The organism is Nakamurella sp. UYEF19 (genome assembly GCF_040546275.1).
Lineage (GTDB): Bacteria > Actinomycetota > Actinomycetes > Mycobacteriales > Nakamurellaceae > Nakamurella.
Genome location: NZ_JBEPNO010000017.1, coordinates 1 through 115,343, shown reverse-complemented (window position 1 = coordinate 115,343; position 115,343 = coordinate 1). Strand labels below are relative to the sequence as shown.

92 protein-coding genes and 1 tRNA gene (1 of these 93 running past the window's edge) are annotated in these 115,343 nt (G+C 67.0%); 56 read left to right on the top strand and 37 right to left on the bottom strand.

What is annotated here, in order from left to right:
- Positions 1-573, bottom strand: partial view of a transposase gene (locus ABIB25_RS20445; RefSeq protein WP_354530359.1) — the 5' portion only. Its footprint begins 273 nt before the window's first position; the window shows 573 of its 846 coding nt (coding positions 1-573); its start codon is at positions 571-573; its stop codon lies beyond the left edge, outside the window.
- Positions 542-1,057 (bottom strand): transposase family protein, encoded by a 516-nt coding sequence (locus ABIB25_RS20440; protein WP_354530358.1) that lies wholly within the window; start codon positions 1,055-1,057, stop codon positions 542-544. The genes ABIB25_RS20445 and ABIB25_RS20440 overlap by 32 nt, the downstream gene beginning before the upstream one ends.
- A 505-nt stretch (positions 1,058-1,562) precedes the next feature.
- Here ABIB25_RS20440 and ABIB25_RS20435 point away from each other — a divergent pair.
- On the top strand, positions 1,563-10,697 hold the full coding sequence (locus ABIB25_RS20435; protein WP_354530357.1) for a Tc toxin subunit A-related protein: 9,135 nt from the start codon (positions 1,563-1,565) through the stop codon (positions 10,695-10,697).
- 17 nt (positions 10,698-10,714) lie between these two features.
- Here the strand turns inward: ABIB25_RS20435 and ABIB25_RS20430 are convergent, their stop codons facing one another.
- From ABIB25_RS20430 to ABIB25_RS20420, 3 genes are all read right to left on the bottom strand, one after another.
- Entirely contained in the window at positions 10,715-17,827 is a 7,113-nt protein-coding gene (locus ABIB25_RS20430; protein WP_354530378.1) for a SpvB/TcaC N-terminal domain-containing protein, read from the bottom strand.
- Between the two features lie 893 nt (positions 17,828-18,720).
- A complete protein-coding gene (locus tag ABIB25_RS20425) occupies positions 18,721-19,161 on the bottom strand; it encodes an ATP dependent DNA ligase (protein ID WP_354530356.1) in 441 nt (146 codons plus the stop codon).
- A 132-nt stretch (positions 19,162-19,293) separates the two neighbouring features.
- Complete coding sequence (locus ABIB25_RS20420) at positions 19,294-19,656, bottom strand: ATP-dependent DNA ligase (RefSeq protein WP_354530355.1); 363 nt, start codon at positions 19,654-19,656, stop codon at positions 19,294-19,296.
- A 578-nt stretch (positions 19,657-20,234) separates the two neighbouring features.
- Here ABIB25_RS20420 and ABIB25_RS20415 point away from each other — a divergent pair.
- The gene (locus ABIB25_RS20415) at positions 20,235-21,011 is read left to right on the top strand and encodes a tyrosine-type recombinase/integrase (RefSeq protein WP_354530354.1); all 777 of its coding nucleotides are present in this window, start codon (positions 20,235-20,237) and stop codon (positions 21,009-21,011) included.
- A gap of 30 nt (positions 21,012-21,041) precedes the next feature.
- Here ABIB25_RS20415 and ABIB25_RS20410 read toward each other — a convergent pair.
- The 3 genes from ABIB25_RS20410 to ABIB25_RS20400 all read right to left on the bottom strand — a co-directional run bounded on the left by ABIB25_RS20410 (position 21,042) and on the right by ABIB25_RS20400 (position 24,519).
- Positions 21,042-21,118 (bottom strand) — tRNA-Pro (locus ABIB25_RS20410).
- Positions 21,119-21,239: 121 nt separating this feature from the next.
- Entirely contained in the window at positions 21,240-22,142 is a 903-nt protein-coding gene (locus tag ABIB25_RS20405; RefSeq protein ID WP_354530353.1) for a metallophosphoesterase, read from the bottom strand.
- Positions 22,135-24,519 (bottom strand): penicillin-binding protein, encoded by a 2,385-nt coding sequence (locus tag ABIB25_RS20400; RefSeq protein ID WP_354530352.1) that lies wholly within the window; start codon positions 24,517-24,519, stop codon positions 22,135-22,137. The genes ABIB25_RS20405 and ABIB25_RS20400 overlap by 8 nt, the downstream gene beginning before the upstream one ends.
- A 480-nt stretch (positions 24,520-24,999) precedes the next feature.
- Here ABIB25_RS20400 and ABIB25_RS20395 point away from each other — a divergent pair, with 480 nt between their 5' ends.
- Positions 25,000-25,329 (top strand): WhiB family transcriptional regulator, encoded by a 330-nt coding sequence (locus ABIB25_RS20395; protein ID WP_502919868.1) that lies wholly within the window; start codon positions 25,000-25,002, stop codon positions 25,327-25,329.
- Between the two features lie 4 nt (positions 25,330-25,333).
- On the opposite strand, the gene bagB is transcribed toward ABIB25_RS20395, so the two are convergent.
- From bagB to ABIB25_RS20380, 3 genes are all read right to left on the bottom strand, one after another.
- The gene (bagB, locus tag ABIB25_RS20390) at positions 25,334-26,455 is read right to left on the bottom strand and encodes an ArsA family ATPase (RefSeq protein ID WP_354530351.1); all 1,122 of its coding nucleotides are present in this window, start codon (positions 26,453-26,455) and stop codon (positions 25,334-25,336) included.
- A gap of 82 nt (positions 26,456-26,537) precedes the next feature.
- Positions 26,538-27,581 carry an ATPase BagA gene (gene bagA, locus ABIB25_RS20385; RefSeq protein ID WP_354530350.1) on the bottom strand — a complete coding sequence of 348 codons (1,044 nt, stop codon included), beginning with the start codon at positions 27,579-27,581 and terminating at the stop codon, positions 26,538-26,540.
- Between the two features lie 7 nt (positions 27,582-27,588).
- Positions 27,589-27,837, bottom strand: coding sequence for a hypothetical protein (locus tag ABIB25_RS20380; RefSeq protein WP_354530349.1), 249 nt, complete (start codon positions 27,835-27,837; stop codon positions 27,589-27,591).
- A gap of 38 nt (positions 27,838-27,875) precedes the next feature.
- Between ABIB25_RS20380 and sp36 the strand changes: the two genes are divergently transcribed.
- Positions 27,876-28,049, top strand: a complete 174-nt coding sequence (gene sp36, locus ABIB25_RS20375; RefSeq protein ID WP_354530348.1) for a Sp36 family protein — start codon at positions 27,876-27,878, stop codon at positions 28,047-28,049.
- On the top strand, positions 28,046-28,501 hold the full coding sequence (locus ABIB25_RS20370) for a RidA family protein (protein WP_354530347.1): 456 nt from the start codon (positions 28,046-28,048) through the stop codon (positions 28,499-28,501). The genes sp36 and ABIB25_RS20370 overlap by 4 nt, the downstream gene beginning before the upstream one ends.
- A gap of 96 nt (positions 28,502-28,597) precedes the next feature.
- On the opposite strand, the gene ABIB25_RS20365 is transcribed toward ABIB25_RS20370, so the two are convergent.
- Positions 28,598-29,353 (bottom strand): MBL fold metallo-hydrolase, encoded by a 756-nt coding sequence (locus tag ABIB25_RS20365; protein WP_354530346.1) that lies wholly within the window; start codon positions 29,351-29,353, stop codon positions 28,598-28,600.
- A 72-nt stretch (positions 29,354-29,425) separates the two neighbouring features.
- On the opposite strand from ABIB25_RS20365, the gene ABIB25_RS20360 reads away from it, so the two are divergent.
- The 3 genes from ABIB25_RS20360 to ABIB25_RS20350 are packed head-to-tail and all read left to right on the top strand — an operon-like array spanning position 29,426 to position 31,919.
- Complete coding sequence (locus ABIB25_RS20360) at positions 29,426-30,193, top strand: NUDIX hydrolase (RefSeq protein ID WP_354530345.1); 768 nt, start codon at positions 29,426-29,428, stop codon at positions 30,191-30,193.
- On the top strand, positions 30,193-31,008 hold the full coding sequence (locus ABIB25_RS20355; RefSeq protein ID WP_354530344.1) for an MBL fold metallo-hydrolase: 816 nt from the start codon (positions 30,193-30,195) through the stop codon (positions 31,006-31,008). The genes ABIB25_RS20360 and ABIB25_RS20355 overlap by 1 nt, the downstream gene beginning before the upstream one ends.
- Entirely contained in the window at positions 31,005-31,919 is a 915-nt protein-coding gene (locus ABIB25_RS20350; RefSeq protein ID WP_502919866.1) for a putative RNA methyltransferase, read from the top strand. Before ABIB25_RS20355 ends, ABIB25_RS20350 begins: the two co-directional genes overlap by 4 nt.
- 158 nt (positions 31,920-32,077) lie before the next feature.
- Here the strand turns inward: ABIB25_RS20350 and ABIB25_RS20345 are convergent, their stop codons facing one another.
- On the bottom strand, positions 32,078-32,752 hold the full coding sequence (locus ABIB25_RS20345) for a Crp/Fnr family transcriptional regulator (RefSeq protein WP_354530343.1): 675 nt from the start codon (positions 32,750-32,752) through the stop codon (positions 32,078-32,080).
- Positions 32,753-32,870: 118 nt separating this feature from the next.
- Positions 32,871-33,107 (bottom strand): hypothetical protein, encoded by a 237-nt coding sequence (locus ABIB25_RS20340; RefSeq protein WP_354530342.1) that lies wholly within the window; start codon positions 33,105-33,107, stop codon positions 32,871-32,873.
- 212 nt (positions 33,108-33,319) lie between these two features.
- On the opposite strand from ABIB25_RS20340, the gene nth reads away from it, so the two are divergent.
- From nth to ABIB25_RS20325, 3 genes are read left to right on the top strand one after another with little or no spacing between them, the layout of a single operon-like run.
- Positions 33,320-34,084: an endonuclease III gene (gene nth, locus ABIB25_RS20335; protein WP_354530341.1), complete on the top strand. Its 765-nt coding sequence runs from the start codon at positions 33,320-33,322 to the stop codon at positions 34,082-34,084.
- A gap of 56 nt (positions 34,085-34,140) precedes the next feature.
- On the top strand, positions 34,141-34,857 hold the full coding sequence (locus tag ABIB25_RS20330) for an NUDIX hydrolase (RefSeq protein ID WP_502919867.1): 717 nt from the start codon (positions 34,141-34,143) through the stop codon (positions 34,855-34,857).
- Positions 34,854-36,038 carry a MarP family serine protease gene (locus ABIB25_RS20325; RefSeq protein ID WP_354530339.1) on the top strand — a complete coding sequence of 395 codons (1,185 nt, stop codon included), beginning with the start codon at positions 34,854-34,856 and terminating at the stop codon, positions 36,036-36,038. Before ABIB25_RS20330 ends, ABIB25_RS20325 begins: the two co-directional genes overlap by 4 nt.
- Before the next feature lie 54 nt (positions 36,039-36,092).
- On the opposite strand, the gene ABIB25_RS20320 is transcribed toward ABIB25_RS20325, so the two are convergent.
- The 3 genes from ABIB25_RS20320 to acs all read right to left on the bottom strand — a co-directional run bounded on the left by ABIB25_RS20320 (position 36,093) and on the right by acs (position 39,783).
- Positions 36,093-37,070: an alpha/beta fold hydrolase gene (locus ABIB25_RS20320; protein ID WP_354530338.1), complete on the bottom strand. Its 978-nt coding sequence runs from the start codon at positions 37,068-37,070 to the stop codon at positions 36,093-36,095.
- Complete coding sequence (locus ABIB25_RS20315; protein ID WP_354530375.1) at positions 37,067-37,552, bottom strand: phage holin family protein; 486 nt, start codon at positions 37,550-37,552, stop codon at positions 37,067-37,069. The genes ABIB25_RS20320 and ABIB25_RS20315 overlap by 4 nt, the downstream gene beginning before the upstream one ends.
- 224 nt (positions 37,553-37,776) lie before the next feature.
- Positions 37,777-39,783, bottom strand: coding sequence for an acetate--CoA ligase (gene acs / locus ABIB25_RS20310; protein ID WP_354530337.1), 2,007 nt, complete (start codon positions 39,781-39,783; stop codon positions 37,777-37,779).
- 140 nt (positions 39,784-39,923) lie between these two features.
- On the opposite strand from acs, the gene ABIB25_RS20305 reads away from it, so the two are divergent.
- The 8 genes from ABIB25_RS20305 to ABIB25_RS20270 all read left to right on the top strand — a co-directional run bounded on the left by ABIB25_RS20305 (position 39,924) and on the right by ABIB25_RS20270 (position 47,939).
- A complete protein-coding gene (locus ABIB25_RS20305) occupies positions 39,924-40,685 on the top strand; it encodes an oxidoreductase (RefSeq protein ID WP_502919865.1) in 762 nt (253 codons plus the stop codon).
- 1,193 nt (positions 40,686-41,878) lie between these two features.
- Complete coding sequence (gene ssd, locus ABIB25_RS20300) at positions 41,879-42,946, top strand: septum site-determining protein Ssd (protein ID WP_354530335.1); 1,068 nt, start codon at positions 41,879-41,881, stop codon at positions 42,944-42,946.
- Between the two features lie 44 nt (positions 42,947-42,990).
- The gene (locus tag ABIB25_RS20295) at positions 42,991-44,133 is read left to right on the top strand and encodes a TadA family conjugal transfer-associated ATPase (protein WP_354530374.1); all 1,143 of its coding nucleotides are present in this window, start codon (positions 42,991-42,993) and stop codon (positions 44,131-44,133) included.
- Positions 44,127-45,008, top strand: a complete 882-nt coding sequence (locus ABIB25_RS20290; protein ID WP_354530334.1) for a type II secretion system F family protein — start codon at positions 44,127-44,129, stop codon at positions 45,006-45,008. The genes ABIB25_RS20295 and ABIB25_RS20290 overlap by 7 nt, the downstream gene beginning before the upstream one ends.
- A gap of 10 nt (positions 45,009-45,018) precedes the next feature.
- A complete protein-coding gene (locus ABIB25_RS20285; RefSeq protein WP_354530333.1) occupies positions 45,019-45,837 on the top strand; it encodes a type II secretion system F family protein in 819 nt (272 codons plus the stop codon).
- Positions 45,838-45,997: 160 nt separating this feature from the next.
- Positions 45,998-46,198, top strand: a complete 201-nt coding sequence (locus ABIB25_RS20280) for a hypothetical protein (protein ID WP_354530332.1) — start codon at positions 45,998-46,000, stop codon at positions 46,196-46,198.
- Positions 46,199-46,406: 208 nt separating this feature from the next.
- Positions 46,407-47,036 (top strand): sigma-70 family RNA polymerase sigma factor, encoded by a 630-nt coding sequence (locus tag ABIB25_RS20275; protein WP_354530331.1) that lies wholly within the window; start codon positions 46,407-46,409, stop codon positions 47,034-47,036.
- Between the two features lie 96 nt (positions 47,037-47,132).
- Entirely contained in the window at positions 47,133-47,939 is an 807-nt protein-coding gene (locus ABIB25_RS20270; RefSeq protein WP_354530330.1) for an HpcH/HpaI aldolase family protein, read from the top strand.
- 22 nt (positions 47,940-47,961) lie between these two features.
- On the opposite strand, the gene ABIB25_RS20265 is transcribed toward ABIB25_RS20270, so the two are convergent.
- Together ABIB25_RS20265 and ABIB25_RS20260 are read right to left on the bottom strand one after the other, a co-directional pair.
- Positions 47,962-49,011 (bottom strand): LacI family DNA-binding transcriptional regulator, encoded by a 1,050-nt coding sequence (locus tag ABIB25_RS20265; protein WP_354530329.1) that lies wholly within the window; start codon positions 49,009-49,011, stop codon positions 47,962-47,964.
- Between the two features lie 25 nt (positions 49,012-49,036).
- Entirely contained in the window at positions 49,037-51,514 is a 2,478-nt protein-coding gene (locus tag ABIB25_RS20260) for a glycoside hydrolase family 3 N-terminal domain-containing protein (protein WP_502919864.1), read from the bottom strand.
- A gap of 260 nt (positions 51,515-51,774) precedes the next feature.
- Here ABIB25_RS20260 and ABIB25_RS20255 point away from each other — a divergent pair, with 260 nt between their 5' ends.
- The 5 genes from ABIB25_RS20255 (at position 51,775) to ABIB25_RS20235 (ending at position 56,824) form a co-directional block, all read left to right on the top strand.
- On the top strand, positions 51,775-53,145 hold the full coding sequence (locus tag ABIB25_RS20255) for an extracellular solute-binding protein (protein WP_354530328.1): 1,371 nt from the start codon (positions 51,775-51,777) through the stop codon (positions 53,143-53,145).
- An 89-nt stretch (positions 53,146-53,234) separates the two neighbouring features.
- On the top strand, positions 53,235-54,080 hold the full coding sequence (locus tag ABIB25_RS20250) for a carbohydrate ABC transporter permease (protein ID WP_354530372.1): 846 nt from the start codon (positions 53,235-53,237) through the stop codon (positions 54,078-54,080).
- A gap of 1 nt (position 54,081) precedes the next feature.
- The gene (locus ABIB25_RS20245) at positions 54,082-54,969 is read left to right on the top strand and encodes a carbohydrate ABC transporter permease (RefSeq protein ID WP_354530327.1); all 888 of its coding nucleotides are present in this window, start codon (positions 54,082-54,084) and stop codon (positions 54,967-54,969) included.
- Positions 54,970-55,052: 83 nt separating this feature from the next.
- A complete protein-coding gene (locus ABIB25_RS20240) occupies positions 55,053-55,751 on the top strand; it encodes a ThuA domain-containing protein (RefSeq protein ID WP_354530326.1) in 699 nt (232 codons plus the stop codon).
- Positions 55,736-56,824: a Gfo/Idh/MocA family protein gene (locus ABIB25_RS20235; protein ID WP_354530325.1), complete on the top strand. Its 1,089-nt coding sequence runs from the start codon at positions 55,736-55,738 to the stop codon at positions 56,822-56,824. The genes ABIB25_RS20240 and ABIB25_RS20235 overlap by 16 nt, the downstream gene beginning before the upstream one ends.
- Before the next feature lie 57 nt (positions 56,825-56,881).
- Here the strand turns inward: ABIB25_RS20235 and ABIB25_RS20230 are convergent, their stop codons facing one another.
- The gene (locus ABIB25_RS20230) at positions 56,882-58,249 is read right to left on the bottom strand and encodes a sensor histidine kinase (protein ID WP_354530324.1); all 1,368 of its coding nucleotides are present in this window, start codon (positions 58,247-58,249) and stop codon (positions 56,882-56,884) included.
- A 56-nt stretch (positions 58,250-58,305) separates the two neighbouring features.
- A complete protein-coding gene (locus tag ABIB25_RS20225; RefSeq protein WP_354530371.1) occupies positions 58,306-59,049 on the bottom strand; it encodes a response regulator in 744 nt (247 codons plus the stop codon).
- A 358-nt stretch (positions 59,050-59,407) separates the two neighbouring features.
- Here ABIB25_RS20225 and ABIB25_RS20220 point away from each other — a divergent pair, with 358 nt between their 5' ends.
- Positions 59,408-59,557: a hypothetical protein gene (locus ABIB25_RS20220; protein WP_354530323.1), complete on the top strand. Its 150-nt coding sequence runs from the start codon at positions 59,408-59,410 to the stop codon at positions 59,555-59,557.
- Between the two features lie 84 nt (positions 59,558-59,641).
- Here ABIB25_RS20220 and ABIB25_RS20215 read toward each other — a convergent pair whose 3' ends face one another.
- Complete coding sequence (locus ABIB25_RS20215) at positions 59,642-60,589, bottom strand: NAD-dependent epimerase/dehydratase family protein (RefSeq protein WP_354530322.1); 948 nt, start codon at positions 60,587-60,589, stop codon at positions 59,642-59,644.
- Between the two features lie 293 nt (positions 60,590-60,882).
- Here ABIB25_RS20215 and rraA point away from each other — a divergent pair, with 293 nt between their 5' ends.
- Entirely contained in the window at positions 60,883-61,359 is a 477-nt protein-coding gene (gene rraA / locus ABIB25_RS20210) for a ribonuclease E activity regulator RraA (protein WP_354530321.1), read from the top strand.
- On the opposite strand, the gene ABIB25_RS20205 is transcribed toward rraA, so the two are convergent.
- Complete coding sequence (locus tag ABIB25_RS20205; protein ID WP_354530320.1) at positions 61,356-62,159, bottom strand: SDR family NAD(P)-dependent oxidoreductase; 804 nt, start codon at positions 62,157-62,159, stop codon at positions 61,356-61,358. The two genes, rraA and ABIB25_RS20205, sit on opposite strands and share 4 nt — an antisense overlap.
- 219 nt (positions 62,160-62,378) lie before the next feature.
- On the opposite strand from ABIB25_RS20205, the gene ABIB25_RS20200 reads away from it, so the two are divergent.
- From ABIB25_RS20200 to ABIB25_RS20180, 5 genes are read left to right on the top strand one after another with little or no spacing between them, the layout of a single operon-like run.
- Positions 62,379-63,080: a GntR family transcriptional regulator gene (locus ABIB25_RS20200; RefSeq protein WP_354530319.1), complete on the top strand. Its 702-nt coding sequence runs from the start codon at positions 62,379-62,381 to the stop codon at positions 63,078-63,080.
- Positions 63,081-63,136: 56 nt separating this feature from the next.
- Entirely contained in the window at positions 63,137-63,850 is a 714-nt protein-coding gene (locus tag ABIB25_RS20195; protein ID WP_354530318.1) for a creatininase family protein, read from the top strand.
- Complete coding sequence (locus ABIB25_RS20190) at positions 63,847-64,551, top strand: SDR family NAD(P)-dependent oxidoreductase (RefSeq protein WP_354530317.1); 705 nt, start codon at positions 63,847-63,849, stop codon at positions 64,549-64,551. The genes ABIB25_RS20195 and ABIB25_RS20190 overlap by 4 nt, the downstream gene beginning before the upstream one ends.
- Positions 64,538-65,956, top strand: coding sequence for a M20/M25/M40 family metallo-hydrolase (locus ABIB25_RS20185; RefSeq protein WP_354530316.1), 1,419 nt, complete (start codon positions 64,538-64,540; stop codon positions 65,954-65,956). Before ABIB25_RS20190 ends, ABIB25_RS20185 begins: the two co-directional genes overlap by 14 nt.
- Positions 65,953-67,143, top strand: a complete 1,191-nt coding sequence (locus tag ABIB25_RS20180) for a dipeptidase (RefSeq protein WP_354530315.1) — start codon at positions 65,953-65,955, stop codon at positions 67,141-67,143. Before ABIB25_RS20185 ends, ABIB25_RS20180 begins: the two co-directional genes overlap by 4 nt.
- 9 nt (positions 67,144-67,152) lie before the next feature.
- Here the strand turns inward: ABIB25_RS20180 and ABIB25_RS20175 are convergent, their stop codons facing one another.
- Complete coding sequence (locus tag ABIB25_RS20175; protein ID WP_354530314.1) at positions 67,153-69,285, bottom strand: amidase family protein; 2,133 nt, start codon at positions 69,283-69,285, stop codon at positions 67,153-67,155.
- 179 nt (positions 69,286-69,464) lie between these two features.
- Here ABIB25_RS20175 and ABIB25_RS20170 point away from each other — a divergent pair, with 179 nt between their 5' ends.
- Genes ABIB25_RS20170 through ABIB25_RS20125 form a run of 10 tightly spaced genes read left to right on the top strand, consistent with a single transcriptional unit; the run spans position 69,465 to position 80,854 of the window.
- Positions 69,465-71,201 (top strand): ABC transporter substrate-binding protein, encoded by a 1,737-nt coding sequence (locus ABIB25_RS20170; protein WP_354530313.1) that lies wholly within the window; start codon positions 69,465-69,467, stop codon positions 71,199-71,201.
- A 40-nt stretch (positions 71,202-71,241) separates the two neighbouring features.
- Complete coding sequence (locus tag ABIB25_RS20165; protein ID WP_354530312.1) at positions 71,242-72,183, top strand: ABC transporter permease; 942 nt, start codon at positions 71,242-71,244, stop codon at positions 72,181-72,183.
- The gene (locus ABIB25_RS20160) at positions 72,180-73,040 is read left to right on the top strand and encodes an ABC transporter permease (protein ID WP_354530311.1); all 861 of its coding nucleotides are present in this window, start codon (positions 72,180-72,182) and stop codon (positions 73,038-73,040) included. Before ABIB25_RS20165 ends, ABIB25_RS20160 begins: the two co-directional genes overlap by 4 nt.
- Positions 73,037-74,113, top strand: coding sequence for an ABC transporter ATP-binding protein (locus tag ABIB25_RS20155; protein ID WP_354530310.1), 1,077 nt, complete (start codon positions 73,037-73,039; stop codon positions 74,111-74,113). Before ABIB25_RS20160 ends, ABIB25_RS20155 begins: the two co-directional genes overlap by 4 nt.
- Complete coding sequence (locus ABIB25_RS20150) at positions 74,110-75,246, top strand: ABC transporter ATP-binding protein (RefSeq protein WP_354530309.1); 1,137 nt, start codon at positions 74,110-74,112, stop codon at positions 75,244-75,246. The genes ABIB25_RS20155 and ABIB25_RS20150 overlap by 4 nt, the downstream gene beginning before the upstream one ends.
- Entirely contained in the window at positions 75,243-76,190 is a 948-nt protein-coding gene (locus tag ABIB25_RS20145) for a glycosylasparaginase (RefSeq protein ID WP_354530308.1), read from the top strand. Before ABIB25_RS20150 ends, ABIB25_RS20145 begins: the two co-directional genes overlap by 4 nt.
- A 5-nt stretch (positions 76,191-76,195) precedes the next feature.
- Entirely contained in the window at positions 76,196-77,017 is an 822-nt protein-coding gene (locus ABIB25_RS20140) for a M55 family metallopeptidase (protein WP_354530307.1), read from the top strand.
- Between the two features lie 10 nt (positions 77,018-77,027).
- Positions 77,028-78,296, top strand: coding sequence for a methylaspartate ammonia-lyase (locus ABIB25_RS20135; protein WP_354530306.1), 1,269 nt, complete (start codon positions 77,028-77,030; stop codon positions 78,294-78,296).
- On the top strand, positions 78,293-79,999 hold the full coding sequence (locus ABIB25_RS20130) for a DUF885 domain-containing protein (protein WP_354530305.1): 1,707 nt from the start codon (positions 78,293-78,295) through the stop codon (positions 79,997-79,999). The genes ABIB25_RS20135 and ABIB25_RS20130 overlap by 4 nt, the downstream gene beginning before the upstream one ends.
- 3 nt (positions 80,000-80,002) lie before the next feature.
- A complete protein-coding gene (locus tag ABIB25_RS20125) occupies positions 80,003-80,854 on the top strand; it encodes an alpha/beta fold hydrolase (RefSeq protein WP_354530304.1) in 852 nt (283 codons plus the stop codon).
- Positions 80,855-80,888: 34 nt separating this feature from the next.
- Here ABIB25_RS20125 and ABIB25_RS20120 read toward each other — a convergent pair whose 3' ends face one another.
- From ABIB25_RS20120 to ABIB25_RS20110, 3 genes are all read right to left on the bottom strand, one after another.
- Entirely contained in the window at positions 80,889-82,262 is a 1,374-nt protein-coding gene (locus ABIB25_RS20120) for an META domain-containing protein (RefSeq protein ID WP_354530303.1), read from the bottom strand.
- 70 nt (positions 82,263-82,332) lie between these two features.
- The gene (locus tag ABIB25_RS20115) at positions 82,333-83,376 is read right to left on the bottom strand and encodes an alcohol dehydrogenase catalytic domain-containing protein (protein ID WP_354530302.1); all 1,044 of its coding nucleotides are present in this window, start codon (positions 83,374-83,376) and stop codon (positions 82,333-82,335) included.
- A 307-nt stretch (positions 83,377-83,683) separates the two neighbouring features.
- On the bottom strand, positions 83,684-86,716 hold the full coding sequence (locus tag ABIB25_RS20110) for a protease pro-enzyme activation domain-containing protein (protein WP_354530301.1): 3,033 nt from the start codon (positions 86,714-86,716) through the stop codon (positions 83,684-83,686).
- A 416-nt stretch (positions 86,717-87,132) separates the two neighbouring features.
- Between ABIB25_RS20110 and ABIB25_RS20105 the strand changes: the two genes are divergently transcribed.
- The 3 genes from ABIB25_RS20105 to ABIB25_RS20095 all read left to right on the top strand — a co-directional run bounded on the left by ABIB25_RS20105 (position 87,133) and on the right by ABIB25_RS20095 (position 88,768).
- The gene (locus ABIB25_RS20105) at positions 87,133-88,020 is read left to right on the top strand and encodes an aldo/keto reductase (RefSeq protein WP_354530300.1); all 888 of its coding nucleotides are present in this window, start codon (positions 87,133-87,135) and stop codon (positions 88,018-88,020) included.
- Between the two features lie 197 nt (positions 88,021-88,217).
- Positions 88,218-88,400, top strand: a complete 183-nt coding sequence (locus tag ABIB25_RS20100; RefSeq protein WP_354530299.1) for a hypothetical protein — start codon at positions 88,218-88,220, stop codon at positions 88,398-88,400.
- A 29-nt stretch (positions 88,401-88,429) separates the two neighbouring features.
- Positions 88,430-88,768 (top strand): nuclear transport factor 2 family protein, encoded by a 339-nt coding sequence (locus tag ABIB25_RS20095; RefSeq protein ID WP_354530298.1) that lies wholly within the window; start codon positions 88,430-88,432, stop codon positions 88,766-88,768.
- Between the two features lie 54 nt (positions 88,769-88,822).
- Here the strand turns inward: ABIB25_RS20095 and ABIB25_RS20090 are convergent, their stop codons facing one another.
- From ABIB25_RS20090 to ABIB25_RS20065, 6 genes are all read right to left on the bottom strand, one after another.
- Complete coding sequence (locus ABIB25_RS20090) at positions 88,823-89,551, bottom strand: haloacid dehalogenase type II (protein WP_354530297.1); 729 nt, start codon at positions 89,549-89,551, stop codon at positions 88,823-88,825.
- A 29-nt stretch (positions 89,552-89,580) separates the two neighbouring features.
- On the bottom strand, positions 89,581-90,363 hold the full coding sequence (locus ABIB25_RS20085) for an alpha/beta fold hydrolase (RefSeq protein ID WP_354530296.1): 783 nt from the start codon (positions 90,361-90,363) through the stop codon (positions 89,581-89,583).
- Between the two features lie 121 nt (positions 90,364-90,484).
- A complete protein-coding gene (locus ABIB25_RS20080; RefSeq protein WP_354530295.1) occupies positions 90,485-90,667 on the bottom strand; it encodes a hypothetical protein in 183 nt (60 codons plus the stop codon).
- A 210-nt stretch (positions 90,668-90,877) separates the two neighbouring features.
- On the bottom strand, positions 90,878-91,141 hold the full coding sequence (locus tag ABIB25_RS20075; protein WP_354530294.1) for a hypothetical protein: 264 nt from the start codon (positions 91,139-91,141) through the stop codon (positions 90,878-90,880).
- A 418-nt stretch (positions 91,142-91,559) separates the two neighbouring features.
- Positions 91,560-91,706: a hypothetical protein gene (locus tag ABIB25_RS20070; protein WP_354530293.1), complete on the bottom strand. Its 147-nt coding sequence runs from the start codon at positions 91,704-91,706 to the stop codon at positions 91,560-91,562.
- Positions 91,687-92,229 (bottom strand): ABC transporter permease family protein, encoded by a 543-nt coding sequence (locus ABIB25_RS20065; protein ID WP_354530292.1) that lies wholly within the window; start codon positions 92,227-92,229, stop codon positions 91,687-91,689. Before ABIB25_RS20065 ends, ABIB25_RS20070 begins: the two co-directional genes overlap by 20 nt.
- Before the next feature lie 3 nt (positions 92,230-92,232).
- On the opposite strand from ABIB25_RS20065, the gene ABIB25_RS20060 reads away from it, so the two are divergent.
- Positions 92,233-93,075 (top strand): ROK family protein, encoded by an 843-nt coding sequence (locus tag ABIB25_RS20060; protein ID WP_354530291.1) that lies wholly within the window; start codon positions 92,233-92,235, stop codon positions 93,073-93,075.
- A 195-nt stretch (positions 93,076-93,270) separates the two neighbouring features.
- Here the strand turns inward: ABIB25_RS20060 and ABIB25_RS20055 are convergent, their stop codons facing one another.
- On the bottom strand, positions 93,271-94,191 hold the full coding sequence (locus ABIB25_RS20055) for a LysR family transcriptional regulator (RefSeq protein ID WP_354530290.1): 921 nt from the start codon (positions 94,189-94,191) through the stop codon (positions 93,271-93,273).
- A 72-nt stretch (positions 94,192-94,263) separates the two neighbouring features.
- On the opposite strand from ABIB25_RS20055, the gene ABIB25_RS20050 reads away from it, so the two are divergent.
- Complete coding sequence (locus tag ABIB25_RS20050; protein ID WP_354530289.1) at positions 94,264-95,181, top strand: EamA family transporter; 918 nt, start codon at positions 94,264-94,266, stop codon at positions 95,179-95,181.
- Positions 95,182-95,292: 111 nt separating this feature from the next.
- On the opposite strand, the gene ABIB25_RS20045 is transcribed toward ABIB25_RS20050, so the two are convergent.
- The gene (locus ABIB25_RS20045) at positions 95,293-96,744 is read right to left on the bottom strand and encodes a serine hydrolase domain-containing protein (protein WP_354530288.1); all 1,452 of its coding nucleotides are present in this window, start codon (positions 96,742-96,744) and stop codon (positions 95,293-95,295) included.
- A gap of 662 nt (positions 96,745-97,406) precedes the next feature.
- Between ABIB25_RS20045 and ABIB25_RS20040 the strand changes: the two genes are divergently transcribed.
- The 3 genes from ABIB25_RS20040 to ABIB25_RS20030 are packed head-to-tail and all read left to right on the top strand — an operon-like array spanning position 97,407 to position 98,400.
- On the top strand, positions 97,407-97,625 hold the full coding sequence (locus tag ABIB25_RS20040; RefSeq protein WP_354530370.1) for a DUF4244 domain-containing protein: 219 nt from the start codon (positions 97,407-97,409) through the stop codon (positions 97,623-97,625).
- Positions 97,622-98,008 carry a TadE family type IV pilus minor pilin gene (locus ABIB25_RS20035; protein WP_354530287.1) on the top strand — a complete coding sequence of 129 codons (387 nt, stop codon included), beginning with the start codon at positions 97,622-97,624 and terminating at the stop codon, positions 98,006-98,008. Before ABIB25_RS20040 ends, ABIB25_RS20035 begins: the two co-directional genes overlap by 4 nt.
- A gap of 5 nt (positions 98,009-98,013) precedes the next feature.
- Positions 98,014-98,400, top strand: a complete 387-nt coding sequence (locus ABIB25_RS20030) for an Rv3654c family TadE-like protein (RefSeq protein WP_354530286.1) — start codon at positions 98,014-98,016, stop codon at positions 98,398-98,400.
- A gap of 162 nt (positions 98,401-98,562) precedes the next feature.
- Here ABIB25_RS20030 and ABIB25_RS20025 read toward each other — a convergent pair whose 3' ends face one another.
- Positions 98,563-100,977: a DEAD/DEAH box helicase gene (locus ABIB25_RS20025; protein ID WP_354530369.1), complete on the bottom strand. Its 2,415-nt coding sequence runs from the start codon at positions 100,975-100,977 to the stop codon at positions 98,563-98,565.
- A 57-nt stretch (positions 100,978-101,034) separates the two neighbouring features.
- Positions 101,035-103,170, bottom strand: coding sequence for a serine/threonine-protein kinase (locus ABIB25_RS20020; protein WP_354530285.1), 2,136 nt, complete (start codon positions 103,168-103,170; stop codon positions 101,035-101,037).
- A 355-nt stretch (positions 103,171-103,525) separates the two neighbouring features.
- Here ABIB25_RS20020 and ABIB25_RS20015 point away from each other — a divergent pair, with 355 nt between their 5' ends.
- The 7 genes from ABIB25_RS20015 (at position 103,526) to ABIB25_RS19985 (ending at position 115,215) form a co-directional block, all read left to right on the top strand.
- Positions 103,526-105,814 (top strand): sodium-translocating pyrophosphatase, encoded by a 2,289-nt coding sequence (locus tag ABIB25_RS20015; protein WP_354530284.1) that lies wholly within the window; start codon positions 103,526-103,528, stop codon positions 105,812-105,814.
- Positions 105,815-106,121: 307 nt separating this feature from the next.
- On the top strand, positions 106,122-106,940 hold the full coding sequence (locus tag ABIB25_RS20010) for a hypothetical protein (RefSeq protein WP_354530283.1): 819 nt from the start codon (positions 106,122-106,124) through the stop codon (positions 106,938-106,940).
- A 396-nt stretch (positions 106,941-107,336) separates the two neighbouring features.
- The gene (locus ABIB25_RS20005) at positions 107,337-108,134 is read left to right on the top strand and encodes a hypothetical protein (protein ID WP_354530282.1); all 798 of its coding nucleotides are present in this window, start codon (positions 107,337-107,339) and stop codon (positions 108,132-108,134) included.
- 247 nt (positions 108,135-108,381) lie between these two features.
- Positions 108,382-109,002, top strand: coding sequence for a hypothetical protein (locus ABIB25_RS20000; RefSeq protein WP_354530281.1), 621 nt, complete (start codon positions 108,382-108,384; stop codon positions 109,000-109,002).
- Positions 109,003-109,246: 244 nt separating this feature from the next.
- Positions 109,247-112,171 (top strand): type I DNA topoisomerase, encoded by a 2,925-nt coding sequence (gene topA / locus ABIB25_RS19995; protein WP_354530280.1) that lies wholly within the window; start codon positions 109,247-109,249, stop codon positions 112,169-112,171.
- A 118-nt stretch (positions 112,172-112,289) separates the two neighbouring features.
- Positions 112,290-112,997 (top strand): hypothetical protein, encoded by a 708-nt coding sequence (locus ABIB25_RS19990; RefSeq protein ID WP_354530279.1) that lies wholly within the window; start codon positions 112,290-112,292, stop codon positions 112,995-112,997.
- Between the two features lie 16 nt (positions 112,998-113,013).
- A complete protein-coding gene (locus ABIB25_RS19985; protein WP_354530278.1) occupies positions 113,014-115,215 on the top strand; it encodes a bifunctional MFS transporter/dTMP kinase in 2,202 nt (733 codons plus the stop codon).
- The last annotated feature ends 128 nt before the right edge of the window (positions 115,216-115,343 follow it).

The following is a 115,343-nucleotide window of genomic DNA, read 5'->3' as shown; positions in this document are numbered from 1 at the left end:
GTGCAGGTAGGGCTTGAACGGGTCGAGCTTGCTGGTCCGCACACCGCCGGCGACCAACTCCTCGACATCCCCTGCGCGCAGGTAACGCCGCACGGTTTTGACGTCCAACCCGAGCCGGCGGCCGATCATCGGTATCGGCAGGCCCTGCACCTGCAGGGCCCGGATCTGAAAGGGCCCGCCACCTGGTGCGCTCGGACCGTGTCGTGCGCAGCTGATCGAGCGCGGGTACGGCACGCTCAACGGAACGGTGTTCAGCGCCGCCGCGGCGGCCTCGGGCTCGAGGAGGCAGGTGTGGTGCGCGGCCACCAAGGTGTTGACGTGCTGGCACAGGTTGTCCCACAGGTGCCATCGGTCCGCTACTTGCCGGGCATCGGGTGCACCGTGTCGGGCGCCGTCGGCGTAGCCGCCAGCCCGGTCCCGGCAGATCGTCTTCACTCCGGGGTGGGCACGCAGCCACTCGGCGAAGTCCCCGGCCTGCCGGCCGTCGAGGATGTCCACCGGCCGATTCCCGTTGCCGAGGTCAACCAACACCGTCCCGTATTCACGGCCGCGTCGCCACGCGAATTCGTCCACGCCAAGGACGGTCACCGCCCCCGACGGGCGGGTCCGGTAGGCCGCGGATCCGGCGCAGCAGCGTCGACCGAGTGACGGGCATACCCAGCGCGTTCGCCAACCTCGACCCGGCTCGCCCGGCCAACGCCAGCGCGACAACGACCAACGGATCCTGCGCCCCAGCGGTGCGCTGGGCATGCGGCTGGGTCAAGCCCTGGACCTGCTCGACGAACGTGCCGGCCCGGCAGTCCGCCTGATCGCAGAAAAAGCGGCGCACCCGCAGCCGCAACTCCGTCGGCTGACCGGCGACCGGCAGATCCGCGAGCCGCCGGTCGTAGCTGCTGTGCACCCGCTTCGACACCCGCCTGCAGCGGCTGCATCGCGCTCCGCGCGCCCGTGGATGCGCGACGATCGTCACTACACCGTCGACCCGGCAGATGTACTCGACCACCAATGGCGACAGCTGCGGAAGCAGAAGGCGGCAACAACAGCGATCAACAGCCATACCCCCAGCTCACCACCATCACCGCCCAGAGCGGCCAGCGGCACCCCCTACGTCTCGCCGCCCACCGAGCACGGCCCGCCGTCACCCGACAGAGACGAGCGCCGGTCGTCGTTGCGACCAGCTTCACGGAACCTGAGCCAGAACCAGATATTTGGCGATTCCCAGCCTTCGCCGGAGGGGTCAACTGTCAGGCACCGGCACGGGGTCAGTGTTCACAAGTCGTCGACACTGCCGGCATCAGGGCTTCGGGACCTACCGCCACCGCGCCAGCTGCTGACCCTAAACACCCCTGCGGAGCCGGGTTGGCCGATTCAAGTCGCGCCAGGCACTGATTTGCCGCACGATACGGTGATCCTGCGGAACCAGCACCTACGATTTAGCCCATCAGAACCAACCGCTTGGGTGACGAAACAGAGCAAAACACGGGTAATGCACCATTACGTCGTCACTCGTATGAGTCGGCGGCCAACAACTCACAACATTCACCCAGATGATGGAGTGCGCAGTGGCGTTGTCAGTTCGTGGGACCATCACATCACCCGAAGGCGCACTCATCCGAGGCGTCCGAGTCGCTGCTCTGCAGTGGGTCGCCGGCGATGCACGTTCGCGCGTCATCGCCTTTGCGTTCAGCAACCAGTTGGGTCGGTTCGCATTCCAGATCGTGCCGTCGGCCGATGGCGCGAACGAAGCGATCTGTGCGGTGAGCACCAGGGGAGGGATCATCGCGGTCGGCCCCGATCCTGCCGCTCTAGGCGATCAGTCGATCAGGCTGGTGGTGGGCGGCGACCCGCCGTCGCCCACCGTGCTGGCTGATGGGGAACTCACGCCACTGATCCCGCCCCCAGCTGAGTTGAACGACGGATACTCAGTCTCCGGTCACATTCGGTGGCCGGATGGAAGGCCAGCAGCTTCGGTCATCGTCCGGGCGGTCGATAGGGACCTTCGCCATGAATCCAGGCTGAGCCCGGGAGCACCCGAATTTGAGACAGAAACGCGCACCGGAATCGACGGGGGATACACGATTCGGTACGACCGCGAGCAGTTCTTGCGGGCGGACGTGGGTTCTGCCGACATCATCGTTCGGGCGTTGGACGAGGGTCGGAATGTTTGCGCCAATTCTTCGATTATGTTCAATGCACCGCGCGAAGCGTTAATCGACCTTGAGCTACCGCCAATGGTCCTGGGCCAACCGAGCGAGTACGAACGACTGGTCGTCGCCCTGGCCCCTCTGCTGGGGGCGGAACCGCCCGAGGGGCTCCTCGATTTGACCCGTCGGGACGTCACTTTCCTGGCGGGCGACACCGGTCTACCCGTCGCGCAGCTGACCGGGCTTCTCGAAGCGGTCGCCCTGGTCGGCGACCTGAAGGCGCTGAACGCAGTCATCCCGGTCGAAGTGTTGTACGGGTTGATCCGCGCCGGTGCGCCCTCCGACCTCGCGAACCTGCGACACGTCGACGAAGCGGTCCTACTGGCCGACCTCCGCGCAGCATGGGCAACTGGAATCGTTCCGATCAGTGTGGCGGACTCGGCTGAGGCGGACGTGCGCGAGATCAGCCGGTGCGCCGACGAATCCCGGTCGGCGTTCCTGGCGGACATCACCCAACTCGCCGCGCCGACGTCCAGGTATGCCCGGACCGGCGACGTGTCCCACCCATTTGTCGATGCCGAACTCGATCAAGCTCTAGCGTCTGCGCTCGTTGGTGCGATCGGGTTGATCAGTGGGGGCCTGGGCGCTGCCCTCCGGTCCGTTCTGGGTACCCGCCGTTGGCGGGACGCAGATCCGGATTCGACGCTGGCCGAGATCATCGTCGCTGGTCTGCACCAGGTCCGTACTTTGGACAACTCGCTGGCCGCCGAGGCATCGGCCGCCGCCGCCCAGCTCCCCGAGGACGCCAATGCGACCGTCGGCGACACTCTTCATCTGCTGTTGCCGCTGCAGGACAACCCGATTCTGCTCAGTCCGCTGCGAGCGGCAACGGCCATCGGTCTGGCCCGTCTAGCCGGCTTGGACGAGCCAGCCGTACGCGCAGTCGCGGACATGGCCGACACTGTCTTCGACGCACCGGACAGCGCCTATGCACAGTTGCAGGCAGGTGCCGAGTTGACCGGACCCGACGTCGCATCGCTGGCCACATTGGTCAATCTGGGATCACTGACCGACCACAATCTCCCCCTGATACTGATCCTGCGAGAGCAAGAGTCGGTCGACCCCTACGAGTTGGCCACCTGGACCGAGGACCGGTGGAACGGACTGCTCCATCAGTCGGGTGCCATCTGCCCCCCCGATCTCACCATGCCGCAGTACATCTCGATGATGATGTTCGGACTGGAACTGGTCCATCCGACACAGGCACTTGCGGCGAGGCTGACTGCGGGCGACGATCTCCTCGCGACATTTTTCGAGAACAATCCGCGGGTCGACCTCCGCACTGCCGTCCTCGTTGCGGACGTGGACGGCCAGTTCGAGTGGAGCGGGATACCCCTGGACTCCCGGCCGGACGTGCGTACCGCCCTCGCCTCTTACCGCAGGCTGCTCACCATCGCAGACACCACCTCCGACCGAGTTACGCTGGCACGCAATGGATTCGATTCCTCGGTCAAGATCGCCATGCAGTCAGAGGGCGATTTCATCAGCAACAGTGGACTCGACATCGGCGCGGCCCGGCTGGTCTACGCCAGAGCGCTGAACACGGCGACCAACGTTGCCCACCTGTTCGGTGCCGCCCATGACGTCCTCAACGGACCATTCGCCCAACTACCCGTGACCAACGTCCCCCAGGTCTATGTCGACGACCTGCTGAAGATCGACGGGATCACCGAACTCTTCGGGTCCCAGAACTTCTGCGACTGCAGCGACTGTCGGTCCGTCCTGAGTCCAGCCGCCTATTTCGTGGATCTGATGCACTTCGTCCAGAGCCACATCTCCAGCCCGACCTTTGGCCCGATTGCCGCCCAGAACAGTCCACTACAACTCAAGCAACGTCGTCCTGACCTCTGGAGCCTGATCCTGAACTGCGACAACACCAACACCCTGCTACCGGATCTGGAAATCGTCGACGACGTTCTGGAGGCCTATCTGAAGGAGGTACTGCTCGCCGAGCCGTACTCCATCATCGGCGCGCCGTCCGCGGACGTGTCCTTCAATGTCCCCTTTAGTCGCCCCTACGCTGAATTCGTCCTCTACCTCAGCTACTTCGGCCTCGTGCCGGCCGACGTCTGCGCAGCGACCGGCCAACCGCAGTGGGTCTTGCACCGAACCGAGACCAGACTGTCACCCGTCGAGTTTGACGTGGTCGTCACGGCCAACCCGTCCACCGTCATTCACCGATTAGGACTGTCCAACCCAGCCGACCTCGCGGAATTCCCGGTATCCGACTTTCTGCGCCGAACCGGGCTTTCCCGCGGCGATCTCACCGTACTACTGGGCCTCCGGCATGATCCGGGGCTCGCGGCAGTCGCCGCCAAAACAATCGCCGATCCACACACGCCGGACCGTCGTATCGAAGTGTTGGCCAACCTGACCGCGGAGGCCTTGGACCGCATTCATCGAGTTCTGCGCCTGGCCAGGCCACTACCGTGGACCCTGACCGAGCTCGACTTGGTCCTACTGACATTGTCGACCGTTTCGCCGCTGGGGAACCCGCCCAACCTGACAGCCGCCGTCGTACAATCGCTGGGCCGCTGGCTCACCGTACAGAAGCAATGGGCCCTCACCGTCCCTCAACTCTGCTGTCTGATCGGCGACATACCGGTCTCGACCTTCTATCCACAGATCGTGCCCCCCGGGCGTACCGGGCTCCTCTACGAGCAAATCTTCGATCTCGAGGGAATCTTCGGCCTCGATACCGGTACCACGCTCAAACAAAGCGTCAGCTACTACAACCGGTCAAAAGACCCGGCGCAGACGCCGAGCGGCAGTCCTGTTGAAGAGAAAATGACGGGCCTTCTGCTCTCCGGACTGGGCATCTCTGAGAGTGATCTGCTCCTGCTGCTCGACCAGGTTGTGATCGTCTTTGACGACCACGGCAAAGCCACTCTCGACCGCAAACTCGTATCCTTGCTGTACCGGCATGTGGTGTGCGCCCGGGCTCTCGGCCTGACTGTCCAGGACTTCGTTGCCGTGCTACCGATCTGCCTTTCCGAGAAACCCCCTACCGTCCAGTCCGTTGATCAGGTCGAAGCACTGGTGTCATTGGGACGGTGGTTGGCAACGGCACCACTCACGCTGCCGCAGTTGAATTTCGTCCTGCGCGGAATCGAAAGCGGGCAGATCGCCTACAACAACACCGCCGCTACGGCGGAGGCCATGGTCCTGTCCCTCGGGGACGCAGCCGCCAGCACTGGTCCAATGTCAGCCCGAACGACTGCAGTGACGAACCTGATCTGCTCATCGTTGAACATCGGCCAGCAGCGGCTTGATGACCTCCTCGCCTTCGCCCGAACCGACCTGACGGCCTTCGACGCCGAGGTGACCGCCGGACCGCTGCTAACCGTGCTGCGCGCGCTCGAGCGCGTGATCCTGCTGTTTCGTCAGCTACAGGCAGACGACGACACCCTGCGCTACCTCAACGACAACCGCGGCCCACTCGGGCTCTTTCCCGGCCCAGCACCCACCTTGTCCGACATTCGGGCCCTGGCCAGCTATAGAGCTTTTTCAACCCGGGCCGTGACCCCGAGCACCACAGTTTTGACAGCTGTTCCGGTGGGCCAGGGATCAGGTGTGAGTGCCAGTGCGCTGACCCAGGAGTTGTTGGCCGCATACTCGGCAGACGGCTCGTTCACGTCACCCAAGTCGCAGAGCGCCGTTGCGGCACTGTTCAACGCCAGCCCCTCCCTGGTGCAATCCCTGACCGGGTCCACCCCCGTGACCCTGCCCCCAGGGCCGATCGACGCACTGAATCACCTCAGCGACCTGCTCGACATCTGCGGCACGCTGGGGGTCAACGGCGACGCCTTGACTGCCCTCGGCGCGGCCGCGCTCGCCAGTACGAGCGCAGCCAACGGTGCCAACGCGGCCGACCTGGCAGCCCAGACCGTCCGGGCTGCCATCAGCACCAAGTACGTGGACGGCCCGGCCAGAAATTCGGTGCTCGAGACCTATCAGGACCAAATCAACGTGATCCGACGGGACGCCCTCTGCGACTATCTGATCAACGGCCGACCTGAGCTGCAGTTTCGCAGCCACGACGATCTGTACAACTACTTTCTGCTGGACGTCGACATGAGCGGGTGCGGCCGCACCTCACGGGTGGTTGCCGCCACCAACAGCGTTCAGCTGTACGTGCAGCGATGCATCCTGAAGGTCGAGAAGTCCAACTCGCAGCCCGCGATCAGCGCGTCGGTACAGCCACCCGGCGCGATCGAGCAGTGGGCATGGATGAAGAACTTCCGCGTCTGGCAGGCAAATCGCAAAGTGTTCCTCTACCCCGAGTCGTATCTGGTGCCCGATCTGCGGGACGACAAGACACCGCTGTTCCAAGACCTTCAAGATCAGTTGCTACAGAGTCAGATCACCCACGACGCGGCGGCTCAGGCATACGGAACCTACCTGACCGGGCTCTCCGAGTTGGCGCACCAGAACATCGTCGGCACCTATTACGACCGCGCGGCTGCGACGTACTACTTCTTCGGTCGCACTCAGCAGGACCCTCCGGTATTCCACTACCGCACCTGGGACAGCATCACCTGGTCACCATGGAAGAGGATCGATCTGGCGATCGACGCACCCTACGTCTCGGCGATCATGCATCTCGGTCAGCTGTACCTCTTCTGGGTCGACCTCACGACCAAGAACCACACGACGATCTTGAAGGGTAGCTCGGTCACCGACTACGCCACCGTGACGGGAAGCCTCAATTACTCGGTGCGGCGACTGGGCGATCGCTGGTCGCCACCGCAGAAGATCGAACACCTCATACCAACCGACTTTCCGGCACAACTTGACCCGGCATTCGCTGGCTCCGATATCGATAACTTGCAGAATCAGATGTTGTCGTCGAAGATATCCCGCAAGGTATTTCCTACGGACAGCGCAGGTCAGCTACTCTTCACGTACAGGAACGCCGAGGTTGACGGTGCCTGGAATCTAGGGTTGACCTTGTTTCTTAATCGCTTAGATCGCACCACCGCACCGGAAGTGGTGTTCGTAGATCTTCCGACGGTTGGTATTCGCTTCGATCCTGGTGTCTGCCGTCTTGTTCTGGAACGATACGCCTATCGCGGCGGTGACTCGGCGTTCGATATCGAGCTAGAGGTGCCCGAACCGACCTGGGGGCCGTTCACGGCGCTGAGCATGTCGTTCAAAATCAAAGGCACCGATCTCGACCATTATCAGGGCAGCCTGCTGCACGCCGTGCACGGTGGTTTCCCCGAGTCGGTACTGCTGTTGGGAGACCAGCAGTTTCTCGTGCAAGACCGTTACCATAGATTCTTCGACGCTGCGGCTCCAGGCTCTGCTGGCTCCTTCCCACTGGCGCACAGCCACTCCATCCCCGAGTCTATATATCCAGCATTTTTCCCGAGTCGTCGGAAGTTGGTTCGACTTTCTACGTCGGTCGTTGACAGACTTGGTGAAAAAATGGCCGCACAGGGCCTGGATGGGCTCCTCGATCTGAACACTCAGATTGCAGCGAAGGAAATACCGCCTACGGTCGGTCAGTCGCCGATCATCTTCACCAATCCAACCGAACTGGCGCCACCCGAAGACGACAGCGAGCACCTCGATCTGAATGGAGCATTTGGCGGATATTTCCAGGAACTGTACCTCCACGGGCCGTGGCTGATCGCCGACCAACTGAACGCCGGCGGCAAGTACGCAGAGGCAATGTCCTGGCTGCAGCGCATTTTCGATCCCACAGCGTCGCCTGCGGCAGTCGACCTGACACCGGAAGATCGCAACTGGCGGTACGTGGGCTTTCGCGGGCTCACCCCTCCGACGCTGAAGGACCTTCTGTCGAACCCGAAGGCGCTCGATGCGTACCGAGCCGATCCTTTCAACCCGTTCGCCGTTGCCCGCCTCCGCCCGATCGCCTTCCAGAAGGCGATCGTGATGCGATTCATCGACAATCTGCTCGATTGGGGGGATGCCCTGTTCGGCGAGGACAACAGGGAGTCCATCCACGAGGCCCTGATGTTGTACGTCCTGGCCTCCGAGTTGCTCGGTCCGCGACCAGTATCGACCGGGCCTTGCGAAAGTGTCCCGGACAGCCAACTGACCTACTCGGTGATCGAGCCGCAACTCGATAGCACGTCCGATTTTGTGGTCGCCATGGAGAACTTTGTGGTCGCCTTGGAGAACTACGTCGCGCCGACGCCTCCGACCCAGACGCCTCCGCCTGGCCCGATCCCGGATCCGGCGGCGGGCCCGACGCCGAACCTCTCGATCTACAAGATGCCGAGTCTTGCTGAGATCCGATCACTGACGACCGCCCGAGCTGCGGCCAAGGCCAGTTGGTTGACGGCACCGATCCCGAAGACGCCGGCGCCGAATATTTTGAACCAAAGTACCTTGGCGTTCTGCTTACCACCGGACGAGGTGCTGCTCTCATACTGGGATCGAGTCAATGATCGACTGCGCAAGATTCGCAACTGCATGAACATCAGCGGTACCCGGAGGCAACTGGCGCTGTTCTCGCCGCCGATCGACCCAATGGATTTGGTTCGCGCCCGGGCCGCCGGCCTCAGCATCGAGGACGTGGTGGATGGCGTCGGTGCGGTCAGGGTTCCCATCTATCGGTTCAACGCGTTGATCGACCGGGCCCGACAGGCTGCACAGACCGTAGCGGCGTTCGGATCGGCACTTCTGAGCACCCACGAAAAGAAGGACATCGAGGAGCTAAACCTGCTCCGATCCCTTCACGAACGGACCATCCTGAACCTCACCACCCAGATCAAGACCGGCCAGCTCAAGGAGACGCAGGATCAGCACGTGGCCGCCCTCTCCGTACAAGCCAATGTGCAAAATCGGATCGACTACTACCGAGCACTGCTCGACGCCGGTCTTTTGGCGGAGGAGGCATCAGAGAGCCAAACTAAGAGGCAGATCCCCGTCGACCGCGGCCATTTGGCGGCCCTTCACCTCCAAGCAAGCCTCTTGTATCTAATTCCGCAGTTCGGTAGCCCATTCGCCATGACCTTCGGAGGCCGTGAACTCGGTGGCTCGACTAGTGCTTTGGCCGGCCGATTGGACTCGTTCATTCAGGTCGACGAAGAAAAGTCGTCCGCCTGGGCGGTGAATTCTGGATTCCAACGGCGAGAGCAGGACTGGCAACATCAACTCAACCTTGCCATACAGGAGAAGGTCCAATCCGATGCCGGTGTCGCCGCCGCACTTGAACGGACGACATACGCGGAGCGAGAACTGTCAAACCACCTGAAGTCCATCGACCAGGCAGCCGAGACGGATGCGTTCTACAAGGGCAAATTTACCGATCTTGGTCTCTACACCTACCTCTCCCGGTCTCTGACCACCATGCACGCGCGAGCCTACGAAGCAGCGCTAGACTTGGCTCGACAAGCCCAGGATGCCTTCACCTTCGAGCTCGACGACCCGACGACCTTCATCCAACGCTCTTGGGACCCGGAAAAGGCCGGATTGCTGAGCGGCGAACGGCTCCATCTGCAGCTCCTGCAGCTGGAGAACGCCTTCCTGTCGGGCAACACCCGCCGATACGAGGTCAGCCAGTCCTTCCCACTGGCCATGATCGACCCCCAGGCACTCCTCGCCCTGAAGCAGACCGGCACCTGCAACTTCACTCTGCCAGAATTTCTCTTCGACGTGACCTACCCCGGTCAATACAAGCGTGTCATCAAGTCCGCGCGGCTGACCATCCCCGGCATCGTAGGGCCATATGTCAACGTAGGCGCAAAACTCACTCTGGCGGCCAGCAAGTGCAGGCTCACCGCCAACCCGGCTCCGACAGCCCTGGTCGACGTGATCCGTCCACCCGAGCTCACCAGCTCGATCGCCACCAGCACCGGCCTCAACGATGCCGGCTTGTTCGAAATGAACTTTCATGACGATCGCTACCTCCCGTTCGAGGGAGCGGGCGCGGTCGACAGCACCTGGAAACTCGCCCTCCCGAACGTCCTACGCCCCTTCGACTACCAGTCGATCTCCGATGTCATCCTCACCCTCAGCTACACCGCGAAGGACGACGATGCCTTCCGCGAGACCATTGAGAAAAATCTGATCGCCCAAGTCAAGGCCTACGCGGCGGCCCCCGGACCCGGCCTGGTCCGCATGTTCAGCCTCAAGCGCGACTTCCCCGACGCGTTCGCGAAACTTATCTCCGCCGGACCTTTCGCCCCCATCAGCACAACTGCGACCATAAGTCTCGCTGGGAGCGCCTCTCCTCGTTTTCTGACCGGCGCAAATCTCGGTCAAGCCTCGATGCAGATCGAGATCCTACTGAAAAAGCCCGCCAAAGGTCAAATAGACACTTTGATCCTTGCCAACGAAATTGGAGTATCTGTGGAGGGCAAGAATCCGCCACCGTGGGTATGGAATTCAACAGGTATCTGCACCGCAGTCGTCCCCGTCAGTGATACATGGACAGGAGAAATCGAATTCTTGGTGAATGTGCCAAGCCTAGCGTTGAATGACATGGACGACATTATTCTGATGCTCCGATCGAGGTAGCGTTATTGTCCTGATATCTAGTGATGTGGTGGAGGAGGTAGCTGAGCGCCAGACCATGGCAGCGGCAGCTGATTGCCGACCGGGGCAGAGCCCTTGAGAATTGAATGTGAGGTGACTAGGTATTGTTCAACCCATCTTCCACTCGGTCGAAGCATGTTCATGCCATTGTGCCCCATGCCCCAGACCTCGCCAAGCTCCATTCTATAGCCGAAAGCAGGAAGCTCCTTATTCCAAGCCAGTAGCTGGCTCTGAGCGCGTTTAGGAACGCCCGCTCGGTTAAGTCCCTGAACGCTTTCACCATACTTGTAGGTCCCAGATTCTCCGCTGGATGTATTCTTCCAGCGGAGTTCGTATACAACGCTTGATCGCTCCGTCATCGGTATAGATCGCGACTTCGTCGCAGGCGCCGACTCGTTAGTTTGCGATCCGCTACCTCGACTCTTCGCTCGCCAGGGAGCTACTACCGCCGCGACAGTAAATATTACGCTTCCGATTAAAGCGCCCCGATCCGCGTTGCCGAATGCGTCACCGACGGCGAAGCCGATCGCGGCGCCCGGATTTTCGCTACCGACGTTCGCGAGCCTCTCATTCTGGATTCTCCATGCGACGGCCTGTCGCTCGGCTTCAAAGCTGGCCGCCGTGCCTATGTAGCCGGTGCCATTCTGCAGCTCCGCCAGAACTACGGCTCTAGAAGTAGAATCGCGGCTGCGCGCCTGTACAGATTCCGATTCTGCAAATGCCGAATCGAAATCCTTGAGATAATCGTCGGGACTTATCCAGGAGCCTTTGTAGCCGAATCGCGAGAGGCCAGCGTAGTAATACTCCTCATGTTGCTGAAGATCGACTGCGAACTGGTGAGGATGAATGATTCGAGCGCTACGCATCTGTTCCAGTTCGGCCGAGCCAATGCCGGTGTTTCCCGAAACGTCCCGGATAATCACTGGCTGCGAATGGGCGTACGCGTGGCAATTCGCACCATCGACCAACCCAGCAGGATCCGCCGACGTCCACCTCCCCAACCACGGCGCGTAATAGCGGGCACCGTGGAGTTGCAGGCCGGTCTCGTCGTCGCGTTCCATGGCGGTGAAGCGGTAGCGCTTCTGACTGACGACGGCGGACGAGGATTGGCTGCGGTAGGCGGTGGTGCCGTAGGGATGGAATTCCTCGTAGGTCAGGAGGTTTCCCGCCACGTCCAACTCGATGGTGGTCGAGTCGAGTTGGTCGCCGAGTTGATAGCGGGTGACGGAACGGGTGACTGCTTGTCCGCTCTCCATGGTGGCGTTCTCGAGCAGTGCCGACACCTGGCTGGCGGCCTGCAGGTGCTGAGTCGTGACACGGTCGGTCACGGTGCCGCCGACGGTCGCGGCGAACGATTCGAACGTGCCGACGTAGCGCCGGTCCTCGACCCTGGCGCCCGTCATCACCACTTTTCGGACACGCGCACCCGATCGGTCGTAGTGATAGTGGGCGATCACATTGCCAGAGATCACTACACGGCGCGCCTTGCCCATCCAGTTCCACGAGAACACCCGTGGGCCCAGGGTTGTCATGTTGCCGCGAAGGTCGTACTCGATCACGTCGGCGGTGGCTACTGCTCCGCTGACCATGCTGGAGGCCAACTGATTGCTGGCGGAATCCGGCACGTTCGTGCGCAGCCACGCGGCACCGCCGTTCACCTGCTGCAGATGCCGGAGTGTCAGCAGGTTTCCGCTGTCGTCGTAGGTGTAGGTCTCCAGGTAGCGGACGACGGCATGCAGATCAGAAGCCGGTGGGAGGTCGTTGAGCTGGGGAACTTTGTTGCTGTCGGCGCTGGTGTGCCCGACACCGACCGCTTCGCGTCCGGATCCGGTGAGCAGCTGGTAGAGGTCGTCGTAGGTGTAGTCTCGCGCCGCGTCGACCACGGTGTTCTTGAAGAAGTTCCTGGGCTGCGCGTCATCTCGGATCGTCAGGATGTTGCCGACCACGTCGTAGACGAATTGCAGGTCCTGCAGTGGGTTGCTGCCTGACCCCGGGCGGGTAGTTGTCAACCGCACCAGGCGATGAGTCACGTCGTCGTACGAACGGACCACTTGGGCGACCGAACCGTTCGGGCCGAAGGCGACCAACGCGCGCCGACGCTTGACGTCGTATACGGCGTGGTCCAGCACCGTCGCCGCCGGCTCGCCCGGCCGAACTGTCCGAATGGCGGCGATGAGATTCGCTGGGTTGTAAGCCAACTCTGTCACTGTGCCGTCGGGCGCCGTTGTCGTAGTGGGCCGGGTCAAGGCATCCAGGGTGACCGCCGTGGCGAAGCCGGCTGGTTCGAGGGCGGTGCCGGTGGTGCCGGACCGGTCCGAGGACGGTGCCGCGGCGGCGACCGTTCCCCAGTCGGGCTCCGTGTCGACGGCCGACAGGAACCGCCGCTCGGTGTGGACCGGGGTGCCGCGAAAATCGCAGCTCATCGTCGTTGAGAGGCCGGCACCGTCGAATACCTGATGTGCGACGCCCAGCAGGTACCGGCTGATCGCGTACGTCGGATCGTCGTCGGCGTAGCCCATGACCAGTCGACATGTCTCCGCCGCGCTCGTCTGGTCCAGCACCCAACTTTGCGTGTCCCGTCCGAGTTTGTCGCGGACGGCCCGTACCCGCACCTCGTAGCTGAGGTCTGGCCGACGGCCGCTCCACGACAGCAGCGGCCGGCCGAGCGCGTCGAGGGCAACGCGGTGCGCGCCGGCGTCCGAGCTGAACCCCGTCAGCGGTCGGCCGATCAAGTCGTACGTTGCCTCCATCGCTCTGACGCCGCGAGGGTCGGTGACCGAGAGAACGTGACCGCCGATGTCGTAGCTGATGGTCGTGGTCAGTTCACGCGTTTGCCCGGGCGCACCAATGGTCTCGACCAGTTCGATGACGCGGCCGAGGGCGTCGCTGTAACTGCGGGACGGCGTGTTGGCATGGCCAGCACTGGCGGCGGCGGAACGCCGCTGGTCCACGGAGGCCTGCGCCGCGGAGTGCTGCGCATACCAGGCACTTTCGAGCACGGTGTCGGCGCGATCCCAGCTGGAACTGGACCACACTCCTGGGGTCACACGCTCGAAAGAGCCGTCCGGGAAGTCGGTGCGGACGACGCGTCCGATCGGATCGTGCCGAAGGTAGGCCGGATGTCCGGTCGCGACCAGGACCGATTCGTCTTCATAGCGGTCGTCCGGTGCGAAATATGGATCGTACTGGGCGATGGGCCGGCTCTTGCCGTCGTAGACGCATCGGCCGTTGCCGATCCACCGAATTGGCTGGGTGTCGACCAGTTCTGCGGCGCCGCCCGGGCCGAGGACGAGGTGACCGGCCGTGTCGTAGTGTGGGGCCATTCCGCCTTCCGCCTGCACCTTGCTCAGCAGCGCGCCGCCGGTCGCGGTGAAGTAGCGAACACTTCGTTGCCAGCGACTGGCTGCGTCGTAGGTTTCGCGTTGGAGTGACTGCGCCGAGTTCGGCGATCCCGAGACGAAGGAATGGAGGTCATAGCTGAAGGTCTGATCCCATTCACCGGCAGGTGCGCCCTCGCCATGGGCGCCTCGAAACCGCTGGGCCACCACTGCCCCGAGCGCGTCGAAGCGGGCCTCGTGCGTCGAGCCGTGTGGATCGGTCACGGCAGCCGGGGCGAGCACCCGGTAGTCGTAGGTCGCACTCACCCGGTTCCAGTTCGGACCGGCAGGATCGGGTTGAAAGGTACTGGCGCCCGCTGCCATCGTGACTAGCACATCCACGGCCACCAGCGAATGCGTGTCGTAGCGAACAAAGGTACCCAGTCCGAAGGGGTCGACGAACGCCACCGGCTGGTAGAACGATCCAGGGTCTGGTTGGACGATCGTGCTGGAGATCCAGCATGCGGATTCTCCTTCGACAAACTGTTCGTAGTGTCCGGTCGCGGCCAACGATGATGCGTCCAACTCGGACCCGAAAGACTGTGCTTGGGTCTGGGTCAAGGCTGCCGCCAGCACCCGTCTGCCGATGGCGCGCCGACCGAACGACCCATCCGGCAGTTCACTGGTGATCAAGTCGTCCCAATATCGGTGACGGGAGATCGTCAATGGCCGTCGGGAGACCGACAAGGCAGCGGTGGCGTCGTTCGAGACCAGCGGGGCGGCCGCCCACCCGGTGGCCTCGGCCGGGTCGACCAGGTCGGTGAGATCCGTCGGCAGGCCCAGCACTTCAAATGATCGCTGTTCCAGCGGCACCCCGAGGAGGCGCCTGCTCGGGTCCCCGTCGTCGTTTCCGAAGGTCGCAGCAGAGACGGCGACGAAGTTCGTTCTCTGGTCCGGATGAGCTCCGGGATCCGTTCGTCCGTAGGCAATACTGACCGATTGCTCGACCTGACCGAAGTCGTTGACCCTGGTGACAACCGTGTGCAGACGCCGCGTTGGTTCGCCGACCAAGGTCGGCGCGTCAGGGAGCGATGCCAGATAGTCAGGGTCGGCGTACCAAAGGTCGACGGATACCGCTTGGCGCTCCACGTGGGCTTCGAGAGACTGGCTCGGCAGCGTGATCGTCACCGCATAACCGTCGGGGTCGCCGGGCGCCTGCGCCAACACGCGCAGCTGGTAGCTGTGGTCGGTGACCACGTAGGGGAACCGCGACTCGGCCGTGCCGTCGAGGCAGTACACCGCCTGCCGAACCGGCCGGCCGCGCAACGCCCGGCGTGATTCGTGCGGGTATTCGAGAGCCGGCGGATCCCAGTGGTCCGAGAGCAGGCGAGAGGGAAGCGGTTGGCCGGATGCGCCCGTGTGGTACCAGGTAGCGGTTACTTCTGGGGCCAGGCTGGTCGAACTCTCCTGCCATTGCCCAGGGGCAGCCGAGGCAAAGCTCCGGAATCGGTCGGTGTCGGCCTGCTCCACGTAGCCGAACCCACGGAATTCCCGATCGGTGACGTCGTAGTAGCCGTCCCGATAGCGGTAGCTGGACGTCGTGGTCACGCCGGTCGTCCGGTCGGTGACAGTGGTGCCCGCGACGACATGCACGGGCAGCGGTAGGTGCGTGGACCAGGAGCGTCCGGCTCGCCTGTCGGCAAGTGCGTACTGACTGGAGGTCGCGTATGTCATCTCGGTGACCAACCCGCGCCCGTTGTCGACGTGGGTCAGCAGGTCGGGCTTGCCCCCCGGCATCAGATCGATGTACCGGACCGCTGAGTCGGAAGGGTCGTCGCTGGAGATCACCAGGCATTGGGTGCCGCGCCCGAGGAGATCCAGCAGCTGTACCGATGCTGTCGCCGCCGGCGTCAACACTGCGGTCAGCAGCTGCGGGGGGCCCCAGCCGTTTCCGGCCGAGTTGGGCCAGAAGGTCGTCCCGTTCTGATCGAAATACATCAGGTCGGCCGGACCGGATCCGTCGACATCGGCTAGTCGGACACGGCGCGGATCGAATTCCTGCTCGCCGTCAAGGATCGGCGCGGAGTCCATCGTGACCATCGATCCAAACCGGCCGTAACCCAGGTTCGGCCAGTAGCAGACCGAACTGCGGCGGACCCTGACGATATCCGCCAGCCCGTCGCCGGTGACGTCCACCAGGAGCACCGAGGCCGACGGATCGGTGAACGAAACCTTCGGTCCGGCCTGCTCATCTGCACCGGTGCCCACCCGTCGCTCGGGGTCCCAACCGTCCTCCCCTAGGAACTGATGCCAGGCGATGTCTTCTGTCCGATTGATCAGTACATCGCTCCGCCCATCACCGTCGAGGTCGACCTGCCTCACCCGGGGATCCGACCAGTCCAGGATCGGTGTGCGCGCGAAGGTCCGCCAGTTGTCCCAGTCGAGAGTGACAGGGTCGCGAAGGACATAACGGACCGAGTTGCCGTCGTGGCTCAGGACGGCCAACCGTCCATCGCCGAATACGGCGGCGATAGCCGGCCCGACACCGGACGCCGTGTTCGGAACGGCGGCGACCAGCCGGGGCGGGGAGAAAGACCCGTGGCCGAGATTCGATTTGTAGCGCCAGTTGGGCCCATCAGCCCGGAGAGCCCCTGCGGCTCCATCAGAATCCAGATCTAACCACTGCACCGTGCCCCGGAATCCATCGGGCAGTCCGAGAACGGAATCGTCGTCGAGTTCTTGCATCTCCGACGCGGGTGACCACTGCGAATAACTGAACGTCAACGGCGGCAACGACAACGACGACCCGGAGTCGTCATAGCCGACGTGGGTTGCGGAGATCAATTTAGACGACACAGGGCCATCCCGATAGCCGATCAACGTCGCCGAGATGAGCTGCCAGGGAGCCTTCAGTTCGACCGGGAAGTGGTGGAACAGCAGGATCCGGTGGCAGCGTCGCTGCGTGCGTACCTCAAAACCTGATCGGTAGGAGGAAAACCGGTCGGGCCGCCATTGCCAGGCCTGGTCCGGCTCGATCCAGTGCGGGTCCGAATGGTCGCCGTAATCGAAGGCAACGGCGATGTGGAAGGAATCACGCCACGACGGGTTGGTGTGATCGACCTCGGGCGCGGTGAACCGGTCCGTCACCGCCTGCTTATTCACGTACACAATTTCTCGGAGGTAGCGCTGCGCCAGCGGACCGTCCTTTCGGTGACTCTCCGACGGCAACGACCGGTCGACGCCGCCACCGTCGTCGGCGACCCAGTGATAGTGCAGGTGCTCGCCGCGATCGTCGAAGACATCTTCAGGGAGCCAGGTGAACACCCGCTGAGCATCCGTTGGGTCAGCAATTCGGGCAATTTCCGAGCGGCCGTAGATCGTCAGCACGTTCTGCGGGCTGAAGACCGCCCAGAAGGTCTGGGCGTCCGAGACCCGGACATGCCGTTCGATTCGGCTGAAGGTGCCCTCCGTTCGGGGGCGATAGAGGAACCGCCACGTCGGTTCACCGGTCCCACCGAATGGTGTTGGTGCTGTTGGCTTCTCCACCAGAATCAGGTCGTCGGCCCCGGCGAGCACAAATCGATCGTCATCGGTATACCGCGGAATCCCCCGCTCCGTTTTACGACTCACGTTCGACAGCGGCAGGTCCCACCCCAACCCGTAAGCGGAGTTCCCGGCCCCCGAGGAATAGCTCAGCGCGAGTTCTGGTCGCAATCCGCGACCGGCCGTTGTCGCAATGGGGATCTGATAGCCCCCCGTGCCACGCAAGGAAACAGGCTGCAGGGACTCGCCCATCCCACGGATGGACGCACCGCCCTGCGGCAGCGTCAGCTGGGGAGCTTGCGCTGGTGCGCTCGGCATCGAGGCCGCCGACGACGTAGGGACCGACGGCCGTTCCATGGAACGTAGCGGCGCCGGAGCAGCATCACGGCCGGTCGCCTCTGCCATTTGTCCCCCATGTCGGGTGGTGTCGCTTCCGCCGACCGTATCCGAGCAGGCCGAAGTCCGCGACCGGAGCGGCCACGCGAAGGCGTGGAAGCCGCCTCTCTGCGCACCAGCGATTCCGTCGGATTCTGCCAGCGCTGCAGGTCCTGCGGAGCACCTGTGTTGGCCGCGTCCAGACCCGCAATCGCAGTACTGCCGTTCGCCGCCCCGGCCGCGCCGGAGAACGAACCGAGATCGATCGGCTCACGACGGCGCAGGTATGAGTGATACCGCCCGCCCAGGTGGGTGATCCTGCCGTCACCCAGCAGCGCGACGACGCCACGTGGGCCAGGAGCACCCGGGCCGCGGGTCCAGGACTGGGACAGCAATGAGTGGGCGAGAGAGGTTGGTGGGCCGAGCCTGTGGTCGCCGTCCGGTGTGTCCGATTTTCGAGATTATTGAAATCGGCGATCGGGTGAACGACGTCGATGGCTATCCTTCAGGTCACGGGGCCTAGGCAAGCAAGTCAGGTCGGTTCGCCTGACATAATCGTCGATCGGCGACGCCGATTGTGGCGCAGCAGATTAGGCTTGCGCGTTACAAGAACACCATGGTGGGCTTTCAACCTGACGGTGACGAATCGAGATTCTTCGAGCGTGGCAAAGGATGCTTGCCTCGTCGCCGCCTGCGGATGTCTCGCTGTTATTCAACGCTGTCAGGTGCCGACCTGGCAGATCGGGTGTGGCGGGGTTCGGATCGTCGGGTTACGTATTGGAGATGCTCTGAACTGTCTTCTCGTCGCGGATTCCGCGCCACCGTGGATAGCGCAGTATGCTGTGCTGGGTCATCTCGCTGTAGATGACTCCGCCGACGAACCGCGGTGTCACCCACACCGCGATCCAGGCGACTGCGCGGGGTACTTCGGCCGGCGGTGTGTCCTGGCGCGTGGGGGCCAGTCGAGCGGCCAGGTCATGGAGCATCCTGTTGGTGAATCCGGTGCCGACCTTGCCGACGTACCGGAATCGTTCGCCGTCGGGGCCGGCAAGCACCGGGGATCCGACGGTATCCTGGCGTCGCCCCTGGCCAGGCTTCCAACCGATGATCGCCGCCTCAAGCAGCAACTCGTTCTTGATCTTGATCCACGCCTGGGACCGCTGCCCTGGCTGGTAGATCGAGTCAACCCGCTTGGCGATGATCCCCCCCAACCGTCAGCTTTCGTTCGCGCCAGCACAGCTGCGGGATCCCGCTAAGGTGCGGCGGAACGATGCAGAACGGGCCCGGGACGTGGAGGAATTCCAGGATCTGCGGCCGCTGAGCCAAACGCTTTCGAGCAGCGACTAGCCGTCCAGGGCCATTGCATCGAAGATCAGGTAGGCGATCGGGACCTGTCGACGGATCCGCTCGATGTCAGCGGGCCTGGTGAGGCCCATCCGTTGTTGGAGCCGGACGACGTCGGTGCGGCCGGTCTGGTCCATGGCGACGATCTCGCCGTCCAGCACCACCGGCCGACCGTTTGGTAGGTCCAGCAGGTTCGCCAGTGCCGGGTAGGCAGCCGTGATCTCGCGGTCGATGCCGCTACGCAGCGCCAGCCCGGTGCCGGCGATGTCGGCGACCGCTCGCGTGCCGTCCCATTTGCCTTCCAGCCGCCACGCGGCGCTTTCACCGCGTAGCGCGGTCAGGGCACCGGAGGTGGCCAGCATCGGTGACCAGTGGCCACTCGGATCAGGTGAAGAACCGCCGGGGGCCGCGCCGACTCCGGTTCCAATACGCGAGTTGAATGGATCGCACTCACGCCAATGTCCAGGGTGCCTGACACGTCGTACCGTGATGACCAGCGGGTGCATCGGAGGTGGTCGTGACTGCGATCAGGAAGTACGCAACGTCCAAGGGTGAGACGCGTTGGCGCGTGCGCTACCGAACGCCAAACCGCTCGTACACCGACAAGCGGGGCTTCACCACCAAGCGTGATGCGATCGAGTTCGCGACGACCCTCGACACGTCGCTCCTCGCCGGAACCTACGTCGCGCCGTCGGCGGGACGAATTACGCTGGGAGCGTTGTACGAGCTGTGGGCCGCAGACCGGACTCGAGTGAAGTCCACCACCGTGGCCAAGTCCACCTCGGCGTGGAACGCGCATGTCGGCCCCAGATGGTCGCGGACATCAGTGGCGGATCTCAAGGCGTTCGCGGTCCGGTCGTGGGTCGCGGATCTCGCGAGGGCGGGCGCGGGCGCAGCCACCATCGAGAACACCCTCGGTCTACTGCGGGCCCTGACCGACATGGCAGTGATCGATCAGCGCATCCCGTCGTCGCCCCTCGTCGGCATCAAGCCGCCCCGACGCCGTCACCAATCTCGTGGCTACCTGACCCATGTCCAGGTCGACGCACTGGCCAATGCCGTCCGGACCCAGGTGATTCATCGTCGAGGCGGGTCCGTGGTGACTGCCGATCGGCCAGACCACGAAACTATGGTCCTCCTTCTGGCCTACACGGGACTGCGCTGGGGCGAGATGGCTGCCCTCAGGGTTGGTGCGGTCAATCTGGTGCGCCGCCGGCTGGACGTGTACGAGGCAATCGCCGAGGTCAGTGGAAAGCAGGTGCTCGACTCGGTGAAGAACCATGAGCGAAGAAGCGTTCCCTTCCCAGACTTCCTTGTGGGTTCGATGTCGGCGCTCATGGAGGGCAAAAGGCTCGACGACTACATCTTCGTCGGAGAGACCGGCGAACCGATCCGCGTGTCGACCTTCAGACCCAGAGCCTTCAGGCCGGCCGTCGCACGCTGCCAGAGCTCGGATCCGCTGTTTCCGACGATCACTCCGCACGACCTGCGCCACACTGCGGCCTCCCTGGCCATCTCCGCCGGGGCCAACCCCAAGGGTGTCCAGACGATGCTCGGGCACGCCTCCGCGGCAATGACCCTGGACACCTACGCGGACCTGTTCCCGGACGACCTCGACGCCGTTTCGGCAGCGCTGAGTGCTGCTCGTTCACAGAAGATTGGGGGCAAAAATGAAGCAAAAGATCCCAGAAACGAGGAAGACCCGGCCCCAGCATGACTGAGAACCGGGCCTGACCTGCGGTGACACTGGTCGGGGTGACAGGATTTGAACCTGCGACCTCTTCGTCCCGAACGAAGCGCGCTACCAAGCTGCGCCACACCCCGGTGAAACCTTGAAAAGTCTATCCGATCCGGGCGGGTGGTCCGAACCAGTTGATCCCGGCACGAGCCCTGCAAACAGACCCGAACCGCGCTAACACCATGCCCGACAGGGGCCCCGACGGGCTCAAGGCCCGGACGACGACCGCGGCACCAGCGTGATCAGGGTCGCCTCGGGGCGGCAGCAGAACCGGACGGGCATGTAGGGGCTGTTGCCCAGCCCGGCGGAGACGTTCAGCCACATGTGCGCCCCCCACCGGGAGAGCCCACGGACGCGGCCCCGGTCGATACCGCAATTGGTCACCACCGCGCCGTACCCGGGGATGCGCAGCTGGCCGCCGTGGGTGTGCCCGGCCAGCAGCAGGTCGTAGTCGTCACCGGCAAAGCTGTCCAGCACCAGAGGTTCCGGCGAGTGCGCCACCCCGATCCGCACCACCGCGTCTGCGTCCGCTCGGCCGGCGATCTCGTCGTACCGGTCCCGGTGCAGGTGGGGGTCGTCGACGCCCGCGAGCGCGATGCGCTGCCCGCGGACGGTCAGCACCTGCTTGCGGTTCGTCAGGTCGATCCAGCCCCGCTCGGCCTGGGCGGCACGCAGATCGCGCCACGGCAGGGCCGGCGTTCTGGGCAGCGGGTTCGACTTGATGAAGTACCGGTGGGGCGATTTCATGGTAGGGGCGAAGTAGTCGTTGTTGCCGAACACGAAGGCCCCCGGCACATCCAGCAGCTTGCCGAAAGCCGTCATCGCCATCGGTACCGCCTCGGCGTGCGACAGGGTGTCGCCGGTGTTGATCACCAGGTCAGGGCGCAGGTCGGCGAGCGCGCTGACCCACGCCGCCTTGTGGTCCTGGCCCGGAGTGATGTGCAGATCTGACAGGTGCAGCAACCGGATCGGCCACGAGCCCGGCGTCAGGACCGGGGCCTCGACGCGGCGCAACGCATACCAACGACGCTCGATGACGGTCGACCAGAGCAGACCACCGGCCGCCACCGCGGCTACCGATCCGGCGGCGAGGAGTTTCCGATCAGCCACCGGCGGTCGTTCCGCCTGCCGAGACGTACACGTCGATGGAGCTGCCGGGCAGCGAGCTCTGCCCGGCGGGCGGGTCCTGCCGGGTCACCGTGTTGGCCGCCGCCGACGTCGGCAGATTCTCGATCTTGTAGTTGAACTTGAAACCGGCCGAGGCCACCGAGGCCTTGGCGGCATCGATGGTCAGATTCGACAGGTCCGGCACGCGGGTGTTCGGCTGGCCCTCGGCGTAGGTGCCCACCGAAGGTGCCAGCAGCACCGGGTTCGGCTGGATGATGTTCATCGCATCGAACCAGGTGGCGGCCGGCCCCGAGCCACCCGTCATCCCGGTCAGCTTGCTGGTCGTGTTGCCTTCGCTGCTCGTCGCCTGGGCGATGCTGCAGCTGCCGGTGACGGCCAGCGGTGTCTGGGTCGCCGTCTTGGCGGCGTTCGGCGGGATCATGCAGATCGGCTGCGGTTTGGTCAGGTAGTCCCAGGTCAGAGCGGCGGCGCTGAACTGCGGCGTGAACCCGAGGTAGGCGGAGGACTTGTACTCGCCGGTGGTCCCGGTCTTGCCGGCCGAGTACCCCGGCGCCAGGTTCCACCCGGCCGCCTTCGCGGACTGGTTGGCGGTGCCCTCGGTGGTGGTGACATCGTCGCCCATCGCCTGCGCGAGCGTCCGGGACAGGCCCATCGAGACGTCCTTCTGGCCGGCGACGATGTACGAGCAGGCGGCGGCGGCCTTCAACGCGACGACCTTGCCGTTGCGGTCCAGCACGCTGTTGATCGGCGTCGGCGGGCACCAGACGCCGTCGGAGGCGACGGTGGCGCCGACGTTGGCCAGCTCCAGTGGGCTGACGGGCGTCACCCCGAGGGTGAACGACGCCACCTTCTGCGAGACGAGCACCTGGGCGTAGGTCTGGGTGCTGTCGGTGAAGGCCTGGTCCACCTCGCCGGCGGGCAGGCTGTAACTCTTCAGACCCATCGAGACCGCCATGTCGATCACCTTGGCCAGGCCGAGCTGGTCCTCCAGCTTGACGAAGCCGGTGTTCGGCGAGGTGGCCAGGGCCCGCTGCAATGTCATCGACGTCGGGAAGGTCTCGGCGTTGTCGGTGTTGTTGCGGAACGGTTTGGCCGGGACGAGCGGGCTGAAGTATTCGGCCGGGGTCTGGATCACCGACTGCGTGCCGAGTCCGGCCTGCATGGCCGCTGCCGTCGTGAAGATCTTGAACGTCGACCCCGCGCCCAGCGGCGCGAACGTGGTGGTGAGTTTCTGGACCGTCTGACCCTTGCTCGGGTCGAGTCCGTACGGCCGGTTGGCGGCCAGTGCCACCACCTTGCGCGGGGTACCGGGCGCGACGACGGCGAGCACGTTGGCGATCTTCCGGTTGGCCGAGTTGACCGGTACCTGGTCGGTCGTCGCCTTGTGCGCGGCGGCTTCCTTGACCGGGTCGAGGGTCGTCTGGATGGTGTAGCCGCCGGTGGCGATCGTGTCGGTGGACAGGCCCGCGCTGGCCAGGTAGTCGAGGGCGTACTGGCAGAAGTAGCCGTTGATGGCGGAGTTGCGGGCCGGGAGGCAGCCGGTTCCGGCCCTGCGGCCGTTGGCCAGGTCGATCGGCGTGGCAATCGCCCTGGCGAGCTGCGCAGCGGTGATCGAACCGTCCTTCTCCAGCAGGCCCAGCACGATGTTGCGACGCTTCAGCGCGTCGGTCACGTGATCGGGATTGGTGGGGTCGAACTTGTTGGGGTTGTTGACCATCCCGGCCATCAGGGCGGCCTGCGGCAGGGTCAGATCCGAGGCGTTCACGCCGAACAGCCGCTGGGCGGCCGCCTCGGCTCCGTAGGTGTTCGGCAGGAAGGCGACCAGGTTGAGGTAGCCGGCGAGGATGTCGTCCTTGGTCTCGTGCTGCTCGAGGGTCAGTGCGAGCTTTGCCTCGCGCAGCTTGCGGCCAGGGGTGGTGGCGATGGCGTCGGCGCGTTCGGCATCCGTCTTGGCCTGTACCAGGAAGAGATAGTTCTTGACGTACTGCTGCGTGATCGTGGAACCGCCCTGCTGGCCGGACGCTCCCTGGGCGTTGCTGAGCAGCGCCCGGATCGTCCCGCGCCAGTCGACACCCTTGTGCGTGACGAACCTGCGGTCCTCGACGGCGATGACCGCGACCTGGAGGTTTTCCGAGATGGACGACAGCGGGACCACGGTGCGGTCCTGCTGGTACAGGTAGGCGATCGGGGCGCCCGTGCTGTCGGTGATCGTGCTGGTTTCCGGCACGGGGCCGTCCAGGGAGTTCGACGGCGTGCTCGCCAGCGCATTGGTGATCTTGTTGGAGGCCAGCCCGAGACCCAGGGAGTAGGGCAGCAGCAGACCGGCGATCAGCACCCCTGCCAGCAGGGTTGCGATCATCAGTCGGCCGAGTCCACCTATTACACGCACGTCGGCAAGGGTACCGGCGCGGGGGTGAGGTCGAGGTTTCCCGGGGATGGTGACGCAGAGTGACGACAGGTCCATGACCGGTACCGGAAATTCCCTCGTCAGGAACGTATTTGGTCCCGCAATCTTTGCTCCTGCGTGATGGAACGCTGCCACGCTTGGATGCGTCTCAACTGCCACCTGGAGCGCGGGCAAACCCTGCCCGCGGTCCGGAACGAATAGGTCGCAATGGGGCGCGGGGTGGCGGTCAGCAATCGTCAGAGAGTTCCAGTGCTCGACCGAAGTCAGGCTAGCTCCAACACGGGGCGGGAAAAGGATGTGGTCAGGATGGTCAGGCCCACGCTGAGCGTTGTGTCGGTACCGGGCGGTGTCGCGGTTGCGGATCCCGTGGTTTCGGATCCACAGCAGGCGATTGATCCGATCTCGTTGTCGAGTCGGGTGAGCGCGGACCGGATGGTGATCGAGACCAACGACGACGCGCTGTTGGCACCGTTGATCGGTGACTCGGAGTGGACGGTCAGAGCCGTCTGTGCCGGGACCGATCCGGATGCACTCTTCGTGACCGGCGCCGCCCAACGCGACGCAGCCAAGCTGTGCCAGGGCTGCCCGGTGCGGCTCGAATGCCTCGCCGATGCCCTCGACAACCGCATCGAGTACGGCGTGTGGGGCGGCATGACGGAACGTCAGCGCCGCGCGGTGTTGAAGAAGTCCCCCGAGGTCACCAGCTGGCGCTCCATGCTGGAAGAGGCCAGGGCGAGCTCCACCGAGGAAGCGGCGAGCTGAGCCGTCAGCTCGTCCCGGTCAATTGGCCGGCGATGATCCGGAGGGCCGGCAGGTCGTGGGCGTCGAACGCCAGCGCGGGCACCTCGACCACGGGGAGGTCGGGGTGGGCGCGGTCGAGTCTGGCCCGCATGCGCAGTTCCTGGGTCCGGGTGGTCAGCCTCTCGGCGTGCACCGCCAGCGCGGCCGCGGTCAGCGGGGACGAACCCGCGACCTCGGCGATGGCCGCCTGGGTGGTGGCCAGTGACAGGTCCGCCATCGGCGGATGGGTCCGATTGAGCACCAGGCCGGCGAGCGGCATTCGCTCGGCGCGCAGTCGATCCGCGAAGTACGAGGCCTCACGGAGTGCGTCCGGTTCAGGGACCGCCACCACGACGAACGCCGTCCGGGATGAGCGCAGCAGGTCGTAGGTGGCCTGGGCGCGATCGCGGAAACCGCCGAACATTCCCTCGAACAGCTGCACGAAAGTCGCTGCGTCGGCAAGCATCTGGCCACCGACGACCGACGTCACCGCCTTGGCGAAGAGCTGGAATCCGGCCCCGACGATCCGCATGACTCCACGGCCCGGTGAGGCGAGCAGCCGGATCATCCGGCCGTCCAGGAACGACGAGAGCCGTTGTGGCGCATCAAGAAAATCCAGTGCCGAACGACTGGGCGGGGTGTCGACGACAATCAGATCGAACTCGTCGGTGGCGGCCAGCTGGCTCAACTTCTCCATCGCCATGTACTCCTGCGTGCCGGAGAACGACGTGGAGATGGTGGTGTAGAAGGGATTCGCCAGGATCTTCGCGGCGTGATCGGCGTTCGCGTTGGACGACACCATCTCGTCGAAGGTCCGGCTGGTGTCCAGCATCATCGCCCACAGCTCGCCCGACGGCGCATCGCCGGAACCCTCGAACTCCACCTTGCGCGGCACGTTGTCGAGTTCGCCGAGGCCAAGCGACTGAGCCAGCCGCCGGGCCGGGTCGATCGTCAGGACGGCCACCTTCCGGCCCTGGTCGGCCGCGTAGATCGCCATCGCCGCGGCGGTCGTGGTCTTCCCGACCCCACCCGAGCCGCACGTCACCACCACCCTGATGCTCGGGTCGTTCAGCACCTTCTCCAGATCCAGCGGAGCCCTGGCCATCATCGTCCAATCACCTGCCTCTTCGCGCAGGCGCTCATCAGTGGATGAGCTCCGCTCCTCGCTCGTGCCTCGCTGCGATGCTCACTCACCTTCCAACCCCTTGCTCGGCGAGGTGGTCGGCCAGCTCGTAGACGCCGCCGAGGTCGGCGCCGTCGACCAACCGGGGCAGCGACAGCAGCGGCACGCCGACGGCGGTCAGCTGCTCGCGGCATTGCTGCTCGGCCAGCACCCGGACCGCGTGGTCCGAGGTCTCGTTGGCCAGCCCGGCGAGCAGGTCGGGGTCCGGATCGATACCGGCGGAGGCGAGGCCGGAGGCCAGTCGCCCGAGGTCCAGCCTGTTTTCCGCCGCGGGCTTCAGCGACGCGGCACCGAGGTGGGTGACCGTCGCGGCGTTGACGATGATCGAACCGACCGACAACTTCTGCGCGCGCAGCTCGGTGATGGCCTCGAGGGTCTCGGTCACCGGCATGTCCTCCAGCAGCGTCACGAGGTGGACGACGGTGTCGGCCGAGTGCAGTAGTTCGACCACTCCGTCGGCCTGGTTGCGGATCGGACCGCGCCGGGCCAGGTCGGCCATCGCGACGGTCACGTTGAGGAAGTTGATGATGCGTCCAGTGGGCGGAGCGTCCATCACCACGGCGTCGTAGATCGGCTTCGAGTCGCCACCTCGGCGGGTGACGGTCTCCTTGACCTTGCCCGTCAGCAGGACGTCGCGCAGCCCGGGGGCCAGAGTAGTCGCAAACTCGACCGCCCCCATCCGCTTCAGCGAACGGCCGGCAAAACCGAGGTTGTAGAACATCGCGAAGTACTCCAGCAGGGCGGCCTCGATGTCGACGGCCAGTGCCCGCACCTCGCCGCCACCGGCGGCGACCGCGATCTTGCGCTCCTCGTACGGCAACGGCGGGACGTCGAACAGCCGGGCGATGCCCTGGCGCTCCTCGACCTCGGCCAGCAGGACTCGCCGGCCGTCGGCGGCCAGCGCCAGGGCCAGCGCTGCAGCGACCGTGGTCTTCCCGGTGCCGCCCTTGCCGCTGACGACGTGGAGCCGGGCACGGCGTGCTGCGGCCGGCCAGGTCTGGGTGGTCTTCTTCTTCGGCAGAGCCGCCACGCTGCCCTCGTCCGAGATCATCTGTCCCTCAGCTCGCCAACGCCATCACAGCCACCACGATCGCGGGGATGGCGATCAGTATCAGCCCCACCCACAGTGGTACCAGGAGTACGGCGATGACGCCGATGGGGATGATCACGGCCAGCACGAGCGCCGATCGGGCGGCCCGACCGGCGCTGGTTCCGGCGCGGTCCCGCAGGGTGTCGTAGCGCAGGAGCACCAGCACGACGAGCAGGAGCCCCTCGACCACGGCCGCGATCACGTGCCACCCGCTCATGGGCGCCAGACTAGAGGGCGCCCCTTAGAGTTGCGTGCATGACCTCACCCTCTTCCCGGCGGACGTACGAATATGCCACCGTGCCGCTCATCACCCATGCCACCAAAGCCATTCTCGACACCTGGGGGGAGGACGGCTGGGAGCTGGTCCAGGTCGTCCCCGGCCCCAACCCGGAGCAGCTGGTGGCCTACCTGAAGCGGGAACGCGCATGACAGCGCTGGAGCGGCTGGCCGAGCTCGGCATCGAGCTGCCGGTTGCGGCGGTGCCTGCGGGCTCCTACATCCCGACCGTCCGGTCCGGGTCGATGCTCTACACGTCCGGCCAGCTGCCGTTCGTCGACGGCAAGCTGCCCGCGACCGGCAAGGTCGGCGCGCAGGTGAGCCCGGAGGACGCGAAGGCCTACGCCCGGTTGGCTGCGATCAACGTGCTCGCTGCCGCCCACGCCGCCGTCGGCGTCGACAACGTCGTGCGGGTGGTCAAGGTGGTCGGTTTCGTCGCCTCTGCCGAGGGTTTCACCGCTCAGCCCGGTGTCATCAACGGCGCCTCCGACCTGTTCGTCGAGGTCTTCGGTGACGCCGGTCGTCATGCCAGGTCCGCGGTCGGCGTCGCCGAGCTCCCGCTCGGCACCCCCGTCGAGGTGGAAGCGATCCTCGAGGTCCGCTGACGAGATCACAAAGGTCCCGGACCGCGATTTGATCCCGGGTCCGCTGGGTAACTGCCGCGCATGACGGATCAGCGGCCCTTGGCGGACCCGGGCGAGCTACCGCCCGGTCAGGTTGGCCGCGTGGACCTGCACCATGCCGGGGTTCGTCAACCGTGGGTCGTCGGCTTCGTCGCCGGCCAGCACGGCGTCGAGGTAGCGGCGGTCGGCGGTCCATCGTTCGAGCGGCGAACCCGTCGGATGGCCATGTCCCGGGACCAGAACGGCGGCCTGACGGACGTACGGCTCGAGGATCGTCAAGGCCTGGTCGTAGGCGGCCAGGCCGGTCTCGTCCGTCATCGGAAGTTCGACGTCACTGAGCATGTCGCCCGCCAGCAGCACTCGCGTCCCCGGCATCCACAGCGCCCCGTGGCCAGTGGAATGCCCGTCGTGCTCGACGATCTCGATGTGCGGACCCGGCCAGGGCAGCGTGGTGGGGTCGGTCTGCGGGACCGGGTGGACCTGGCCGACCAGAGGCATCAGCTGCATCGGCCAGTCGGGTCCGAGGAACTCGAGGAGTTCGCCACGGTGCTCGGCGACGGTGTCGGCCGTTCCCCGGGTCGCCCATCGCGGCGCGCCGCCGAAGCCTGGGTGCCAGAGGATGTGATCGTGGTGGGAGTGGGTGGCGAACCCGGCGGATACCGTCAGGCCGCCCTCCTCCAGGAAATCCGCCAGCGCCTCGAGCTCGTCCGGCTCCCACGCCGGGTCGACCAGCAGCGTGGTGCCGTTGTCCCTGACCACCGTCGACGTCGTCAGCTCTCGTCGGCTCGTCGCGACCAGCACGCCATCGGCGACCTCGACCATCTCTCGTCCCATGCCCGGACTCTAGTGAGGCCGGGGTGGGTGCCTGCGCATGTCCGGTCGCTGCACAGGGGATAGCGTGAACGGGTGGGATCCGACATCACGCCAAGGCCGGCGGCAACCGTGATGTTGTTGCGCGAGGGCCGGCGGGACGGCGAGGCCACCGGCCTCGAGGTCTTCGTCCTGCACCGGGTGGCCGGCATGGCATTCGCGCCGTCGGTCACCGTGTTCCCCGGTGGAGGGGTCGACCCCAGCGACAGCGGACCGGTGCCCTGGACCGGGCCCGACCGGCAGTGGTGGTCGGCCGCACTGGGCACCGACGTCGACAAGGCGTCGTCGCTGGTGGTCGCGGCCGTCCGGGAACTGTTCGAGGAGACGGGTGTCCTGCTGGCCGATGGTCCGGCGTCGGAGACCCAGCGGCAGGCGGTTGCCGAGCACCGCAGCAGCCTCGCGGACGTGCTCGAGACGCAGGAGCTCGAGTTGCGGTCGGGTCTGCTGCGGCCGTGGGCGAACTGGATCACGCCGGAGGGCAATCCCCGCCGCTACGACACCTTCTTCTTCCTCGCCGCGCTGCCCGACGGGCAGGACGCGCAGATGCTGACCACCGAGGCCGAGTCGGGACGCTGGGCCCGGCCCGCGGATCTGCTGGCCGAACACGCTGCCGGCACCCTGGCGATGATGCCGCCGACCCTGGCCATGCTGATCGATCTGCAACAGGCCGGATCGGTGCAATGGGCCATGAGCCAGACCCGGACCGTCGTCCCGCTGATGCCAACCGTGAAGAGTCTTCCGGGCGAGCCACTGCAGGTCGAGGTCGACGGACGGGTCTTCTCGCTCCGACGTCAGGGAAGTTGATGATCTCGAACGACGGCACCGGTGCACCCTGGCTGCAGGCGGGGACGGTGCGCGGCGTCGCGGCCGGCGTCAGCGTGCTGCTGGCCGACAATCCCGGCCCGATGACGCTGGACGGCACCAATTCCTACCTGCTCGCCGGACCTGATCATCCTGGTCTCGTGGTGGTCGACCCCGGACCGGACGACAACCCCCACCTGCAGGAACTGGCCGAGCAGGGCCGGGTGGAGCTGATCCTGGTCACCCACCGGCACCTGGACCACACCGCCGGATCTGCCCGCCTGGCCGCAGTCACCGGAGCGCCGGTCCGCGCCGCCGATCCCGGCTGCTGCCACGGCGGAGGCAAACCCCTCGTCGACGGCGAGTTGATCGACGTCGCGGGCCGGACGCTGCGGGTGCTGGCCACCCCGGGCCACACCGACGACTCGGTCAGCTTCCACCTGCTGGAGAGCGATGGCCACGGGGCGGTGCTGACCGGCGACACCATTCTCGGGCGGGGGACGACCGTCATCGCTCATCCTGACGGCGATCTCGCTTCCTACCTGAGCTCGCTGGACCGGCTGGCCGCACTCGGGCCGGCCCTGGTGCTGCCGGCCCACGGACCGGAGCTACCGGACCTCGCCGCCACTTGCGCGCAGTACGCAGAACACCGCGAGGAGCGGTTGGACTCGGTACGTGCGGCCCTCCTCGTGCTGGGACGCGAGGCAACCGTCGTCCAGGTCACCGATCTCGTCTATACCGACATCGCGCCGCACGTTCGCCCGGCCGCCGAACTGTCGGTGGCCGCGCAGTTGCACTACCTGCGCGGGCAGGAGTGAGGCCAGGGCACGTCCGCCCGGCCGCTCTGCATCCGTCGCGTCGTCCCCCGTCCCACGCCTACTCCGAACAGGCGATATCGGCGCTGGCCTGCCCGCACTGCGGTTCACCCTTGGTCCAGGGCGACGGTTCGTTCCTCTGCACCAACAGGCACTCGTTCGACGTCGCCAAACAGGGGTACGTCGCCCTCTTGGGGGCCGCCTCGCGCACCGACACCGCGGACAGCCCGGACATGGTGTCCGCCCGCGTGGATTTTCTCGGTGCCGGACACTACGCGCGCATCGCCGGGGCCCTGGCCGAGGCCGTGGTCCGGGCCGGCGCATCGGCAGCGACCGTGGCGGGACCGGTACTGGAGATCGGGGCCGGCACGGGCTACTACCTCGGAGCGGTACTGGACGGGCTGGGCCCCGGCGGTTCCGGCATCGCCCTCGACTCGTCGAAGTACGCGGCCCGCCGGGCGGCGGCGGATCCCCGAGTGGTGAGCGCGGTGGCCGATGCCTGGTCCCCGTTGCCGGTCCGCAGTGGTGCGGTGCGCGCAGTCCTGAGCGTCTTCGCCCCTCGGGACCCCGCGCAGATCACCAGGGTCCTCGCACCCGGTGGGGTGCTCGGCGTGGTGACGCCGGAGCCGTCACACCTAGCCGAACTCCGTGAGCAACTCGGCATGCTGACCGTCGATGACGGCAAGGCCGAACGGATCGCCGTGGCTTTCGCGGGGCTGCTGGACCCGACCACCCGGGAACGGGTGGAGTTCCAGATGCCGATGTCGCACCGGGACGTCTCGGCCCTGGTGCGGATGGGACCGAGTGCCCGTCATCTGGATCCCGCAGACCTTGCCGGCACGATCGCCCGGTTGCCGGAATCGGTGACGGTGACCGCCTCGGTGACAGTCACGGTGCTGGCCAAGACGGCGTGACCGAACGCGGACGAACCACCCGACGGTGGCCCCCCGGGACGAGCGAAGATCACGGTCCGATCACGAGGATCGCCTCTTGTGGAGGGCTGACCCCGAAATTCACCGACACGAAAGAGTGAACTCCAACGAGTGAACGTCCGGCGCCTGAGAAAAGCGCGTCAGCGGGCGCGGCGGGACAGCCTCTCGGCGTCCAGGATGACGACGCTCTTGCCTTCCAGGCGGAGCCAGCCGCGGTGTCCGAAATCGGCGAGAGCCTTGTTCACCGTCTCCCGCGAAGCGCCGACCAGCTGGGCCAGCTCCTCCTGCGTCAGGTCGTGGGTGACCCGCAGATGACTGCCCTCCTGCTGGCCGAACTGACGGGCCAGCTGCAGCAGGGCCTTCGCCACCCGGCCGGGCACGTCGGTGAAGATCAGGTCGGCGAGGTTGTTGTTAGTCCGCCGGAGACGGCGGGCGAGCACGCGGAGCAACTGCTCGGCGATCTCCGGCCGCTTGGCGATCCATTCGCGCAGGGCGGCGCGGTCCATGGTGGCGAGGCGGACGTCGGTCACCGCGGTGGCGCTGGAGGTGCGCGGACCGGGGTCGAAGACGGACAGTTCTCCGAACATGTCCGACGGACCCATGATGGCCAGCAGGTTCTCGCGTCCGTCCGGTGAATTCCTGCCGAGCTTGACCTTGCCGGAGAGGATCACGTAGAGACGATCACCGAGTTCGCCGACCGAGAAGATCGCGCTGCCGCGGGGGTACTCGACCGATTCCAGCTGGGACCCGAGGGCCAGCGCCGATTCGGGGTCGACCCCCTGGAAGATGCCGGCCCTGGCAAGGGTTTCTTCCACGTGTCCTCCTGATCAGCAATTGCGTGCGTCACATTCCACCACGGCCGGAGACTTCCGCACACCCTGGGGGAGCCAGCGGCAATCGTGTCCTCGTTGGGTGCCGGCGGTTCGGCCGTCCTCAGGCCTTGCGGATCTTGCGGTCCCTCGGCCGACGGCGGAGGCGGAAGCGGGCGAGCGCGCCGGTCCAGCCCTCCCGGATCAGGGTGTTGACCTCTTCCGGACGGGCCTGGTCGAGGAACTCGCCGACCTCGTCCTCGGTGACGGTGGCCGGGCGCAGTCGGTCCTCGACACGGCTCATCAGCAGGGCGAACACCATCAACAGGAGAGGGAACAGGAGCACCAGGAAGACGGTCATGATCGGTCCATCATCCACCATGTTCATCCGCGTCCGGGGGCGCCCCGGCCGCGCGCCGTCGGGATCGTACGGGTGCCCGATGGGATCTCTCTGCCATCCCGACGGACGTTCTCCCGATGCCGGGCGGGCCTGTCGGGGGCCTGTGGGACTCTGTCCAGGTGTCGACATCCGTCGCTGGAGGGCAATTCAGAAGGGCAATCCCGGGTGAGAGCGTGAAGAAGGGCGCCGTGAAGAAGGCCGTCGTGCCGGCTACCCCGCTGGCGCGCACCCGACGTGCGAGAAAGCTCGCGGGTCAACTGGCGGTGGAGTTCCCCGATGCCAAGTGCGAACTCGACTTCACCACTCCGTTGGAACTGGCCGTCGCCACCATCCTGTCCGCGCAGTGCACTGACGTCCGCGTCAACCTCGTCACGCCGGCGCTCTTCGCGAAGTACCGCACGGCGGTCGACTACGCGGGCGCCGACCGGATGGAACTCGAGGAGATGATCAGGAGCACCGGCTTCTTCCGGAACAAGGCCAACTCGATCATCGGCCTCGGCCAAGCCCTGCTGGAGCGGTTCGACGGGGAGTTGCCCAACCGCCTCGACGACCTCATCACGCTGCCCGGATTCGGCCGGAAGACGTCGAATGTGGTGCTGGGCCACGCTTTCGGTGTCCCGGGGATCACGGTCGACACCCATCTGGGCCGCCTGGCCAGACGGTGGGGTCTGACCAAGGAGACGGATCCGGTTCGTGTCGAACTCGAGCTCAACGCCATGTTGCCACCGGCCGACTGGACCAGGTTCTCCGACCAGGCGATCTATCACGGACGTCGGGTCTGCCACGCGAAGAAACCGGCCTGCGGCGCCTGCTTCGTCGCCGAGTTGTGCCCGTCCTACGGAGACGGGCCGATCGAGCCCGGTCCGGCTGCGGCGCTCGTCGCCGGCCAGGAGAGGCCGCACCTGCTCGCCCTGGTCGGCCTGGCGGACGGCGCGTGATCGCACCTCTCCCCGGCGTCAGGGAGCTCGGACAGCGGCTGGCACCCGACGAGGTGATGCCGGCGTGGTTGGCCGGCATGGTCGAACGGATCGACGGCGCGGGGATCGCCGACCTGCTGCCACGGCCGGCGGTGAGTGCACCCCAGGTGGGGCGCCGCAGCGCGGTGCTGATGCTGTTCGCCGACGGACCGCAGGGACCCGATCTGCTGCTGACCGCGCGCGCGGTCACCCTCCGTTCGCACGCGGGCCAACCGGCCTTCCCCGGCGGCAAGCAGGACGGCTCCGAGGATGCGGTGGCGACCGCACTCCGGGAGGCGGAGGAGGAGACCGGTCTCGACCCGGATTCGGTGACACCCGTTGCGCTGCTCCCGGATCTTTTCCTCGGCGTCACCGGATTCCTGGTCTCGCCAGTGGTCGGTTACTGGCACCGGCCTGGACCGGTCTCCGCAGTCGATCCGGCCGAGACGGCCGCGGTGGCCAGGGTGCCGGTGGCGGATCTGGCCGATCCGGCGCGGCGGGGCCGGGTCCGTCATCCCAGCGGCTACGTCGGCCCGGCCTTCGAGGTGGCGGACATGGTGGTCTGGGGATTCACCGCCGGGTTGGTCGAAGTGCTGCTCGACCTCGGTGGTTGGTCGGTGCCGTGGGACCAGCATCGGTACATCGTGCTGCCCGAGCTGGGCCTCGCCCTCCCCGACCCCGAGGCCGGGCACCTCGGCGACGGTGATCGCGGCGGTGGCAACGGACGGGCGCCCGAGACGTCTGTCAGGACGTGAACTTCGTCGATGCACTGGTGATCGTGCTGCTGCTGGCTGCAGCATGGTCCGGCTTCCGGCGCGGTTTCATCAATTCCTCCATCGCGTTGATCGGCGCCGTCGGTGGTGCGGTGATCGGAATCCGGCTGGCCCCCCTGTTGATGAGCCACGTCGACCAGAGTGCAGCGAAGGTCGCGCTGGGCATCGCCTGCGTCATCGTCGGGGTCGGGATCGGTGAGATCGCCGGTGCCACCGTCGGAAAGGCGCTGGCCGGGCGGATCACCTGGCGGCCGGCGAAGGCACTGGACCACGGTCTCGGTCTGGTCGGCCACACCATCGCGGTGCTCGTGGTGACCTGGATGATCGCCATCCCACTCGGTTCGACGCCCTACCCGTGGCTGGCCTCGGCGGTCCGGTCGTCCTCCGTGCTCGGAGCCGTCGATGACGTCATGCCCGACGGCGTACGGGACATCTCCAGCCGCATGCGGCAGCTCTTCGACGATTCCGGTTTCCCGGCCATCCTCGACCCGTTGACACCCACCCCCGACGTGAACGTCGGCCCACCGGATTCGACGCTGGCCGTGTCGGCTGCGCTGCGCACCTCCGGGCAGTCCGTCCTGAAGGTGCGCGGGGTGGCGACTTCGTGCACGCGTCGCATCGAGGGGTCGGGCTTCGTGATCGCGCCCGGCAAGTTCCTGACCAACGCCCACGTGGTCGCGGGGACCGACCGGCTCGTCATCGAGCAGGGCCGCACCTCGCTCCCGGCCACCGTGGTGGTCTACGACCCGAACCGGGATCTGGCCGTGCTCGATGTACCCGGACTGACCCGTCCGGCGCTCACCTTCGCCACCGCCCCGGCCAAGGCCGGTGACTCCGCGGCCCCGGCCGGGTATCCGCTGGACGGTCCGTTCACCATCACCCCGGGCCGCATCCGGAGCGAGATCACCCTGAACGGGCCGAACATCTATTCCTCGGCAACGGTGAACCGCGACGTCTACACGCTGCGGGCGAATGTCAGAGCCGGCAACTCGGGGGGGCCGCTGCTGGCCGCCGACGGCACGGTCATCGGTGTGGTGTTCGGCGCTGCGATCGACAAACCGGACATCGGGTTCGCCCTGACGGCGGCCGAGGTCGCCCCGGTGGTTGCGGCGGGTCTGGTGGACCACACCGCCGCCGCCACCGGCGCCTGCACTGCTGACTGATCCGCGGTCGAACCGCCTGCTCGTCGTGCAGCGGGGCCGGTGCGGTGGTCGGACTCAGCCGTTGATCAGCGACGCGGTGAAGGCGATGACGGCCTCGTTGACCACATCGGGTGCTTCCTCGGCGGGGTAGTGACCGACGCCGGGGATCACCTGCAGGTGGTACTCACCGGCGCAGAGGTCTTCGGTCCCGGCGAGTGCTCCGACGGGGGTGAAACGGTCGCCCTCGCCGGCCAGGTGCAGCACGGGAGCCTTCAGCGGAGTCTGCAACGCTTCGCGATGACGATGTCCATCAGATCTCCACGGTGACCGGGCGACCCAGCGCAGCGGTTCCAGCGCACCCTTGGCCGCGCCCGGCGTGACGATCGCCTTGCGCATGACGGCCACCGTCGCAGCGAAGTCGGCCGAGGCCGCCCAGGCCGGGCCGGCGTGCGACCGGACGATCCGCTCGAGCATCGCACCATCGGACGCGGCGAGCCGCCGATCGGGCGAGATGGGCAGGGCGGCGAAGGTCAGCAGCCGGCCGTAGGGGTCCGTCCGGACCGGACGTCTCAGCCTGGCCATCCGACTGGGGTGCGGCGCCGAGATCGCCACCACCGAGCTGATCTGGTCCGGATACAGGACGGCGGTATTGAAGGCGAGCACCCCGCCGTAGCCCTGTCCGATCAGCATCGCCTCCCGCTCGCCGAGGGCCCTGACGAGACCGGCGACATCGGCGGCCAGGGTGAAGGCGTCGTAGCCGCGAGGGGGTTTGTCCGACTCGCCCGACCCCCGAAGGTCAGGCGCCACCACGTGGAATCCGGCCCCGGCGAGGGCCGGCAACTGGTGCCGCCAGTTGAGCCAGATCCCACCGAAACCGTGCAGCAGCAACACCAACGGGCCGGTCCCGGCCTCTGCGAGGTGAAATCTGATGCCGTTGGCGCTGACGGTGCGGTGGGTGACGCCGGACAGGTCGACGGGCGGACCGGGGATGCCGGCGTTCACAGATGCTGCGGCGTCGTTGATCTGGTCTTGAGGGCCGGCGTGGCCGGTCACCGACCCGGTGTGGGCTCGGAATGTGTGGCGGCCGCCTTCAGGGTGGCCGCCGATTCGGACAGCGTCGAGATGGTCCGCTCCGGCTTCTTGATCTGCTTGACCTTCTTCAGACCGAGGAACGCGAGCCCGCCGGCCATCAGCAGCATGACGACGAAGACGATGGTGAACGCCGCCCACCGGGGCAGCCAGATGTTCAGGATCTCGCCCACCATGAACCAGAAGAAGAACAGGCTGAACAGACCGATGACGGCGGCCAGGATGAAGAAGATGGCGCCGGTCAGGCCGGTCTTGACGGAGGCGACCACCTCCAGCTTCGCCAGTTCGATCTCGGACCGGACGAGCGTGGACAGGTGGACGGTGGCGTCCTTGACCAGAGCACCCATCGACCCGGACGTGTCCACGTCGGGTTCGGCGACCAATGGGATGGACGGACGGCCGGTGTTGCCGCCGTAGGTGATCGGCGGCTGGGCGTTGCCTGACATGGTCACGTCCCCTTCTGGAAGGTACTCACCTGCATCCGGACGCGGTCGCCGGGGCAGTCGGGATGGATCCGGGTCGCTGCGGTGCGTCCGGATCGCGTTCATCGTGCCATGGCCGCAGCCGGGATCCGTCCTTGGTGCCGGACGCGTCCGCCGGTGCGGCCGTCGGCCGACACCGGGCAGGTTCCCCGCGGGAACGCGGAGCAAGCCTGCCGGGCCTGACGGGGTCAGTCCTCGCTCCTGCCCGACGACAGCCCGGAGGTGATCATGCCCATCACGGCTGAGTCCTGCAGCGTCGTGACGTCGCCGAGGTCACGGTTCTCCGCGACATCACGAAGCAGTCGCCGCATGATCTTCCCGGATCGGGTCTTGGGGAGCTCCGGGACGATCATGATCTGCCGCGGCCGGGCGATCGGCCCGATCTGCGTTGCGACGTGCCTGCGCAGCTCGGCGATCAGCTGCTCGCCGGCGTCCGCGCCGCCCTGCGCCACCCGCTTGGTGGCGTCCCCGCGGAGGATCACGAACGCGACGATGCCCTGGCCCGTCATCGCGTCGTTCGCACCGACCACGGCCGCCTCGGCCACCGACGGGTGCGCGACCAGCGCGGATTCCACCTCGGTGGTCGAGATGCGGTGACCCGACACGTTCATCACGTCGTCGACGCGTCCGAGCAGCCAGAGCGCTCCGTCGGTGTCGTACTTCGCGCCGTCACCGGCGAAGTAGTAGCCCTGCAAGGCGAACCGGGACCAGTAGGTGTCCTTGTAGCGCTCGTCGTCACCCCAGATCGTCCGGAGCATCGACGGCCACGGCTTGGCGATGACGAGGTAGCCGCCCTGGCCCTTGCCGACGGGCACGCCCTCGTCGTTGACGATCTGCGCATCGATGCCCGGCAGCGCGGCCATGGCGGAACCGGGCTTGGTGGCCGTCACACCCGGGAGCGGCGAGATCATCATCGCGCCGGTCTCGGTCTGCCACCAGGTGTCGACGATCGGGCAGCGATCGTGCCCGATGTTGACCCGGTACCACATCCAGGCCTCGGGGTTGATGGGCTCACCGACGCTGCCGAGCAGACGCAGCGACCCGAGGTCGTAGCCGGCGGGAATCTCGGCACCCCACTTCATGAACGTCCGGATCAGGGTGGGCGCCGTGTAGTAGATCGTCACCTTCTGCTTGTCGATGATCTCCCAGTGCCGGCCCTCGTGCGGGGTGTTGGGCGTGCCCTCGTAGATCACCTCGGTGGCCCGGTTGGCCAGCGGTCCGTAGACGATGTACGAGTGCCCGGTGACCCAGCCGATGTCGGCGGTGCACCAGAAGACGTCGGTGTCGGGCTTGTGGTCGAACACGGCGTTGAAGGTGTAGGCAGCCTGGGTCAGGTAGCCGCCCGAGGTGTGCAGGATGCCCTTCGGCTTGCCGGTGGTCCCGGAGGTGTAGAGGATGAACAGCGGCTGCTCGGCCGGGAAGGCCTCGGGGATGTGCTCGGTCGACTGAGCGTCGACCAGTTCGTGCCACCAGACATCCTTTGCACCCCAGGTGATGTCGATCCCGGTGCGCTTGACGACCAGGACGTGCTCGACGGGGGAACCCTCGGTCGCGACGGCGTCGTCGACGGCTTCCTTGAGGGAGACAGCCGTACCCCGGCGGTACTGACCGTCGGCAGTGATCATCAGGCGGGCATCGGCATCGGCGATGCGGGTACGGAGCGCTTCGGCGGAGAACCCGCCGAAGATCACCGAATGCGCGAGCCCGAGGCGTGCGCAGGCGAGCATCGAGAAGACGGCCTCGGGGATCATCGGCAGGTAGATCGCGACCCGATCGCCGGTCTTCAGGCCCAGCGAGACGAGCGCGTTCGCGGCCTTGCTGACCTCGTCCTTCAACTGCGAGTAGGTGATCGCACGGGAGTCTCCCGGCTCGCCCTCCCAGTGGATGGCGACCTGGTCGCCGAATCCGTCCTCGACGTGCCGGTCGACGCAGTTGTAGGCGACGTTGAGCTTGCCGTCGGCGAACCACTTCGCGTGCGGGGCATCGGAGAAGTCGAGCACCTCGGTGAACGGCGTGGCCCAGGACAGTCGTCGTGCCTGCTCCGCCCACCAGCCCTGCGGGTCGGCGGAGGCCCGTTCGTAGGCGTCCTGCGAGAAGTTGGCATTCGCCGCGAACTCCGGACTTGGCGCGAACGTCCGGTCTTCGGCGAGCAGGTTGTCGAGTCCGACCTCTGGTTCGTGCGGAGCCTGTGCCATCGGATTTCTCCTCGTTGTCGACGTCGGTGTCGGTTCGTGCCGCCCGCGCCGGCGCAGCGGGCCGCCTGTCGGTTGCTCGCCCGCCGATCCGGATCGGGTTTCTCTGTCCCGAAACTATCCGTCGGACACGGCACCGCGCCATGGCGGGGTGGCCCAGTGACTACGTTGTCGGGGTGACGACCGGAGCGTGGCCCGACCTGACGGCGTTGCCGGGCGTCGACGACGCCGTTGCTACCGCGAGGGCGGCGATCGAAGCGGTGCACCGCCATCCAGCCAATCGGCGCGGTTGGCCACGGACCTCCGCGGCCGCATCCGTGCGGGCCGCCAGGGCGTCGGCGTTGCTGGACGGAGGCTCGGCCGACCTCGACCCAGATGCCTCGGCCATCTCCGATCCGGTGCTGGCCGGTTCGCTGAGGGTGGCCGCCGCCATCGGCACCCTCGTGCCGATCTGGGAACGCGCGCCCCTGCAGGCCCTGGCCAGACTGCACACGTTGGCGGCTGCCGATCTGACGGACGGTTCGTTGCTGGGCCGGCCGGCAGCGGGCCGGGCGGAGTTGTCGGACCGATTGACCGGACTGGCCGCGTCCGTCCTGCACGCCCCCTGGCCCGCTCCGGTCCTGGTCGCCGTGGTGCACGGCGAACTGTTGGGGCTGGCCGCGTTCGGATCGGCGGACGGAGTGGTCGCGAGGGCTGCCGCCCGTCTCACGATGATCAGTTCCGGACTGGACCCCCACGGCCTGACGACGCCCGAAGTCGGTCATCTGCGGACAGGTGCTGTGTACGCGCGGTCGGCAGCCGGCTTCGCTGATGGCTCTGGAGTGGCCGCCTGGATCATCAAGGTCTGCGAGGCGATGATCGCCGGCGCTCGGGAGGGCGCCTCCATCGCCGACGCGGCAGTCTGATCGAGTTCCTGCAGCCCCTGGCGCTGTCCGGACATCACGCGTTCGAGAGAGCGGAACTGCGTTCCACCACCTCCCGGGCGACGGACGGAGCGGGCGCCGTCCGCGAACGATGCGTGCGCATACAAGCCGTAAAACCCAGAACCAGAACCCCTATTCGAACCCAATGCCGGACGATGTTGCGTCGCCCAAGGATGAAGCTGATGAGTGATGGACTGAACGAGTCGTCGTTCCGTGAACCCATCGGGCTCTGTCGAGAGTGATTCCGGTTCCCATTCGACTGACAGCAGCCGTACTGGCCCGCGTCGCGTCCGGTCACCGGGGTGTCGGCCCTGGTCATCGGGCCGAGGCCCGACGACCAAAAACGGCGCCCCACCTTGCGGCGGGGCGCCGTTCACTCGGGCTGATCGGTTACCAGGCTTCACCACATTCGTCGTAGAACGGACTTCGCGAGTCTCGCGGAAAGCCCTGACGACGTACCCTTCGCGGTTCATAGCGGCGAGTGGGTACCGGGGCACGAGTACAGAGCTCCGGATCGGGTGAACCGTGATTTCTCCTCCATCACAGTCCCTGGCCGGCCGGGGGTCCGTCCTTCATTCGTACCCGCTCCCACCGCCCCGGGGCAAGGATCCTGGACCCCGTTCTCACCATGACCGATTCAGTTCCTGCACCCGAACGGGTCATTTTCATGAAATCTTGATGTGAAAGCCGAAAATCTGGCGAGCGGCGAGGTGACGACCTGCGTCCTGCGGTCTACAGTGAACTTGTCGGTTTCCACCCCCCCGGAGACCGACCCCGGGTTCAGCTCAACCCCCCGGAGCTGAACCCCCGCGGCCCCCGCCCTCCCCCCTGGCGGGGGCCGCCCCTACGTTCACAGGTAGTACACGACAGGAGCCGGGCCGCAGACGACGCGGCCCGGCCCCTGTCGTCCTGGCGTCCGGTGATGGTCCTCCCGGGCGCGCACGCGTCTGGACGCCAGGCTCGCCTTTTGTCCCCGCGCGGCATGTCCCTGCCCGACGTCGGTCAGGCAATGCCCGTTTGCGCCCGAGCGCAACCCCCCAAAATCGGTGTGCCGGGGTTGTCCCCATGCCTCGAGTTGTCCACAATTCGCGACCGGCGCTGGTGGCCGGCGGATCCGGCCGGTCGACTGGGTCCACCGCCGGTTCGAGCCGGTGGCCGTCCAGGGAGGCCGAGTCATGGAGTCACGACCGCTGATCGTCACCGGTGACGATCTGATGCTGGAGGATCTGCTCCGGGTCGCAGCCGCAGCCGGGGTCGAGGTGATGCACGGCGTCGACCCGGGCGCCCGGGCGTCGTGGCGTTCCGCGTCGATGGTGCTCATCGACACCGATCTGCTCGGAGCGGCGAATGCGGCGGCGCTGCCGCCTCGTTCCCACGTGGTCGCCCTGTGCCGGTCGGAACCGGGGGCGGACGTACTGCAGCAGTGCCTCCGTCTGCAGGTCGAACGCACGGTGGTGGTGGGGCAGGACGATCACGTCCTGGTGGACCTGCTGGCCGGCACCGTCGTCGGTGGACCCGGTGACGGTCACACCATCGCGGTCATCGCCGCCTGCGGCGGGGCGGGAGCTTCGGTGTTCGCCGCCGCGCTGGCAGCAACCGCCGAACGGTCCGGACGGGGGGTCCTGCTGGCCGACTGCGACCCGTGGGGACCCGGCATCGACGTCCTGCTCGGCATCGAGAAGCGGGGCGGCATCCGGTGGGACGAGCTGGCGGCGCCATCCGGGCGGCTGCCACCGGATGCGCTCCATCGCGCGTTGCCCACCGCTCCGTTCGGTCGGGGCCGGATCGCCGTGCTGTGTCCCGGACGTACTGCCGGGCGTGAGATCCCCGGGGATGTGGTGGATGTCGTGCTGGACGCCGGCCGCCGGGCGGGCGATCTGACCGTCGTCGATCTGCCCCGGCACCCGACGGCGGCGGGCGATCGGGTCCTGGAGAAGGCGGATCTCGTGGTGCTGGTGACCACTGCCGACGTGCGGGGATCGTTCTCGGCGGCACGTATCGCCGATCGGGTCCGGGATCTGGGGGCAATCCCTGAACTGCTCGTCCGCGGTCCGTCGCCCGGCGGCATCGGCGCCCAGGACATCGGGCGGGCGCTCGGCCTGCAGGTGCTGGCCAGGATGCGACCGCAACCGCATCTGGCGCGTGACCTCGAGAACGGTCGTCCCCCCGGGACCGACCGTCGCGGGCCCCTGGTCGCTGCCGCGACGGCCGTCCTCGCCCACCTCCGCCAGGACGTCTCGTGAGGACCTCGGTGATCGGTGTCGGTGGCGCGGCCCTGACCGAGGAGATGATCGAGAGCGTCCAGCGGCGGCTGGCCGACGAGCGCAGCGAGCCAAGCGGTGCGGCGCTGGCCAGGGCTGTCCGAGCCGAGACCTCGATGCTGGTGACCGACGCCGAGATGTTGAATCTCATCAAGGGCCTGCAACGTGAACTCGTCGGAGCCGGCCCGTTGGCCGAGATCCTGGCCGACCCCTCGACGACGGACGTGGTGGTCAACGCGCCCGACGACGTGCGGGTCGATCGAGGAGCCGGATGGGAGCGGCTCGCCGTGACCTTCCCGGACGAGGCCGCGGTGCAGCGACTGGCTCGCCGGCTCGCGACGTCGGCCGGCCAGCGTCTCGACGAGGCCCAGCCCTTCGTGGACGCCCGGTTGTCCGACGGCACCAGATTGCATGCCGTCATCGCCCCGGTCGCGGCGTCCGGTACGTGCCTGTCGTTGCGGGTGCTCCGCCCGACCCGGCACGACCTCGCCGCATTGACGCTGGCCGGCACACTGCCGGGCATCTGCCGGCCCGTTCTGGAGGTGATCCTCCGTGCCCGGCTGGCCTTCCTGATCTCCGGCGGTACCGGCTCGGGCAAGACAACGCTCCTGGCCGCGCTGCTGGGCGCGATCCATCCCTCCGAAAGACTGGTGACGGTCGAGGACGCCGAGGAACTCCGTCCCGATCACCCGCACCTCGTCCGGTTGGTGGCCAGGGCGCCCAATGTCGAGGGCGCCGGCGCCATCGGAATGCGGCAGCTGGTCCGTCAGGCCCTCCGGATGTGCCCGGACCGCATCGTCGTCGGTGAGGTGCGCGGGGTGGAGGTCGTGGAGTTGCTCACCGCACTCAACACCGGTCACGACGGTGGGGCCGGGACGGTGCACGCCAACGCGGCCTCCGAGGTGCCGGCCAGGATGGAGGCACTCGCCGCGCCGGCGGGACTCGGTCGTGACGCGCTGCACGCGCAGCTGGGGAGTGCGGTCCAGCTGGTCCTGCACATGCGTCGGGTGGGCGGCCGGCGGGTGCTGAGCGAGATTGCAGTGCTCAGCAGGGATCCCGCCGGTCTGGTGGTGTCCGTCCCGGCCGTGGTCGACGGTCGTCCGGTGACGCCGGGAGCTGGGATGCTGTCGGCGCTGGCGTCCGCGCGGGGCGTGGAGCCCACATGGTGACCTGCCTGCTGGCGGCCGTAGCACTCCTCTGCTGGCCGGGATCGTCCCGGCTGCGGCCGTCCTTCGCTGCGTCCGGGATACCCGGAACGGTGTTCGGCTCCGGGCCGGGATCAGAATCGGGCTCCGGGCCCGGGATGCGGGGTGGACAGCCGGATCACGACCGCCGACGCGGCACCAGCGTTGCGGCTCCGGGGATCTCGGCCGCCGCGGTGATCTCCTGGTGGGCGGCGGGACCGATGGTGGCAGCCTCGGCCGCGCTGTTCCTGACCACCGTGGCGATGCTGGTCCGGTCGGAGTCCGGGCGACGACATCGACGCCGGGACCTGGTCGACATGCTGGCCGGCTGCCGGACGCTCGGTCGCGAGATCCGGGCGGGAGCTGCGCCGATGGCAGCCATCCGCGCCAGCGCGCAGGAGCAGCACGGCCGGTCGGCCCGGATGCTCGCCGATCTGGCGGTTGCCGTTTCTGTCGACCGCGGCCGCGCGCCGGCGGCCTCGAATGGGCTGCAGGCGGTCGTGGATGGGCGCCGAGGCCGGTCCGATCGGATCGCCGAGATCACCGATCGGCTGGCCACGGCCTGGCTGCTGTCGGCACGGTACGGCGTGCCGTTGGCGGTGCTCGTCGACACGGTGTCCGACGATCTCGACGAGCGCCTCTCGGCGACATCGCAGCGAGAGGCACAGGTCTCGGGTCCACGGGTCTCCGGCTACGTGCTCGCCGCGATGCCGGCGCTCGGGGTGGTGCTCGGAGTGGGCATGGGTGCCGACCCGCTCCACGTGCTCTTCTTTACCGGTGCCGGCCAGTTGATGCTGATGACGGGAACGGCTCTCACGTGCGCCGGCCTCGCCTGGACGGCTCGAATCGTGCGCGGTTGATCGTGCGCAGATGACCGGGTCGACGATGGTGGCGCTGACGCTGGCGGGAACTGCACTGTGGTGTGTGCCGTCGTCGGCCGACCCGCTCGGTCGGCTGGCCACCACAGGGGGCGACGACGTGGCGACAAGCCATGCGGGCCGAGCGCCGTGGACCGCTGCCGGTCCGGATCACGTTGGTGCCGGGCGGGTCTCGCCCGGCGGGCGGCGGGCACTCTTCACCGCGTCGGGCCTGTTCGCCGTGGGGCTCCTCCTCGATCTGTGGCCCTGGTGGGTCGGGGTCGGTCTGTCCGTTTCCGCCGCGGCGGCGACCCTGCGGATGCCGCAGCGCCGGTCGGTGGCCGAGTCGACCGACGACCGCCGCCGGCTGGCCGTGCACGCCGATCTGCTGGCCGCCTGCCTGGAGGCCGGGATGTCGATCGGCGCCGCCCTGCTCGCGGTACCGGTGGAGAGGGGCGCGCCTGGCGCGGCCGGGCGATGGCGTGGCGGCGACCCGGACGATCCGTTCCAGCAGTTGGGCAGGGTGGCTGCCCTGCTGACCCTCGGGGCCGATCCCGGGGTCGCCTGGTCGACCGCGTCGAACCACCCGGATCTGGCCGATCTGGCCGCTGCGGCGCGGCGGTCGTCGTCCGGCGGGGCAACGCTGGCGCAGGCGGTGCGCCAGCACGCCGCCCGACTGCGGGCAGCGATCGCGCAGGAGGCCGCGCGGTCGGCCGGGCGGGCCGGCGTGGCGATCACCGCGCCGCTCGGACTCTGCTTCCTTCCGGCCTTCCTCTGTCTCGGTCTGGCCCCGGTGGTGGTCGGTCTGCTCGGCACCCTGCACCTGTTCTGACGCCTGCGGAGCCTGCCGAGATAGTCCACAAAGGGTAAACCCGCGACCCCTGTGACCTGCTTGTTTCCTATCTTTAACGATTCCGTGGCGCGATACACGGGTCCACCACAGACACCACTCTCAGCGTCGCGTACGGCCCATCCGCTACGAGGGAGCAAACATGCCCGAATCGAAGTCAGAGCATGTACGCCACAGCAACGAGGAGGTCTCCAACTTCCTGGCCTGTGGGGACGCTCGTGGACCGGGCTGGCTGGCCGCTCACCCCACCGATCGTGACGCGGCGCTCGGCCTGCTGCAGCGTCGTCCCGGCATGTCCGTCGAGGCGATCCTGGCGAGTGCACCGCGAAGCGTTGTTCCCTGACCACTCCTGGCTGCGGGCCGGTGGCGGTGCGTTGCGCCAAGGCTGACGGGGTCGGATCCCGACATCGCGTGGACGTCGCAATGCACTCGATCAAATCTGTGCAGACATAAGGGTCCTTGCATAGTTTGGCTCTCGGTATCAGCCTGAGTCGTCGACATGATGAGGAAGAACGCCGCCCGTCCCGGGTGCGTTCGAAATCGAGGTGCACGTGCCGACTCTGGAAATACCCGCGGGATTGCCGATCCTCGCCCGACAGCCGACCTCGGTGGTGGATCGCTTGCTGGACCGGGTATCCCACGGTGACCAGGTCGCTTTCGACGAGGTCTACGCGATCTTCCGCGCCCGGGTCTTCGGTATCTGCGTGGCGCTGCTGCGGGACCGCCACCAGGCCGAGGAGGTACTGCAGGAAGCCTTCCTCCAGATCTGGCGGCAGGCGTCCCGCTTCGATTCCACCCGTGGTGGTGGCACCTCGTGGATCCTGAAGATCGCCCATGCGCGGGCTGTCGACCGCGTCCGCAGCTGCCAGGCGGACAGGCGGCGTGACCAGCAGGATTTCAGCCGGTCTGCCGTGGCCGAGACCGATACCGTCGTCGAGTCCGTGTTGCTGAACGAGGAGTACGCGCGTGTTCGTGGAGCGCTGACCGTGCTGAGCTCCAAGCAGCGGGAATCGTTGCAGCTCGCCTACTTCCAAGGTCTGTCGACGCTGCAGATCTCCGACCGTTTGTCCGTTCCGGTGCCGACGGTGAAGTCGCGGCTCCGGGACGGGTTGGCCAAACTGGCCGCCCACCTTGCCGACGTCGATCGTGATCAGACGGTCGGTGGGATGTCCGCTGCGTGAGCTGACACCTCATCTGACCGGGCAGGGCGCGAACCACACCCGCGTCGGCACGGCCCAGAAGCCTGCCCCGGCGACGGTGGCGGCTAGATTGCTGCGGTGACCTTTCATCATGACGCGGCTTCGGACCAAGGGCCTGCGCAGGAGCCGGAGGGTTTGTTTCGGGTTGGGGCATGGTCGAGCCTGGCCGGCGGCGGCGCGGCAGAGATCCTGGCCTCCTCGGGTGCTGACTGGCTGGTGCTGGACGCCCAGCACGGAACCTACGAGGACGCCTCCACCCGCGCGGCCCTCCACGCGATCGGGACGTCCGGTCTGCCGGTCTACGTCCGTGTCGCCGACCATTCGCCCGCCGGCATCGGGCGGGCACTCGACGGAGGCGCGGCCGGCGTCATCGTCCCGCTTGTCGACACCCCCGAGCAGGCTGCCCGAGTGGCACAGGCCGCCCGCTATCCACCGCGCGGCCAGCGGAGCTGGGGGCCGATGACCGCGCTGTTCGGCAGGGACGCCCCGGATGCGCCGACCGCCAACGCCCAGGTGATGTGCGCGGTGATGGTCGAGACCTGGGCGGGTCTGGGTGCGGTCCGTGAGATCGCGGCGGTCGACGGTGTCGACATGATCTTCGTCGGACCGTTCGACTTGTCGCTGGCGCTGGGCGTCGAGACGGGCGAACTCCTGTCCGACCACGCCGCGGACGCGCCCCTGGTGACAATCGTGGCGGCGTGCGCGGCGGCCGGCGTCCGGTGCGGCGCCTTCGCCGGATCGCCGGAGCGGGCCGACCGACTTGCCCCGTTCGGGTTCAGCGACCTGGCGGTGATGACGGATGCCGCGCTCCTGGCCGCAGCAGCCCGCAGCGAGGTCGAACGGTGGAAAGGCTCTGGTCACCGGGCCCTCTCGGGGGCGTACTGACTCCTTCCGGTGGTGAGCGGACTCAGGTGTGGACCGGCGCCGTCGAGTCCCGGACGATCAGGCCGGTGGCCAGTTCGACGTGGTGGGACTCGACGGTCTCTCCGGCCGCGAGCCGCAGTACGGTCCGCAGTGCCACACCGCCCATCTCGCGCAATGGCTGACGAACCGTCGTCAGACCGGGGGAGGACATCCGCGCCAGCTGGGTGTCGTCGAATCCGACCACGCTGATGTCCCGAGGCACGCTCAGTCCGCGAATCCGGGCCGCCTCGATGACGCCGAGGGCGATCTCGTCGCACCCGGCGAAGATCGCCGTCGGCGGCTCCAACAGGTCCAGCATGGCTGCTCCCCTGGTGACCCCGGTGTCGTAGTCGAAGAGCCCGTTTCCGATGTAGCCCGGCAGGATCGGCGCGCCCGCGCCCTCCATCGCAGCCCGGAAACCGTGCACCCTGGCCTGGTTGCAGGCCGCGGTCTCCTTGTCCCCGATGTAGCCGATGCGGCGGTGCCCCAACGACAACAGGTGTTGGGTCGCAGTCAGCCCGCCGGCGAAGTTCGTCGATCCGACGCTCGTCACCCTGGCTCGCGGCATGTTCATCGGGTCGACGAGGACCAGCGGGATCTTTGCGCGGCTCAGAGCCGTGAGGTGTTCGGCCGTCAGCACACTGGTGACGGCGACGACACCGCGCCGGCCGGACGCCGCGAGCGCCCTGGCCCAGACGGTCGGCCGTTCGGCCGGCCGGTTGCCGGAGCCCCCGACCCGCGTGCTCACCACCACGGACACCCCCGCCTGGGCTCCCGCGTCGATCACCCCCTGGACGACTTCGGAGGAATACGCCCGGAGCGCACCGTCCACTTCGACCTCGACCGTCGGGTGTGCCCCGATGTCGAGTCGCGGTGGCGTCGACCGTACGTAGTCGTGCTGCTGCAACACTTCCTGGACGATGATCCGCGTGGCGGCGGCCACATCGCTGCGTCCGTTGAGCACCTTGCTGACGGTGGCGACCGAGACGCCGGCCGAGGCGGCGACGGTGGCCAGAGTCGGCCGCGTCTGCCGGGGTGACGAGCCGGTCATCATCGTGCAGCCCTTCGCCGTGCCCGCATTACGTCGCCTGTGGGGCGTCGACCGGCGTGACGAGGACCGGCGTGACGAGGACCGGCGTGACGAGGACGCGGTCGTGCCCGACCGTCCGCAGCGGTCCGGTCAGCCGGAACTCGCTTGTGCACCGGATGTCGGAGGCGGACAAACCGACCATGATCACGAAGATACCCGGTTCGACGATGCGGGCCAGGTCACGTCCGGCGAACGCCGTGCGATCGGCGTGGAGGCGGAAGATCACGTCCACGGAGCCACCGGCCGGAACCGCGGCACGAGCGAAGCCGACCAGTTGTCGGACCGGTCGGGTGACCTGGGCGACGGCATCTCGCAGGTAGAGCTGGACGACCTCGTCGCCGTCGCGGCCACCTGTGTTCGACACCCGGACCGTCGCGGTGAGCTCGCCGTCGGTCGGGATCTCGGTGTGGCTGATCCGCAGGTCGTCCAGGTCGAACGTGGTGTACGAGCGTCCGTGGCCGAAAGCGAAGAGCGGGGTCGGATCGAGGTTGCTGGTGCCGGAGTGGTCGGCGCCAAGCGGTGGCTGCAGGTAGGTCCCCGGCTGGCCGCCGGGGCTGCGCGGAATCTGCACGGGAAGCCTTCCGCTCGGCTGGATCCGCCCCGAGAGCACGCCGGCGATGGCGGCGCCGCCCTCCTCGCCGGGCATGAAGGCCTGGATCAATCCGGCGGCTCCGTCGTGGACCTCGCCCAGCGCGTACGGCCGCCCCGAGACGACGACCACCACGACGGGCGTCCCGGTCGCGATCAACTCGGCGATCAGGTCCGCCTGTACCCCGGGCAACCGCAGATCGGCGGCATCGCAACCCTCTCCGGAGGTGCCGAGGCCGAACAGGCCGGCGAGGTCCCCGACGAAGGCGACGCAGACGTCGGCCTCCCGGGCAGCCGAGATCGCAGCGGGGAACCCGGACCGATCGTCGCCCTGGATCGCGCAGCCCTGCTCGAAGGTGACCGTCGCCCCCCCGAACTCGTCCCGGAGCGCGGCCAACGCCGAGGGCACCTCGATGCCGAGACCGCGGGCGGGGTAGCGGGGAAGGACGTGATTCGGAAAGGCGTAGCAGCCCATGAAGGTTCGCGGATCGTCCGCGCAGGGACCGATCACGGCAAGCCTTCCGATGGACGCACTACCGTTGCGCTGCAACGGTAGTGCGGTTCCGGGATCGAGCAGGATGACGGACCGCTCGGCCAGTTCCCGTGCTATCGCCCGGTTCGACGCGGAGTCGAGATCCCGGTCCATCGCCTCCGCCACCGACCCCTCCGGAGTCCACTGCGGGTCCAGCAGACCCAGTTCGATCTTCTGGCGCAGCAATCGTCCCGCCGCCCGGTCCACCAGCGATTCGGAGATCTCGCCGCGCCGCACCCGCTGCACGAGATGTGGCCCGAAGCCCAGGGTGTCGGGTAGTTCCACGTCCAGGCCGGCGCGGAGCGCGAGAACACCGGCCTCCTGGGCGTCCTCGGCCAACCGGTGCATGGTGGCCAGGAACGGGACGGCCCAGTAGTCCGAGACCACAGTGCCGGTGAATCCCCATTCGTCGCGCAGCAGCTCGGTGAGCAGCCATGGATCGGCGCCGGCCGCGACGCCGTCGATCTCCGCGTAGGAGTTCATCACCGAGCGCGCACCGCCGAGGGATACGGCCATCTCGAATGGCGGCAGGATGACGTCCAGCAGCTCGCGGCGTCCCATCGGGACCGGGCCGTGGTTCCGCGCCCCGCGTGATGCCGAGTATCCGGCGAAGTGCTTGAGCGTGGCGATCACGCCGGCACTCTGCAGCCCGGTGACGTAGGCGGAGCCGAGCATCGACACGAGATACGGGTCTTCGCCGAGGGTTTCCTCTACACGACCCCAGCGGTAGTCGCGCACGACGTCCAGCACCGGCGAGAGTCCCTGGTGCACGCCGACCGCCGCCATGTCCTGCCCGATGGCGGCCGCCATCCGCTGCACCAGCTCCGGGTCGAACGTCGCGGCCCAGGCGATGGCCGCCGGATACACGGTCGCCCCGAAGGTGGTGAACCCGGTCAGGCACTCCTCGTGCACCAGCGCCGGGATGCCCAGCCGTGATCCGGCCAGCACCACGCGATGTTGGCGCAGGAGTTCGGCCACCCCCTCCTCGACGGTGAGCGGCACGCTGCCGAAGACCCGCGTGAGTTGACCGAGTCCGTCGACGCTTGCCTCGGCGAGGGTGAGGCTGCCGGACGCAGCGAACACATCCTGCAGGGGAGCGACCTTGAACGTGAGCTCGGGATCGGGGGTGTTCGCGGTCCTGCCGTGCCCTGGATGGTCCTCCGGGTTCTCGCCGTGCGGGCTGTCCATCGCCATGTCGTTGCCCGCCCAGCGACTGCCCAGTTGGGCCACCTTCTCCTCGAGGGTCATGTCCTCCAGCAGGAGCGCCAGCCGGTGGTCGACGGACAGCATCGGATCCCGCCAGAGTGGCGTCAGCTTTCCTCGGGTGGGATCGGACAGCGTTGTCATCAGCTCACTCCTCGTCAGGCGACCGGCTCTGGTCCTATCGAAACATACTGGCCGAATCATGGTCGGCCGTCCGAAAAGTTTCGAACTCAGAGTGGCTGGTAGTGATGCTAAAAGGCTCTAGCTGTGAGGGCAATCGGCCATTCGATGTCGAAACGTGGAAACCATTGACAGCACCTACCTCGAAACCTAGTGTTCCGTTTGCGATCAACGCAGACCGCCGCGGCGAGGCCTTGGCCCCCGTCCAAGCAGGGAGATCACTCATGGATTCGAACCTCACGTCCCGCCGTAGCTTCCTGACGCTGGCTCTCGCCGGTGCCGGAGCCGGCCTCCTGTCCGCCTGTGGCGGCACCTCCGGACCGTCCGCCGCCGGTACCGGCGGAGCGGCAGCCTCGGCGGGTGCCGGTGGCGGGGCCGCCACCGGAACCGCCAGCTACTGGTACCTCACGGGTCAGCCGGGGGAGGGCATCCGGACGAACACCGTCAAGCGCTTCAACACGGCGAACCCGACCACCCAGATCCAGCCGACGACGTTCCAGAACGATGCCTACAAGACGAAGATCAAGACCGCTATCGGCGCCGGCCAGGCCCCGACGGTCATCTGGGGCTGGGGTGGCGGCGGCCTGAAGAGCTACGTCGACGCCGGCCAGGTCGAGGACCTCACCAGCTACTTCTCCGAGAACCCGGCCGTCAAGAGTCGGCTGTTCCCCTCCTCGTTCGGTGCGGCAACGGTCGGCGGCAAGGTGTACGCCCTGCCGTGCGAGACCGTCCAGCCGATCGTCCTCTACTACAACAAGACCCTGTTCGACAAGATCGGCGCCAAGCCCCCGCAGACCTGGGGCGACATCATGGATCTCGTGCCCAAGTTCAACGCCAAGGGCATCGCTCCGTTCTCCCTCGGCGGTCAGTCCCGGTGGACGAACATGATGTGGCTCGAGTTCCTGTTCGATCGCATCGGTGGCGGCGAGGTGTTCCAGGCCGTGTTCAACGGCGAGAAGAACGCGTGGTCCAACCCGCTCGCGATCCAGGCCCTCACCCAGATGCAGACGCTGATCAAGGCCAATGGCTTCATCAAGGGATTCTCCTCGATCACCGCCGACTCGAACGCTGACCAGGCGCTGCTCTACACAGGCAAGGCCGCCATGATGCTGCACGGCTCGTGGACCTACGGGAGCATGTCGACCGATGGTGGCGACTTCGTCTCGGGCGGCCACCTCGGCTACATGAACTTCCCCCCGGTGGACGGCGGCAAGGGCGACCCGACCGATACCGTCGGAAACCCTGGCCAGTACCTGTCGATCTCCTCGAAGGCCACCGCCGACCAGAAGGCGATCGCGAAGAAGTTCTTCACGACGGCGGTGCTCTCCGATGCCGAGAACAAGGAATGGGTTGCCTCCGGTTCGATTCCGATCGTCAACGGCACCGACAAACTGCTCGCCGGGTCGAAGGATGCCGAATGGCTGAAATTCATCTACGGCGTCTCCAGCAATGCCAAGACCTTTGCCCAGTCCTGGGACCAGGCATTAAGTCCGACGGCTGCGGAGACGTTGCTGGACAACATCGCCAAGCTCTTCCAGCTCTCGGTCTCGCCGCAACAGTTCGCCGACAACCTGAATAAGGTCATCGGCACGTGAGCACGCTCGCGCGGTCAGCTCCGCGCGCGGGAACCCCGGAGAAACGACGGGGTTCCCGGCGGACCGGCAGCGCCGGCTCGGTCGCGTGGATGGCCATTCCCGCCCTGGTGGTCTTCACCGCCTTCGGCCTGATCCCGCTGTTCGGTGTGCTCGGCCTGAGCTTCACCCAGTGGGACGGCATCGGGGCTATCCACCCGGACGGTCTCAACAGCTGGCGGGCGGTGCTCAGCGACCCGGGCCTGCCTCATACGCTGTTCGTGACCTTTTTGGTGATGGTGCTGTCCTGGGCCGTGCAGACGCCGGCCAGCATTCTCATCGGTGTTTTTCTCGCCGGCCAGGAGCGCTATCGGGCATTTCTCGCCATCATGTTCTTCATCCCGGTGCTGCTCAGCTCGGCGGCCATCGCCATCACCTTCAAAGCGTTGTTGGATCCCAATTTCGGCCTCGGGGCTGGATTGCACATCGACTTCCTCAGTCAGGATTGGCTGGGGGTGGACAAGTTGGCGCTCGGTGTCATCATCTTCGTGGTGTCCTGGCAGTTCATCCCGTTCCACTCGCTCATCTATCAGGGGGCAGTGCGACAGATCCCGAAATCGATGTACGAGTCCTCGGAGATCGAGGGTGCCGGACGGATCCGCCAGTTCTGGAGCATCACGCTTCCGCAGCTCAAGTACACGATCGTCACGTCCTCGACGTTGATGGTGGTCGGATCGCTGACCTTCTTCGACCTGATCTTCGTGATGACCGCCGGCGGTCCCGGAGACGCCACCCGCGTGCTCGCCCTCGACATGTACTCCACCGGTTTTCAGGCAAACCTGATGGGGCCGGCGAGCGCGATCGCCATGATCCTCGTCCTCGTCGGACTTGCCCTTGCCCTGCTGCTGCGCCGTGTCGGCGGCGGCGGGTCGACCGACAGCCAGCTGGAAGGTGCCTGAGATGGCCGACACCCTGACCACCCCGGTCGAACACCGGCCCGAGGTTCGCCCGAAGAAGCGTCGGAACCAGCGTCGGCACGGCCGCAACTGGCTGGCCGGCTTCGGGGGTTGGATCTGGTTGTTCATCGTGGTGCTGCCGATCTACTGGATCGTCGTCACCAGCCTGAAGACCCAGGCGAACTACTATGCGACGAATCCGTTGGCGCTGCCGACCTCCCCGACGCTGTCGAACTACCAACTCGTCATCAAATCGGACTTCGCCGGGTACTTCATCAACAGCGTGATCGTGACGGTCGGGACCATCGTGCCCACCCTGCTGATCTCCTTCATGGCGGCGTTCGCCATCGTCCGGGGCAGCAGTCTGTTCCTCAGGTCGGTGAACTGGCTGTTCCTCATGGGCCTCGCGATCCCGTTGCAGGCAACCATCATTCCGGTCTACCTGATCATCATCAAGCTCAAGCTCTACGACAGCCTGCTGGCCATCATCCTGCCGTCCATCGCGTTCGCCATTCCGCTGTCCGTCCTGGTGCTCTCGAACTTCATCCGCGACGTGCCGAAGGAACTGTTCGAATCTATGCGGGTCGATGGGGCCAGCGAGTGGACGACGATGATCCGGTTGGCGCTGCCGCTGACCCGCCCGGCCCTGGTCACCGTGGCCGTCTACAACGGCCTCGGCGTCTGGAACGGGTTCCTGCTTCCGCTGATCCTCACCCAGAGCCCGAGCAAACGCACACTGCCGCTGGCACTCTGGACCTTCCAGGGTCAGTACGGTGTCAACGTGCCCGCGGTCCTGGCGTCCGTCGTGCTGACCACCCTGCCGATCCTGGTGCTCTACGCCATCGGTCGTCGTCAGCTGCTCAGCGGCCTGACGGCCGGCTTCAGCAAGTAGGGCCCGGGGGTCGGATGACCATGGGCCTGACGATCGAGGGTCTGACACGGGTCGGCCCAGCCTTGAAGAACTGAGGAAAAACGTTGTCTGCTCTCAAGAATGCTCTGGTGGTCCGTGGTGGCTGGGACGGTCACCAACCGGTGGAAGCCACCGACCTGTTCCTCCCGTACCTCCGCGATGCCGGCTACGACCTGCGGGTCGAGGATTCGCCGAAGGTCTACGCCGACTCGGACTACATGGGCGGGGTCGACCTCATCGTGCAGTGCATGACGATGTCCACCATCGAGAAGGAGGAGTTGGCCGGGCTGATGGGGGCGGTCGAGGCCGGCACCGGCCTGGCCGGCTGGCACGGCGGCATCGCCGATTCCTACCGCAACAGTTCCGACTACCTGCACTTCATCGGCGGGCAGTTCGCCTGCCATCCGGGCAAGCATCCTGACGAGCTGACCGGCGAACAGTCCGACAACTACGTGCCGTACACGATCAACATGCTGCCGGCCGCCGCCGACCATCCGATCACGGCCGGCATCGTTGATTTCGAGCTGACCACCGAGCAGTACTGGGTCCTCTGCGACTCCTACATCGACGTACTCGCCACCACCACCCAGCAGGTCCGTGCCTGGGATCCGTGGACGAGACCAGTGATCTCACCGGCGATCTGGACCAGGCAGTGGGGTCAGGGCCGTATCTTCGTCACCACCGCGGGCCACCGCGTGGAGATCCTCGAGGACCCCACCGTCGCGTCGATCATCGAGAGAGGCATGTTGTGGGCGAGCCGCTGAGGATCGGCATCGTCGGCCTCGGGACCATCAGTGCGCAGTACCTGCAGACCCTCGACAAGCTCGGTTCGGTCGAACTGGTGGCCGCGGCGGATCTGAACCCGGCGCTGGCGACAGGCGTTGCGGAGCAACGACCCGGCGTCCGAGCGTGCACGGTCGAGGAGCTGTTGGCCGACGAGAACGTAGACCTGGTGCTGAATCTGACGATCCCGGCGGCGCACGCCGACATCGCCCTGCGCGCCATCGCTGCCGGCAAGGCCGTGTACGGGGAGAAGCCGCTCGCCCTGAACGTAGCCGAGGCCATCGAGGTGCTGAACGCGGCCACCGAGGCCGAGGTATTGGTCGGGTGCGCTCCCGACACCGTCCTCGGCACCGGGATCCAGACCGCCCGCAAGGCGATCGACGACAACCTCGTCGGCCGGCCCATCGCCGCGACGGCGACGATGGTCGTACCGGGGCACGAACGATGGCATCCCAACCCGGACTTCTACTACCAGCCGGGTGGCGGCCCGCTGCTGGACATGGGGCCCTACTACGTGACCGCGTTGACCACCCTGCTCGGCCCGGTCACCTCGGTGATCGGGGTGGCCAGCCGTACCCGGTCGATCCGGACGATCGGTTCCGGACCGCGTGCGGGGCAGAGCTTCCCGGTGGACATCGATACGCACGTCACCGGAGTCCTGACCCACGCTTCGGGGGTCCTGTCCACCGTCGTGATGAGCTTCGACGCGGTCGGCACCCGGTCGTCGAACATCGAGATCCATGGCGAAGTTGGCACTCTCGCGGTCCCTGACCCCAATCACTTCGAGGGTGATGTACAGCTCCGGACGCTGGAGAGCAAGGAGTGGAGGACGCTGCCAGTGTCTGCGGGATACCTGGACGCCAGTCGTGGTGTCGGGATCGCCGACCTGGCCGCCACCCCGACCGGGGAGTCGCCGAGAGCAGGCGCGGCACTGGCCTTCCACGTCCTCGACATCATGGAATCGCTCCTGCACGCCACCCGGACCGGACAGGCCGAGGCCATCCGGAGCACCGTCGACCGTCCCGCCGCCGTCCCGCTCCAGGCCATCGGCTGACGCCGGTTCGCGAAGCCTGCCCGGGCCGTCAAGGTTTCTCGGCTCCTGTCGGCACGGTCAGGACGACGAGGCGTGAGCGTCGATCAGTGGCGACCTGGTGGCGGGTAGTACTGCGCTGACGGCGGTTCCGCCGTCGGGCCCCACGACGAAGGTCAGGCTTCCGCCTTGCTCGAAAAGGCGGTCGCGGAGGAGTCGAAGGCCGAGGTGGCCTTCGGCTCGCCGGTCCAGACGGCCGTGGTCGATCCCGATGCCGTTGTCGATGATGTCGAGCCGCACGACAGGATGATGCTCGTCGACGGTTTCCATCTTGAGCACGACGCGGACCTGGGTTGCTCTGGCGTGTTCGGCCACGTTGGCCAGCACCTCCCGGCCTACCCGGAACAGGGTCGTGACCACCTGACCGGCCAGGTCCTCCGGGACCGACTGGGCGCTGACGTCGACGAGGATGCCGCGGGCTCGCAGCGGTATCGCCAGGTCGGCGATGGTCTGCGGCAGTTGCGCTGCTCCCAGATCCGGCGGGTAGAGGTCGATCATCATCCGACGCAACGATTCGATCGCCTGCTGGGTCGTGTCCTGCATCGTCTCCAGCAGTGCCTGGTGTTCCGCCGGAACGGCTCGGGTGACGGCACCCAGCCCATAGCCGATGCCGGCCAGATCCTGGATCGGGCCGTCGTGCAGGTCGGCTGCGATCCGGATCCGCTCCTGCTCCGAAACAATCAGCGTCCGCTCCAGCAGGGCACTGCGTTCGACCTGCTGCCGGCGGACTCGTCGTGCCAACGAGATGGCGATGGGAACCTGGATGATCTGCAACAACAGGAGCGGTATCAACACCAGGGGCAGCATCTGCCGCAGGATCAGGTCGGCCGTGGCGTTGACACGGGCATAGTCGAAGTACGCCTCCAGGGCCAGGGCCGGGTGCTCGCCGTCGGGAAAGGGTACGTAGACCTCGACGAGTCCCTCGTTCGACGGACTGAGCCCCGGATGGCCCACCTCGGCCGCCTGGGTGAAGTCCGAGCTCACCACACCGCCATCGATCGCGGCCAGGACCTCGTCGGGCACCGTGAACGTTCGCCCCACATCGTCGGGATCACTGGCCCACAAGACCTTCCCGGTCCGATCCCAGGCGAGCAGTTCCACCAGGTACCCGTCTCGCAGCCGGTCCGCGATCGCCAGGTCCAGATCGCGCCGCTGGTCGGATCGGGTCTCGAATGCCATGGGCAGCAGCGGTGCCACCACGTAGTCCGCGAGCCTGCTGGTCATCCGCTCCGCATCTCCGAAGGCCTGGTGCTGCGCCACCGACCGACTGGCCACGATGGCGCCGAATCCAAGGACGCACAGGGTCACCGCTGCGACCGTGAAGAAGATCAACAGCTGTCGCCGGACGGTGATGTGCCGTCCGACGCCCTGCGGGCGGCTAGCGCGCATCCGTGGCACGGTACGCGCCGCTCGGATCCCGGGAGAGCCGACCGAGGGCAACGCCTCTACCGTCGGTCATGATCTCCGTGACCACCTGGAACTCCGATGATGCCGAGTCTCTGGGCCTTGATCACTGCCTCGAGTTGGGTAGCGACACCGAGTTTGGTGTGCAGGGACTTCATGTAGCCACGGCAGGTGTGCACGCTGACTCCGAGAACCCTTGCGATCGCTTCGGTTTGGACACCACGACCTAGGTACGTGATCACCTCGAGCTCGCGATGGGTCAGGGCGACGGCAGTGGCATCCTGCTGGATGCGTGACGCCCGGGCCGGGGTGTTGAAGGTGGAGGGCGCCACGAGCATCTGCCCCGCCCTCACCCGGGTCAGGACGTCGATCATCTCGGTCAGTGATCCGCCCTTGGGGATGAAGGCGGAGGCCCCGGCCTGGGCGGCCCGGGAGATCCATTCGGGTTCGGTGTAGGCCGTCACCACGGCGATGACGGAATCCGGGGCCACGTCTCGGATTCGACGGGTGGCGAACAGCCCATCCTGCTCCGGCATGTGGAGGTCCATCACCACGACGCTCGGTTTCAGTGCGGCTGCACGCGAGATACCGCTCGCAGCGCTCGTCGCCACTCCGATGCACAGCATGCCCGGGATGGTATTCAAGGCCGCCGCCAGCAATTCTGCGAACGAGCGATGGTCATCGATGATCAAAATGGTGATGACGGGGTGAACGTTGGCCGGAGGGGTTGGGCCGTCGGTATCGCTGCGGTCGACTGCTCTACGTTCGATTGGACTGCGTTCCATTGCGCTGACGGACATCGATGTCCCCTTCGTTTCCTTCACACTGGTCCAAACGGGCCACCCTTGTCCAGTTTGTCCGCAGAATCCACTTACGGTGGTGAAACCATAGACTGATGGTGTAAGAAATGTCCACTCAGTGACTGTGTGTAGCCCCTACGCAAGCCAGGAGTCACCCACCCTGTTTTGGGGGTTCCGAGACCCCCATCAGCGGGGTAGCGGCTGATCCTCGGATGTCACAGGCTGACTCCGGCGGCCGTCGCGCACCGCGACAACTCGACTTCGGTCGGTGCTCGGGAGTGCCGTGATGCCCGGCGACCGCCTTGGCCTCTGCATCGGTTCCGCAGTTGTGACTCCTGGTGCGATGACGTTCGGCCGATTGTCCGTCCTGCCCGGAACCGGCACGAGGATCCATGAAATCGGCGCAACGGTTCCGACCTACGACATCGCCGCCACGCAGGTGGTCGCCGACCTGGTTGCCGGCTTTCCGGCTACTCCGCCCCGAAGAACCTGAGCAATCCCAGACGACGGCGACGTCGCCGTCGTGCTCCCCACCACCGCCTGATCGGGTTCTGGAGACCCGGCGTGGGGCCGGCGATCAGAGCAGGCCGTTGGCGAGCATCCAGTCAACACCGGTGCGGGCGGCGTCCTCCGGCGCGTGCTGCGGCTGGTAGCCGAGCAGTCGACGGGCCTTCTCGATCGAGACGTGGTGGTTGCGGGAGAGGTGTTGCCAGCTCTGGTCGGCGAACTCGGCCGGGGTGATGCTCCGGAACGACTCCCAGCTGACGGATCGCAGACGGGGCTCCTGCCCGAACCAGGAGGCAGCCGCCGCGGCGAAACCGCGGACCGTCAGTGCGGTGGCCGCCGTGGCGTGAAAGGCATGGCCAGCAGCAGCTTCTCGGTTCGCCAGTGCGAGCTCGAAGAGCTGGGCCACGTCGTCGGCATGGACATGGCTCATGAGCTCCGTGCCGAGGCCGGGCATGCTGAGTTCGAGCCCGGCGGCCAGGATCCGCCAGACCTCCGGGTCCAGATTTCCCAGGGGCCCGATGGGCGCCCACCCCGGACCGCTGATGTGGCCGGGGTGGATGGAGGTGGTGATGAGTCCGCCGGCGGCCGTCTCCTGCTGGAGGGCCTTGGCGATCAACGCCTTCCGGACGCCGTACTCGCCGACGGGCGGAAGCGAGTCCTCTTCCAGTATGGGGACCCGTTGGCTGAGCCCGTGCATCCAGATGGACCCGCAGTGCACCAGGTGCCCGGTGCGTCCCCGGAGCGAATCCACCAGTGCCAGAGCCGATCCCACCGTGAAGCAGACCATGTCGACGACCGCATCCGCGTCCAGGGCCGCCACGAGTCCACCGAAGGTCCCCGCAGCCTCGGCCTCCGCGCGGTCGACGACCACCCGCTCGACCACGTCCCAGGCCGGGTCCTCCAGGTACGGCTTGCTCTGTCCGCGGGTGAGGACGACGACATCGTGGCCGGCCCGGACGAGTCGAGGGATCAGGAACGTACCGACGTGTCCCGATCCCCCGATGACGGCGATCCTCATGACCGGGCCCCGTCCGATCGGTGGGCTTCCCCGACCCGGCGCCGGGTGGTCGTCGAACCGCTGCTCTGCTTCGGCCGGCTGAATCTGTCCATCCCCCGATGCTGCCAGGCCGGCGAGATTGCGCGGTGCCTGGGTTGCGCCGCCCCGCCCGGCACCTCGGAACCTGACCGGCGCGTCTGGAGATCCCGCATGCGAAACTACCGGGGACGGTTTCTCCTTGGCCCGGATGTAACACTTTCGAACGCGCAGCACAGGGCCGGGCGCAGCAGTGCGAGCAAGGGAGTGTTGTGCCGATGTCGACGACGTCAACCGCGGACCTGTCGGATGAATGCGGCGAGAGCCTGGAGTATTGCGACACCCCCTTCCGGAGCTACGGTCGGCGAGCCGCGTTCGCCGGAATGGTCAGCACCGTCAGGTGTTTCGAGGACATCCTCCTGGTGAGATCGATACTCGGGACACCAGGGCACGGTGGGGTGCTGGTCGTCGACGGGGGCGGTTCGAGTCGGGTCGCGCTGCTCGGCGACCAGATGGCGCTACTGGCGATCGACCACGGCTGGGCCGGCGTGATCATCAACGGCGCGGTCCGCGACACCGCTGTGCTCTCCGACCTGGATCTGGGCGTCAAGGCACTGGCGGCCTCCCCCCGCCGGGGCGGCAAGGGCGGCGCCGGCGAGCGCGACGTGCCGGTGTCGTTCGGGGGCGCCACTTTTCGTCCCGGAGATCAGGTCGTCAGCGACGCTGACGGAATCGTCGTGCAGGCCGTCCGCTAGTTGCTGGCCTCTCCGTAGTTGAAGGTCGTGACGCAGCCACCGTCGACGGTGACGATGGATCCGGTCATGAAGGACGACGCGTCGGACGCCAGGAAGAGTGCGACCTCGCCGACCTCGGCCGGTTGTCCCTGCCGGCCCAGTGGCTGCATACCGGCCGCCTTCTCGCGGATGGCGGTGGCCGCGGTGAACTCCTCGGCGCTGAGCCGGGGGCCCCGCCGGCCGAGGCCCGTGTCGATGTAGCCGGGGCAGATCGCGTTCACCCGGATGCCGTCCGGCCCGTAGTCCACAGCCATCTGCCGGGTCAGGTTGATGATGCCGGCCTTGGACGCGCAGTACGCCGCGGCCTTCGGTGCGCCGATGAGTCCGTAGGTCGACGCGGTGTTGATGATCCGCCCGTCCCGCTGTGCCAGGAAGTGGGGAATGGCGAACTTCGAGCAGAGGAAGGTACCGCGCAGGTTGACGTCGATCACCCGGTCGAAGTCGTCCGGCTCGATCTCGTGGAGTCGCTGCTGCCCACCGCCGATCCCGGCGTTGTTCGCCAGGATGTGGACGCCACCGAAACGCTCGACGGTGGCGGCGATCAGATTCCTGGCCTGGTCGGCATCCGAGACATCGGCCGGCACGAAGAGTGCCGAGCCACCCGCTTCGGTGATCTCGCGGACCGTTCGCTCACCGTCGTCCGGCAACACGTCCGACACCGTGACGTTGGCCCCAGCACCTGCCAGGGCCAACGCGATGGCTCGGCCGATGCCGTTTCCGGAGCCGGTGACCACAGCGGTCCTGCCGTCGATCCTCGTCATCGTGCTGCCTCCTGGTCGGGGTGGTGTCGTGCGGGATTCTGCGAATGTCGGATGCCCGAAGATCAACTTGTTCCCAGACATGTAACACCGCAGGGGTTCTCCGGGGGACCCGGATGGTACACAATACGCAGTAGACCATATGGAACCAACGGACCTCGTGGAACACTGAGTGTGCAGGCACCCATGATCTGCGAGGCACCCCGAGATCGCGAGGTACCGATGATCGAGAGCGCCCCCGCGCTTCCCGGGTTGAGCCACGACTCGATCGCGATCACGGCGGCCGCCTGGATCACCGATCGTATTCTCGAAGGGCGTATCGGACCGGGGGAGAAGGTCACCGAGGCCAGCCTCGCCGAGCAGATGGGTGTCAGCCGGTCGCCGGTTCGTGAGGCGCTGCGCGCGCTCTCCCGCGGGGGATTGATCATCGTGGAACCACGACGAGGTGCGTTCGTCGCGGAACTCGACCTGGAGAACGCCGCCGACCTGTACGCCTGCCGGCTGCTGCTGGAACCGCGGTGCAGCGGACTTGCAGTGCAGGACATGGACGACCGGCGGGCCCGGATGCTGAAGGAGATCTTCTCACGGATGCGCGGTGCGGCCGAGCATCGGGATACCTCCGGATACGTGCTCGCGCTGAAGGACTACAACTGGAACCTGTTGGACGCGTGCCCGAACCGGCTGCTGTTCGGGTTCGCCGAATCGTCCTGGCAGGCCTCGCTCAGATATTGGGATCTGTTGGTTCGCAGTTCGCCGAACTACCTCACGAAGTCGCTGCGGCGCAATCGCGGTATCCAGGTCGCCATCGAGACCCGCAACGCAGCGGAGGCGGAGCGGGTCGCAACGGCGGTGCTGGAGTTCGGCCGCGCCGAGCTGATCAAACTGCTGTCGAGGCTGCCGTCCAAGCAATCGTCGGCGGTGTAGCGCTCGGAAACCAGTAGATGTTCGGATCGGTCCATTCTCGGAAGGAGGCTCAACAGGTGCGATTGTTCGACTTCAACTGGCAGCAGGTCCAGGACTATCTCCAGCACGACGACCGGGTGGTGCTGCCGATCGGCTCGACCGAGCAGCATGGCCTGCTCTCCCTCGGCACCGACGCGATTCTCGCTGAACGAGTTGCCGTCGAGGCAGCCGAACCGCTCGGGCTACCGGTGCTGCCGGTCCTCCCGTTCGGCATGGCGCCGTACTTCAGCGCGTTCCCCGGAAGTCTCACCCTCCGGATGACGACGTACGTCGCGGTCGTCCGTGACCTGCTGGACACGTTGTCCGGTCAGGGGTTTCGGCGCATCGCCGTGGTCAACGGCCACGGCGGCAACGCGCCGGTGCTCGGTGCGATCCGGGAATGGGTCAGCGAACCCCGCGACCACCGGATGCAGGTCGTCTTCACGAGTTGGTACGCAGCGCCCAAGGTGGCCGCGCTCGCCGAATCCCACGAGGCCGATCCGACCCACGGCGGCTGGTTCGAGAATTTCCCGTGGACGAGACTTCCCGGTGTGGCCATGCCGGAAGGGCCGAAACCGCACACCTCCCGGGATCTGGTCGCGCAGTCGTCAGCGGCGGACCTCCGCGAGTTGCTGGGCGACGGAAGCTTCGGCGGCTCGTACGAACTCCCGGACGAGATCATGACGGAGATCTGGCGGACGGGTGTGGCCGAGGTTCGCGAACTGCTCGAGACAGGGTGGGCCTTCTCATGATCGGATCAGGTCTCACCGGACGGGTCGCCGTCGTCACCGGCACCGCCCATGGCATCGGAGCGGCAATCGCGGCGGCGCTGTCCGACGAGGGCGCGGAGGTCAACGGCATCGACCGCGACGAGGTCGACGTCTCGGATTCCATTGCGGTGAAGGCATTCTTCCAGGCGTTGCCTGCCGTGGACATCCTGGTCAACAACGCCGGCGGCGTGGTCGGCCAGACGCACACGCCGATCGAGGACGTCACCGACGACGCCTGGCAGGCGGTGTTCGACGCCAACCTCACCTCCACCTTCAACTGCACCCGCGCGGTCGCACCCCTGATGAAGGCCGCCGGGTGGGGGCGGATCGTCAACATCTCCTCCGGGGCCGGTCGCAGCGTCAGCCTGACCGGGATCCAGGCCTACACCAGCGCGAAGGCCGGCCAGATCGGGTTCACCCGTCAGATGGCCCACGAGCTGGGGCCCTTCGGCATCACGGTGAACTGCATCGCTCCCGGATTCGTGCTGTCGAACCCCACCACGCAGAAGCAGTGGGAGAGCTACGGCGAGGACGGGCAGGCCTCGTTGGTGAACAGCATCGCGCTGCGCCGCCTCGGGAGCGCCTCCGACATCGCCGACGGGGTGCGGTGGTTCACCTCCGATCTGGCCTCGTGGGTCACCGGACAGACGATCTCGATCGATGGTGGACATGCTTTCTTTTGAGCCGGCCGACGACCGGTACATTGCGGAACTCACGGAGTACGTCGCGATCCCCAGCGTGAGTCTCGACGCCACCCGCGAGACCATGCTCGAGGCCGCCCGCTGGGTCCTGGCCAAACTCGACTTCGCCGACGCCCGGATCGTCGAGACCGGCGGCCATCCGGCGGTGATCGGCGGCTGGACGGGCTTACCGGGCGCGCCGACGGTGCTGATCTACGGCCACTACGACGTCCAGCCGACGGGCGACCTGGAGGAATGGATCACGCCTCCGTTCGAGCTGTCGGTGGCCGACGGCCGGCTCCGTGGGCGTGGCGTCACCGACGACAAGGGGCCGGTCTACATCGCGCTCGAGGTCCTGCGGCAGTTCATCGTGCAGGAGGGTGCGCTCCCGCTCAACGTCCGATTCCTCTTCGAGGGCGAGGAGGAGATCGGCAGCCCACACCTGCCCGACTACGTGCGGTCGCACGCGGAGGAATTCGCCGCCGATCTCGTCATCTCCGCCGACGGAGCGATGTGGCGGCCGACCGAGCCGTCGTTGTCGGTGGCGTCGAAAGGCCTGCTGGCGCTGGACATCGAGGTCACCGGCGCCAACCGCGACCTGCACTCCGGCCGGTACGGGGGTACCGTCGCCAATCCGGTGCACGCACTGGTCCGGATACTGGCCGGCCTGCACCACGCCGACGGCAGCATCGCCGTCGCCGGCTTCGACGACGGCATCCCCCCGCTCGGCGAACTGGAGAGGGTCGAGATCGCTGCCGTCGCCTTCGACGAGGACGACTACCGCGAGGAACTGGGCCTGACGGAGCTGTTCGGGCAACCGGGACTCACGACGCTGCAACGGCTCTGGACGCGGCCGACGCTCGAGATCAACGGGATCAGCGGCGGTGGTCCGTACACCGTCATTCCGCATCGTGCCTCGGCGCACCTCACCTGTCGACTGGTGCCGGGGCAGGATCCGGCCCACGTGGCCGTCGCCATCGAGAAACATGTGGCCGATGTCGATGTTCCCGGTGTCCGGGTGGCGGTCGTTGTCGAGAAGGGAGCGGTCGCCGCCTATACGATTCCGCCGGATCATCCGGCGATCGCGGCGGCCCGTCAGGCCCTGTCCGAGGTCTACCCCGGGCAACCTGTGCTGCTGGCCAGGATCGGCGGAACCCTCCCTGCCACCGTGCTTTTCGAGGAAGTACTCGGCGCCAAGACGCTGTTCTTCTCTTTCTCCACGGCGGACGAACTGCTGCATGCGCCGAACGAGTTCCTCCGGATCCCCCGGCTGCGGGAGGGCATGCAAGCCTGGGAGGGCTTGCTGCGACTGCTCGCCGCCGGTGAGCACCGGCTGGCGCCGATCGTCCTGCCCACCCCGTCCCCATCAACCTCACCGGCGACGTCATCAACCGCGGCCGAGCGATGACGGGCTACACGTCGTACTCCTACCTACCGCCCGGCGAGCGGCCGGAGTTCGACCTCGACCCCGAGTTCGACCGGGTGCCGGAATACGACCTCGGCCTCGACACCGAGCAGGCAGAGCGGGCCGAGAGGTTGCTGGCGCAGAACGTCGTGATCAGCCTGCACGATCATCCCGTTCGCTTTCCCCGGGACATGGCGAACACCCCCGCCTACAACCGGACCGCGCGCCAGCACACGGCTTTCGAGGGTCTACGCCGGTCGGGTATGACCTGCGTCTTCGACAACATGATGGACGGCACCGCCTGCGTCACCGGCCAGGCACCGTGGCGTTGGGACGACATCATCGCCGACCTCGGGATGAGGCAGGCCGACCTCGCCCATCAGCATCACGTCACGGTCGCCCGGACCGTCAAGGACATCCTCGATGCGAAGGAGCAGGGCCAGGTTGCGCTCGTCTTCGGACTCGAGGCGGCCACGCCGATCGAGAACGAGTTGGACCGACTCGACATCCTGTTCGGGCTCGGCCTCCGCCAGATCGGCATCGCCTACAGCGATTCCAACGCCCTCGGCAGTGGCCTGTCCGAACCGGTCGACGGCGGCCTGACCCTCTTCGGCCGCCGGGCCGTCGGGCGGATGAACGCGGTCGGTCTGGCCATCGACATCTCCCACTCGTCGGACCGGACCGGTCTGGACGTCTGCGGTGTCGCGGAGGCGCCGGTCCTGATGACGCACGCGGGTGCCCGCCGGTTGTGGGACATCCCGCGCCTCAAACAGGATCCGGTGCTGCGGGCCGTCGCCGGAACCGGTGGGGTGATCGGCATGTCGGCGGCCCCGCACACGACGATCTCCTACGAACACCGACGGCACACGCTCGACTCGGTGATGGATCACTTCGAGTACATCGCCGAACTGGTCGGCATCGAGCACGTGGCGTTCGGTCCGGATACCCTCTTCGGCGACCACGTCGGATTGCATACAACTTTCGCCCACCTGCTATCGGGGGCCATGCAGTCGGGGGGAAGTGCGCCGGAGCACCCCGAGGTCGAGTACGTGGCCGGGCTGGAGAGCCCGGTCGAGAACTTCCACCACATCGCCGGTTGGCTCGTCAAGCACGGCTACGGCGATGACGACATCGCGCGGGTACTCGGCGGCAACATCCTCCGCGCGCTGCGGAAGATCTGGCCCTCGTAGCTGGAGAATTCAGGCAGGCGTTGCAGCGAGGGCCTTTTCGACCGCTGCGGCAGTACGCAACAGACCCGCGTCGTCGCCGAACGACGCGGCCAGTTGCAGGGCCACCGGTAGTCCATCGGTGGTCAGGCCGCAGGGAAGGACGAGGGCCGGTTGGCCGGTGACGTTGTACGGGGCGCTGAACAGGCCTTCGATCTCGCCGTCGGGGGTGTCGATCGGCGGTGTGTTCTCGGGGGCCGCATAGGGCACCGCAGGACCCAGGAGGACGTCGACCCCATCGAGCAACGCGGCCGCCGACGGCAACAGTGCCGCCCGCTCGACCAGCGCGTCCGTGCTCTGCTTCGCGGTGACCTCCGCCGCGGACCGGAGCAGGCGAAGGGTGGCCGCACCGTAGTGATCCGGGTCGTCCCGCACGCGCTCACCGTGGACCTGCCAGGCCTCCACCATCAAGACATCCCCGAGCAGTTTCTCGAGTCGGGCCAGCGAAGCGCCGTCACGATCGACGATCTCCGCACCGGCGAGCCGCAGACGGTCCACCGCAGCGAGGGTGATGTCCCGCAATTCGGGATCGAGTCGGGGGTCATCGATCTGGTCGACCAGCAACCCGAGGCGCAGTGGCCGTCCCAGGGGGCTCAGGTTGTAGGTCGTCCCGGTGAGCACTCCCAGCACGCTGGCCGCTGTGGCCACCGAATCGGCCAGGACCCCGACGTGGTCGAAGGTCGGAGACAGTGGGGTGACGCCGGTCTCGGGCACCAGGGAGTGGGTCGGCTTGATGCCGACGACCCCGCAGTACGCCGCCGGGATCCGGATCGAGCCGCCGGTGTCGGTGCCGAGGGCCGCCGGGCACACGCCGGCCCCGACCAGAGCCGCCGAGCCACCGCTCGACCCGCCGGCAGTGCGGTCGGGTCGAACCGGGTTCCGGGCCTCGGGAAGGTCGTCGTGCGGTGCGCCCGCCGCGTATTCGAGTAGACCCGCGAGCGCGAAGACGTCGGCGCCGGCTTCGCGCAGCGCCAGGACGACCGGCGCATCGGTGGTGGCGGGCGGACCCGCCATGTCCTGCGGATTCCCGTTCCCACGAGGGTATCCGGCGACGTCGATCATGTCCTTCACGGCGATTGCCATGCCGTGCAGGGCCCCGCCCGGCGCGCGTCTGGGTGCACTGATCATCCGGCTCACGGCATTCAGTGGACGTCCGAGCCGTTCGGCCCTCTCGTAGGTCGCCAGTAGATCGAGATTCGCCGCCTCGCACGTCCGTTCGCCGCGTTCGATGGCCCGGATGATCTCCGCGACGTAGTGCGTCAGGGGGCCATTCAGCACCTCGATCTGCTCGCCCACCTCCGTCGGACGTCTGCGCACCATGAGATCGCGGTAGATGCCACTGTGGGACTTGGCGCTCCCGCGGTTGAAGACCACCAGGCGGGCGAGTGAACCTTCCAGGTCGTCTGGGTCGAAACCGTCGAAGGGCAGGGGACTGACTGGTGACTGCGCCAGCACCTCCCGCGCCAGCGCCAACATCAGCGGTCGATACTGCGGCAGTTCAAGGTGATCGGCGATCGAGAGGTCGGAGACGGCCCCGGCGAACAACATCGATCCGTAGGCCTCCTTCGACCACAGATGGCCCAGGATGCTGTCCGTCGCCTCGGCATATGGGAGCGCCTCCGCAATCGTTTGCAGTCGTTCCGTCATCGCTCCGTCGAGCTCACCGATCCGGAAGGTCCCGACGTTGCCCTGCAGGATCACGCCGGGGCCCATCACGTCGGCACCGAAGTTCACGAAACAGACGAGCAGACGATCGAGACCGGCTGCGTCACCGAGAACTTCGGCCGTCAGACCGTTCTGCATCGAGACCACCACGGCATCGGCGGCGAGCCGGCCGCGGAGCAGGTCCGCGGCCGAACGGGTGTGGTGCGTCTTGACCGACACGATGACAACGCCGTCCAGGACGTCCGGCAGGGCTTGGGGCTCGACAGCCGGGATGTGTACCGCGAACTCGCCGACCGGACCGGTGATCCGCAGGCCGCTCGCGTTGATGGCGGCGACGTGATCGGCGTCGGAGTCGCACAGCAGGACTTCGTGACCGGCCCGGGCCAGGTGCGCGCCGACGGTACCTCCGATGGCGCCTGCGCCGATGATCGTGAATTTCATTCCGACGATCTCCGTCCAGAAAGCACGAGACGCAACTACTCCCGGCGAAATGAGAATGTAACTTTCCGGTGATCCCCGAGTGGTCCTTGCGTCCCTAGAATTGCACTACTAGCCTGGCGATTGCATACAGTACACCGCAAATACTGAGCGCCCGGGAACCTTTCGAGGAGAGCATCCTGATGAACATCGACGACAACGGAACGACCGCAGCCCGGGCGGCAGCCATGGCTGCCCACCAGATCACCCGGCGCAACGCCCTGCGCATGGGTGCGCTCGGGTTGGGTGGGGTCGGCGTCAGCGCCTTCCTGGCTGCGTGCGGAACGAACAACACCAGCACGCCCACCAGCAGCAGTGTCAGCAGCGCCCCCAGCAGTGCTGCCGGCGGAGCGACGAGCGCGAGCAGTGCTGCCGGCACCGGCGCCGCGAGCAGCAGCCCGGCCACCAGTGGCAGTTCCGCGGTGCCGGCCGGCAAGAACGGTGGCGACGTCATCATCGCGCGAGCGCAGGACTCGGTCGACTTCGACAAGACCATGGTCTTCAGCAATGCCTCGATCTGGGTCTACGTCCAGATCTGGGAGGGCCTGACGATCGGCAGCAAGGACGGCACGTCGGTCGAGCCGTGGCTGGCCACCAGCTGGACCCAGTCGGCGGACAAGCTCACCTGGACGTTCAAGTTGCGGACCGACGTGAAGTTCAGCGACGGGACCCCGATGACCTCGGCCGACGTGAAGTTCTCGCTCGACGAGGCCAGCTCGACCAAGGGCGGCTGGGAATTCATCAACTCGGCCATCGAGAAGATCACCACGCCCGACGCCTCGACGGTCGTCATCAAGACCAAGTACCAGTGGGCCCCGTTGTTGGCCGACCTGGCCTGCCCGAGCAACGGCATCGTCCCCAACAAGTACGGCGGCCGCGCGAAGAAGGCGTTCTACACCTCGCCGATCGGGACCGGCCCGTACGTCTGGGACACCTGGAACAAGGGCAGCAAGCTGACCCTGAAGAAGAACCCCGCCTACTGGCGGACGGGCCTGCCCTACCTGGATTCCGTTTCCTGGCAGGTGGTTCCGGACGACAACACCCGCAACGTGATGATCCAGGGCAACACGGCCCAGATCAACGAGAACCCGCCCTTCTCCACCATCGACCAGCTCAAGGGAGTGGCCGGCGCCGCCGTCACCCTCTTCCCGTCGACGCGGACCGACTACATCCTGATGAACCAGAAGCGGGCGCCCTTCAACGATGTGCACGTCCGTCGCGCGATCTCGTACGCGATCGATCGGGAGGCACTGGTCAAGACGGTGCTGTTCGGCAACGGCACGCCGGCCAACTCGCTGTTCATGCCGACGGTGCCCTTCTACGACAAGAACACTCCCGGCCAGACCTACGACATGACCAAGGCGAAGGCCGAGTTGGCGATGTCCAAGTTCCCCGCCGGCATCAAGATCACCTATCTCGCCGCGTCCGGTGATTCGGTCGACTCCCAGATCGCCCAGATCCTGCAGGCCTCCCTGAAGGAACTCGGCATCACCATGGACATCTCCAACAGCGATCCCAGCGCCATCCATGATCTGCAGAACGCCTCCAACTACGACATCAGCCACTCCTACTGGACGATGGACATCCCCGACCCCGACGAACTGGTCCAGTTCGCCGTGTTGCCCTCCGGTGGTGGGCACTCGTTCAACACCAACTACAACAGCGCGGCTGCCCAGTCCCTGGCCACCCAGGCCCAGAAGACGTTCGACACCGCGGCCCGTCAGGCGCTGTACACGAAACTGCAGGCGCTGCTGGCCGAGGACGCCTTCCTCCCGCCGCTGTTCTACCAGCCGTTCCCCTACGCCACCCGGACCTCGGTCCAGAACTTCTTCGTGAAGCCCACCGGGCTCTACGACATGGCTGTCGTCTCGCTCGCGTAGTGGACCTGGTGGAAGAGGGCGGAACGAGCGACTCAGAGCGATGAAGTATCTCCTGTACGTCCTGCGGCGCCTTGTCACGTTGATCCCGGTGTTGTTCGGCATCAGCCTCCTGGTGTTCCTGCTGCTCAAGATCGTGCCGGGCGATCCTGCCGTCACGCTCCTTGGCTCCCACGTCACCGACGAGGGCGTTGCGGCACTGCACCAACAACTCGGACTCGATCTTCCGTTGTGGAAGCAGTACGGTTCGTTCCTGGGCAAGCTGCTGCACGGTGATCTCGGTGAGTCCTACCAGTATCGGTCGAGCGTGTCGTCGTTGGTGTTCCAGAACCTGGTACCGACGATCTGGCTGATCGTCGCTGGTGCGCTGTTCGCGGTGATCATCTCGGTGCCTCTGGCGGTCTGGGCCGCTAGCCACCGAAATGGGTTCGGCGACAACACGATCCGGACGATCCCGTTGATCGGTCTCGGCATGCCGGCGTTCTGGCTCGGCATCATGCTGGTCCTGCTGCTGTCCCTCAAGGCCGGCGCGTTTCCCGCCTCCGGCTTCGGCGACGGTTTCGAGAACCACCTGAAATCGATTGTCCTGCCGGGTATCACCGTGGCGCTCGCACTGGTGCCGATCCTGGTGCGCAGCCTGCGGGCCAGCATGATCGATGTGTTGCAGAGCGACTACGTGACCACTGCGCGGGCAAAGGGTCTCACCGGTCGCCGGGTCGTCTTCGGCCATGCCCTCCGGAATGCGGCGATCTCGTCCATCACCGTGCTGGGGGTGAACATCGCGTATCTGATCGGCTCGACCGTGGTGGTCGAGAAGGTCTTCGCGCTCAACGGGGTGGGGTACCTGATGCTGACGGCGATCTTCAACCGGGACTTCCCGATCGTCCAGGGCGTCACCCTGGTGTTCGCGGTGATGGTCGTACTGGTCAATCTGCTGACCGACATGACGCATGCGGCGCTCGACCCGAGGGTTCGGCTCGCATGACGACCCTGACCGCGAAGGGCCCGACCGTCGCCCGGGCGAAGAGGTCCCGCCGACGTCGGCGCAATGTTCCGCTGGTCGCCGGCCTCAGCCTCCTCGCATTGATCGTGCTCGCGGCGATCTTCGCGCCGTTGCTCACTCCGTGGGACCCGATCCAGCAGGACCTGGTCAACGCCAGATCTGCCCCGGGCACTCCGGGTCACCTGCTCGGGACCGATGCGCTCGGCCGAGATGTGTTGTCCCGGTTGCTGTACGGCGCGCGGGTCGACCTGCGGGTGGGTTTCCTGGCGGTGATCAGCCCATTCATCATCGGGACCGTGCTCGGCCTCGTCTCGGGCTGGTTCGGTGGTTGGATCGACTGGATCATCATGCGGATCGTCGACGTCGTCATCGCCTTCCCGTTCTTCGTCCTGGTGATCGCCATCGTGTTCGCCCTGGGTGCCGGTACCGGCAGTGTCTACGTGGCCATCACCCTGGTCGGGTGGGTGGCGTACTGCCGGATCGTCCGCGGCGAGGTGCTGGTGGCCAAGGAGCAGGAGTACGCCCTCGCCGCCCGGGCCAGCGGCCTACCCACCTGGCGCATTCTCTTCCGGCATGTGCTGCCCAATGTGGTGCTGCAGGCCGTCGTCTACTCGATGAGCGACATCGTGCTGACCATCCTGGCTCTCGTCACGCTCGGGTACCTCGGCCTCGGGGTGCCGCCGCCGACGCCGGACTGGGGATCGATGATCTCCGACGGACAGCAGTTCCTGCTGACCCAGTGGTACCTCGCGACCATCCCCGGGCTGGCCGTCGTCATCACCGGCCTGGCCCTCGCGTTGGTCGCCGACGGCCTGGTGGAACGGTTCGGTCGGCGATGACGGCGCTGATGGAAGTCCGTGACCTGCAGGTCGAGATCCCCCTGCCGCACGGAAATCTGCGGGCCATCCGCGGAGTATCGCTGCGGGTCGAACCCGGTGAGGCGATCGGCATCGTCGGGGAGTCCGGCTCGGGCAAGAGCATCACCCTGCGCGCCCTGCTCGGTCTCCTGCCGCAGCCGGCGAAGGTGACCGGGGGCTCGATCCTGCTCGACGGGGTCGACATCACCGGAATGCCCGCCTCGCGGCGGCAGAAGCTGTTGACCGACGCGGTGTCGATGGTCTTCCAGGATTCGCTGACCGCGCTGAACCCGGTGATGCGGGTAGGTGAACAGATCGCCGAGGTGCCGCGGCGGAAACTCGGGATGTCCCGCACGGCAGCGCATGCCCGCGCCGTCGACCTGATGGAGCAGGTGGGCATCCCGGAACCGGAACGCCGCTACCGGGCCTATCCGCACGAGCTGTCCGGCGGGATGCGCCAGCGCATCTGCATCGCAATCGCGCTGTCCACCGATCCGCGACTGATCCTGGCCGACGAGCCCACCACCGCTCTGGACGTCACCATCCAGGCCCAGGTGCTCGAGGTGATCGAGACCCTGCGCCGGGAGAAGCAACTCGGGCTGATCTTCGTCAGCCACGACCTGGCCGTGGTCAGCCAGACCTGTTCCAGGGTCTACGTCATGTACGCCGGGCGGGTCGTCGAATCCGGCGAGATCCGCACCATGCTGCGGGATTCACGCCATCCGTACACCTACGCGCTCCTGCGTTCGGTCCCCGACCCGGATGCTCCGGTCCACCGGCTGATCACCATCCCCGGGCAGCCGCCCGACCTCACCACCACGGTCGACGGGTGTTCGTTCGCGCCCCGGTGTGCATTTGCGGTTGCCGAATGCACCACGCAGGACCCGCCGCTGGTGCCGGTCCTGCGCGACGGCTCGCACGTCACGGCCTGCCTGCGCTGGGAGACCGCTCCGGAGTGGGCGGAGTGGTCGAAGCTCGTCGAATCCACCGTCGAATCCACTGTGCACACTGCGTCGAAGCGGCCAGCACCGATGGTCTCGGTGGTCAAGGCGTGAGCACGGGCATGGAGGTCTCCGGGACGAACCCGGCCACCACCGCCGGGGAGGAGGTGCTGTCGCTGGAGGGGCTGGTCCAACACTTCACCACCAGTCGCTCCTGGACGGACCGTCTGACCGGGACTGCGCCGCACGTGGTCAAGGCGGTGGACGGGGTGGATCTGACCCTGGCCGCCGGTGAGACCCTCGGGCTGGTCGGGGAATCCGGTTGCGGCAAGTCCACGCTGAGCCGATGCGTCATGGGCCTCTACCAGCCGACCGCCGGCACCGTCCGCTATGCCGGTGAGACGGTCTTCGGCCGGCCATCGCGGGCGCAACGGCGGATGGTGCAGATGGTGTTCCAGGACCCGTACAGCTCGCTCAACCCGCGGATGACGGTCGGCCAGACCCTTGCAGAGCTGTTGCGCTATCACAAGATCGTCCCTCGCGACGGGGTTAGGGCCCGCTGCCTCGAGTTGATGGAACTCGTCGGTCTGCCGCCCGAGGCGCTCGGGCGGACGCCCCGCCAGTTCAGCGGTGGCCAGCGACAGCGGATCGGCATCGCACGTGCCCTCGCGCTCGAGCCGACCGTGCTCATCGCCGATGAACCCGTGTCGGCCCTCGACGTCTCGGTCCAGGCGACGATCATCAATCTGCTGCTCGATCTGAAGCAGACCCTCGGCCTGTCGATGGTCTTCGTCTCGCACAACATGGCGGTGATCCGGCAGGTCAGCGACCGGATCGCGGTGATGTACCGCGGCAAGATCGTCGAAACCGGTCCCACCGCCGACGTTTTCGACCATCCCCAGCACCCCTACACCCAGCTGCTGCTGAGTTCGGTTCCCCGGATGTTGGCGCACGTGGAGATCGCGCCGATCGGCACCGCGGATGCACTGGCAGTGGTCGACGGCGAGCCGGACGCGGACGAATCGCCCTATGCGGCGCATGCGATCGAGGGTGAAGGGGCGGGCTGCCGGTTCCGACCGCGGTGCACCGTCGCCATGTCGAAGTGCTCGGAAGAGCCTGGGCTGCTGCCGGTTCCGACCGTTCGGTCCAATTCGTCCGTGGTCAGCGCCAGCATGCCGCCGTGGTCTGCAGCCTGCTGGCACGTCGAGGAAACGAATGCCCGGAAGAATGTGGAGATGAACTCTTGACCGACCCGATGGTGATGGGCAGCGAGCGGAGCGAGGTCGGGCTGCCCGCCGCGATGGAGATCCTGCGCTCCGGTGGGTCTGCGCTCGATGCGGTCGAAGCCGCCCTGCGGCGGTGCGAGGACAACCTGGAGGACCACTACGTCGGCTCCGGCGGCCTGCCGAACGCGCGTGGTGAGGTCGAACTCGACGCCTCGCTCATGGTGGGGTCGAGCCGGGCCTTCGGCGCAGTTGGCGCTCTGAAGGGCTACCCGAATCCCATCTCGGTGGCTCGGGCCGTCCTCGAGAAGCTGCCGCAGCACGCCCTTCTCGTCGGAGAGGGCGCAGCGCTGTTCGCCGAGGAATGCGGGTTCGCCACCGCAGAACTGCTGACCGAGGAGGCGAAGAGACTGTGGCGCGAGGCCCTGGCCCCGAGCTCCGATTCGGTCGAGGGGGAGAACACCAGCTCCAGCGCCGGAGATGACGCCTACCGCGTTGCCGCCCTGGATCTGGTCCGGCGCCTGTCGCCCCACGACGGACCGTGGGGAACCATCAACGTGCTCGCCCTCGATGCGTCCGGCGAATTGGTGGTCGGCGTCTCGACCAGCGGGTACCCGTACAAATACCCTGGAAGAGTGGGGGATTCGGCCATCGCCGGTGCGGGCAACTACTGCGACCTCCGCTACGGGGGAGCCGCCTGCACCGGCCGGGGAGAGCTCAGCATGCGGGCGATCGGAGCGCGGGCGGTGGTCGAACGGCTGGCCCTCGGAGACGATCCGGAGACCGCCTGCGCAGCCATGCTCGCCGAGGCCGCGATGCTGCCCGATGATTTCCGCGCCGAGTTGCGGACGCTGGCGCTGACACCCGACGGGCGTCACGGTGGCGCGGCCGGCCAGGCCGGTTCCGTCTACGCGCTGATGTCGGTCACCAGCACCGAGCCCGAGTTCTACCCACGGAAAGTGGTGTGAGTGGTATGAAGATCTTCATCTCGTCCGACATGGAAGGCACCGCTGGGGTTGTCGACTGGAACCAGTGCCTGCTCGGCGAACCGGAGTACGAGTACTACCGGACGCTGCTGCAGGGCGAGGTGAATGCCGCGATCGAGGGCGCCCAGGCGGCCGGTGCCGACGAGTTCCTCGTCAACGACTCCCACTCCAAGATGCAGAACCTGCGGCCGGACACGTTGGCCGGCAGCGCCCGTTACCTGTCCGGCCGGCACAAGCCGATGTACATGATGCAGGGGCTGGACGAATCGTTCGACGCGATCTTCTTCGTGTCCTACCACGGGTCGATGTCGAGTCCGGCCCCGTTGTCGCACACCTACAACCCGCGGGCCATCGCCGAGGTGAAGCTGAACGGCGTGGTGGTCGGCGAGTCGGGGATCAATGCCCTGGTCGCGCTGGGTCACGGTGTGCCGATCGTGCTGATCACCGGGGACGACATCACGGCCCAGGAAGCCGCGAACGTCAGCCCGGGCGTCCATCAGGCGATCGTGAAGACGGCGGTGTCGCGTTTCGCCGCCGACAGCATGCATCCCGCCGCCGCACGCGATCTCATCCGCGCCAAGGCCGAGGCCGCCATCGCATCGCTCGGTAACGCCCAGCCGCCGGCCATCACGTTGCCGGCCACGTTGGAGATCACCTACCGCAACCCGGATCTCGCGGAGATGGCCACCTGGATCAGCGGTGTCACCCGCCACGCCAACACCACGGTGGCCATCACCGACGACGACCCGATCCGCCTGTTCAAGACCTTCATCAACACTGTGGTGCTCACCCGCGACATCGCGGAGTGAACGGTTCGCAGTGAGGATCGTTGATCTGCTGACCGTGCCGGTGCGGGCCGGGTTCTTCGTCGACGACCAGGCCGCCATCCGGGCGGGTGCCCCCAGCGACGGGTTCGGGTATGGCGGCGATCCGGTGACGCCGGGCTTCACCGCGATCCGTCAGGCCGGTGAGGCTCTGTCGGTGCTGCTGATCCTCGACGACGGCTCGATCGCGCACGGGGACTGCGCCGTCTCGCAGTACAGCGGCGCCGGCGGACGTGATCCCGTCTTCAGCGCTGCCAGTGCGGCCCAGGACGTCCACCGGCATCTCGGCCCCCTGTTGATGGGCGCGGAGCTGAGCTCGTTCCGCGAGATGGCGGGACAGCTGCAGCAGTACCGGATGTCGAGTGGTGCTGCGCTGCACACGGCCATTCGCTACGGCGTCAGCCAGGCGCTGCTCGACGCCGTCTCCCACCGTGATCGGGTCACGATGGCCGAGGTCCTCTGCCGGGAATATCGGACCGGTGTCGAGTTGGCCCCGATTCCGATCTTCGCCCAGACCGGCGACGAGCGCTTTCTGAACGCCGAGAAGATGATTCTCAAGCAGGTCGACGTGCTGCCGCACGGGCTCATCAACAATGTCGAGACCAAACTCGGCGTCAAGGGTGAACTCCTCGAGGAGTACCTGACCTGGCTGGTCGGCCGCATCGGAGAACTGAGGCCGTCAGCGGACTACTTCCCGCAGCTGCACTTCGACACCTACGGCACCATCGGTGCCGCCTTCGGAGGAAGCATTCCAGCGGTGGCACAGTATCTTTCGGGTCTCGGCCGACTGGCGGCACCCTTCCAACTGACCATCGAGCATCCGATGGACGCCGGCGGGCGGGAGGCGCAGATCTCGACCTACGTCGCGCTGAAGGCCGAATTGCAGCGGCTCGGGTCGACCGTGCGGATCGCAGTCGACGAATGGTGCAACACACTGGCCGACATCGAATTGTTCGTCGAATGTCGCGCTGCCGACGTCATCCACGTCAAGATGCCCGACCTGGGCGGCATCGACCAGACGGTGGAGGCACTGATGCTGGTGAGGCGAAACGGGTTGGTCGCCTATTGCGGCGGCACCTGCACCGAGACCGACCGGTCCGCCCAGATCACCGCGCACGTCGCGATGGCCTGCGGAGCCGGGCAGGTGCTCGCCAAACCGGGCATGGGGGTGGACGAGGGTCTGATGATCGTCGGCAACGAGATGGAACGGGTGATGGCCATCGTGGCCAGGCGCCGCGGGATCGGTGAAGGGATCACAGCATGAACGGCGAATCGAACGCAGAACTGGCCCGGCTGAGTGCGGAATTCTTCCAGGTCCAGCACACCGGCGACCCGTTCAACGCAACCCAGCTCGGGGTCGCCGGGTTCGACCACCTGGTCCCCGACCCCAGTCGTGAGGGCTCAGCGGCGACCATCGCCAAGATCGCCGAGATCGAAAGGCGCTTGGCAGCAATTGATATCGGGGATCTGAACGAACCCGACCGCATCAATGCCGCGGTCTTGACCAGACTCGCCTGGGGGGCCCGGTCGGATCTGGAGCACAGCCTCTGGGAGTGCGCCTCGGCGGACGCCTACTCGTCACCGCAGGCGATGATGTTCATGTCGATCCCGACCGCATCCGTCGGTGACGCGAATGCTGCCGAGAACTACGTGACGCGGTTGCGGGGCCTTCCCGCCTTCCTGGATGCGGTGGTGGAGCGCTACCGCCTCGCGGCCGCCGAACGCCGACTACCGACCCGCGTCGGGGTCGGCCAGGCAATTGATCAGATCAAGGGCCACCTGGCCCTACCGGGCGAGAAGGACACGCTGCTGGGTCCGCTCCTGACCGGCGGGACAACGTTCGAGCCGTTCCGGGAACGGGCGAGCACCATTCTCGCGGAATCGGTCCGGCCCGCGCTGCGCCGACTGCTCGCAGCTCTGGAGAACGAACTGCTGCCGGTGGCCCGTCCGGACGACCGGGTGGGCATCCGGTTCGTGCCCGGTGGCGAGGAGGGCTACCGCGCGGCGATCCGCCGGCACACGACCACCGACCTGACGGCCGAGCAGATCCACCAGATCGGGCTGGACTGCCTCGCCGAACTTCGTCAGGAGTGGCAGGCACTCGGTGCGGAAGTGCTGGGCACCGACGTACTCCCGGAGATCTTCGAGCGGCTGCGCAACGATCCGTCGCTGCGGTTCACCGATCGGTCCCAGATCGTGACGACGGTCGCCGATGCGCTCGCGCGAGCCGAAGCCGTTCGTGCACAGTGGTTTCCGCCGTTCGACATCGCCGACTGCATCATCGAGGAGATCAACCCGATCGAGGCGGGTAACGCCGCGTTGGCGTACTACCGACCGCCGGCGGGCGACGGCTCGCGGCCCGGCGCGCACTGCGTGCTGACGGCCGAGCCGCAGGAACGTTTTGCCTACGAGTACGAGGCACTGGCGTTCCACGAGAGCACGCCCGGGCATCACCTGCAGATCGCTTCGGCGCAGACGCTCACTGACCTGCCCGACTTCCGGCGGTTCCTGGACGCCGAGGTGTGCGGGTACATCGAGGGTTGGGGCCTGTACTGCGAGCGACTGGCAGACGAGATGGGGCTGTACACCTCGGATCTGTCCCGCCTCGGCATGCTGTCGTTCGATGCCCTGCGGGCCTGCCGTCTGGTCGTGGACACCGGGATGCACCACTTCGGGTGGTCCAGAGCGCAAGCGGTGCAGTTCATGTGGGACAACACCGCGACCACCGCGGCGAATGTCCGCAACGAGATCGATCGTTACATCTCCTGGCCGGGGCAGGCTCTGGCCTACATGATCGGGCGGAGGGAGATCTTGCGCCTACGCCGGGTCGCCCAGGAACGGCTCGGCTCGGATTTCGACATCCGGGCGTTCCACGGAGCGGTGCTGGGCAACGCTGCCGTTCCCCTGGATGTGTTGGAGCAGATCGTGCTCGACTGGGTCGAGACCGTCGCACGAGAGAAGGAGTGAGAAGTGTTCGTGGACATCAACGGTGCCCGCCTGAACGTCGAGGTGCTCGGTGACGGCGATGCGCCGGTCCTGATCGCCCACCACGGCGGGGGCGGAATCGGATCGCTGGCTGAACCGAAATCCACCTTCGGGCCCTTGTCGGATCTATTCCGCGTCATCGTCTTCGATTCTCGCGGATGTGGTCTGAGCGAGGCGGTTCCGCCCTATTCTCACGAACAGTGGGCCGCCGATGTCGATGCGCTACGCGAATGGGCCGGTGTCGAGAAGGTCGTGGTGGCCGGTGGTTCCTACGGCGGTTTCATCGCGATGGAGTATGCGCTCCGCTACCCGGACCGGGTTCGGGCGATGATCCTGCGGGACACCTCCGCCGACCGCAGCAACCTGGACATCGCCATGGACAACGCCCGCACCCAGACCCGGGTGCAGCTGAACTGGGAGCATTTCGACCGCTACTGGAGTGGCAACATCTACGACGACGCCGATCTCAAGGCCCGGTGGGCCGAGATGATTCCGCTGTACGACTTCGAGTACGACCCGGTGGCCTCAGCCGCCCGGGTCGATGCCGGCATCTACCGTCACGAGGCTCACAACTGGTGCTTCCAGCACAACGTGCCGGATTACGACCTGAAACCACTGCTCGGATCCGTCACCTGCCCCACCCTGGTGACCGTCGGCCGCGCTGACTGGGTGACGCCGGTGTCGTCGTCGGAGACGATCGCGGCGCTGATCCCGAATGCCGAACTGGTGGTTTTCGAGAAGTCCGGCCACTCACCACAGTTCGAGGAGGCCGAGCTGTTCCAGCAGACCATGCGCGACTTCCTGGGCCGCGCCGTCCCGGAGGTTGCCCCGACCTGACCTCAGGTACCGCGGCAGGAGCGAGGTCGATAGTTCACCAGGTGGAGAGGAAGTACGGGTTCCCCGACTGATCCACGACGACCCTGTTGCCCAGTGGTACGGCCAGATGCAGGGTCTTGACGCCGGGCTGGTCCGGCCCGGATCCGCTGAACGCCGCGTAGAAGTCGTCCCCGCAACCGGCGGCCGTCGGCCCGAAGTGGAACGTGACGGCGAGGACGACCGCCGTCGGGGTTTCCCTGGATGCGAAGATGGAGGTGTAGTTCGGGTCGCAGCCTCCGGTCGACACATGCGTGGGCTCGAAAGGTAGGGAGAGTGACCTGGCATCCGCGGTGACGTAGGCGGTGCCGCCGATCGAAGGGTCATCCGTCATGGTGGCGGGAAATCTCCCGGAGGCAGCGACGGCGAGGACGTAGACCGGCTCGGCCGTCTCTGCCAGGACGAGTTTCCAGGTGGGTAGGGAGATCTGGCCCCGGTCTGTCCCGAACGGGTGCCTGATCAATTGGAGGCCTGTGATGTGCACGAACGAATCCTTCGACGAGCTCTCCGAGGGATCCGCCAGTTGGGCGACTGCGTCCCGGGCGCTGAGGACCGGGTAGCCGTCCATGCCCACGGGTGTGCTGGGGACGCCAACGGAAAGGGTGACACGACCGGCCACGAAGGCGTTCTCGTCCCGGCCGCGGGGCAGGTGGTTGGTCGGTCGGTTGACGGCCGGAGATGCGAGCACCACCGGTCGGGGGCGGGAATCTACCGGAAAATGTTGCCAGAGCGCCGCCGCACGCTCTACGGGGTCGCCCACCGGTTTGTCGGCCGACAGCGGGAGTGTGCCGTCGCGGGCGAACACCAGGACCGAGCCGCCGGCCCGGAGGACCAGGCTTCTACCGTCCAGGTGGCCTGCGGTCTGCCCGGCGGACATGTTCTTGACCGCCGCTGCCAAATGGGGAGTGGCCGCACTCGGCGCACCGCCGGTGCGCGGGCAGGCTTTCCCTTTCAAGCTGACGGCGTCGAGCGTGAACGCCTGATTCGACGTCTGCCACGGCACGGTCGAGGAGCTGCAGGCGTAGGTCACCTGCGCGGTACCGTCCTCCTCGAACCGGACATCCAGGTAGTCAGTCGAGCCCACAGAAAGTGACGCGGAGACAGAACCTTCGGCCACGGTGGCAATCGACCAGTAGCTGCCGACGAGTTCGGCCCGGAGGGCGTTGGCGACCTCGCTCGAACTGGGAACAGCAATCGACTGCACCGGTGGCGACGAGATTGTCGGCGCGCCGCCGACCCTGCTCAGCAGCGCCGTGACGACGCCGGCGATGAGCACCACGACCAATGCAATGACGAGGACCGCTGAATGTCGCTGTACGCGTCGATTGTCGGTGCTGGGTGGGGTCGTCGATCCAGTCGATCCATCGGACATGCCCAGCACCCTACGGACCTTCGCAGCGAATCGGCGTCATCGCCGGCGATGGACCTCCGATCTCCGTCCTTCACGGCGTGATGATCACCTTCAGGGCCGAGTTCGCGGCCGCGTTCTTGAAGACGTCGTAGGCCTCGTCGATCTGGTCGAAGGTGAAGGTGTGGGTGCCCATCCTCTCCGACTGGATCCGTCCACTGGCCACCATCTTCAGCAGGGTCGGAATCGACACCGTGTCCACCAGGCCCATGGTCAGCGTGATGTTCTGGATCCACATCTCCTGCATCGGAAGCGACACCGGCGCACCATGGACGCCGATGTTGGCGATGGTACCGCCCGGTCGTACGAGAGCTGCTGCAGTCAGCAGGGTCTCGGGATAGCCGACCGCTTCGATGGCGACGTCGACGCCGAGACCATCCGTCATCGCCCGGACCTCGGCGACGACATTCGGCCCGACCTCGACCGTGTCGGTCGCGCCCATCTCGAAAGCCTTCTCCAGACGGAACTTGTTGGAGTCGATGGCGATCACCTTCGAGGCACCGAACAGACCGGTGGTCAGGATCGCGGCCAGTCCGACCGCGCCGGCGCCGACCACGGCGACCGTGTCGCCCGGCTTCACGCCGCCGGCGAGCACGCCGACCTCGTAGCCGGTTGGCAGCGAATCCGCGAGGAAGATGGCCTGCTCGTTCGTGACGCTCTCCGGAACCGCATACAAAGAGGTGTCGGCATAGGGGACCCGGACGTATTCCGCCTGGGTGCCGTCGATCAGGTGGCCGAAGATCCAGCCGATGCCGCCGACGGTCTGGCAGTGCGACGGCATGCCTCGCTGACAGTATTCACACCGTCCGCACTTGGTGACAGCCGGCACCAACACTCGGTCTCCAACGGCGAAACCGCTCACCGCAGAACCAATCTCGCTGACAGTACCTACCGCCTCGTGGCCGAGAATGCGACCCTCGGTGACCGCCTCGACGTCGCCCGCCAAGATGTGCAGATCTGTGCCACAGATGGTGGTGGTGTCGACCCGCACGATGACGTCGGTGGGCTGCTGGATCGTCGGGTCCGGAACGTCCTCCCAGGACTTCTTGCCCGGACCGTGATAGACGAGTGCCTTCATCGGAGCCTCCATTGGCTGAGTGGTGTTGGCCCGGGTAGGAATGTGCCTGCCTAGGGGTGTGGTCGAGTCGGAATCGCTGGAGCCCGTCATGGTGCGGCCACACCGGGCCATCCGGCCGTCTCAATCTGGGACAGGAACTTCGCGATGACATTCATGCCAGTAGCCGCCGCCGAGGTTGCACACCGGTCGGCCGCCGCGGGCTGCCTGGCGGCGGGGTATCGAGGTCCGGGCACCAGTGTGCCCCGGTCCTGAGGTCTGGAACCAGACCACAGGACCGGGGCACGGTCGTGGATGTTGCCGGCTGCGACTACCCCACGCTGGGTCCGGTGATGTACCCGGAGATGTCGACGACCAGGTCCGTCGGACCGGCCGACCCGTTGTAGACCATGATCGTCCCGTTGGTTCCGATCGGCGTGATCATCACATTGGCGACATCGGTATTCACCAGGAAGTTCAGGATCGACGCCGCCGGCCGATTGCGGCCGGGGTACACGGTGGCGAATCCGGTCTTGCTCTCGTTGGTGGCAGTCACCGTGATGATGGCGGCGCGTGCCGTACTGGGGACTCCGGCGACACCCACGATCTTGATCACCCTGATACCGCCGGCGGCGAGCTTGCCCGCGGTGGTGGTTCCGGTCTTGCTACGGGTGTCGAAGATTCGCTTCGGAGCTACTGTCTTCTGCAGCCCGGGGGTCGAGGCCGGGACCGTGCCTCCTGCGATGTAGCCGACCACGTCGACCAGGAGGTCGGTGGTGCCCGAGGGACCACCGTCGTAGATCGTGACGTTGCCGTTCGCGCCAGGTGCGACGATGACCTCGTTGCCGACCGTCCTGCCCTTGCTGAAGTTCACGTTCGACGCGAAGGGGATGGCGCTGCCGTTCGGGAACACCCGGAGGTGTCCGTTCCCGGTGGCGTTGGTGGAGGTCACCGTCAGCACCACCGAGGCGGCGTTGGCCGGCACGCCGGCGACGTTGGCGACCTTGACCACCCGGGCCTGTTGCCCGGTGAGTTTGCCGGCAGCGCCCAGGGTCCGGGTGTCGAGGAGCCGCGCCTGATTGGCCAGGGGCTGGTAGGCCCCGGGCGTCAGCGGCGCGACCGGGTTGGCCCCCACGACGTAGTAGCCGGCGACGTCGGCGATCACGTCGACCGAACGGGTTCCGCCGTTGAAGATCGTGACATCGCCGCCGGTGCCGAGTTTTGCGATCGTCGTGTTCGCGACGTCATGGCCGGCGGTGAAGTTGAGGTTCGAGGTGACCGGTTTGGCTGACCCGGTCGGGTAGACCGTCAGGTACCCGTCGGCCACCGAGTTGGTCGCGGTGAAGTTGATCGCGACGGCGCTCGGTCCGGTTCCTGGCTGACCCAGGAGTCCGGACACCGGCGCGACTCCGCCCCGACCGGCCACAGCCAGCGTGATGGACGAGTTGGCCGGGATCGTCTGGCCGCCGAGTCCGATCTTCGTGTTGAGGATGCGAGCGGGCGAGAGTGCCTGGTAGGCACCGGTCACCGGGCTGGGAACCGATGCAGCGCCGCCACAGATCGAGGAGGCGAGCCTCGTGCCCTTGGGCGTACCCAGACCGGACGCGATGTCGTAGCCGACCGCCGTCGGGTAGAGCCCACCTGCGGTGCCGGTGTAGTCGGTGTTACCCGAAGTGATGTCCGTGAAGTTCGCCGAGTAGGCCGCTCCGGCGACCGAATACAACGTCGGGTTGACGAATCCGACGTTGATGCCGGCGCAGGTCGGCGACGAGTTGGTCAGCGCAGTGAAGGCTGCCCACCATGGTGCGCCACCACTCGTACCGCCGGCTCCGGCCCAGGAACCGTTCTGGTACACCAGGTATCCGGTCTCCGGATCGGCGACCAGGGACACATCCGGTTCCTGACGGCAGTAGCTACCGGCCGGGGCGGCACAGGTGGTGCCCTTGGAATTGGCGTTGATGACATGAAGCGCTGCGGCAGCGCCGCTCTGGTAGGCCGGCATCTTGAAGAACTTCGAGATACCGGCTCCGCCGGCTCCCTCGGACTTCGCCCGCTCGTTCCAGATGATCTCGGTGGGGGTGGTCGCGGTGGGGTTGGTCAACTTCGTGCCGCCGACAACCGTGACGAACGGCTGCCCACCGGGGTCGTCGGCCGACAGCCGGTTGTCTCCGCAGTCCTGGGATCCGAGGTCACCGGCCGCGTCGAACAGCGATTGACCCTGGATGGCCGCTTCCTGGAAAAGGGTGTTCTCCGCGCCGAGGTAGGCCGCATCGCGGTCCGCCTCGCACCCGCCCCACGAGGTGGAGATGATCGTCGCACGGTTCTGACTGATGATGGCGTTGTAGGTGTCGTACGGGCCACTACCACCGTTGCGGCCCTGGTAGACGAGCTGGGATGCCTTCGGCGCGACGCTGATGGCATTCTCGATGTCGAGGGAGGCCTCACCGACGCCGGCTCCGGTGCCCGAGCCGGCCCCGACGGTGACGTAGCTGATGGGCGCTGCGGTGCCGTAACAGCTTTGGTAAGCGGCGATGTCGCTGACCAGGTTCGGCTCGAGTTCGTACATGGCGATGACCTGGCCGGCGCCGAACGAACCCGACGCGTACAGGCCGGGCAGCTGGTAGGCGACGGCGAGCTGATCAGCCGTGTAGGCGGCGTTGAGCGGGCCTGCGGTCACTGCCGCCGCGCAGGGCTGCGGTCCGCCGGTCACCACGTGCGGGGAGGGCGCCATCGGCGCGGACGCAGACCTCTTGACCTTGTTCAACATCTGCGGATGGTCGAGCACCAGGTTGTCCAGACCGATGATGCCCTGCACGCCCGACGCGACCGACGCCGCCAGCTTTGGAGCACTGGTGTTGGCGTAGGCCACCCGGCCGGTGGCGAGCCGGTACTGCTTGAACGAAGTACCGAACGCGGAAGCGAAAGTGCTTGTCGCTCCGTGGATCTGGATGGACAGATGATTGGCGCTGACCTCGTCGGGATTCAATCCGTCCGCCAGCAGTGCGGAACGTATCGCAGCGATGGTCGACGACGGTGCTCCGAACTTCTCGGCGAACTCTGCGGCGCTCAGGTAGTGACGGTAGAGCGCGTTGCCGGGAGTGGACACCCCTGTCGCATAACTCTCGAGCGCGCCGGCATCCGCCGGCTTCAGCGTGACGGTGGCATCAATGCTGGTCGTTGCCGGTAGAACGCCCACCGTCTTCGCAGTCGACGGGACTGACGGTGCGGCGCCCACGGCGGTCGGTGTGATCGAGGGTGAAGCCGGATCGGCTGACGCCGTGTTGGCCCCCACCATTCCCGCGGCCGCCATCAACACAACGGCTGTCGCCACTCCCATCCCCCGGGACAATTTGCTGCTCTGCATAATGCACCCTCCCTGTACTGCCCGAATTGACCCCCGAACCATAGCCGCCCTTCGGCGACTCCGCACCGTTTGGCCTAAAGAACTTCGAGGCCTCCCCCGATCACTTACGCCGACTAACGAGGGCCCGGGCCCAGGACGCCGTAGGGGCACACTTTGCGTTACTAACGGGAGGTCAGGTCACCCGTTTGTGCCGTCGTTGCCCGACCTGCTGCGCCCCGGCGAAGCCGACGGCAGGCTTCGAAAATTTGCACGTTTGAGAAGTTTGGACCGGGGTATTCATTCTTGCTTACCCTGGTACCAAAGTCCTGGTGTGCATGCTGACCGCGGCCGGCCTCATGAATGCTGCAGGTCGATCTGAGCTGTCCAGGATCGCCGGGGCCTGATTCGTGGGTCGTCGTGATGGGTAACGCATCGTGGTGAGAACACGTGAGATCGGCAATGACACCGTCGGACGCCTGCAGGTGGGCGCGATCGGCCTCGGATTGATGACCTTCGACCAGACCGGAACGCAACCCCGCGAGCAACTCGTCGGGACGGTGCGGGCTGCTCTCGACGCCGGCGTCACGTTCTTCGATACGGCAGACGCCTACGGACCCGGCGAAGAACTGGGCGCAGACACCCAGGGCGCCAACGAGTCGCTGATCGCCGGTCTGCTCGACGAGCTCGGGGTCCGCGACCAGGTCGTGCTCGCCACCAAAGGTGGTCACACGCGGATCGAGGGTGGCGGCTGGGGGATCGACGGATCACATGGTCACCTGATCTCGGCCGTCGACGACAGCTTGCGACGGTTGGGTGTCGAGCAGATCACGCTGTGGCAGCACCATCGTCCGGACCCAGCTGTGCCGTTCGAGGAGATCGTCGGGACCCTGCGCGAGATCCACGCGTCCGGCAAGGTCCGGATGATCGGGCTGTCGAACGTCGATCCGGCCCAGATCCGATTGGCTCATGGCGTTCTGGGTGACGCTCTGGTCAGTGTCCAGAACCAGTTCTCGCCCGCCTTCCGGTCCAGTCGGCCCGAGATCGACGTCTGCGAGGAGCTCGGCCTGGCGTTCCTGCCCTGGAGCCCGCTCGGTGGTCTCGGAGATGCCAAGGAACTGGCTGACAAGCATCCCGCGTTCGCGGCGGTCGCCGACGAATTGTCGGTGAGTGCGCAGCAGGTGGCCCTGGCCTGGGAGCTGGCGCAGTCGCCGGTGGTCATCCCGATCCCCGGTGCAAAACGGGCCTCCTCCATCACCGACTCCGCTGCCGCAGCCGAGATCAACTTGACGGATGCGCAACTCGCCCGGCTCGACCTCCTCGGCTAGGCCTCGACGGCCGGTCGATGCGGATGACCGAGGCGAGCAGCTCCCGCGGTCAGCAGCACCTGCAGCAACGAGAATGAGATCGCTGACCCGCTTCGGGTGGCTCGAGACATCGCGACGTGGGAGCTGGAGATCTTGATCGTTCGTGACTTCGCCCGGGCGGCCGTGGCTCGTTCGGCCTGGGGGGCGGCTGGTCACCGGTGGCGTCCAGGTGCCAAGGTGTTCGGCCCGACGTTGGTGGACAGGGAATCCGCGTCAACACCGTCTCGCCGGGCGGCACCCAGAGCCCCGGAGCGAACGGTCTGGCCCGGCGCATCGCCGAATCCCGCGGTATCAGCGAGGACGACATCACCGTCGACGGCGGCACCTTTTCCACCATCTGAACCAGCGTCGCCAACAGAAGGACACCCTGATGAAGACCAGCACAGATCTACCCGCCGTGGTCGTCGACTACTTCGACCTCATGGATCGTGACGACAACGCTGCCGTGGTAGATCTTTTCGCTCCGGGCGCTCAGGTCACCGATGACGGGCAGACCTATCGCGGCCGCGCAGAGATCGCCGGTTGGCTGGGCGGGCCGGCCGGCGAGTTCACCACAACCTCCACGCAGCTGTCCGCCGACCGGTCGGATCAGCAGGTCACGGTGGTGATCCGAGTGGAAGGGGACTTCCCGGGCGGCCGCGTCGACCTCCGCAATGTCTTCACCCTCGATCCGGCCGGACTCATCAGGGACCTGTTGATCACCGTGTGACCGTTTGCCGTGATCTGGACCTCGTTGCTCTGCGGCATTCGTCTGATGCCGAGATCATCTGCCGACCAGCAGCTCGGCGGCTTCGATCAGGGATTCGGCGACGACGTCCCAGTTGTCGGTTGCGTTTAGGTCCGTGATCTGGTTCGGGCCGTGCTCGGACGGCCGGCGGATGAAGACGGTGCGCAGGCCGGCGGCGCGCGCGGCGGTGAGGTCGTCGTTGTGCGCCGCGACCATGCTGACCCGCTGCGGTGGAAGCCCCACTGCAGCAGCCGATTCGAGATAGGTCTGCGGCATCGGCTTGTAGTTGTGGGCGATCTCCGCACCGGTGATGACGTCCCAGGGCAGCCCGCCGAAACGGGCCAGGTTGAGCATGCCCGCGATGTGCCCGTTCGACAGTGGGCCGATCGCGAACCTCCCCTTGAGGACACGTAGGGCCTCGACCGAATCCGGCCAGGGATCGAGTTTCTCCCACGCGGTGTTCAGCTCGCGGAGCTCGGCGCCGGTGATGGCTCCGAAGTCCACCTGGTGCCGGCGTAGGACGGTCTCGAGGTTCTCGCGGTTGAGGACGTCGAGCTTGACCCACGGACGTTCTCCGGAACGGACGCGCTGCATCGCGGGCTGGTAGAGCGAGCGCCATTCGTCGGCGAACTGAAGCGGGTCGACCTCGAGAGAGTGCTTGCGCAGGAACGGTTCAGCCGCCCGCGCTACCCCTGACCGCCAGTCCACCACGGTGCCGAAGACATCGAATCCCAGGAATCCGACCGACTTGAACACATCAAGCATCAAAGGCCTCCGTGATGACGATCGGTGGGTCAGGGCGACGAGCGCTCGACGCGCACAAGCCATTCGGCGAGCAGGGCACGCAGGAGTTCGGGCTGCTCGTGGGGGAGGGCGTGTCCCGCGTCGTCGACCACCGCGAGCGAGGCGTGCGGGTAGTGGTGGACGAGATCCATGGCGGATGCATAGCCGACGGTCGAATCCAGCCGTCCCGCCACGATCACCGTCGGGCCGGCGTAGGCCGGGCCAGGATCTGCGGTCAGGGACCATCTTTCGCCGATTCGCTCCAGTGCAGCCTGGTCTGCGAGAGCTGCGCCGGGGGCGACGTACGTTTCATACCGTTGCAGCATGTCGGGGGTGTGGATGACGAAGTAGCTCCGGAAGTCCTCGTCGCCGAGACCACCCGATCCAACAACGACACGGTGGTGTGGGATGTCGCGCGATTCCGCCAGCAACGGGCAGACGAGCGCGAGACCGGCGACCTGCCCTGGGCTGCGCGTCGCCATGGCCTGCGCGAAGTACGCGCCCGCCGAATGACCGATGAGGAGGTGTGCCGCCCCGGCGCTGACCTGGTCGGAGAATTCGAGCAGGAGGTCGACGACATCGTCGGCGCTACTCAGGGAATCCGGAGCGTTCGTCCGCCCCATGCCGGGGAGGTCAGGGTAGATCCGTCGCATTCCATCGACAGGTCGGAGGGCCGGTTCGAAGCAGGCCTCGGTCTCGCGGTGATCGACACCGGCGCCGTGGAGTAAGACCACGGGTAGACCGGTCCCGTGCTCGACGTAGTGGAACACCACCTCGCCGATCCGGATCTGCATCACCGCAGGCTAACGGCGTTCGCCGGACACGACCACAGATGTAGAGCAGGGAATACCGAGATGGTCGGGCGGCCGAGGACACCGCCCTGTGTGGCTGGGCCCGTCCGGCGGTCGGCGCAGATCAGGCGCCGGTGGAAGCCGAGTCGGCCGGGTCGACGAACTTGAGGTGGTGGTCCCCGTTGGGTTCCGACCGCTTCTGCGCGGAGGTGGGGTCACTGGGCTGGTGGGTCCGGGAGGCATGCTCGGAGGTGGCATTGGAGAACAGCGGGGAGAAGCCGTCTGATGCATGGTGCTGAGAGGTCACGTTCTGCTTTCTGAGGTGGATGCGATGGTGCCGGTGAGAGATGCCCGTGATGGCGCGCGAAGCGATCGGTCCGAATTCGGGGCGCCTTCGGCGTGGGTGACCGGCGCCTGATCTGCTGAGGAACGCCTGGACACGACCGGTCGGTCGACGCCTCGATCGGCGTCTGCCCTACAGCATGCCATGCCCAAGTAGCGAGCCCCCCGCCGACCGTCAGCGGCCGGCGATCAGGCCGATGATTCCGAGCACCGGGAGCACCACCCACAGCACGAAGGTGACCATCAAGCAGACCCGGTCGAAAACGTCAGAAATACGACCCACAACGCCGGATTCGGACGGATGAGCATGAACCGCCGGTACGACGCCGACCAGCACCGCGGGGAGATCCGGGTCGCCCCGCAGTCGATCCGGTATCGGTCCAGTGGCGTGACCCATGAGCCTCTCGGTGGTGGCCACCGCCGCGCCGCCTGCGTTCATGTCGACTCACATCCCTACCCGTTCCCTCGAGAATAGATCGGCCACGCCCGGAAAGCGCCGGCGATACCGGGCCGAGATCTCGAAAGTCTGCGACCGGCGTCGACTGATCGGGGCGCCTCGCTCCGTCGAACCGCCAATCTGTTCACCCGCGACTGGCATCGGGCCGACGATCTGGTCCAGACCGCATGCACTGCGGGGAGCGATGCCCTGCTCGATCGATCAGCACGGGGTGCCGATCGAAGCGCGACACCTGCCCGGCCGATCTGACTGTTCAGCCGGACGACAGCATCCGCATTGGTCTTCCGCTCGATGTGCCTCTGGTGACCAGGCAAGCAGTAAGTCGCAGGCGAGCGCCGGTCTTGATGACAGCAGTTGCTCGAGCGTTGGCGCTCCGAACAGGCCAGCACGAGGAGAAGCCCTATTTGATGGCACCGCGCATGACCCCGGCAATGATCCACCGTTGGCCGACCAGATACCCGATGACCGCCGGGATCATCGCCAGCGCGTAAGAGGCGAAAGCGACGTTGATGTCCTGGACCAGGGAATTATTGAACGAGGCCTGCACGACTGGAAGGGTCTGCATCTTGACGTTTGCGATGATGAGCGACGGCATCATGTAGTCGTTCCAGGATGGCAGGAACGAGAATATGCCGATCGTCGCTGCCATCGGCTTCAACAGGGGAAAACGATCCGGGGGAAAACTCGGAAGGTGGCGGCAGCGTTGCCATCAACTTGATCTGCGGCAGAACCAATACCGTGAATGGAATGAACATCGCGGCGAGCAGGTAGTAGAACATGCCCCGAAAGAGTCTTGATTCCCAGTTCCGAACCACCGCCCAGGCAACCATCGCCGGCAGCACGATATTTCCGGCGACCGCGATGGCACTGATCAGGACGCTCCACGTGAACGCGGTCGGGGCGTTCACCATTTCCCAAGCCTTGCCGAAATTACCGAACGCCGGGGATAACGGTAGGGCGAATCCAGCGCTGGCGTCGCTGGATGCACCGGATTTCAGCGACATGGCCAGGATGAAGTACAGGGGTACGAGAATCACCAGCGAACCGACGGCCAGCACAGTGGTGATCATCAGGTGCTCGCCGTCACTGTCGGAGTGCCGGCTCCGGTAGATCGCGACGGAGACATCCTCGACACCAACGACTTCTGGCGGCTGGTCGGCATCGACGCTCGCAGCGAACTTGGCGCTCGACACGGCTGGCACGTGCAGATGGAGAACGACGCCAACCTTGCGGTCCTCGCGGAACGTTGCTGGGGAGACGGTCAGGGTTTGGGCGACGTGGTGGCCCTCCTGGCCGGTGAGCGGTTCGGCGCCGGCGTGACCGAGTCAGGGCGACTTCTCCACGGGAGTCGCGGCGGTATCGGTGAGATGGCCTACCTCGACCACGTCGAAGGAGTCGGACATGCGGGCGGAATCGTTCAGGTCGCCGTTGGCTGGGCCCGCGAGGCCATCGCCAGTGGCCGGGAAACTCTGCTGCAGGGTATGTGCAACGGTGACCCAGTCCGATTGTCAGCGGAGATGGTGTTCGCTGCGGCGGACCGGGAGGACATGGTGGCCACGGAGGTCATCGCTCGCCTGTCCCTGAGATTGGCCAAGATCGTGGGAACGCTGGCCTCCCTGTTGAACCCGGAGGTGGTGATCATCTGCGGCGCGGTGGCCACTTCGGCGGCAACGTTGATCGACGACGTCACCGCGCTCCTTGCCGCAACCACCGAGACTCCACCGAAGCTGTTCGCGTCCAAGCTCGGCGACACGGTGGTCAGCCTTGGGGCGGTCCGGCATGCACTCGACTACGTCGATCGCCACGCTCTGGACATCGCCCCGAAGGCGGCGGTCGCCGGCCGGCAGACCGGGGACCGGGGGCGTGGTCGAGCCGGAGCTGGATGCCACGTCCGAGCCGGGGACCTCGACCGATGACGGCCTCGAGTCGACCGGCGCGACGTCGTCGATGTCAGCGTGTATCTGTGTGCCCTGGTGGGCGCAGACCAGATCGTGACGTCCGGTCCGGGCGACCTGCGGCGGATTGATCCGGAGGTCCGTTAGATCGAGGTGTGGGCCCACCCGCCACATCTCGCCCTTGGTACGAAACCTTGCGAGCCCGGAAAGCTGTGATCACGGCGTCTCTCCGCGCTCCACGAGCGCCTCTGCCTCCGCCTGGAGTTCTCGGGCGACGAGTTGCACCGCCAGGCGCGCGGCCTTGTCCGGACGCAGAAGTGCCTCGATCTGACGGCCGGCGCGCATCGTGGCCAACGGAACGAGGCGGAACCGACCGGCGGCGCGTTGGCTGGTCGTGTGTCGGGGCAGCAGTGCGATGCCGTGTCCCGCCGCGACCAGTTTCTCGGTGAGTGGCAGATACGTCGTGCGGTGCACGATGTTGGCCGGACGCCCGGCCTGCGCGGCCAGGGCGTTGAGTACCCGGTCGATCGGGAAACCCTCAGGGGCGGAGATCCACGGCTCGTCGATCACGTCGGTCGGGCGAACCTCGGGTCGGGTGGCCATGGAGTGGTCCAGCGGAAGAGCCACGTCCAGGGCTTCGCGTGCGAGGGCGATGACGGTCACGCTGGAACGGTCGGGCGGCAGGATGTCGTCGGATCGATGGGCGATGACGATGTCGTGATCGCCGGTGAGCGAGGCGAAGCGATCCTGGGCAACATCGAGGTCGGTCAATTCGAGTTTGATCCCCGGGAATGCGCGCAGGCGGGTCAGCAGTCCGGCGATCAGCCACTCACCGGCTGACTCGAAGAATGAAAGACGCACACTACCAACGGGTTCACCACGGTAGGCGTCCCACATCGCCTCGGCGGTGGCGACCGCGGCCGCGATGTCGGCCGCACTGCGAGCCAAGGCGAGACCAGCATCGGTCAGCCTGACGCCACGACCGATCCGTTCGACGAGCGGGACCCCGACGCTGCGCTGCAGAGTCCTCAACTGCTGGGACACCGCAGACGGAGTTCGTCCGGAGGCGGCCGCGACAGCCGTCACGCTGCCGCGTTCGGCCAGCTCGTGCAGCACGGACAGCTGTGACAGATCCATGTAGGAAGCCTACAGAGTTGATGCAGTGATAATGGCCTTGTCCTTCAGCATTGGATCAACCACGATCTAGTCATGCCGCTTCGTGACCGACTGCTCGCGTTGTTCGTCGCCGTGTGCTGGGGAATCAATTTTCCTGCCACTGCGCTTGCGCTCCAACACTTCCCGCCGCTGCTACTTGGCGCAGTACGATTCAGCCTGCTCGCCGTACCGGCAATCCTGTTCGTCCCGCGGCCGCAGATCCCGGTGCGTTGGCTGATCGGAACCGGGTTCGGCCTCGGCTTTCTGCAGTTCGGATTTCTCTACCTCGGCATGGCCGCGGGGATGCCGAGCGGCCTCGCATCCCTGGTCCTGCAGGCGTCGGCGCCGTTCACAGTGGTGCTCGCCGGGTTCTGGTTGCGCGAGCGCTTGAGCTGGCGGCAGGTGATCGGGATCGCGGTGTCGGTCATCGGGATCGGAGTGATAGCAGCGCATCGGTCGCAGGTTGCAGCCCTGATGCCCGTGGTCCTGACGTTGTGCGGAGCGCTCGGCTGGGCGTTCGGGAACGTCTGCGCCCGCCGGGCCAAAGCGCCGAATCCCTTGCAGCTCACCATGTGGATGTCCGTCGTGCCGCCGATCCCCCTGCTCGGGCTGTCCTTCGCGGTGGAGGGGCCGCGCCGCATCGGCGATTCACTGTCGACCGTCTTCACCTCCGCGGCGCTGCCGGCCGTCATCGGTCTGGTCTACATCGTCCTGGTGTCGACCGTGGTCGGGTACGGGATCTGGAACACGCTGCTGTCCCGCCACCCGTCCAGTGTGGTGGCGCCGTTCTCGATGTTGGTGCCGGTGGTCGGCGTGGCCGCGTCATGGGTGGCATTCGGGCAGACCGTCGACCTGATCGAGGTCTCGGCCGGAATTGCGGTGATCGCGGGAGTACTGCTGGGTAGCAGACCTTCTCGCGTGGGCAAGCGCGTAGAGCCCGACCATTCTTTGGCTCTTGCACCGACAAGGTGAATCAGCCCGGAATCCGTGCGCGCGTTTTGTCGTGCAAAGGCGGGATGGGCGACGTGATGGCAGCGGTCGGAGTGACGCGCCGACGCCCCGCCGGACGACCGGGGTCGTCGATCAGTTCTGGCCGGTGTGGTGGCGCGGGGCACGGAGGCTGTGCAGGGCGCCGCCGCCGAGTGGGGCGGTCGCCCAGGCAGCGGTGAACGTCCGCGACGACAGGTCGCAAATCACCACCAGTCGGTGCGGGGTCTCCAGGAAGATGACCTCGACGTTCAACCTTTGGGGGCTTGTCCACCCGCCGGCGACGGCCAGCGTCACGGTGCCGTCCGGACCGTTCGCGTCCGAGATGGCCCACTCGTCGTTGCCGAGGACGGCGGTCAGACGTGATCCTTGCTCGGCCAACGTCAGCGCCCACCTGCCACCGGCGACAGCCAGCTCGACGGAGCGCAAGGTCGGCTGCGGGGCGCAGGAACCACCGGCGGGTGAGAACGAAGTGGCCATCCAGGCCGAGCTGTCGCTGGACGGTTCGGGAGCGGTGTCGGGGACGGGGAGTGCCAGGGTGGCCAGCCTGTCCGCGAGGGCTGCGTCACCCGACCCGTCGCCCGGTCGGTCACCGAAGGCAGGCAGGAGGTGCTGCCAGACCGCATCCAGCAGCAGTTGCATCTCCTCGGTCGCGGCCGTGATCGCTACGACTGCGTCATGGTCGGGCAGGACGAGGCAGAACTGTCCGTAGGCTCCGTCGCCGCGGTAGCCGTTTCGGGACCGCCAGAACTGAAAGCCGTAGCCTTGCTGCCATTCAGGGGTCGGTTCACCGGCAGTCGAGATGTGGGAACGGGTGGCCTCCGCAATCCAAGCGTCGTCCAACAGGCGGTGACCCTTCCACACTCCTCGATCGAGGTAGAGCTGCCCGAGGGCGGCGATTGCGTCGGTCCCGGCGTGAAGGCCGCTGAAACCGATCTCACGCCCGGAGTCGTCGCGCTGCCAGATCGCTTCTCCGATACCCAGCGGTTCGAACAGCCGGGGCCGGAGGTAGGAAGTCAGCGGCTGCCCGGTGACGCGTTGCACGATCGCGGCGAGAGCGAAGGTGTTCGGCTGGTTGTAGGCAAAGACCGTGCCGGGATCGCAATCCGGAGCCACCCTGAGAAAGCCGCGGACCAGGTCGACGGAGTCCTCCGCCGTTGCCCGATCCAGGGTTTCGGCCGTGTGGCCACTGGCCATCGACGCGACGTGCCGGACGAGCAGAGCGCGACTGCGCGGATCGGTGACGTCGTGGTCGAGTTCGGGAAAGTAGGACAGGACCGAGCGGTCGAGGTCGACGAGGCCCTCGCTGACCGCGAAACCCGTTGCAGTGGAGGTGAAGCTCTTGCTCAGCGAATACAGCAAGTGGACACGATCCGGGCCGTAGGGCGCCCACCACCCGGCGGAGATCACGCTGCCGTGCCTCACGATCATCAGGCTGTGCGGCTCGATCGCCGGGTCGGCCTCGAGCGCATCGAGGAACGCTGAGATACCCGCGGTATCGACGCCCTGCGCGGAAGGGGTACTGATCGGCAGTCTGGGTTCGGTCACATTCGGACCCTAGACCGGGGCGGCGCGAAGGCGGGTTTGGTCTCACTTCGGCTGGTGCATGGGACTGATGTGGAATACCGACTGCTTGGAAACAGTGGCTGCGCTGTGTCGCGGCTGACCCTGGGCACGATGACCTAGGCGGACGCCAGCACTATCGAAGTGATCGTGGCCCCGGTCAGGGGTCCGGTGGGCGTTGACGGCCGACGGTACCGAGCTGGGTGCAGGTTGTGCTCGCTGCCCAAGGTGAGTGGACTGCCTCAGCAGTACGAACGGCCGTCGGCTGCCCCATCGGAGCAGCCGTTGACCGATCTGAAAACACAGCTACCCGGTAGGTCGATCCTCCTGCGAACAGACCGAAGTCTCTGCCACCGAGGGCATCGCTGACGGGGTTGCCTTCATCGCCACCCGACCTCGCCATACCTCGGTAGGCGAACTGCAGATCATGCCGACCGATCAGGCCTGAGCTCCGCCGCCATTCCGGCGTCCCAAGTTATCCCCATGCCTTGAGTTGTCCACATTCTCGCAATCGTCGTGGACGTTCGATCCCAGCGTTGCCACGCTCTTCACACCGGCAGACGTCGGTGGAAAAGAGGGGAGTGGCTGTGGTGCAAAGAGTTCGGCGCTGGTTCGCCGATCAGCGGTGGGAGCGTCGGTGGGAGTATCTGGACCGTCCCGACAACGGTCCATGTGTTCTTGCTGCCGTCCCCGCAGAAGACGCAGCGGAACCTGTTGGTGACGAGGGGATGTCGACCGTGGAATACGCGGTGGGCACTGTCGTCGCTGCCGCGTTTGCTGCGGTGTTGTACAAGATCGTCACAGGCGACTCGGTGGTCGCCGGGCTGACCGGCCTGGTCAATTCGGCGTTGCACACGTCGCTGTGAGTGCCGCCCGCTCCCGGTCAGGGACAGACAACCACCACACCCGTACGGACCGCGGCAGCGTCACCGTCGAGGCTGCGCTGGTCCTCGCCGTGTTGGTGATCGTGGTTGCGGCCTGCCTGGCCGGGATCGGGTGCATCATCGGTCAGCTCCGCTGCGCCGACGCCGCGCGGGAGGCCGCCCGTCTGACCGGTCGCGGCGACACGGCCGGCGCGGCCTCGGCGGTGGCTGCCATTGCCCCGTCGGGGGCGGTCCTGTCCGTGGAGGCGCATGGCGATCTGGTCACCGCGACGGTGAGAGTGGGCGCGATCAGTGGTCTGCTGCCCGGTGTTTCGGTACATGCCAGCGCGACGGCCGCCGTCGAGGACGAGATCTCCGATGGATGACGCCGATGGTTGACGACGATCAAGGCCCGGGCGGAAGCGACGAGTACCACGCGGGAACCGACGACGGCGTCGCCACCATCTTCGCCTGCCTGGCCGTGTGCCTGATGATCCTGGTGACCGGTCTTGGCATCCGGTTCGGCGGAGCGATCCTGGCGCGCCAGCAGGCCGAGAACGCTGCCGATCTCGGGGCACTGGCCGGCGCCGCGGTGATCCTGTCCGGCCAGACGGCGGCGTGCGCGCGGGCAACGCAGGTGGTGGGGGCGAACGGTGGATCCCTGACTGCCTGTGCAGCAGACGGTTTCGACCTGCTGGTCCAGGTGCAGGTCGATGCATCGGCCTGGGGTGGAGACGCTACGGCTCATGCGAGGGCCGGGCCGGTGACGACCCCCTGACACCGTAGGTACACAGCAGCTTGTCGCTGGTGTAGTCCTGGGGCCAGCGGATCAATCTTGCGAAGATGACCGGCGCGACCGGGCGAGAGGCCGATCCTGACGAGCTCGACCAGCTACTGACTGGCCAAGAACAGACCCACCACCCCGAACCGGCCGGACGGATCAACCCGTGAGGGCAACGAGTTTCGCCGTCATGGCGTTGACCACGAGATCAAGGACGACGACCGCGCCGGCCTTGTCCAGCGGCTGGTTTCCGTTGCCGCACTTGGGTGACTGCACGCAGGACGGGCAACCGGCGGCACACGTGCAGTCACGGACGGCCTCGCGGACAGCGGTCAGCCAGTCGACCAGCACCTGGTGCCCGCGGTCGGCGAACCCGGCCCCGCCGGGGTATCCGTCATAGACGATGACGGTGGGTTCACCGGTGTCCGGGTGCAGGTTGGTGGACAGTCCGCCGATGTCCCAGCGGTCGCATCCGGCGAACAACGGCAGCAGACCGATCGCGGCGTGCTCGGCGGCATGCAGTGCCCCGGGGATGTCGCGCTCGAGAATGCCTGCCTCGGCGAGGATCTCGTTGGTGATCGTGTACCAGACCGCCCGGGTGTCGAGCACGTGCTCCGGCATGTCCAGCGGCACCATGTCGATGAGTTCCCCGCCTGGACGGCGCCGTAGGTAGCCGACCACCTGCTCGGTCACCCGGACCCGGCCGAGACCGACCTGGATCCCACCGGTTGGCAACTGGCCCCGACCGCCGGTCGCCAGGCCTTCCCGGCCGCCGGATCCCGCGGTATCGCGTGCGCTCACGAACTCGCCAGGACCCGAATACCCCTGCTGCTGCTGGGTTTCGGTGATCTCGACGGTCGAGACGGAGCGGGCGATCGTCGACCACTCCGGCCGGTCGGCCTGCACCAGAGCGACGCCTGCGGCGAGGTCCAGGTCCAGCACCGAATACGTCTGCCCGCGGTGCAGGTGCACTGCCCCGGGGTGCACGGCCGCAGGAGCGCGGGCCTCGTCGACCGTGCCGAGCAGGCGCCCGGTATCGAGCTCCACGATCGCGATCTGTCCACCGCCGGAGCCTCGGAGGTCGACCTTGTCCGCCGGATGCCTGGTCTCGTGGTGGAACCACCCGGCCGGCCTGGCGCGCAACACCTTCCGAAGGACGAGATCATCGATCACCGACCGGGCGCGATCGCCGAAGAGCTCGAGATCCTCTTCGGTCAAACGATGTTCGGCGGCGGCGCAGGCCAGATGCGGCCCGAGGATGTAGGGATTGCCGGGGTCGGTGACGGCCGCCTCGATCGGCGTGCCGAACACCGCCTCGGGGTGGTGCACGAGGTAGGAATCGAGCGGGTCGTCACGGGCGACGAAGACGACGAGGGCCCGTTGGTCGCCGCGTCCGGCTCGGCCTGCCTGCTGCCAGACCGAGGCCAGAGTTCCCGGGTAGCCGGCCAGCAGGGCTGCGTCCAGCCCTGAGATGTCGACGCCGAGTTCGAGCGCGTTGGTGGTCGCCACACCGAGCAGACTGCCGGAATTCAGGGCTCTTTCGAGCTCCCGACGTTCCTCCGGTAGGTAGCCGCCGCGGTAGGCGGCAACCCGGTCGACGAGGTCGGGGTCGGTGTCGCCGAGGCGTCGGCGGGTGGTCATCGCGGTCTGCTCGGCGCCGTGCCTCGAGCGGACGAACGTCAACGTGCGGGCGCCCGCGGAGACCAGATCGGCCATCATCCTGGCCGCCTCGTTCGGGGCGGAACGTCTGACGGGAGCGCCGTTCTCGCCTTCGGCGTCCGCCATGACCGGTGGTTCCCAGAGGACGAAATCGGCCCCGGATCTGGGTGCGCTGTCGTGGCTCACCGCGGCGACGGGAGACCCGACCAGTCGCTGCGCCGCGGCCGCGGGGTCAGCCACCGTGGCGGACGCGAGCACGAAGACCGGGTCCGACCCGTACATCCTGGCCAGCCGGCGAAGCCGCCGGATCACCAGCGCCACATGGGATCCGAAGACGCCGCGGTAGGCGTGGCACTCGTCGATCACCACGAACTGCAGACGGCGGAGCACTCGCGCCCAGCGTGCATGGGCGGGCAGGATGCCGCGATGCAGCATGTCGGGGTTGGTCAGGATCCAACGCGCATGCGCCCGCACCCAATCGCGTTCCTCGATCGGGGTGTCCCCGTCGTACAGTGCCGGCCGTATCCCGGACAGCCCGAGCGACTCGATCGAGGCCAGCTGATCGACGGCGAGGGCCTTCGTCGGAGACAGGTACAGCGCGTTCGCGTTCGGATCGGCCAGCAGTGCCGACAGCACCGGCAGCTGGTAACCCAGCGACTTGCCCGACGCCGTGCCGGTCGAGACGACGACGTGCCGGCCGGAGTGTGCGAGCTCGGCGGTCTGCGCCTGGTGTCGCCACGGAGCCTCGATACCCTTGCGGGCCAATGCCGAGACCATTGCTGCCGGCGTCCACTCCGGCCACGAAGCCGTCACCCCGAGCCGGCGGGGCAGTCGTTCCACGTGGGTGATCGCGCATGGGTCGCCGCCTCGTCGCAACACAGCGAGCAGATCGTCGCTGCGGCGGTCGGGAGGCATCACATTCCCCATTGTCGCGCTCCGCACCGACAGACGTACCCGGGACGCGCAGGCGGATCAGCTGGTCGCAGTCTTCGCGGCCGAACTGGTGGCCGGGGTGGTGGGCGCCGTCGGTGTGGTCGGTGTGGTGGGGGTGCTCGACGGGGTCGTGGGAGTGGTGGGAGTGGTGGGCGTCGTCGGTGTGGTCGGTGTGGTCGGTGTGGTGGGGGTGCTGGAATTCGACGAAGACGTGGCGCTGGTCTGCGAGGTGGTCGGCTCCGGGAACTTCGCCAGCAGCGTCATCGATCTGCTGGTCTTCTTCCCGTCGGCGTTGGCGATGGTCAGGGTGAAGACGTGTTGCGGCTCCGAGCAGGTGAAGGGCAAGGAGTAACTCGGGCCCTGCCCGGAGCCGACCGCCGTCGGCACATTGGAGTCGCGCGGCTGGGTGGACGCATCGCCGTTCTGCACGTCGATCGCCACCCAACCCTGGGTGGCACCGCTGGTGGTCCACGTCATCGGGACGTCGACGCTGCTGGTCGCGGTGGCGCAGTCGACCGCGGACCCGTCCGGATAAGAGCTCGATCCGAAGGAGTTGATCACCGCGGTGGCGGCGGCCGCAGTGCTCGTCGGAGAAGTGGTCGTCGGCGTGGGGCTGGAGGAGGACCTGCTCGACGACGACGTGCTGGTCCGGGGAGCGCTGCTACCGGTCGATGCCGGTGCGGAGGATCGGGATGACGATGCCGCTGAACTGACCGGCGGAACGGCGCCCGTACCGGAGGTACTCGAGGTGTTCCGGGTGGCGATGACGAAGGCGCCGCCCCCGATGATCAGGACTGCGAGCACGGCGCCGAGGATCCACCAGGCCCGGCGATCGGGTCGCGACGGCGGAGTTGCCGAGGGATCCGTGGATCGGCTCGACGGCGGACCGGCGAGCGGCGGGACGATCGGATGGAAGTGCCCGTCATCGGCGGGGCTCGGTACCGGTGTCGGGTTGTTGCCGACCTCGTCGGCCCAGTTGCCCCACTGGGTGGCGGCGGAACCGGGCACGACGGCGGCCGCACCGGGCACGGGACCGGTCAGGCCGCTGCCACGCGGCCCCATCTGCGGCCGGGCACCGGTATCGAGGGTCGGACGGCGTCCGGTCGGCGGAAGTGGACCACCAGGAACAGCGCCGGTCGGCGGCAGCGCACCGGTCGGCGGCATGGCGCCGGTCGAGAACCCCGGCATCGCTCCCGTCGGGGGCATGGCGCCCGTGCCGAGGAATCCAGCGGCGGCTACACCACCGGCCGCCCCCGCGATCCCGGCGACGCCGAGAACCCCCGCCGGGCCCAGTCCCGAGAAGGTCTGGGTGGGCGACACGGTCAGAGGCGGGGGAGCGGAGGGAAACTCGGTGACGGGCAGCCCCAGCTCCTGCTGGATCTGTTGCAGCGCGGCGCCCACCGCCTTGGCGTCGACCGGGCGATCGGCAGGGGTCTTCGACAACCCGGAGGCGAGCAGCCGTTCGAGGGAGTCGGGCGTGTCCACCCGACCGGTTGACGGCGCCACCTGGTTCATCACCAGGTTGACCAGCGCGACGACGGCCGTCGAGCTCGGGGCGTTGAAGGGCGTATGCCCCGCCACCAGCGTGAACAGGGTCGAGCTGAGGCTGTAGATGTCGGTCGCCACCGACGAAGTCTGACCGGCAAGCGCCTCGGGGGCGGCGTGATTGATGGTGAAGGACGATGCCGTGACGGTCGACAGCCGCTGGTCGTCGACGGAGGAGATGCCGAAGTCGGCCAGCTCCGGCTCGCCGAAATCGGAGATCAGGATGTTCTCCGGTTTGATGTCGCGGTGCAGCACGCCGGCGCTGTGCGCGTATTGGAGTGCGGCCGAGATCTTCACACCGATCCGGAGCACGTCGGCGATCGGCAGCGGGCCGGACGCGCGCAGCCGTTCCGACAACGAACCGCCGGAACAGAGCTGCATGGCCAGGTACGGAGATCCGTCGTCGGCGAACCCGGAGTCGAAGAGGGTGACGATGTTCGGATGGGTGCCGACCCGGCCGTTGGTGGCGCACTCGCGGCTGAACCGGGCCTTTGCGTCGGCGCCGGCCATGTGCACGGCGAGCACCTTCAGGGCGACTTCGCGCTGGACCGAGTCCTGCAGGGCCCGGTAGACGGTCGAGAAACCGCCCCGGCCGAGCACGGTCAGGTCGCGGTACCCGGCGATCTCCATGTGTTCGGCCTGTCTCCGTCCGTCTCTCGTCGTGGTGATGAACCTCGATTGTCGCTGACGTCCTGCTGAACGCGCGCAATAGCGAGCACTTTGCAGGACGTTGGTCAGCCCTTCCTCAGCAGGACGTCCGGCCGGCCGATCGTTGACGTTCGTGTGATGGCCGTCACCTGAATCGTGTCAGCTGGTCACTCTGCGCTGGCCTGTCGTGTCGGGTGTCGTACCCCCTGCCCTACAGTGATCTCACTCACGCCGGCTTCACCGCCGGCGTGGATTTGTCTGTCGACCAGCGCCGGTCGCCACGCCTCGTGGCTCGGCGCCGAACGAAATGCGCACCGCGCAATGGATCAGGAGCCGTATGAACGACTTGTCGTTGGCCGCCAGCAGTTCAACAACCGTCTCGCTGAGCGGCAGTGACCGGACCATCGTCGTCGCGGTCGGGGTAGTAGCCGTCGTCGCCCTGGTCATCTCCTTCGTGCTCCGACTCGGCGTCCTCGCCGCAGCCAAGGGCACGCCGAAGATGCAGGAGATCTCCGAGGCGGTCCAAGAGGGAGCTGCCGCCTATCTCGGTCGCCAGTTCCGGACCCTGAGCGTCTTCGTGGTGATCGTCTTCCTGCTGCTGTTCGTCCTGCCGGCCGACTCCACCGGTGAACGGATCGGCCGCAGCATCTTCTTCCTCGTCGGTGCCGGCTTCTCCGCCGGGATCGGCTACACCGGCATGTGGCTGGCCACCAGGGCTAACGTCCGGGTCGCCGCCGCAGCCAACACCGACGGCCGCGAGCGTGCCATGCAGATCGCATTCCGGACCGGTGGGAGCGTCGGTCTGGCCACCACCGGCCTCGGCCTGCTCGGTGCGGCCGTGGTCGTGCTCGCCTACGTCGACCAGGCTCCGAAGGTGCTGGAGGGCTTCGGCTTCGGCGCCGCCATGCTCGCCATGTTCATGAGGGTCGGCGGTGGCATCTTCACCAAAGCCGCCGACGTCGGCGCGGACCTGGTCGGCAAGGTCGAGCAGGGCATCCCCGAGGACGACCCGCGCAACGCCGCCACCATCGCCGACAACGTCGGTGACAACGTCGGCGACTGCGCCGGCATGGCCGCCGACCTGTTCGAGTCCTACGCCGTCACGCTGGTCGCCTCGCTGATCCTGGGCAGTGCGGCGTTCGGCGGCAAGGGCCTGGTGTTCCCGCTGATCGTGCCCGCCATCGGCGTGCTGACCGCGATCATCGGCGTCTACATCACCAAGGCCCGCGCCTCCGAGAGTGGCCTCGCCACCATCAATCGGTCGTTCTACATCTCGGCTGCCATCTCCGCGGTGCTGTGTGCGGTAGCCGCCCTGGTCTACCTGCCGAAGAACTTCAACGACCTGAACGTCGCGGCCGTCGCCGGTCTGCCCGGTAACCCCGCGGTGATCGCCATCGTCGCGGTGATCATCGGCATCGTGCTGGCCGTGGTCATCCTCTGGCTCACCGGGTACTTCACCGACACCAACACCAAGCCCACCCAGGACGTCGCGAAGAACTCCCTGACCGGCGCGGCGACCGTCATCCTGGCTGGTATCTCCGTTGGTTTCGAATCGGCGGTCTACACCGCCCTGGTCATCGCGGCCGCCGTCTACGGAGCGTTCCTGCTGTCGGGATCGCTTGCGGTGGCGCTGTTCTGCATCGCCCTGGCCGGTTGTGGCCTGCTGACGACGGTCGGCGTCATCGTCGCCATGGACACCTTCGGCCCGATCTCGGACAACGCCCAGGGCGTCGCCGAGATGAGCGGTGAGGTCTCCGAGGAGGGCGCGAAGATCCTGACCGATCTGGACGCCGTCGGCAACACCACCAAAGCCATCACCAAGGGCATCGCGATCGCCACGGCCGTCCTCGCGGCGACGGCGTTGTTCGGTTCCTACTCCGACGCGATCACCAAGGCCATCGACAAGGCCGGCACCGCTGCGGTCGACGCTGCGTTGGGTGCCCGCACCTTCGTCACCACGGTGGTCTCGCCCGGAACCCTGGTCGGCATGCTCATCGGCGCGGCTGTCGTATTCATGTTCTCCGGTCTCGCGGTCAACGCGGTCTCGCGCGCCGCCGGCGCGGTGGTCCGCGAGGTGCGGCGCCAGTTCCGGGAAATCCCCGGAATCATGGAAGGCATCAACAAGCCGGAGTACGGCAAGGTCGTCGACATCGTCACGCGGGATTCGCTGCGTGAGTTGGCGACTCCGGGTCTGCTGGCCGTGCTCGCCCCGATCGCCGTCGGCTTCGGCCTCGGCGTCGGCCCGCTGGCCGGCTATCTCGCCGGCACCATCGCCACCGGCACCCTGATGGCCGTGTTCCTGGCCAACTCCGGTGGGTCGTGGGACAACGCCAAGAAGCTGGTCGAGGACGGCAACTACGGCGGCAAGGGCTCACCGGCCCACGAGGCGACGATTATCGGCGACACCGTCGGCGACCCGTTCAAGGACACCGCCGGCCCGGCCATCAACCCGCTGATCAAGGTGATGAACCTGGTGTCGGTGCTGATCGCCCCGGCCATCGTGTCGCTGAGCATCGGGGACAGCCAGAACACCGGGTTACGCATCGTCATCGCGCTGGTGGCGGTCGCCGTCATCGTGGTGGCGGTGTTGATCTCCAAGCGTCGGGCGTCAGTCCTGCAGGACTGACCGGCGGTTCCTCGACCACTCGTACGCCCACCACCAGCGTCGGACCCCCGAACGGGCCATCATCATCCGAGATCGGAGCGATGGCCCGTTCGGTGCGTCCATCGCCTGACGGGTTGCTGTCGGGAGATCGTCAGGCGAAGTCATGGAAAAGCCCACGATTTTGGTGTGCGGTTGTTAACTTTGCGCTGTACGTTCTCAGGCGTTCGTTGCGCGCGGCAAGGACACCGCCGTCAGCCCGCGGCTGCAGTGAGCGAAGAGACGTCACCGAACTCGATGTCGGCAATCGACATCTGTCGAAGGGGAACGAATGAAGCGCACCACCTTGCTCGCCACGCTGACGGGGGCCGCTGTGTTCCTGGCCGGCTGCAGCTCCACCAGCGGTACCGCAGCACCTGCCAGCAGCACGTCCTCGACTGCCGCCGCTGCCGCGTCCGGATCCTCTGTTGCCGTCGCCCCAGCGAGCAGTGCGCCCTCGAGTGGATCGGCGGCGTCCTCGGATTCCGCCGGGTCGTCGTCCGCGAGCTCGACCGCTGACGGCTCCGTCTCGCAGAGCTCGCCCGCGGGGAGCTCGCCTGCGGACAGCTCGTCCGCGGACAGCAGCAGCGCGAGCAGCTCGGCGCCGACCACCACCGTCGGCGACTCGAACTCTGCTCTCGACGAGGCCAGCTCGACCTGGTTCAGTGCGTTCTGCGGCGGATTCGCGCCGATCATCAACGTCAGCAAGTCGGCGTCGGCCATCGGAGCGGCCGCCTCCGACCCGGCCAAGGGCCAGAAGCTTCTCGTAGATCTCTACAAGAGCCTGGGCAAGGCCTTCACCGACACCGCTGGCGTCCTCAAGGTGCTGCCGCCACCGACCTTCACCGGCGGCGACGCGTTCGCGACCAAGGTCGTCACCGCGCTGGGTAGCGCCGGGCCTGAGTTCACCAAGGCCGGCACCACCCTCGCTGCCATCGACGTGAAAAAGGATCCCTCGGCCTTCACCTCGGCGCTGAGCGGTCTGTCGACCAGCATGACGACCGCCCTCCAGCCGCTGCAGGACCTCGGCTCGCTGAAGATGACCCCGGAGACCCAGGCGGCGCTCGAGAAGCTGCCGGCCTGTGCGGCCCTGAAGTCCGCGGGCGGCTGACCGATCCGGTACGGGCTTCGCCGCAACACGCTTCGCCGCAACACGCTTCGGCGCAACACGCTTCGGCGCAACACGCTTCGCCGCAACACGCTTCGGCGCAACACGCTCCGCCGCAACACGCTCCGCCGGACCGGCTGGTCCTGCACCCCTCCCAGGGAGTGCGGGGCCGGCCGGTTTTTGGCTGGCGCCAGAGGCAGTGATGAGGCGTCGAAGGCGGCAACCGTGCCCCGGGGTCGGCGTCCAGACCGGCACATCGCCAGGAAACGGGGAAGTATCCCGTCTCCTTGTAACCAAGCGCCTACGGAGTGTAGTTTTCTGCTGGCGAACCGGATCTTTCGGTCGGCCTGGCAATCGCAAGCCCTCCATCGCTTCCACACCTGAACAAGGGGAACCGCAATGAATCGCTCCACCCTGATCGCAGTCGTCGGTGCTGCCGCACTGCTGCTGGCGAGTTGTAGTTCCACCAGTTCGACGGCAGCGACGAGTTCTTCCACATCGTCCCCGGCCGCCGTCTCGTCGGTGGCATCCAGCCCGCCCGCCTCGAGTGCTCCTGTCTCGAGTGCTCCGGAGTCCAGCGCTCCCGTGTCGAGTGCTACGGAGTCGAGTGCTCCCGCGTCGAGTGCTCCGGAGTCGAGCGCGCCGGAGTCGAGTGCTCCCGCGTCCAGTGCTCCGGAGTCGAGCGCTCCGGTCAGCAGTGGTGGTACCGGCTCAGGATCGCTCGATGCCCCGACCACTGCCTGGTTCAGCGCGTTCTGCGGAGGGCTGACACCGTTCTTCGTCGACATCAAGGACATCAAGGCCAAGCAGGCGGGGATCGGGGCGACCGACTACGCCGGCCAGCAGAAGCTGCTGGGGGGCTTCCTCCAAGCGGCCAGCACCTACCTCACCGACACCGGGACCACGCTGAAGGGCCTGCCGGCACCGACCTTCACCGGGGGCAGCGAGTTCGCCACCAAGACGGTCGCCTTCTTCGGTGAGGCCGGCCCGGCGTTCGCCGCTGCCGCGAAGAAGCTGGCTGCCACCCCGGCAACCAAGGACGCCCTGACGGCAGCCGCTGCTGAGTTCGGAACTCAGCTCAAGGGTGTGAGCGCTCAGATCGCGGGTGTCGGTTCGCTCGGCATTCCCGAGGCGACGAAGGGCCAACTGCTGCAGGTCCCGGCCTGCGTCAAGCTGCAGTCGACCGTGACGGGCTGATCCGCTCCACCGATCGAGCGCACGACGACTGATCGATCGCACGACGACCGATCGATCGCACGACGACCGATCGATCGCACGAAGGCCGATCGGTCGCACGAAGGCCGCCGGAACCGGCCGGCCCCGCAACCTCCAGGCTCACGCCGCAGGGTCTGGGACCGGTCGGTCCCAGCTTTTCGGCCCGGGGGACGGGGCGGGTCGACACCAGGTCGATCGACTGTCGCGGGGCCCGCTACCGTGACTCCCTGTGTCCCAGCTCTCCTTCTTCTCCGCCGATCTGACGCCGCCGCGCGTCGAGGATCTCGGTGGGTTGCTGGCCGCGAACGGGCAGATCTCCCGGAGTGCCGACGGGGCGCGATTGTCGATCCTGCTACCGGACGAATGGCGGGCCAAGACCCTGCTGCGCGAGTTCCGGGTGCGGGACGTCGAGGCCGAGTACCTGCCCGCCGCCGAGGCTCTCTCCATCGGTCTGCTCACCGAGGAGGGAACGACCACCGGGGTGCTGCTGCGCAGCTCCCGCACCCACGAGCTGGACGCATTGGCACGCGAATGGACCAGGGGAGCAGTCAAATCGGTCCCGTCCGCCCTGGTCGCCGCGGCCGGACTGATGCGGTGCTGGACATTGGCTGCCGGCCGTCATGACGAGGCCGGCTACCTGCTCGGACTCGACCGGCACGCCGTCGACACCTGGGAACCGCTCGCCTCGGCCTGTGCCAGGGCTGGTCTGGCCGGCGCGCTGATCGGACCCCGCGGCGGCGGTCCCGCGCTCCGCATCGTCGGGCATCGTCGTCACGCACGTCTGGTCGAACTGCTGGGTACGCCACCCCCCGAAGCGCCGAAGACGGCGTTCCCCCTTCCGGAGCATTGACTTCGGTCGTCGAATGGCTCTCCAGCTGCGCATTCAGCGTTCGAAGCGGCGCACGGGCGAGGTTCGGAAAGTTGATCTTCCGGCCCGGCGTGGCCCGCCCCACACATTCGATTTGACTTTCCATGGCATCCTTCAGTCCGACGCCGGGTTCTCTCTAGTTGACGAAGCCGTTTGCGTCAGGAGAGGTTCGGCGCCCAGGAGGTTGCCCGCACTCTCCGCTATATAGAGGAGAACGTGAACCAGCATGGCCACACGTAGAGCTGCCACCCACACCGGCGTTCGCCTGGTCGTCGTCGAGTCGCCGGCCAAGGCCAAGACCATTTCGCAGTACCTCGGCGACGGCTACATCGTCGAGTCGTCCGTCGGTCACATCCGTGACCTGCCGCGCAACGCCGCCGACGTCCCCGCGAAGTACAAGGGCGAGCCGTGGGCCCGTCTGGGCGTGAACACCGAGAACAACTTCGAACCGATCTACGTCGTCTCGCCGGAAAAGAAGGCCCAGGTCGCCAAGTTGAAGTCGCTGCTCGCCGGCGCCGACGAGCTCTACCTCGCGACAGACGAGGACCGCGAGGGCGAGGCCATCGCCTGGCACCTGCTCGACACCCTCAAGCCCAAGGTGCCCGTCAAGCGGATGGTCTTCCACGAGATCACTCCGGACGCCATCCGGGCCGCCGCCGAATCCCCCCGCGAGCTCGACAACAACCTCGTCGACGCCCAGGAGACCAGGCGCATCCTGGACCGTCTGTACGGCTACGAGGTCTCTCCCGTGCTGTGGAAGAAGGTCGGCTCGAACCTGTCCGCCGGCCGCGTGCAGTCGGTGGCGACCAGGATCGTCGTGCAACGCGAGCGCGCCAGGATGGCGTTCCGGTCCGGGACCTACTGGGGCATCGACGCCCTGATGATTCCCGGCGACGGGCAGACCAAGTTCACCGCCGCGCTGAACTCGATCGACGGTCGTCGGTTGGCCGCCGGGCGTGACTTCGACGAGAACACCGGGTCGTTGAAGGCGAACTCCGATGTCCTGCTCCTCGACGAGGACGGCGCCCGCACCGTCGCCGCGGCTCTGGAGAACGGCAGTGCCACCGTTCGGTCGGTGGAGGAAAAGCCCTACACGCGTAGGCCCTACCCGCCGTTCATGACGTCGACGCTGCAGCAGGAGGCCGGTCGCAAGCTGGGCTTCTCCTCCGAACGCACCATGCGCACCGCCCAGCGGTTGTACGAGTCCGGCTACATCACCTACATGCGAACCGACTCGACCACGCTGTCCCAGACTGCGCTGGACGCGGCACGGAACCAGGCCAGGGACCTGTACGGCCCGGAGTACGTGCCGGCGGCTCCGCGGCAGTACACCCGCAAGGTCAAGAACGCCCAGGAGGCCCACGAGGCCATCCGCCCCGCCGGTGAAAACTTCCGCACCCCGGGCCAGGTGGCCAGCGGGATGGGCGCCGACGAGTTCCGCGTCTACGAACTGATCTGGCAGCGGACGATCGCCTCGCAGATGGTCGACGCCCGCGGCCTGACGCTCTCGCTCCGTATCGTCGCCCCGCTCAACGGCGCCCCCGGGTTCGGCACCGAGGCGCTGTTCACCGCGTCCGGCCGCACCATCACCTTCCCCGGATTCCTGCGGGCGTACGTCGAGACCGTCGACGCGGAGGCCGGCGGCGAAGCCGACGACGCCGAGCGCCGGCTGCCGAACCTCAAGGTCGACGAGAAGCTCGACATCAACGAGCTGACCCCCGGCGGCCACTCCACCACCCCGCCGGCCCGGTACACCGAGCCGTCGCTGATCAAGGCCCTGGAGGACCTGGGTATCGGTCGTCCGTCGACGTACACGTCGATCATCCGGACCATCACCGAGCGCGGGTACGCCTGGCGCAAGGGTCAGGCGCTGGTGCCGTCGTGGATCGCCTTCGCCGTCGTCGGGTTGCTGGAGCAGCACTTCGCCCGGCTCGTCGACTACGACTTCACCGCCGCGATGGAGGACGAGCTCGACGGCATCGCCGAGGGCCGGCTGGGACGGACCGACTGGCTTTCCGGGTTCTACTTCGGCGGTGACACCGGTCCGGAGGGCTCGGTGTCGCGCGCTGGCGGCCTCAAGAAGCTGGTCGGGGAGAACCTCGAGGCGATCGATGCCCGCGAGGTCAACTCGCTGCCGCTGCTCAAGGATTCGAAGGGGCGTCAGGTCACCGTCCGGGTGGGTCGGTACGGGCCGTACCTGGAGCGGCCGGCACTCCCGGTCGACGGTGTGGACCTGGCGGCCGACAGCGCCGCCGATGGTTCTGTCGACGCGGCGGGCGACACCCCGACCGCTCCGGTGATGGAGCGCGCCAACCTCCCCGAGGACCTGGCTCCCGACGAGGTGACCGCCGAAGTCGCGGAGGCGCTGTTCGACCAGGCCGAGATCGGTGACGCCGAACTGGGCCCGGATCCGGTGTCGGGCAACATGATCGTCGCCAAGGACGGTCGCTACGGGCCGTACGTGACCGAGGTGTTGCCGGAGGACGCTCCCACCAAGGGCAAGAATGCGGTAAAGCCGCGGACGGCCTCGCTGTTCAAGTCGATGTCCCTGGAGACGATCGATCTGGCCGGTGCCCTGCAGCTGCTGACCCTGCCGCGGGTGGTCGGGAACGACCCGGCCAGCGGCGAGGAGATCACCGCCCAGAACGGCCGGTACGGGCCGTACCTGCGCAAGGGCACCGACTCTCGGTCGATCGCTGCGGAGGAGGCGCTCTTCACCGTCACCCTCGAGGAGGCCCTCGCGCTGTACGCCCAGCCCAAGACCCGCGGCCGCCAGGCGGCGGCCGCGGCTCCGTTGCGCGAGGTCGGCGTCGACCCGGTCAGCGGCAAGCCGATGGTGATCAAGGACGGCCGGTTCGGCCCGTACGTCACCGAGGGCGAGACCAACGCGTCGCTGCGCAAGGGCGACGAGGTGGACACCATCACGGTCGAACGCTGCTCCGAGTTGCTCGCCGAGCGTCGGGCCCGCGGCCCGGCACCCAAGCGCGTGGTGAAGAAGACCCCGGCCGCGAAGAAGGCGCCGGCGGCCAAGAAGCCGGCTGCTTCGACGGCGAAGGCAGCGTCCGGGACGACCAAGACGGCCACCAGGACGGCCAAGCCGGCGACCACCCGCGCCAGGACGACCACCAAGAAAACCGGTGGCTCGGCCTGAGCCGGCGGCCCCGCCTGATGGCTCTTCGGGCAGGCGGTGATCGCTCTTCGCTCCGCTCCTCATTCGGGCTCCTGGTCAATCCGGCTTGAACGTCGGTCGTGGCGCCTACGATCGCCTCATGGCCGTCCGTCGAGAGTGGGCAGTACGTCAGGAGTGGGATGGGGAACCGTGGTTCGGCGACGCCCTGTCCGGCTCCGGCGGGCTCGCCGAGCCGGTACAACCGGTGTTCGCCAGTGCGCTGACTGCCGATGTCTTCCCGGATGCGCTCTCCAGCACCTTTGCCGGTGCGGTGTCGGCCACGCCGGTTCGAGCAGTCCCGGCAGTCGTCGGAAGTCCGGCGGCATTGCCGCCGCCGGTCGCGGCCCGAGTGGTGCCAGTGGTCAGGCGTGCGCCTGCTCGCCCCGCTCCGAGGTCTGCTCCCCGGTCTGTTCCGTCCGGCGCCCCACCCCGCGGAATGCCGTCCGGTTTCCCGCCGCCGGGGTCTCCTCCCCCGCAGGGGTACGTGCCACCGCTGTCTTCGCAGCAGCCCCCACCCGGCTACCCGGCAGCCGGCTGGGCTCCGTTGCCGGGGCTGGCGGGTGGGCCCACCTACCGACCCGTTGGGCCGCAACGGCAGGTCGTCGTTCCCCAGCGTCAGGTCTCCGGGCCGCAACGTCAGGCCGGCGGTTCCCGGCCACCGGTGCCGCCGCTCACCGTTTCTCGAACGCCCCGGAAGAAGAGCTCGAGCGCCTGGGGTTTTCTGTTCGTCCTGCTGATCGTGCTGGTCACCAGCGGGGTCGGCCAGAAGATCATCAACGCCATCTCCGAACTGCTGCAACGCAAATGACGAAGACGGCGATTCGATGACGACGACCAAGGAACCGAGTTCGGTCCGGGTCCTGCTGCGCATCCCGGTCTTCCGACGGCTGTGGGCGGCCATCGCGATCTCCAGTCTCGGCGACTGGCTCGGGCTGCTCGCCACCACCGCGCTCGCGGCCTACCTGACCAAGAACTCCTCCGGTCTTGCCCAGGGGGCCGCCGTCTCCGGTGTGCTGCTGACCAGGCTGCTGCCCGACCTCATCCTCGGCCCCATCGCCGGTGCGCTGGTGGACAAGATCGACCGGCGCAAGGTCGCCGTCATCGGGGACACCCTGGCTGGTCTGCTCTACCTGTCGATCGTCGTGGGCGGGAACCTCACCTGGCTGCTGATCGCCCAGTTCCTGGTCGAGGCGGTCGGCCTGTTCTCCAACCCCGCCAAGCAGGCGATGATGGTCAACATCGTGCCGCGGGAGCGGCTCGCGGTGGCCAACCAGCTCAACTACGTCTCCATCTACGGGATGGTGCCGGTCGCGGCCGGCCTTTTCGCCCTGCTGTCGACGGTCGCGCAGTTCTTCGGGGCGCGTGTCGCCTCCACCACCGGCGGCAGTTCGGCACTGATCAGTGGCCCGACCAGCTCCCTGGCCATCGACATCGCGCTCGTCATCGACGCCTGCACGTACTTCGTGGTGGCCGCGACGGTGCTGTTCTCCCGGCACCTGATCCCGTCGTTCGTCGGCGAGGGCTCCGTCGGCAAGTCGATCTTCTCGTTGATCCGAGAGGGGGTGTCGTTCGTCCGCAACAGCCGGGTGATGCGTGCCATCTACATCGGGATCCTGGGGGCGTTCGGGGCCGGCGGGCTCACCGCGGGGGTGGCCCAGGCCTACGTGTCGAGCCTCGGCGCCGGCAACGCGGGCTACGGCCTGCTGTTCGGGGCGGTCTTCACCGGCCTGGCCGTCGGGATGCTGGTCGGCCCGAAGGTGCTGCCGACGGTGCCGCGGCGGATGGTCTTCACCTCGTCGATCGGTGCGGCCGGCCTCGTCCTGATCGCAATGAGCCTGCTGCAGGACTTCCTCGGCGCCTCGATCGCGGCGGCGCTGATGGGCCTCTTCGCCGGTGTCGCCTGGATCAACGGGTTCACGATGATCGGCCACGAGGTGTCCGATGCCCTCCGTGGTCGGGTCTTCGCGTTCGTCATGTCGTCGGTGCGGTTGACCCTGCTGGGCACCATCGCCGCCGGTCCGGTGATCGCCGGAGCGGTCGGCTCCCACGTCGTCGAGATCGGCGCCTTCCGGTACTCGCTGTCCGGCGCCGCGATCGTGCTGGCCGCGGGCGGGATCATCGCAATGCTGGTGTCCGCCTACGCGGCCCGTCAGGTCGGACGGGTCGGTGGTGGGTTCTTCAGCCGGGTGATGGGGCATCGTCGTCCGGAGAACCTGATCGACCAGTCGGACCATCCCGGGGTGCTGCTGGCGATCGAGGGCGCCGACATCGTCGAGGTGGCGCGCTACACCGCCGCCATCGACGCGGACCTGGCCGGCCAGGGATACACCGTGGTCCACCGCAACACCGCCGGTCAGGTTGCCGGGGTCGGTCCCGATGACATGGTCATGGTGGTCCACGAGGTGACGGTCAGCCAGGCCGCTGCGCTGCGGGCGGGCGCGAACCTGGCCGAGCTGGTTGCCGACCGGATCCGGCCGGACCTCGAAGCCGGTTCCGTGGTCCTGACCAACGGATTCGTCGACGACCTGGTCGTCCGCTACGGCGTCCAGTCCGGGATGGGCGAGGAACGTGTCCTACGCCTGGCCTCCTGGGCCGTCGGAGGTCTCCGCCCCGACCTGACGGTGCTGGTCGACGTGCCCGGTCCGGCGGCTGCGGCTGTGCACGTGGTGACGGCGGCTCCCACACAGCTTTCGGCCAACGACCCGGTCTCCATGGTGATCGAGGAAACGGCCGAGGAGCCGACAGTTGCTGCGGTGCAGGGCTTCCGGGATCGAGTATCGGCCGCGCCGGAACGGTATCTGACAGTCGCGCCGCTGCCGGCGGACTCGACGGAGCTCACCGCCGAGATCGCCGAACGGATCGCATCCGTGCTCCGTGGCCGATCCCCGGTCCGCGCGGAACCTGCGGTCGATGCCGCCGTTGCGCCTGATGTTCCGGAGGCCCAGATCAAGTCCCCCCTGGCCGAGGTTGCCGTGGCCGGCGCCGACGGACTCGCGCTGGAGGAGGCCGCCCGCACGACTCGCTGACGGCAGGCGAGCCTCCGGCCCGCCTCGATGGCTGGTTTCTGCGCGGCTGCCGTCGTGGTCCGTTTCGGAGCCACTCTCACCCGGTTGCGCCAGGACCGACATCTCCGGCGAGCCTTCGGCCCGCCTCG

Coding starts and splice junctions, on each gene's coding strand:
- ABIB25_RS20120 (WP_354530303.1), bottom strand. CDS start 82,262: ATGTCCGATGGATCGACTGGATCGACGACCCCACCCAGCACCGACAAT.
- ABIB25_RS20065 (WP_354530292.1), bottom strand. CDS start 92,229: ATGATCACCACTGTGCTGGCCGTCGGTTCGCTGGTGATTCTCGTACCC.
- ABIB25_RS20085 (WP_354530296.1), bottom strand. CDS start 90,363: ATGCAGATCCGGATCGGCGAGGTGGTGTTCCACTACGTCGAGCACGGG.
- ABIB25_RS20215 (WP_354530322.1), bottom strand. CDS start 60,589: ATGAGGATCGCCGTCATCGGGGGATCGGGACACGTCGGTACGTTCCTG.
- ABIB25_RS20370 (WP_354530347.1), top strand. CDS start 28,046: ATGACAGCGCTGGAGCGGCTGGCCGAGCTCGGCATCGAGCTGCCGGTT.
- ABIB25_RS20190 (WP_354530317.1), top strand. CDS start 63,847: ATGATCGGATCAGGTCTCACCGGACGGGTCGCCGTCGTCACCGGCACC.
- ABIB25_RS20205 (WP_354530320.1), bottom strand. CDS start 62,159: ATGACGAGGATCGACGGCAGGACCGCTGTGGTCACCGGCTCCGGAAAC.
- ABIB25_RS20095 (WP_354530298.1), top strand. CDS start 88,430: ATGAAGACCAGCACAGATCTACCCGCCGTGGTCGTCGACTACTTCGAC.
- ABIB25_RS20260 (WP_502919864.1), bottom strand. CDS start 51,514: ATGACAACGCTGTCCGATCCCACCCGAGGAAAGCTGACGCCACTCTGG.
- sp36 (WP_354530348.1), top strand. CDS start 27,876: ATGACCTCACCCTCTTCCCGGCGGACGTACGAATATGCCACCGTGCCG.
- ABIB25_RS20285 (WP_354530333.1), top strand. CDS start 45,019: ATGACCGGGTCGACGATGGTGGCGCTGACGCTGGCGGGAACTGCACTG.
- ABIB25_RS20170 (WP_354530313.1), top strand. CDS start 69,465: ATGAACATCGACGACAACGGAACGACCGCAGCCCGGGCGGCAGCCATG.
- ssd (WP_354530335.1), top strand. CDS start 41,879: ATGGAGTCACGACCGCTGATCGTCACCGGTGACGATCTGATGCTGGAG.
- ABIB25_RS20330 (WP_502919867.1), top strand. CDS start 34,141: ATGCCGGCGTGGTTGGCCGGCATGGTCGAACGGATCGACGGCGCGGGG.
- bagB (WP_354530351.1), bottom strand. CDS start 26,455: ATGATGGCCAGGGCTCCGCTGGATCTGGAGAAGGTGCTGAACGACCCG.
- ABIB25_RS20230 (WP_354530324.1), bottom strand. CDS start 58,249: ATGCGCGCTAGCCGCCCGCAGGGCGTCGGACGGCACATCACCGTCCGG.
- ABIB25_RS20155 (WP_354530310.1), top strand. CDS start 73,037: ATGACGGCGCTGATGGAAGTCCGTGACCTGCAGGTCGAGATCCCCCTG.
- ABIB25_RS20365 (WP_354530346.1), bottom strand. CDS start 29,353: ATGGGACGAGAGATGGTCGAGGTCGCCGATGGCGTGCTGGTCGCGACG.
- acs (WP_354530337.1), bottom strand. CDS start 39,783: ATGGCACAGGCTCCGCACGAACCAGAGGTCGGACTCGACAACCTGCTC.
- ABIB25_RS20010 (WP_354530283.1), top strand. CDS start 106,122: ATGAAGCGCACCACCTTGCTCGCCACGCTGACGGGGGCCGCTGTGTTC.
- ABIB25_RS20430 (WP_354530378.1), bottom strand. CDS start 17,827: ATGGGCGAGTCCCTGCAGCCTGTTTCCTTGCGTGGCACGGGGGGCTAT.
- ABIB25_RS19985 (WP_354530278.1), top strand. CDS start 113,014: ATGACGACGACCAAGGAACCGAGTTCGGTCCGGGTCCTGCTGCGCATC.
- ABIB25_RS20200 (WP_354530319.1), top strand. CDS start 62,379: ATGATCGAGAGCGCCCCCGCGCTTCCCGGGTTGAGCCACGACTCGATC.
- ABIB25_RS20115 (WP_354530302.1), bottom strand. CDS start 83,376: ATGAAGGCACTCGTCTATCACGGTCCGGGCAAGAAGTCCTGGGAGGAC.
- ABIB25_RS20415 (WP_354530354.1), top strand. CDS start 20,235: ATGGCAGTGATCGATCAGCGCATCCCGTCGTCGCCCCTCGTCGGCATC.
- ABIB25_RS20005 (WP_354530282.1), top strand. CDS start 107,337: ATGAATCGCTCCACCCTGATCGCAGTCGTCGGTGCTGCCGCACTGCTG.
- ABIB25_RS20340 (WP_354530342.1), bottom strand. CDS start 33,107: ATGACCGTCTTCCTGGTGCTCCTGTTCCCTCTCCTGTTGATGGTGTTC.
- ABIB25_RS20395 (WP_502919868.1), top strand. CDS start 25,000: ATGGTGATCGAGACCAACGACGACGCGCTGTTGGCACCGTTGATCGGT.
- ABIB25_RS20030 (WP_354530286.1), top strand. CDS start 98,014: ATGGTTGACGACGATCAAGGCCCGGGCGGAAGCGACGAGTACCACGCG.
- ABIB25_RS20225 (WP_354530371.1), bottom strand. CDS start 59,049: ATGGAACGCAGTCCAATCGAACGTAGAGCAGTCGACCGCAGCGATACC.
- bagA (WP_354530350.1), bottom strand. CDS start 27,581: ATGATCTCGGACGAGGGCAGCGTGGCGGCTCTGCCGAAGAAGAAGACC.
- ABIB25_RS20440 (WP_354530358.1), bottom strand. CDS start 1,057: ATGGCTGTTGATCGCTGTTGTTGCCGCCTTCTGCTTCCGCAGCTGTCG.
- ABIB25_RS20075 (WP_354530294.1), bottom strand. CDS start 91,141: ATGAACGCAGGCGGCGCGGCGGTGGCCACCACCGAGAGGCTCATGGGT.
- ABIB25_RS20380 (WP_354530349.1), bottom strand. CDS start 27,837: ATGAGCGGGTGGCACGTGATCGCGGCCGTGGTCGAGGGGCTCCTGCTC.
- ABIB25_RS20315 (WP_354530375.1), bottom strand. CDS start 37,552: ATGTCAGGCAACGCCCAGCCGCCGATCACCTACGGCGGCAACACCGGC.
- ABIB25_RS20160 (WP_354530311.1), top strand. CDS start 72,180: ATGACGACCCTGACCGCGAAGGGCCCGACCGTCGCCCGGGCGAAGAGG.
- ABIB25_RS20305 (WP_502919865.1), top strand. CDS start 39,924: ATGGCGGGGTGGCCCAGTGACTACGTTGTCGGGGTGACGACCGGAGCG.
- ABIB25_RS20110 (WP_354530301.1), bottom strand. CDS start 86,716: ATGCAGAGCAGCAAATTGTCCCGGGGGATGGGAGTGGCGACAGCCGTT.
- ABIB25_RS20050 (WP_354530289.1), top strand. CDS start 94,264: ATGCCGCTTCGTGACCGACTGCTCGCGTTGTTCGTCGCCGTGTGCTGG.
- ABIB25_RS20220 (WP_354530323.1), top strand. CDS start 59,408: ATGACGTTCGGCCGATTGTCCGTCCTGCCCGGAACCGGCACGAGGATC.
- ABIB25_RS20280 (WP_354530332.1), top strand. CDS start 45,998: ATGCCCGAATCGAAGTCAGAGCATGTACGCCACAGCAACGAGGAGGTC.
- ABIB25_RS20245 (WP_354530327.1), top strand. CDS start 54,082: ATGGCCGACACCCTGACCACCCCGGTCGAACACCGGCCCGAGGTTCGC.
- ABIB25_RS20020 (WP_354530285.1), bottom strand. CDS start 103,170: ATGGAGATCGCCGGGTACCGCGACCTGACCGTGCTCGGCCGGGGCGGT.
- ABIB25_RS20265 (WP_354530329.1), bottom strand. CDS start 49,011: ATGATGACCGGCTCGTCACCCCGGCAGACGCGGCCGACTCTGGCCACC.
- ABIB25_RS20180 (WP_354530315.1), top strand. CDS start 65,953: ATGACGGGCTACACGTCGTACTCCTACCTACCGCCCGGCGAGCGGCCG.
- ABIB25_RS20250 (WP_354530372.1), top strand. CDS start 53,235: ATGGCCATTCCCGCCCTGGTGGTCTTCACCGCCTTCGGCCTGATCCCG.
- ABIB25_RS20130 (WP_354530305.1), top strand. CDS start 78,293: ATGAACGGCGAATCGAACGCAGAACTGGCCCGGCTGAGTGCGGAATTC.
- ABIB25_RS20175 (WP_354530314.1), bottom strand. CDS start 69,285: ATGAAATTCACGATCATCGGCGCAGGCGCCATCGGAGGTACCGTCGGC.
- ABIB25_RS20185 (WP_354530316.1), top strand. CDS start 64,538: ATGCTTTCTTTTGAGCCGGCCGACGACCGGTACATTGCGGAACTCACG.
- ABIB25_RS19990 (WP_354530279.1), top strand. CDS start 112,290: ATGGCCGTCCGTCGAGAGTGGGCAGTACGTCAGGAGTGGGATGGGGAA.
- ABIB25_RS20400 (WP_354530352.1), bottom strand. CDS start 24,519: ATGATCGCAACCCTGCTGGCAGGGGTGCTGATCGCCGGTCTGCTGCTG.
- ABIB25_RS20140 (WP_354530307.1), top strand. CDS start 76,196: ATGAAGATCTTCATCTCGTCCGACATGGAAGGCACCGCTGGGGTTGTC.
- ABIB25_RS20355 (WP_354530344.1), top strand. CDS start 30,193: ATGATCTCGAACGACGGCACCGGTGCACCCTGGCTGCAGGCGGGGACG.
- rraA (WP_354530321.1), top strand. CDS start 60,883: ATGTCGACGACGTCAACCGCGGACCTGTCGGATGAATGCGGCGAGAGC.
- ABIB25_RS20025 (WP_354530369.1), bottom strand. CDS start 100,977: ATGCCTCCCGACCGCCGCAGCGACGATCTGCTCGCTGTGTTGCGACGA.
- ABIB25_RS20420 (WP_354530355.1), bottom strand. CDS start 19,656: ATGCTGGCCACCTCCGGTGCCCTGACCGCGCTACGCGGTGAAAGCGCC.
- ABIB25_RS20015 (WP_354530284.1), top strand. CDS start 103,526: ATGAACGACTTGTCGTTGGCCGCCAGCAGTTCAACAACCGTCTCGCTG.
- ABIB25_RS20255 (WP_354530328.1), top strand. CDS start 51,775: ATGGATTCGAACCTCACGTCCCGCCGTAGCTTCCTGACGCTGGCTCTC.
- ABIB25_RS20055 (WP_354530290.1), bottom strand. CDS start 94,191: ATGGATCTGTCACAGCTGTCCGTGCTGCACGAGCTGGCCGAACGCGGC.
- ABIB25_RS20165 (WP_354530312.1), top strand. CDS start 71,242: ATGAAGTATCTCCTGTACGTCCTGCGGCGCCTTGTCACGTTGATCCCG.
- ABIB25_RS20090 (WP_354530297.1), bottom strand. CDS start 89,551: ATGCTTGATGTGTTCAAGTCGGTCGGATTCCTGGGATTCGATGTCTTC.
- ABIB25_RS20290 (WP_354530334.1), top strand. CDS start 44,127: ATGGTGACCTGCCTGCTGGCGGCCGTAGCACTCCTCTGCTGGCCGGGA.
- ABIB25_RS20295 (WP_354530374.1), top strand. CDS start 42,991: ATGATCGAGAGCGTCCAGCGGCGGCTGGCCGACGAGCGCAGCGAGCCA.
- topA (WP_354530280.1), top strand. CDS start 109,247: ATGGCCACACGTAGAGCTGCCACCCACACCGGCGTTCGCCTGGTCGTC.